Below are 111,867 nucleotides of genomic sequence, written 5' to 3'. Positions count from 1 at the left end.
GAGCGAGAGCCTCGGCGTCGACCTGACCCACTGGCACCAGCGCTCGGCCGAGTTCTACTGCCGGACCCAACTAGACGACGGGAGTTGGCCACACCGCGTCTGGCCCGGCGACGAGACGCTCGCACCGGGGTGGGCCAACGCCCGCATCGAGAGCGGCGCGGACACGGACTATCAGGCCGACCAGAGCGGGAGCGTCGCGGGCTTTCTCGCGACCTTCCTGCGAACCGGCGAGCCAGACGACCCCGAACGTATCGAGGCCGCCATCGAACAGGCCGTCGAGAGCTTAGACGACACGCTGGAAGCCGACGGTCTCCCCATCGCCTGCCAGAACGCCTGGGAGAACATGCAGGGTCGGTTCGTCCACACAGCCGCTACCTTCCTCCACGCCTACGCCGCCGTCGCCCGGGCACCGGTGTCGACCGACCTCCGCGACCACGCGCGGGCACAGGCCGACACCGTCCTCGAGGGCCTCGACCGCCTGTGGACCGGCGAGCACTACGCCCTGCGGGAACACGAGGGCGAACTGGACGAGCGCCTCGACTCCGGGTCGTTGGCGCTGCCCGCCGCGATGCGCGAGTACGCCGAAGTCGCGCCGCTCTCCGACGAGACGGTCGACCGCCTCGTGACCCACGTCGAGGCGACGCTCTCCGGCCTCGAACGCGAAACGGACGCCATCCGTGGTCTCGTCCGGTTCGAGGAAGACGACTGGCGACAGCACGGACAGGGCGCCGAGAAGGTGTGGACCGTCTCGACGGCGTGGGGCGCGAACGCGGCCGCCGAACTCGGCAGCCTCCTCTGCGACCGCGACGACGACCGAGCGGCCGACGCCTTCGACTGGTCGCGTGACTTGCTCGGCGAGATTCTCCCCGGCGGATCGCTCATCCGACAGGGCGGCTACCTCCCCGAGCAACTGTTCGACGACGGGACGCCCGACTCCGCGACGCCGCTGGGGTGGCCCCACGCGCTTCGGCTGGCGACCATCGCCCACCTCGACGAGGCGGACGAACTGCGGGTCGAAACGGCAGAAGTAGCGGAGTGAACGAGGGCCCGAGCGCAAGAGACCTCGGGAGACGAATGACCCGTAGCGCAGGGACGAGGGGTGCGACTGAAAGGCCCGGCCCGCCGTAGCGGCGCGGTGAGTGTAGGAAACCACAGAACAGTAGCACAATTCGCGGAGAAGTACAGCGACCACAGGGTTCGCGGTAGCGACGCACTCGAACGACCGAGCAGGTCGCGTACGGACGGCAGAACCGCGAGTCGTTACTGGGTCGGCGTTACCGGTTCGGCGTCGGCCGCCGTGACGGCCTTGCCCGTCTCGACGTCGAACAGATGGACGGAGTCCTCGTCGAAGGCTATCTGTATCACGTCGCCGACTTCGGGTTCGATGTCGGCCGGAACGCGGGCGATGAAGTCCGGGGCGTCTTCGGTATCGAACGACCGGGACTCCGTGCCGAGGTCGAGATAGAGGTAGTTGTCGCTGCCGATGGGTTCGACGACGTCGACCGTCGACGGGATGGTGTCGGTCCCGGGAGCGTCGCTGACTGCGACGTGTTCGGGGCGGATGCCCAGTACGTACGAACCACCGGCGATGTCGCCGAAGGCGCTGGCCCGACCCGAGGTCAGGTCATAGGAGAAGCTCCCGTCGGCCCCGTTGAGGCGGACGCCGCCGTCGAAGAGGTCGGCCTCGACGTCGACGAAGTTCATCGACGGCGAGCCGACGAACCCGGCGACGAACTGGTTGGTGGGGTTCTGGTACACGTCCGTGGGTTTGCCAGTCTGCTGGAGTTCCCCGTCGTTGAGGATGACGATGCGGTCGCCCATCGTCATCGCTTCCTCCTGATCGTGGGTGACGTACACCGAGGTGATGCCCAGTTCCTCCTGGAGGCGCTGGATCTCGGTGCGCATCGTCGTCCGGAGTTTCGCGTCGAGGTTCGAGAGCGGTTCGTCGAAGAGGAACACGTCGGGTTCGCGGACGATGGCGCGACCCAGCGCGACGCGCTGTTTCTGCCCGCCGGAGAGTTCGCCGGGCGTGTCGTCCAGTAGGTCTTCGATGCCCATCATCTCGGCGGCGTCGTACACCTTCTCCTCGCGCTCTTGGGCGGACATGTCGGTGCTCATCCGGAGGCCGAAGGCCATGTTCTGCTGGATGGTCTTGTGCGGGTACAGCGCGTAGTTCTGGAACACCATCGCCACGTCACGGTGGCGCGCGTGGACGTCGGTGATGTCCGTGCCGCCGACGTGGATGCGACCGCTCGTGGGTCGTTCCAGTCCGGCTATCATCCGCAGCGTCGTCGACTTCCCACACCCGGACGGTCCGACCACCGTCACGAACTCCCCGTCCTCGATTTCGAGGTTCAGGTCGTCGACCGCGACGATAGATCCGCCGTCGAACTCCTTGCGAAGCGATTTCAGTTCGAGACTCGCCATTACTCCCTGTGTATGTGTCCCGCATGATAAATGTTCCCCAAAACTTCGAATTTGTGATGGAAAATTTCGTAGACTTTTTTCAGAGCGGCCGGCGGGAAGCCAGTAGAAGAAGACCGGTAGGCAGTGACCGACACCGAAAACCGAGCAGACGACGGCAGAATCCGCGGTCTCGTTACCCCTCGACCCGCGTCACGACGACGTCGGCCACCCGCAGACCGTCGTCGGTCGTGACGTCCGTCGCCGAGAGCAGGTCGTGGCCCGTCACGTCCGCGTCGAGCGCCACCGTCGCGTCCTCGACGGCGAAGTTCAGCACGACGGCCAGCGTCTCGTCACCGTCCGAGCGGGTGTAGGCGACCACCTTCTCGGCGTCGCCCTCTATGACCGACCATCCGGCCGGGTCGACGCCGGGCGCACGGAGGGCGGCGTGGTCGTCCCGGAGGGCGACGAGGCGGCGGTGAAAGTCGGTCAGGGCGGCGTCGCCGTCGTGCCACCGCATGGTTCCGCGCTGGTCCTCGACGCCGCGTTCCTGCCCGTAGTAGATCATCGGCGCGCCGGGGACGGTAAACGTCGCGCCGACGGCGGCCCGCAGGGGCGTCTCGCCGCACTCGTCTCGGTAGCGGTCCTCGTCGTGGTTCTCGACGTAGCGCATGTGGACCGAGCGGTCGGGGTACCCCCGCCGCGGCGACGCTTCGAGGGCGTCGAACAGCGCCGTCGCCGGTTCTTCCCCCTTGCCGACGTCTCTCAGCGTGAAGTAGAAGTCCGTGTCGTAGTGGACGTCGAACTCGTTCTCGCGGAAACTCGGGTCCCGGGGGACCGTCTCGTCAAGCAGGAGAAAGTCCGAGTTCTCGGCTTTCAACCGTTCGCGAACCTCTTTCCAGAAGCCGTGGGGGACGCCCCACGCCACGTCACAGCGGAAGCCGTCGACCTCGCCGGCCCACTCGTCGACCACGTCGAGCATCCACCGACGGACGTCGAGCGAGTCGTAGTTCACGTTGGGTATCTTCGTCCAGTTGAAGTACAGGCCGGCGGCGTCGTCGCCGGCCCAGTCGACGCCGGTGACGTTCCGGGACTCGGGAATCCGCTCGTAGTGGTCGGCGTACTCGGGGACGCCCGAACGGTGGAACTGGAAGTACGGGTGGTCACGTGAGGTGTGGTTGATGACCAAATCGAAGACGACGCGGATGCCGGCGTCGTGGAGTGCGTCGACCAGCGACGCGAACTCCTCGCGCGTGCCGAGGTCGTTTGCGGTGTCGAACAGGTCCGTGATGTGGTAGCCGTGCCGGGTCGGACTCTGGACGACGGGGGTGAACCACACCACGTCGACGCCGAGCGACTCGATGTAGGGGACCCGGCGCTCTATCTCTTCGAAGGACGTCTCGGCGATGTCGCCGACGAACTCGCGGACGAATATCTCGTAGATCGTAGCGTCGCTCGCCCACTCGGGGGCGTCGGCGGGTCGCTCGAAGGTCACGTCCTCGTCCGCGTGGATGGTCAGCGTATCGGCGATGCTGTGCTGTTCGGCGACGGCGACGGCGTGGATTCGTGAGAGGACGGGGAGCGACTCGACCGGGACGCGCAGTTCGTCGTCAGCGATGGTCACGTCCGCGTCGGCCAGAGCGTCCCGGTCGTCGAGGTGGAACTCCACGTCGGGGTCGCTGCCCTCGGGCGCCGCGCGTGCGTCTGCCGAGACGACGACGGTGTCGCCCTCGCGTCGGCCCTGCAGTTCGACGCGGGGCCGGCCCGCGCCGTCGACGGTCACCTCGTCGTCGGCGAACGGATCGAACTCACCGTCGAACGCGAAGATGACGCTGTGAGTCCCCGGCGGCAGGTCCGTCTCGAAGACCCACTCGCCTTCGCGCTCCTCGGTGGCCCAGTGGGACCCCATCGTGAAGTCGTTGAACTGCCCCATGACGACACACTCCTCGGCGTCCGCGACGTCGTCGGGATCACCCTCCACGACGTCGTCGGCGGTGACGCTGAACCGGACCGTCTCGCGTTCGGAGGCCGGAAACGCCCTGACGGTCTGAGTGTGTGTCCCGTCGGGTGCGACGAGTTCGGCGCGATAGGTTCCGGGCGCGTCGGGTTCGAGGTGGACGACCGGACCATCGCCGAGTGAGACAGAACTGTCGTCGGGCGCGTCCGCGAGTCGCCACGTGAACGTGGCGTCGACGTCTGGTCGTCGTGGTGCCAGTTCGACGGATTCGTCGGCCGTACAGAAGCGTGGTGGACCGGGGTGGTGCATACGCCATCGCTTGCCACCCCGGTATTTCATTGTTACTCTTGATTTCGACGTCTAGTGAAAGAGTTGCGAAAACACCCAACCGACTGCTTATACATTTGGGGAACAATTTCGTAGTATTTTTGTGCATGGAGGATTACGATGGATGTGAGCCGCTGTCACATCGTCGGACGCGGTGACCGACTCCCGTTCTCTCGGTCTCTCACAGAGCCACAGCACCCGGCCAGTATATGATTATCGTTCGTTATCATCCGAATGATTTAAGTTATGAAGGACTATTTCATCCATTATCCATCCATGACAATGGACCGCAGAACTCTCATCAAGCACATCGGTGGCGTCGGTGCCGCGGCGGCACTCGCCGGCTGTAGCGTGCAGGAAGACACTGGTGACGGCAGCGGCTCGTCCGACGGCGAGTCCGGCGGCAGCACCGACAGTCAGGGGCCAGCCGGCACGGCGACGGCCTGGTACTCGCTCAGCGAGAGCGAACTGGCGATCCGCGAAGAGGTCCTTAGCACGTTCAACGAGCAGAGCCACCACACCATCGACGGGGCAGACATCTCAGACCTCAAGAAGAAGACGTCAAGCGCCATCCCGGCCGGGGAGGGACCGCAGATATTCGACTGGGCCCACGACTGGGCCGGCAACTCCTACGAGCAGGGGTTCGTCGTCGACCAGAGCGACGAGGTGTCGGTCAGCCTCGACACGTTCACCGAGACGGCCCAAAGCGCCGTCCAGTACGAGGGCAACCTCGTCGGCCTCCCGTACGGCGCCGAAACCGTGACCCCCGTCGCCAACACGGACATCGTCGACTCGGTCCCCGAGTCCGTCGACGAGATGGTCTCGATGATGGAAGAACACCACGACCCGGACAACGGGCAGTACGGGCTTGCCTACCCCTTCGACCCATACTTCACGAGCGCCTGGCTCCAGGCCTTCGGTGGCTACTACTTCGACCCGAGCGCCGAGGAACCACTCGGCATCAACAACGAGGAGACCGTCCGCGGGCTGCAGTTCGCGCTGGATAACCTTGCGCCGTACATGCCGAACGACCCCAACTACGAACCGCAGGCCGCCGCCTTCGCCGAGGGCAACGCCGCGTTCACCATCAACGGGCCGTGGTCGCTGTCGGGTCTCAACAGCAACGACATCAACTACGAGGTCTTCAGCTTCCCCGAGATGAGCGACGGGACGCCGAGCCCCTACACGGGCATCTCGGTCTGGTACTTCGCCAAGCCGATGGCCGACGGCGGCGCCGCCGCGAAGGCCGGTCGACAGTTCGCCGAGTGGTTCGTCACCAACGAGGACCACCTCCTCAGTCTGGCCAAGGAACAGGGCGCGATTCCGGTGCTCTCCAGCCTCGTCGGCAGCAGCGACCTGCCCGCAGAGGTGCAGGCGTACTCCGAGTCCGCCGGGCAGGGCGTCCCGATGCCCAGCGACCCCCGCATGGGCGACGTCTGGGGTCCGGTCGAGAGCGCACTCGTCTCGGCGTTCAACGGCGACGCCACTGCACAGAAGGCACTCGACAAAGCCGCAGAGCAGATCCGCAGCAACTGGGAGTAAGACCTGACCAACATGAGTACGGCAACACGCGTCGCGAACCGCGTCGAGAAGGTGCCGTTCCTCAGTCGTGGAGACGCATCGCTACTGCTGGTGCTCCCCGGCCTGTTCATCTTCTCGGCGTTCATGCTGTTTCCTGTCGTCTACCTCGTCGGGATATCCTTCACCAACGCCGAACCGGCGAACCTCTTTGCCGGCGAAGGCGTCGTCTCCATCCTGACGTTCGGTGACGCGACGTTCGTCGGCCTCAAGAACTACGCCAACATCCTAACCGACCCGCAGTTCTGGAACTCCTTCGGTATCACGTGGCTGTTCGTGGCGACGAGCGTGGTGCTGAAGATCCTCACCAGCCTCTCCATCGCGCTGGTGGTCACCAGCGACCTCGTCCGTGGGAAGCGGTTCCTGCGCTCGTTCATCATCTTCCCGATGGGGCTGCCCCCCATCTTCACCATCACGGTGTGGCGGGGCATCTTCAGTTCCGCGCAGTTCGGACTGATGAATCAGTTCCTCACCGGGTTCGGCTTCGAACCGGTCGCGTGGCTCTCGGGTCGCTGGACCGCGTTCATGGCGTACAACATCACGGAAGCGTGGCTCGCGTACCCGTTCATGGTCATCATCACCGTGAGCGCACTGCAGGACGTCTCCGAGGAACTCCACGAGGCCGCCGTCGTCGACGGCGCGGGCTTCGTCTCCCGGTTCCTCCACGTCACGCTCCCCTCTATCAAACGACCGGTACTGTTCGCGACAATCCTGACCTCGGCCGCGTCGTTCCAGCAGTTCCTCATCCCCTTCGTCTTCAACGAGGGGGGTCCCGCTCGGGCGAACGAACTGCTGATCGTCTACGGCTACCGGGAAGCGCTCCAGTTCCAAGAGTACGGCCGCGGGGCCGCCATCAGCATCGTCGCGCTGGTCTTCATCGGCGCGTTCATGTGGCTCAACGTCAAGAAAGGGCGGCTGGCTGACGGGGTGAACGACTGATGGGACTCCTCGCCAACATCGGACGAAAGCTCTCGGAGGACGCGAAGAACGTCGCGATGACACCCGTCAACACGCTCCGGAACTGGAAATACACCGTAGAGGCCGTCCAGCGCGGCGAAGTGCCGGCCTCGGAAGTCGTGAAAGTCGCCGTCTCGACGATACTCGCGACGGTGATGGTGCTCGCGCTCCTCTTTCCCATCTACTGGATTCTGATGGCTGCGCTGTCGGGCAGCGGGGCGTCGCTTTACACCTCAGAGAGTTTCAGGCTGGTTCCGGCCAAGCCCACCCTGAAACCGTTCATCTGGGTAATCGGCGACCTCATCGTCCCGGGGTACGCCATCTCTCTCAGCGTCCCGCTGACCGACCTCGCCGTCGTGTTCAACACGCCGGAAATCACGATACTCGACGCCGCGAACTACGGCATCGACCGGCCGTCGAGCTTCAAGACGTTCCTCTGGAACAGCGTCACCGTCGCCATCCCGACGGTGCTCATCGCGATGTCGCTCATCATCCCGGCGGCGTACGCGCTCTCCCGGCAGGAGTTCCTCCTGCGCCGGAAGGTGCTGTTCCTCTACGTGCTGATGACGCAGGTCGGTGGCGGCCTCGGCGTCGCCCTGCTCATCGGGATGTACGCCATCTACGTGCAGTTCGGCATCAACGACAGCAAACTGGCACTGGCGGTGTACTACGCCGCGACGGCCGTGCCGTTCAACACGTGGCTGCTGAAGACCTACATGGACGGCATCCCGGTCTCCTACGAGGAGGCCGCCGTCGTCGACGGCGCGCCGCCGTGGCGCGTGGTCACGGAGGTTATCCTCCCGATGTCCGCCGCCGGACTGGCGACGGTGTTCATCTTCATCTTCCTGACCGGGTGGACCGAGTTCGTCGTCGCCCAGACGCTGCTGGGGACGGAGAACTACACCCTCCCAGTCGGCCTGTACTCGCTGGTCGGCGAGTACTCCATTCCGTGGGCGCGCTTCTCCGCCTTCGCGCTCACCTTCGCGACGCCCATCATGCTCGTGTACCTCTTCGCACAGCGGTACATCGAAGGTGGTCTGTCGTTCAGCGGGATGGAAGGGTAACCCGGCCACACAACCCTCACTCTCCGTTCTCTCGCTCCCCGAGCGACTGCTACGGCAACCGGTCGGTCACTGCCGCGCGGTCCTCGGGGTCGTTGACGTTCCGACACCACCCCTCCAGTTCGACGGTCTCGACGCGGTGACCCGTCCGGACGAGGCGGTCGATGGCGTCGGCCAGTTCGTACTCGCCGCGGGCCGACGGCGCGACCTCGTCGATAGCGGGGCCGATGGCGTCGTCGAAGGCGTAGAACCCCCGCGTGACCAGCGTCGACGGCGGGTCGTCGGGTTTCTCGACGAGGCCGGTGACGCGCCCCTCGGCCTCCGTCTCGACGACGCCGGTCTGCCGGGCCTGCTCTCGCGAGACGGATTCGACCAGCAGCGTCGCGGCCGCGTCGGTCACACTGTGGCGCTGGACCACCGCGTCGAGGTTCGCCCGGCAGACGTTGTCGCCGTTCATCACGACCAGTGGCGGGTCGGCCACCGACAGCGCCTGTTGCAGCGCGTGAGCGGTGCCCAGTCGCTCGTCCTGCCGGACGTACGCGATGGGCGTCCCGCGATAGCTGTCGCCGTAGTGGTCGACCACGTCCGCGCCACGGTAGCCGACGACGACCACCAGCCGGTCCACGCCGACCGACACCAGCGCATCGAAGGCGTACGAGACGAGCGGCTGCCCCGCGACATCGACGAGTCCCTTCGGCCGGTCAGCCGTGAGCGGGCGCATCCGTGTCCCCTCGCCAGCAGCCAGTACGACGCCGTCCATGGCGACTCTCTCAGTCGCGAGGCGGAAAAACGCTTCCGGGCGGGTCGCTTTTCACCGGCGACGGCCTAATCCGATCGATGACCGACGCACGGTTCGACTGCGACACCTGCGGGCGAACGGTCTCCCGCGCCGAGGCCGACGTGTCGGGGACGTTCGGCGACTTGGACGGGTGGCAGACCCTGTGCTGTCCCCACTGCGGGGCGCGTCTGCGGACGGTGTTCGTCGGATCCGAGGAGTGAGCCACCCGACACAAGCGGGTCAGACCTTTGTGCCCCCATCACCGATACCCACCGATGGCTGGGCAACTGCACGTCGGCGTCCACTGGAGCGGGGAGTCGTGGCTGGCCGTCGCGTTCGACGCCGACGGCTACGACCACACCGCAGTGTTCGAGGGCATCGGGGACTGCTGGAGCCGCTACGAGGAGACGGCCAGTCAGATACTGGTCGACGTCCCCGTCGGTCTCGTGGAGTCCGGCGACCCCGTCCGGCGCTGTGACGCCCTCGCGCGGTCGGTACTCGGGCCACGGCGAGCCGCCGTCTTCGACCCGCCGGTGCGAGAGGCGACACGGAAACGGCGGTACTCAACGGCAAACCGCGTCCACGAGCGCAAGAGCGGTGCCCCCCTCTCGGAGGCGGCCTTCGAGGCCAGAGAGGGCATCGCGATGTGTGACGAACTCCTCCGAGAGGTGCCCGAGGCCGCCGCTGTCGTCCGTGAGAGTCATCCCGAGGTCTGTTTCCGCGCGTTCGCCGGCGAGCCACTGGAAGACGACCGGGAGACCGCCGGCGGGTACGCCGAACGGATGCGGACGCTGGCACACTACGACCGCGATGCCCCACCGCTGGTCCAGAAAGCCGCCGAGGCGACCGCTGGCCACGACGTGGCAGTCGCCGACGTCCTCGACGCCGTGGTGCTTGCCTACACCGTCCGGCCGGGTGAGGGAAAGCTTCGGACCCTGCCGGCGGACCCGCCGACGGACACGGCGGGACTGCCGATGGCACTCGTCTATCGGTCGGCAGCGCCGCTCACCGAGTCGTAGCCGGCGACGTTCGACCGCCGGAGCGGCCGCTCACGAACGAGCGTAGTGCTGACTGAAGACAGAACCCGTCTTACAGTCGTTCGAGGTTCGTCGCTCGCGGACCCTTGTCCGCTTGCTCGATGTCGAACTCGACTTCCTGTCCTTCTTCGAGGTCAGGGCCGCCGACGTCTTCCATGTGGAAGAAAACGTCCTCGTCAGCGTCGTCCGTCTCGATGAAACCGTACCCGCCCGTGTCGTTGAAGAAATCGACTTTGCCTTTCGCCATTGTTAGAGCCGTGTAACGTTGGTCGCTCGCGGACCCTTGTCCGCTTGCTCGATGTCGAACTCGACTTCCTGCCCCTCTTCGAGGTCAGGGCCGCCGACGTCTTCCATGTGGAAGAAAACGTCCTCGTCTGCATCGTCCGTCTCGATGAAACCGTACCCGCCCGTGTCGTTGAAGAAATCGACTTTGCCTTTCGCCATTGTTAGAGCCGTGTAACGTTGGTCGCTCGCGGACCCTTGTCTGCTTCTTCGATGTCGAATTCGAGTTCCTGTCCTTCTTCGAGGTCCGGACCGCCAACGTCCTCCATGTGGAAGAAAACGTCCTCGTCCGCGTCCTCAGTTTCGATAAAACCGTAACCGCCAGTGTCGTTGAAGAAATCAACCGTTCCTTTCGCCATTGCACTCGAAGAGTGACCGGGGCCACGGATAACAGTTCCGGTACGGCCACCGACGGCGCTAAACAGCGGGTCTAACCATCGAGGGCGCGGGATATCGACGCCGAGCGGCGCCGATCGTTCACAACAACTATAGGATTCCTGAGGTTACGTCGGGTATGGACCGGAGGGGGGTATACCAGACTGCACCGTGGCTACTCGCTGGTCTGGGCGTCGTGCTGTACGGGGTCGCCGCAGTGTGGCATCTCGGCTTCGAGACGAGTTCCCAGAGCGTGCTGAACGGGCCGGTCGTCTCGTTCGCGCTCGACGGACTCGTTCCGCTGACGCTCGTATACGGCAGTTACCGCCTCGTCCGGGCCGACCTCCCGATGGGGCGAATCTGGACGGTGTTCGTCTGGAGTCTGGCCAGCTGCCTGCTGTTTGCGGTCGTCATCGGCCTGAGTATCTTCATCCGCGAGGCCGAGGGGCGAATCGTCGCCGAACCGGTGTTCATCATGTTGCTGGCCGCCGACACGGGCGCTGTCGCGGGCGCCGTCGCCGGCTACTTCGCGAGTCAGGCACGCCAAGACGCAGACCGCGCGGCCAGAGCGATACACACCCTGACGTTCGTCAACGACCTCCTGCGTCACGACATCACGAACAGTCTGACCGTCATCGACGGCCGCGCGGGGCTGTTGGCGACCGACGCTGACGACGAATCGACGCGGGCGGCCGCACGCGCCATCCGCGAACAGGTCGCGGAGATAGCCCAACTGGTGGACAACGCCGGCGCGGTCGCGGCGACACTCTCGACCGGATCGGCGTTCGAACACATCGACCTCGTCGGCGTCGTTGCGGACGTCGTCGACGGCGCTCGGGCCACCTACGACGCGACGATTACCGTCGACTCGCCGGACAACGCGGTCGTCTACGCGAACGAGGCGGTCCGCCCAGTCGTAAAGAACCTCGTAGAGAACGCCATCGAACACAACGACGACCACCCCACCGTCGAGGTCACCATCGAGCGGAGCGGCGAGACGGTCCGACTCCACGTCGTCGACGACGGACCCGGCATACCGCCGGCCCAGCGCGAGAACGTTTTCTCCCCCTGCGCGGGCGAGACACCTGGTGGGCTCTACCTCGTCGAGACGCTAGTCGAGCGGTTCGACGGCGACATCTGGTTGGCCGACGAGGACGGAGGCGCCCACTTCGTCGTCGAACTCAAGCGGGTCACGTAGGCAGACCGTTCTTGTGGGTCGGCCCCGACCCTCGGATATGCTTCGTCGACTTCGGGAGAACGGGCCGGTGGTGCTGGTGCCGCTGGCGTGGACGTTCGCCACTGCGGCCCATCTGGACCTGTTGACACTCCGGACCGTCCTCATCGCACATCTCGTCATGGACGCGATCATCGCCGCGTTCACCGGCCTCTCGTGGCGCGAAATGACCGACGGCATCCTGCTGGCGTGGCGACGGGTCCTGCTGGTCGGCCTCGTCGTCACGCTCGTCGGGACCGCCGGCCTGCTGGCCGACCCGACGCTCGACCCGCTGTTGACCGCGACCGTCGTCGGGTGGATGCTCGTCCCCGCGGCCGGCCTCGCGTACACGGGTCTGCACATCGACCGGCACCCGCGCATCTACACCGTCGGCGCGGCCCTGAGCGCCGGCGGTGCCGTCGCGTACACCGTCGGCGTCCTCGCGCCGCTCTCGGCGTTCGTCCTCGCCGGACTCGCGCTGACGAACGTCGGACAGACGGCCGGTATCGCCGCCGCAGTCTACGACTACTGACCGGTCTCGCGTTCGGCCACCCGCACGAGTTGCTTCCCGATGTTCTCTCCCTCGAACAGGCCGAGGAAAGCGTCGGGGGCGTTCTCCAGACCCTCGGTAATCGTCTCGCGATAGTCGATGTCGCCGGCCCCGACCCACCGGCCGAGTTGTTTGGCCGCCTGCTCGAATCGCGGCTCGAAGTCGCGCACGAGAAAGCCTTCGACGGTAGCTCGCGTCTGGATGAGTTGCCCGAGTTTCCGCGGTCCGGCGGGCGGTTCCTCGTCGTTGTACATCGAGATCTGTCCGCAGACGGCGACGGACGCGTCGACGTTCAGCCGCGTGAACACGGCGTCGGTTATCTCGCCGCCGACGTTGTCGAAGTAGGCGTCGACGCCGCCCGGCGCGGCCTCGTCCAGCGCCGTCCGGTAGTCCCCGGTCGTCTCGTAGTTGATACCGACGTCGAAGCCCAGTTCGTCCTCGACGAACGCGACCTTCTCGTCGGACCCGGTGAAGCCGACGACGTGGGCGCCCTGCAGTTTGGCGAGTTGGCCGGCGACAGACCCCACCGCACCCGCCGCGCCGGTGACGACGAACGTGTCGCCAGCCGACGGCTGGGCCACCTCGCGCGTGCCGAAGTACGCGGTCAGGCCGGGCATCCCGAGGACACCCAGTCGCGTCGAGAGCGGGGCGACGTCGGGGTCGACCTGCGTCAGTTCCGTCCCCGGCGCGGTGGCGTAGTCTGCCCATTCGAGTTCGCCGGTGACCACGTCGCCGACTTCGAACCCCGCACCGTTGGATTCGACGACTTCGCCGACGACGGCCCCGCGGAGCGCGTCGCCCACGTCCCACGGCTCGGCGTACGACTCGCCTGCGCGCATCCGGTCACGCATATAGGGGTCGACAGAGAGATACAGCGTCCGGACGAGTGCCTCGCCCGGGCCGGGGTCCGGGACGGACTCCTCGGAGCGTTCGAAGGCGTCGTGAGTCGGTGTTCCCTCGGGTCTGTGCGCCAACCGATAGACGCGGTTCGTCGCTGGCATCGCAGGCCATACAGGGGGACACTGGAAGGGGGCTTCGAAGGGAGAAACAACCACCGGTTGAAAGTTTATTCGTCGTCAGGCACAGGACATAACCGGTGTCGGCCCCAGACACGAGACATGGTCGACGACGACCTCGGCACGGCGACGATAGTGTACGAAACGCCCGAGGACGGCACCGTCGAACGGGTCGTCCAGAACGAACACGTCGCGTACTTTCAGGACCACTGGATACTCAAGACCGACGAGGACGCCGACCGTGACGTCGTCCGTCGGATTCCGCGAGAGCGGGTCCACTACGTCGAGCGGTCGGTCGAAGAGTTCGAACAGGAGGTCGGCACCCTCCGGAATCAGGTGGAATCGTTCGCCGACGACGTGCGAAAGAAACTGCTGGGCAGCGACGACCAGTCCGAACGAGAGGCCCACCACATCGACGTCGAGAGCGACGAGGACGCGTCGTAGCCGCTTTTCGTCACGCCGCAGCCACGACCGTCACTCGGTGTGCTGACAGCTGAATCGACGACGCAGTTGCAATGGCAGAGACCGAACGGTCGGGGTGCGTATTACCGACGGCAAGCCCGGGTTGCTATCGCCTATCGGATGGATAAATTCGAGCGTGACGATTAAAACGAAATTAACGGAGGCCACAACACCGCCGGGCCCGGTGCGCGTGGCCCCCTCGTGTGACAGCAGTCAGGCGACGTCGCGTCGCTCGCTGAACGTCGCCGACCCGCCGTCCCAGTGAACGACTGTCTCGATCAGTATCTTGCCGTCGTTCTGCTTTATCTTCCCCCCACCGACGAACCCGACGTCGATGCGCTTGGTTTTGGTCGACGACTCGTCCGGACCGAGCGTCCCCACGGACTCCTCGCCCTCCCAGACCGAACTGTTCCCCGTGTAGATGGTCGTCGTGACCGAGATGTTCTCACGCGGGTTTCCGCCGTTGTTCGTTATCTTGACCGTGACGTCCCGGCACGTATTGCCGCACGTCTCGATGTTCCGAACGTCGATGGTGAACGGTCGGACGTGGTTCTCGCCCGGCGTGGCCTCGTTCGGTGTCGCGGTGGGCTGGGTCTGGGTGTCGTCCCCACCACCGAACGGACCGAAGCCGACGGCGACGATACCACCGGCCGCGAGGAGGAGGGCACCGACGACGAGTCCGACTATGACCACCGTCGCACTAGCCCTACGTGACGTCTCCACTCCCAATTTCGAGTCTGCCATGTCGCCCCTTACTCCGTGGTATGGGTTGCTTATTTGCCGACTAATCGGTACCCGACGCGCGTTGTGACCGTATCGAGAACGTCTTCGTGGGCGTGTCGAGAGTGCAAAAATAACCGACACGGTCGCGAAAACAGTGTGCTCGCTGTTGACGAGAGAATCGCATGGAACCGGTCACGGCGAGCGGCGGGCATCCGACCAGCCGACGCCAGTCGGCGGTTCGCGCCGACCGGGAACACGCCAGTGACCCGTGACCGGGAGGGGACCCGAAACTCCTGTCGCTCGCCGAGACATCATTCACCGACCCCACGCCGACCTCGAGCGGTCGTCGAGCGGCGACGGCTGAGACGACCGGTCGGTCAGGCCCGTCTCGGACGCTCCCCCTCGTACGCATCGAACCACCCGTCTACGGTCTGTTTGAGCGCACCGGTGGTGCTCCCGAGGTTCAGTAGCTGGTAGCCGTCGGCCACCTTCTCGTTGACGTCGTCCATCCCGAAGCCGAGGCCGCCGACCGGGACCCCCGCGTCGATGGCAGCCGCACGGACCCTCTCGACGGCGTCCTGTACGTCCGGGTGGTCGAGTTCGCCGGGGTGCCCAAGTGACACGGAGAGGTCAAGCGGCCCGACGAAGACGAACCCCAGTTCGGGGACATCGAGTATCTCCGAGAGGTCGTCGACGGCGGCCTCGGTCTCGACGGTCGTTCCGACGAGCGTCTCCGCGTCTTCGGTGGCGGCGTAGTCATCGGCCAGCCCCCAGCGACGGGCCCGCGGCGCGCCCAGCCCCCGCTTCCCCGGCCCGCCGTCGTACCGGAACCGTGCCGATTCGACGGCTTCGCGGACCTCCGCAGCCGTCTCGACGCGCGGTAAGAAGACGTTCCTGACGCCGAGGTCCAGCACCTTCCGGACCAGCGTCGGGTCCGTATCGGGCAACCGAACGAGGAGTTCGATACCCGTCCGTTCGGCCGCACGGAGCAGGTCCTCCATCGCGGCCGCGTCCCACGGGTCCGGCCCGCCGTGTTCTAAGTCGAGCCAGACGAAATCGAGCCCGAGGTCGCCGCAGAACTCCACGAGCGTCGAGCTATACGTGTTGTCCAGCAGACCCAGCGCGACGTCACCACTCTCTAGCGTGTCGGCGAGGCCGTTCTGTGGTTGTGACGGAACCATACGCGATAGTGTCAGCCAGCCCCAATAAAGACGGGGTTCGCTGTGACACGCCCGGTGAGAGGCCGAGACTATCCGGACCCACACACCGCACGAACTGCTCTCCGCTCGCGGAAACGGGGGGACAGCCCGGTATTCAGTCGAGTACGGTAGCTTCTCGAATGAGAATCGAAGAAAACGGGTATGCCGCCTCCCGGATTGTGAACCACGCCGAGACAGTCCTGCTCGCTTCGCTGCGCGGGCTGTGACTCGTCTGGTTCAAATCGCGGTCGGGAAGATTGTCACTGCTCACTTCGTTCGCAGGAAAATGCCGCCTCCCGGACCTCAACTGGTGGTTTACATGCCGGTATGACATCCCCCCATGTAGATGACGAGAAACGCAGATCGTCGCATCGAGAATCTGCAGGGCCGCATTGAGCGCGCCGAGGAGATGAGTGGAGACAACCGAGACGTACTGCAGGCCTTCGACAACCGACTGGCCCTGCTCGGGAGTCAGTACGGCAAGGAGCGCCGTGAGAAGCTCCTCAGGCATTGTGTACGCATCGCCGAGGAAGTCGGTGGACTGGCTGACGCCCTCGACGACAAGCGGGCGGCCGAGGACATCGTCCGCTGGATTCACGACACCTACGACAACGAAGAGTCCAACCGGGATTACCGAGTCGCGCTGCGAATGTTCGGGAAGCACGTCAGCGACGGCGACGAGATTCCCGACAGTATCGCGTGGGTCTCCGCGACCACGTCGAAGGACTACAACCCCATGCCGAACCCGGCGAAGATGCTCTGGTGGGACGAACATATCAAGCCCATGCTCGAAGAGTGCCGCCACGCCCGAGACAAGGCGCTCATCGCCGTCGCCTGGGACTCTGGAGCCCGTAGCGGGGAAATCCGGAACCTCTCCGTCGGAGACGTTTCTGACCACAAATACGGCCTGCGTATCTCCGTCGACGGGAAGAAGGGCGAGCGGTCGGTCATCCTCACGACCGCCGTCCCTTTCCTCCAGCAGTGGCTGAGCGTCCATCCGGGCAAGAACCAGCCAGAGGCCCCGCTCTGGTCCAAACTGAGCAAGCCCGAGGACATCAGCTACCAGATGAAGCTCAAGATTCTCAAGAAGCACGCCCGGAAGGCTGGCATCACGCACGCCGACGTGACGTTCACCCGGATGCGGAAGTCGTCGGCGTCCTACCTCGCTTCCGACGGCGTGAATCAGGCCCACATCGAGGACCATCACGGCTGGGACCGCGGCTCGAAGGTCGCCTCTCGCTATGTCGCTGTCTTCGGTGACGCTAACGACCGCGCTATCGCGCAGGCCCACGGCGTCGACGTCGAGGAAGACGAGTCCGACCCAATTGCGCCGGTGACGTGCCCACGATGCCGGAACGAAACCCCTCGTGACGAACCCACCTGTGTCTGGTGTAGTCAGGCGATGGACACCGCAGCGGTCGAAGAGCTGGAAGCGGACCAACGAGAGACCCGTGCCGAGCTGCTCCGAATCGCTCGCGACGATCCCGAGCTTCTCGGCAATCTCGAAAACGTCGAGCGGTTCATCGAACTCGGCGACGAGAACCCCGAACTCCTCCGTGAAGCACGGGAGTTCGCGAGTGCCGGCGGCAACTGAAACAGACACGGCTACACCTCCTCCTTGGCGCGCTCGATCTCCGCTTCAACGTCGTGGAGGAGCGGTTCGTTTCCGTACCGGACCAGCGCACTCAGTGCAAGTGCGCGGACGAACTCGTCGTTTCCGTGCTTGAGGATACGAACGAGCGTCTCCTTGTTCTCCTGAACGAACTGGTCCCCGTCTGCTCTCTTCGCCGTCATTGAATCACCCCCTGCGGTGACAGTCCGAAGTCGTTCGGCGTGTGGCTCTCGACGTGGAAGGAGGCCTTCTTGTCACGTAGGTCGACCCCACAAGCGGGACACTTGACGAGTCGAATCTTGTCGTGGCCGAACCGCTCTATCATCGGCCGGCACCTCGCTCGGTGAGAGTCGTTTCTTCGGGGCGATCCGCTATGATCAGTCCATCGTTTTTGCTTTCCATAGTCCGGTGATGGGCCGGTTAGGCCGGCGAGACCGGAGCCGCCGAAAACAGAACGAACCCGAACTCTCATTAGCAACGATTGCTAATGTGTTAACACGGTCGTCCTGTTGTACGTGCGTATAGGACGGCTCCCATATCGGTTGTTTCAACGACGGGCCACGGTGACGGGTGGTAGGACACCCGAGCGGCCTCCCGTTCTACGGGTGGTGCCTGTCGTTGGACGATTCAGACGCGTTGAGCGATATCTTTAATTCGGAGATCTTAGTGGTTCCTGTGTGTTGCCCTCCTCAAGTAGGCGTTCCAGGGTGTCACTCCAAGATTCTCCGGTGTCCTTGACATCGCTCACTTTGTCTCGAGTACTGGGACGGACGGGGATCGACGTCCATCCTTCATCGGAGTTCACCGACATACACCCCTCAATGAATCCCGGGTAATTAGGCTTTTGTGTACCCATGGTTAGTACATACTGTTAATCATGTGTACCACCGACGAATTAGACGATGACCCCGAGGACGAAAGGGAGAGCTGGCTCAGGCATAACAAAGATCCGCATGATCGACCCCAGGGACTTCTCACCTACGATGACCGAGAATACCTGCTGGGAGAAAAAGACATCAGTGACGCATCGGAGACGCAGCTACGCCAGCGGATGCGTGACCGGATACGGAACGGTCTCGTAGACTTCGAACTGCTCTTCCACTACCTGGATGACCGTGATTTGCAGACTATATTTAGCGACATCACTGAGCCGCCAGAGGGTTCAGAGATCAGTGAGGTGTACGACGGTATTCGGTGGGCTCTCGCATTCAGCTATTATGGCATCACTGAGCACACTCATGTGAACTTCGAACGACTCCTAGAGGAAGCCATCGAGATAGGGAGTAACCGGAGCCGGAAGGCGACGGAAGGAGAGCATCAGAAGGCGGCTATTGCGTCGGTGAACATCGAGGTAGATTGGCGTGTCCGATTCGTCGACCCCGAGCGCGCGATGGAGAAGCTTCGAGACGGTGAGTGGCTCACCGATAAGGAGATTGGTGCTCTGGTAAGGCACGGTGATCTCGATAACGAGGATTTGGAACGTCTGCGAGAAGACGACATATTGGACAGCGACACGGCCACTGACAAAGAATAACCCACCGATCAGAACGCTTCTCACGGGCCGGAATTGATAATTTGGTTCTGTTGCGAGTCTCAAGGCCGGAAATACGGGCATGCAGTCACGGTCACCTTATTCGATCCGGCCACGTGTCCGCTTGCCCGATATGGGCAGGCAATTCGCCGCCCAATTGCCGGCGATAACCCACACTGAGAGAGCGGAGAAGAATAAAAAAAGGACCCAGGCGTGGCGGTAATGGTCGGATCCATCTTGCCCACCTCAACGAGTACCGGAACAGGCGTGCCTCAGAGAGATAGAGCGGGAACCAACGAATCGGGAGCATCCCGCGAGGGACAGGCGAACAATGCCAGCGCCTATCGCTCCCGCCATTATAATGGCGCCCGTCGTGCGAATAGAACGGCCCACTGTGCCTGTCGCCGGTGCGGTCTCAGTGGGCGCCGCCTGCCAGTACATCCACCCCTACAGGCCCGTTTTCACAGACGGCGTCTCACGGGATAGAACGGATATCTCTCGGTTGGATTGGCGAAGCCGTCAACGGTGCTCATAGATATGGAGGACTGCCAGAATCAGTGGTTCGTTCGTGTCTGCGCGCCAGGCCGACCTCGATCTGTGATGGTGGCGATGTAAGAGCAATCTGCCCATTTGTCTCCGTCAACGATGGAGAAGTCGGGGTTTACGCGGACTGGTATCGTGTTCGATGCCAGCTATCCCCAGTTCAGTCGGTGACACTCGCGCTAGTCACACCGGTTCCGGGTCCCAAAGTCGGTTCGGCGCCTTTGGACGACCAGAACCGTGTGTAGACCCGGACAATAGTATCTCGCCCTGTCCGTGATGGCCGATAAATTGGACTGTCCATCGAGGATGAATGGCGTGAGTGGGTAAGGATGATCAGTCGGGCGCAGAATTGTCGGCCAGCAGAGCATGATTGCCGGGAGAATTGGTGGACATCGGGGAGCTAGTCGGTCCACTTCCTGTCTGGTCGGCCTTGTCAACCGGGGTTTGCTCGTGGCCCGGCCTATCCCACCTCTTGCTTTGCCGGGAGTGGACTTTCGGTGTCACTTGAGGCGGCCGAAAACGGTTTTTGCCGGTCAGGAATGGGTCTATCCCGGAAAACCGGCTGCAGCACAGCCAGCTCACAGGTCACGCTTCACCGGCCGAGAGTTGGGCGATATCGGGGAAGATGGTCAAGGAGCCGGGCGAACATCGACTCTGGATCCCATCTGATTCGCCTCAGAGGCCAGCATATTCGCCCTATTCTGTGGATGGGTTGGCCTTTTTGAAGTGGGTCACTCGGAAGGGTGATAGCGGTGCCTGCCGGCCAAGAACGGGTCCACTCCGGAGGGCCAGCTGCAGTGTTAGCCTATAGGCCACGCTCCGGCGGCCCAAATAGGAATTAGGTGTCGGTAAAAATAGGCAAACGGAAGAGAGGGTGTCATACAACGGATCTCACACTCGTTCTTCTCGCCCTCTACTCGTTCAATACAGACGAGTGCTCGAACATGTCACTCGGAGATCTGCCCGAAAGCTGCCACGAGTCGTGTGCTGAATACAGAGGATAGATACGGCGAAATGCCCGTGTGACACTGCGGTTTTTGACTGACATTTCCTAATCCAGCATGGCATACATGTACAAGAAAAATCGGAATTTTCCGTTAGAATAACGCTTGAATGTTATGATCGAGCGTTGTCGGAAAAACAATAAGTGCTGGCTAAGGAACTGATTCCTATGACAGATTGGGGAGAAGCCGTTTGCCGGGAGATAGAACGGTTTCAGCAGTGGTCGTCGCGGGATGAATTCAGTGTTGAGGCATTGTTTACCCAGGCAAAGCCTCGGCTACAGTCGCAATTTCCTACTTCTAGTACACACCGCCAGTCGATGCGGAGGGCCCTTCAGGACCTGACATCCATTGGCGCGATCGAACGCCTTCGCCCAGGTGACTACAGAATCGTTGATCTTGAGACGGATGGCCTGGCACTTCAGTCAGTCTCAAAAGAGGGCGAATCACTGCTTGAGCAGTGGCAGGCAGTAGCTGAAGAACAGCCACAAGGAGAGCATTTCGACTTTGTGGACCCCTATGACTTTGATGGGTTTCAGACTAATGTTGAAGCGTTTATCTCAAGCCCTGATCTGGAGACATTCAAGGCCGTCCGGGATCACCTCAACAGCGGTGTCAGTACGGATTCGGGAAGCAACATCTACGAGAAGTGGACTGAGACAAAGGGGCGAGAACCCGAAGAATTAGCGACCTTGATCGGAGAGATCCAGGATGCGAGCAGTTATGACACTGGATGGGAAGATGAGCTGGATGCGAAGTGGATGGTTCGGGAGCTCTACGGCCGGTTTCACATCGATGAGGCGCCCCCAATAAACAGCCAGACGCTAGCTGGTTTGGAACTGTTTGGTTATCCCTCGACGGATGATTACAACGAGGCTCATGTTCATTACGAGGATTTCAAGCTTGACTATCTGGAGTTCTGTGGTCACGCCACCGAAGAGACTGACCATGAAGTGTCACTGAATATTGAGATCGGCCAGCTACTCCGAGTGATCACCGAAGTTGACAAAGACGGTTTAGAGGAGTTTGAGGGTCCCGCTCAAGTCGAATTACTTCTGGAGTCGATCACGGACCAACGGCGCATGGCCACGCCAGCGATGATCGGCCCCAAGCCCAGGGAGCTTGGGCTCAAATACGTATTAGGAGAAATAGCATCGAGGTATCCTGCGAAAGAGGAGATCTCCGGAAGTGAGGCTGAGCGAAGCGTTTCGAACTATCCCCGCCTGCAGGGCTGGTTAAAAAGTGAAGCGACGGCTGCAATCAAGGAGTTTGTCGCCGAGACAGACCTCGATTACAAAATCCGTGCTGGAATGGGCCAGGGGACAATGGCATATGACCCTTATGTGGCTGTCTTCGATAAAAATCACACTACGAGTACCCAAAACGGAATTTATGTTGTGTTTCTTTTTGACCCGGCTGCAGATAGTGTCTTTTTAACCCTGAATCAAGGCGCCCAAGAAGCAACCAAAGCAAGTCATTGCGCAGAGTCGGGTGCAAATACCTACGACCTGTTAGACCGAGCTGCCGAATCCTACAGAGAGGCGCTTGCAACGGTCCCTGACCGATTCACCGCACAGTCGCCTGAGTTGACTAATGATACTTCAAAGGCCCGAAAGTATGGGCGTGGGGCGATCTGTTATCGTGAATACAGTGAGACTGCATTCAAACAGTCCTCAGAGGATACTACCGGAGAAGATCTACAAAACATTATCAGCACCTATCAACAGTTGTTGAAGACTGTCGGCTCTACACCGACGATGACAATGCCAGCCGGCCAGATGTGGCGTATCGGGCCAGGCTCGGGCGGAGGACTATGGGAGGTATGGTCAGAGTGTGGGATTGCCTCCGTTGGGTTCGGGGGACATGAGCTGGCAGATGTCCAATCTGCCTCGCAGGACGTCCGTGAAAACTGGCAGAAGAATCAGAGCGAACAGCAGCTCTATGATTTCGTCACAAACATCGAGGACGGGGACCTCATCGTAGCAGGCTCACAGAAAGACAACTTGAGCCGTGTATATGGTTTTGGGGTCGTGACGGCTGGTTTTGATTCGACCGATCAAGATGCTGTCCTCGATGAATACAATGGCGACATTGAAATGCCTCATGACCGCTTCATCCAAGTCGATTGGTTCCCGGTCGCAGAGCAAGGACTACCGATCACGATCACCTACAATCAAGAGGTCTTCAATCAGTGGACCTTAGAAACCCTCTCAGAGGAGGCCTACCAGCAGATCGGCGCCGCAACGTGTCGGAAGCGCTCGTTTGTCGACACGGACCGTACGTATCAGGAGATTGCTGATGCTCTCCACACGACTTTGGGGCTAAGCGATGGGGAGACTAAAACGACCGAGAAGAAAACCAAATCTGGCCAACGACGGCTCCCATCGCTACCGGATATCGACAACCCTGCAACCGCCCCCTATTATTGGGTGAACCAGAGTGAGGGAAAAGCACCAGTCGCTGACAAGTACCTGCAGGCGGGTCTTGATGAGCGCTGGTCACACAACCTTGGGAAACTGGAGGTAGGTGACACCGTCTTCAATTATCACGACGGGGAGCTACTCGGCTATTCAGTCGTTGCGTCGGAAGCTTACGTGACAGAGGTCGATGGAGCATACAAACAGCAAATCGATGTCACTTTTACGCAATTTAAAGAGCCGATCGGGTTGACCGATCTCTATCCGATTTTCATCCAAGACAAATATCGCCTGGAGAAGTATAATCCGATGGGGCCCTCGGGCCCAAACCAGGAATACCTCTATTGTGTCTCCGAATCGGCTGGTGAGAAACTCATGCAGTTGGGGACTGCCCAACAGAATATAGATCGACTGGAAGACCGGCTCTCGTTACCACCGGTCGAACCAGACCTCCCGGAAGGACTCTACTATCCGAGTGAGCAGGCCGTTTCGATCCGAAATCAAATCAGAGCAGCGCTGAACGGCGGTAAACACATCGTGTTCACTGGCCCGCCAGGAACCGGAAAATCGAAACTGGCAACAGCAGTCTGTGCCCAGCTGACTGAGGCAGGGGTCATCGACGGCTCAGTGTTCACGACAGCAACAGCCGAGTGGACAGCATACGATACCGTCGGCGGCTACATGCCCAGCCAGAATGAAAAAGATGGGAGCCTAAAGTTCTCACCCGGGCAGTTCCTACGGTGCTTCCGGACAGATGAAGGAGACATCCGGACCAGGTGGCTGGTGATCGACGAACTCAACCGCTCGAATATCGACAAAGCGTTTGGCCAGTTGTTCTCGGTCCTGTCCGGTGACTCCGTCGAGCTCCCCTACGAACGCGATGACACAGTGAAGATTGACTGGGTCGATGACGGGACCCTCCAGGAACAGCGGGAAGCGATCGCAACCAACCCAGATCGCTATCCTGTGACACCGCAATGGCGGCTATTGGGGACTATGAACACGGCAGATAAAGCCTCACTCTATGAAATGTCCTATGCTTTCATGCGGCGCTTCGCGTTCATCCATGTCGGCATCCCCGAGCTGATCGAAGACGGTGACGTTCAGGCCTGGCTGTTGAATCCGGCAGCTGGTAAGGATAACTACGCCACCTCCTGGCTAGCGATCGACCCAACCACCGAGTTGGATATCGAAGAGGATGTAGATGACGACTCAGTCGGACTGGCTAGAACTCTCGACAATATTGGGGATCGAATCGCAGTCCTTTGGGCGAATATCAACGCCGGCCATGAAATCGGTCCCGCCCTTATTGAGGACCTTGTCTCTTACACAGCAGCTTATGATAGCGAGGCGGCAGGAAGTGCACTAACTAGTGCGGTGATATCACTAGTCTACCCTCAACTGGAGGGCTTGCGGCCTGATGAGCAGAAAGATCTGATTAATTCGCTAAACGATAGCACGACCATTCAGTGGGTCCACTCAGATCATGAGCCCGAAGACACGGAGGCTGGTGTCGAGGATGAAGGCCAGGTCGACAATGACCGCGAGGTGACCCCTGGTGTCGATATAGGGGCCCTGAAAGCCACTGCCGAAGATATGTTCGCTATCGACTTCGATGACAAAGACGACGCGTGAAACCCTCACTGAGAGGGTTCAGACAGAGCTCATAGCCTATCTAAAATCGGGGCGGCCGATTGGCCAGGAGCAGTTGGTACATGCTCTCGACAAAACGGGCCTCCAGATTCAGGACCTTGATCGGTTGCTCAGGATCCGGTTTGCCCTCTCGGAGCCAGTTCAGGACTACCTGTCGGAGCTTCACGATCGGCTCCGGCGGGTAAAAACCGACAGCACAGTCGAGAGCGAGGAGACTCGTGGGAAATACGGGGGCGATTGACTGGGCCAGACCATCCGACAACGCTATTCGGAGCACCCAGGTGATACATCCAGGTTCGTGACACGGTCGGCAACAACTGAGTATCAACTACCACAAAACGTCTTGATGAAGGCCTTATTGTCGATTATTGCCGAGACAGCCAGGAGTGAGCTGCTGGAGATTGATTACCAGTGGCGACGCGACCGATGGGACGATGGCAATATCCAGTCCTTCCTGCGCCATTACAACCGAAACGTCCACCTGAACCGGATCAACGCCGATAGCGATACCAGGGTCACGCCAAAGGCTCTAGATCAGGCCCGGCAATCTCGTCAACCGCTCTACTATGAAGCCTACGACCTCTATCGACTGTACGAACGGCTTCTGGCCCGAGACTTCGATGACGATGACGCTGGGCGGGTGCTGTTGGAATCCCTATCTGTCCCCGAAACGGCAACCCTATTTGAACTGGCCGTTATCTTTGAGCTTCTCAACGCTTTCTCGGAGCAGGCGGAGGTAACGTTACGATCGATCGAGCGTGGCAGCGACGCGATTGCAGTCATGGCTGACAGTAACTGGGAGTATCGAATCTATCACGACAACACTGGACGGCTACGCTTTCACGAACCGGTGCCGGAGAACAATTCCGTACAATATATTCGCCAGTCACGGCGGGCACTTGACCGACACCGGGATATCATGGATCACGATACCAGGCGGTCCCTCTATTCAGGCCGGCCCGACATCGTGATAGAGCGCTATCCGATGGACCAAGCAGATGGCCAACCAAATCATGTGATTCTGGGAGAGATCAAACATACCGAAAGTCGGTCCACTCTCTCCGACGGAATCTACGAACTCATGCGGTATTTTGAATTCGCTAAGCCAGACCCGGGGCACGGTGGTTGGGATAGCTCATCGTACCTGTTGGGACGAGACGATATCAGTCTCTCCGGATTCATCGTGTCAGACGGCGTCGCGTTCGAACCTGAAGTCTCTGAGGTCGCACTTCAGCATTTGGTATATTCGTGGCTCGGAGAGCTCTCTATTGACGACCTCTTCGTCTTCAACTGAGCGCCACCGGTGACAATCGTAGATTCGCACGTTCAGCGAGATCTGACGCCCCGACAGAAGAAGCTACTGTTGGTCTGGCCACCCAGTTTTCCATAGAGCATATGAAAGAATGAGACACTCGCTCTTTGACGTCATTAAGGACGTCAGCTTTGTCTAACACTCAGCAAAACCGGTGATGGAGACCGAGCGATAACCGACTCGCGCGCTGTATTCAGCACGATACACTGAACATCACTTAGTTCTGACAGGGGGCCAGCGGTCAGCTCGCATGTAGTTGAGCACACGATTCTCCTCCGATAACATTGAAATTACCCATATTGTGAATTCTTCAATGACACCCTAAAACGGAAGATACAAATTGGCGAGTTCAGAGGATAAGATCCTCGGGATCGACGTCGTTGCTTATGGGCTCTCAGTCTCCTGGAGGTAGCGGTCGCGGCGGTCCATCACGCCCGACATCGTTGAGGGTGCGATGTCCAGCTCTTCTTGGACGTCGCGGTAAGTCGCTCCGTCCTCCACCATGCGGATGGCCTCGACGACGTGCTCAAAACGGCCCTCTCGGTCCGGCACCCACCGTTCGCCAGCGTCATCGAACTGGAAGCCGATAGGCGGGCGGCCGTGGTCGTACCCATTCTCAATGCGCTCCTGGACGGCCTCGCGGGCGCGCTCAATCTCCTTCTTTTTCGCCTCGTGTTCGCTGGCGGCTTGGAGGACTTCGACGGCGGCCTGCACCGGGTCCGACAGGTCCAGTCGTCCCTCCTGGAAGGTGTGCGCCTCAACGTCGTGTTCGCGGAGATCGAGGACGAGGCGCATCGTCTCGTCGAAGTCCCGGGCGAGGCGACGCTTGTCGTTGACGATGACCGCTGCGATCCCTCCAGACTGCACGCGCTCCCGGACGCGCTGGTACTCCTCTCGGCTCTCGTCGAAGCCCGAGGAGTGTTCTCCGTCGTCGTAGATGGCTTCGAGCTTGAGGCCGTTCTCGTCGGCGTACGTGCGGATGTGGTGCTTCTGGCGGTCGATGGACGTGTCCGACTCCTGGGAGATTCGGGTGTAGCCAACGGCGCTACTCATCGACGATGGTCACCTCTAGGGTGCTCCCCGATTTCACCTTCCAGTCGAGGCGCTTCCCGTCCAGTTGCATCGCTTCGGCGACACCCTTCGGCACCGTGACCTTGTACTGCCCGTTCGATCCCTGACTGACGCGTGTCTTCGGCATCTCTGTATAGGCCTTATGTTAGTCCTATACTTAGTCCTAATCTATCTGTTCGTGTAACCCCGGTTTCTCGAACGTAGGGCGTCAAAGAACGGCACCGTGGATTTGTCGCTTGAAAATGAGGGTTAGCTGTCCAAGGACGGCGCATTCAATCAGACGAAAACTGCAGAAGATCGGGCGACGCTCCCTGTTTCATCGGCTCCGGCAACTGTCGTGTTATGTTGAGTTCTGAATCCTCCTGTAGGTAATAGAATGAGACAGGTGGTGAGAAGTCGTCTGTCCGCTGTGCTGGATTAATCGGTTGATCGAACTCGTGGACATGGTCCACTTCGATAGCATGTCCTTCTTCGGTGCCCTCGAAGTAGCTCATGAACCGGCTCCGGTCCGAAATACCGGAGTAATGTCCATACTCACGCCAGAGGTTCGCTGGGCTGTCCGAAATCACTTCATCCATCGTGAACGCACCAACGATACGCTGGACGGGAGAAGAAGCGTAGAGAAATATGGTATCCACCTCTTCCGGGTCACTGAATACAGTTTTTCGAAATTCGTATCTTTTTCCGCCAGACAGTATCTTCTCCGCAAATTCGGGTTTAATCGAGAGTAAAACGTTCATTGATCCCCCCTAGTTCACGGATGTACTTATAATCTCTATCTGATATCTCTGACATCACTTGTAGAGGAGCGGATAAAATCTCATTCTCCTTTAGTTCCTTAAAGCTGATTGGGTTCTCCAAGTCGAAGTGCCACCGGAACAGGAGTACTGTCGTTGGAGACTCGGCCATGTCTTGTAGTTCTTTGTCAGTGAACACAGATCGCTTCCCTACGATCCGTGCGATGCTGTCAGCGTTCGTGAGACCGTAGTGTACCTCCTCTAGTACACCGATAGAAGTGACTTCCATATGGTCACGAGACCGATAGAATAAGAGTAAATCTCCCGGCTCTAGCTTACGGTTCTTGGCATGTGATAGATACGCCTTCTTTATCGCGTTCCCTTCTGACTGGAATTCACCCGAGAATTCCGCCAGTGTCGTATCGCGTCCTGCATAGCCAGGGAACAGTTTGTTGTGGAACTGTGGCTGTACCGGAATCAAGTACTTATTGACCTGTTCGCCATCATAGAAGGACGGATAGAATCTTTTGCTCGTCTCCAGAGGTGTCGGGTCGTCACCTTGCCCAGGAGTGAGCCGCTTCAGGAATATTGACTCTCCGTCGATTTCTTTCGAGACTTCTTCGAAGCCATAAGTCTCTATGAGTTCGACCAACACATCTTCTCCAGATTCGACATAGTGGGTCAGATACATCTCCTCGTGGCTGCCGTTGATTGCTTCCCGAATAGCTAATGAAATCAGTAGCTCTCCAATCTTCGACCCCCACTTTCGCTCGGAGACCTTGAGTGTCGATATCTTCAGCCGACGGTTCCGACCTAATTCAGGGCGTGTGCCGATATTCTCTACCTCGTTCTTCTTCAGAATCAGTACTGCTCCAAGGGTATCATCCTGATTGTAGTTAACCCACGCAGTGCGGTCGGATATTGAGCGAGCCCATTCTATGAAATCGTAGTCACCCTCAAGTGAGTCAAATATCGGATCGTTCAAGTCGAGTTCGCCAACCGTGGTTCGTTTAATGGCCTCCGGCCCACGAATAGAAGGGTCAGTTGGTCTAAAGTAATCCCGGCCCCCCTCGATTGGGAAGACTCTGTCCTCGATGCCTAGGTCCAAGGCCTTGCTGTGAATTCCCTTGTCTTCCGTCATGAGGAAATCCACGTCGTCGACGTAAACTGAATAGAGTACTGCATTGTCCACTTTGTCATTGGTGCTCGTCGCCTCAGGAACTGCAGCGCGAAACTCGGCATCATCGTCGGACGGATAGCTAGGGAAGTCAAGCGTTGGATACGTCTCAATTCGTGATTCGTTCTGAAGCCGTCGCTCTTCGTTGTGGTCGTTCCGTATCTCCCGCTCTGATAGGGGATGAATGAGGATCTGATGACCTTGCTCTTTCAGTGACTTTTCGAGTTCTCGTAGGTCTTCCGGGACTACTTCGTCATTTTCGCGGTGTATGAATATGTTTGTGTCAAATAGAATGTCCATACCTACGAATCACCTTCATATATCAGTATGATATGTTCTTATACACAACAATAAATGGCGGGGTGCAATCACTTAGACAATAGTACGACTATAGCCGAGAGATCACTCTCCGACCGCCTCCTCAACGGTCTCGATTTCCTCGTCGGTCAGCCCGTACAGTTCATAGACAATTTCGTCGATGAGGTCGTCCGTGCGCTCAATTTTTGCCTCCAGTTCCTCGGCCCGCTCCTTCGTCTCGACGTAGCTCGCCAGCCCGTCACGCACGTCGTCGACGGCCGGGAGCGTGAGTTTGCGCAGACGATCGACTAGCGAGTTTGTCTTCGTCGCGGTCTCGCGGAAGCCTGCGAAGCCGCCAGCCTCGTCGACGGCGACGGGCACGAACGCCTCAATGAGGTCGGCCTCAGTCTCAGTGAGGTCCGTGATGCGCAGGGCCGGAAGCGAGTCCGTCTCAGTGTAACCCCATTGGTCCGTCTCGTGGGCATCTTCGTCGTCGGGTTTGTAGCGAGCGGTGAGTCGGATTTCGACAGTCGTCTCGGTCTCACGTACAACTCTGGCCTTTCCGACACGGAGGTTTGGCTTCTGCTCAGTGGTCTCTTGCAGAATGGAGTCTGCAGATTTGTCTGATGGCTGAGTCAACCCAATATTTGCTATCGTCATTCCCTCATCGTACGAGCCAAGATAGTCAGGCAGCCGAAGGTTCAGATCTTCATGGGTACTGTGGAGTTCAGAGTTCATTTCGGCCAGTTCAGAGAGAATATCGTGTACAACCCTCTCACACCATGAATCTACTGCTTCCTCGACTTCTGAAATGACGGATTCGCCAGCGACCGTTCCCTCAATAGCGGCCTTGGCATTGTCACATAATGAATTTACCAACTGCTGATCCGGTTCTGAATCGATATCCTCTATCTTCGCTATCGGGAGCTCGTTGATATGGCCGGGAACAACACTCAATTCATCGGAGAGGTTGATTCCGTAGAACCATTCTAAGAGTGATGAATTGACGATTGCCAGCGCATAGTATATGTCCTCGTAAACTTGGCACTCTGACGTTAAGTCAGGAATCCCAGCCCGATCTACATCGACAATCTTCTGAATATTTACACACGGAATTAGTGTAGAGAAACAGTAGTACTCGTTTTCGTCGGCAACGGCCATCAGACCCTCTCCGCTGATTTTTCGGAAGATGAGCTTCTCGCTCTCGAAGAGTTCCTCGAACATCGGGTTGTATAGGTCGTCTTTTTTGTAAATGATGTATTCAGACGGCTTTCGAAGTCGATATGGCTCGACGATATCCTGCCCGCGAACCATCGGATAAGTATCAGGGCCGTCCCCATCTTCGACAACGTATTTTTCCGTCTTTTCAGCGGTACCAGTCCGGAGTCCCCAGTTCGTATAGAATATGTCATCAAATCGAATGGACTTCTCCCGGACTTTCGAAGTTAGCTGCATATCCTCTACTGTCCGCGAGAGACGGAACGAGTGGTCGTCGTCAGAGACGACTGCATTACGTGGGAGCTCACTGCTGGTAACCGTGTTATTGGGACCCATTGAACGGATCTCAAGCGTCTCCAGCGTCTCGTCAGATTTCTTCAGGACTGGGATAAGGTTCGAAACAGTCGCGTCGGCGAAGACTTGCCTCTCCCTGAGATCAAGTATAGACCGTAGTTTAGTCTGCTCCAATATCTTGTCGCGAAGCGGTTCTCCGTAAGGGGTAGATGTGAACTTATCTGGAATAATATATGAGAAGGTGCCATCAGTCCGCGTGAGGTCTATCCCCAGTTCAGAGAAGACAACGTACAGATCGAATTTCATATGCGCAGTACTGTATGTCTCCCGGAGGTACTCGACGTAGGCATCAGGCAAGGTGTCACCATATATGCGAACATACGGTGGATTCCCGATTACGGCGTCGAACCCGGCCCCATCCAGTTTCTCCCCGTCTTCCCCGAAGAACACCTCAGGGAACTCCAGTTCCCAGTGGAAGAAGTCCTCGTCGTCGGCCATTGCTTGCGCCGTCGCGAACCAATCTTCGTCGCGGATCTCTTCCCAGTCGTCGCCGTTCTCGATAGCGCCGGCCATGTCCTCGTAGACGCCGCTGGGCACGTCCAGACCGAACTCCTCGGCGGTGTGGACGTTCGCAATCTCGAAGAGCCGCTGGTACAGTGGGTCGGCACGGATCTCATCGTACAGCTCCTCCATCGACTTGATGTCTTCGAGTTCTTCGTTGTCGATTGCCAGCAGGTCCTCCATGAGGCCCATGACGTGTTCAAGCGTCTGCTGGCGGGCTCGGGCGAACGCCTGTGTGAGGGTTAACTGGCCGCCGTTCTCCTCGGTGTCGTCGGACAGAACTTCGGTGATATCAGACCCGACAAGCGAGTTCCCGGCCTTGACATGGTGGTCGAGGAACGCCAGCGGCTTGTCGGCCGCCAGTGTCTCCAGCCACATCGAGAGCTTCCCTAGCTCGACAGCCATACCGTTGATGTCGACGCCGTAGATACATTCCTTCGCGATAGTCCGCCGAAGTTCCTGCTCGTCGTAGGATTGAATCTCCTGTTCGCGAACGACTTCCATCACCTGCTCGGTCAGATACCCTGTCGCGTTCGTCAGGAAGTGCGCCGACCCCATCGCAGGGTCGAGTATCTTCAACTCCAGGACCTCTTGCCAGAACCGACGAAAGTACGCGGTATCGCTGGGCTCCAGTCCGTCAGCTTCCAGCTCGGCTTTGATGTCATCCAGTAGCGGGTCGACGGTCTCCTCAACTATGTAGCTCACCACGTAGTCCGGCGTATAGTATGCACCCGTGGCCTTCCGCTCGCCGTCGTCGTTGACGACGTACAACTCGCCTTGCTCAACCGTCTCGACGGCTTCGGTGACACTCACCTCTGTCCCGGGCTTCCAGACCTGCCCACCATCTTCGGAGACCGCGGCGTAGGGCTCCGATGCGATACGGAACTCGTGTTCAAGCAGGCCCTCGTAGATGGTCCCGAGGTGGCGGGTATCTAGGTCGGCGTAGTCGGCCAATACTGGGTTCCCGCCCTCCCCCTCGGTCGTCCCGAGCCGGTGAATCACCTCTGCGAGGTACCGGTCGGCCACTTCGTTCTCCGCTAGAAACTCGTGGCTCTCGTTGTCGAAGAGTCCACCGTTGTAGGGCGGAATTCCCAGTGTCTCTTTCCCTTCGTCAACGAGCCCGAAAAGATCCTGTAGTTGTCCCCAAATCGGAGTGGCGTAGCCGCTGTAATCGTCGTACGAATCGCCCGAAGTGATGTCTTCGTGAATCTCCAGCCGTATCTGGTCTAAGCTAAAGTGCTCGTCAAACTCTGCCTGTGCGCTGGGGTCGTCAGGGTGAATCAGGCCACGCGACTCGGCGTAGAGGACGAACATCAACCGGTAGAGCAACACCAGCGACTGCTCTTTCAGCTCTTCCCGAGCATCTTCGTCGTCAGAGTCGATGTCGAGGTCATTAGTGTGGATAAACCCCTCGCCGAGCACCCGCAACGCTGTGAAGACGTTGTCCTGTAGATCCTCACCGAGTTCTTGGGCTGCCGTCTCCGATTCGTTCCAGACCGTATCAAGGAACGACGTTCCAGCTATCTCACGGAACGCTGCTGGTCGGAAGAACGCGTAGAAGTATTTGAATTGCTCTACGTCCCCGGATTCCAGCAGCTCGGGAAGATCGACTTCGTAGTAGACCTCGGTTGCGTAGTCTTTGGTCCCGTACAGCCGCCACTTCTTGCCGTCTGTGAGAATGCCCCATTTCAGCCGCTCCGGCGTGTGTTCCAGATAGTACTTGATCTGGTGGGAGGCGTCCCGATAAGACCGCTGTTCGTTGAACCGCTTGTTGAAGTCGGCATCCCACTGTTTCGCTTCCAGAACGGCCGATGCGAGACCGTACATCGCTTCGGTCTCGCCGTCACGCTTCCGCTTGGCCGCATCACGACGCTTCTCGTCCGATTCAAAGAGGAGACGGTCGTTGTATCCACCACTGTCGGGCAGCGTCGGCTCCGATAATGTGCCGAATCCAAGGATATCGAGCACATCGTCGATCCACGAATCGAGGAGTTCGTCCTCCTTGTAGGAGCTGACGAGTTCGCCTTCCAGGTCCCACAGGTGCTGAAGTGCCTCAAACGCTTCTTGGGCCTCGTCGTCACACTCCCATTCCTCGAGGTCGTCGATTCGTTCGTCGAGATAGTAGCCAGAAAAGAGGCTTGAATTGCGGTAGGGCGTTGAGCCGAGAGTTGCCTGACTCATTATGAAGTGGTAACTAGACAAATAGAGATGGTAATCAATCTAGGGGAATCTGTTGGTCTCTTCCCCCTCGGTTCAACTCGACCAACGGAGACCACCCTTCAGAAGCATCTTCAACCGTTGCTCGTAATGCTTGATTCACGCTGCTTCAGGACGCTCTATCTCCTGGTCTTGCTGGTCGTCAAGGCCGTGTCCTTGGGAGCAGGGAAATAACCCTTCTCAGCACTACTCGCAAGCGAAGATTTTAGCTGTTTGAGAGCGCTCATGCGCTGCTTCTCGCTGGTCGTAACAGACGAGGATCAAGAGCAGGGGTAAGCGGGATCAAAGCGCCCTTTGAGGGAGGTCTTCCCATGCTCTCCCACACCTACCAGAACGACCACCGCTTGAGGGCCCTCAGCTCCTGCTCGAATCCACGCTTGAGCGCTGCTTGAGGGCGCTCAACCCCTCAGATCCTGCTCGTGGCTGATCGACCATCGACTACCGCCCTCAAAGCGCCCTTTTCGCCTGCTCGTTCTATCGCTTGAACGCCTGCTTGAGGGCGTTCTACCGCTGCTTTTCGCTGGTCAGTATAGACAGGCCAGGAGAGCACCCCCGGAAGCGCCCTTCCATCCCCTGCTCTACCGCCATCTATCGCGGTCGTCACGCCAGCCTCGATTCCTCAAACTCACGGTTCACTACCTCCGCGGTGGGAGCGTTCAGGTAGGGCTCGACGGCGGAGAACGCCGACCAACCACCAACCTCCATCACCACTCTGGGGTTCATCCGTTCACGCACCAGGAGTGTCTGGGCGTAGTACCGTCGAAGGTCGTGACTCGACAGTTTCTGCCAGTCGGCGTCGTCCGTCTCCTCTGCGACTCGCTCGGCGGTCGCCTTGACCCGCCGCTGTACCGACCGCTCGCTCAGGTCGATGATTGGCCCGTCGCGGTCGATGTCTTCGACGTTGGCGTAGCGGAGTAGTTCACTCTCGACTTGCTCGGGAAGGTAAGCATCGCGGGGCTTCCCACCGCCCCCTTCGGTGTCCTTTCCTTGGGGAACGCGAAGCCGGGCGTGACCGTCAACGTGCTTGATGTGCTCAGGATGAATCTGCGGTATCTCGAAGGACCGAAGCCCGACTTCTCCCCCAAGTTGGATGATGAGAGAGTCCCGGTAGCTACCCGCGCTTTGCTTGAGGGTCTTGTACTCGTCCGGCGTTAGCCAGCAGCGATAGGAGTGATGATTCTGGTTTCGCTCGATGCGCATGTACGGTTGTTAATGAAAAGTCCGACATCATAAGCCACAGTTTGGGCCGGACTGGTCACCTATAGCCCGATATCGCAGGTTCCGTGTCGTAGTTCTTAATCAACTACGAAAAGAGAGTGGTCTCTCTTCAGCACGAATCGCATTGTTTAGAGATTTCGACTAAACATCAAACATTATCGGTCGTTCCAAGGTGCCATTCAGCCCAAATACAGAGTTTTTAATCAGATTTGCTCTACAAGTCTATTATTCTGTTGTTGTATTAGTTCAAAACCCGTATTGATCAAACGGGAAGTTTTCGACGATCGTGCTCGGATCTGTATCAGGTTCGCCAAGCAGTTCCAAGATCGTGATTGGGACGGTCGCGACACGAACGTCCTCCTCGATCTCTAACTGGGCCCCCAATTCATCGACCGTGTTGATCACATCACCGAGTTCATTGTTCACCCCCGATAGGAACGAGACATCATATTCCCCTTCAAGAAGTGATTCTCGGTGGTCATGGATCCGACTCTGATCATCGGAGGAGATGATATTATAAGTCCGCATCCGATTGGCCAAGTCGACGATCACTCGCCCGAATGCACTGTATAGGAGCTCGGTATCGGCATAGGATTGATCTCGATCAAATTTTGTTGTCATCGCCTCTCTGGCATTCCGGATCTGCTGGACCCCATGACCAGTGTCGGCGCCGCTTCCACCCTTTGCTTCCACAAGCCAGAATTTGACCGGATCCTCAAGCGAGTCAGGAAGACCAACGAATAGCAAATCGTCACTCAGGGGCCCGGAAACATCCATTTGGAGGACGCCTGGGATCCGCTGCCTGTGTGCCCGGTCATGCTGGACGTGTTCTGCCAGCGGGACAGGCAACCACGCATAATCTCCGAGCTCTCTTCGGAGCATGGTCCTGGCGAGTGCCATACCGCCAACCTCCCCGATTCGTTGCTTGATCGTTTGCGGATTGGCATGTTGAAGTTCCGTGACGGCATCGCCTTGGATGGCCGTCATCACCAACAGCAGCGTTTCCGTGTCGGTTACGTTGTATTGATCGATCCGCTCGGCACCAGTCTGGATCGCCTGTTGGTAGACTGTCCGTCGATTGGTCGTTGTAATGATGTCGTAGCCGGGGCTGTTGGGGTCATGCTCGTCGCTATACTGGATAACAATTGAATCCATCTCGTCAGAGCCGGTGAAGAAGTCAGGTTCGACAATTGGATCCACGTAGACTGCCCAAACGGATTCGCTTGAGAGATGATCCAGGGCAGCCCCACGTGTGGCACTGATCTCTTTGATGAGTTTCTGTGAGGCGCTGTAGTCACCGCTCGTGTATGTGTGGGCCTCTATACGGTTCGCGATTTTGGCCACTTGTTGGACTCGACCCGTGGCGGCCGTACTGACGCCGAATCCCATCTGGTACTCTTGAGACGCGTCTGAAGGTTTCTCAAGAGACTCCACAGGGAGCAAACCATCTTTGAACAGGCCGTTTGGGAGCCGGCCCATCGACACTGGCCGATATGTTTCGGAGAGGACGTTTCTGAAAAAGGAGATATGGGCAGAGTCAGCATTCGCGGGGGGCTCAGACCGGTGGGTGTACGACACTCGTTCCTTGAGCTGCTCCAGAAGAGAGTCCTCAACCGATTGGTCCAAGACTCGTTCCTCCGCGTCAGCGGTCCCTTGGTCACTAAAGAAGGTATCCAAGGCGGTTCCTTGTCTGCCTTCGCCGTAGATTCGCAGCTCAATCGGGGGGATCTCTTCGGTTGGGTCCTCAGAATTGTCGTAAAGCTCCACAAGACCGTTGACAAGTGGCCTGAGATCCCCGAGATTCGCGACGTTAACGGTCAGCTGGCGGTGTGGGTGGAGTTCGAATATTGGTCTGAATGTAAAGAGGAAGTCCTCAACCCGATCGACGAACGCTGACCGGAACCAACTGGGGGTGCGTGTTTCTTCCGTCTGCTCAGATGAGTGAACTGGCGCGTACTGTGCCCACAGCGAGTGACGTTCCAGTGGTTCAGCCCTGAGACATGAGCCTTCTCGGGGGCTCTTGTATGGGAGCAGGCCAGTCGGGTCGAGTTGGGCTGTGAACCGATCGTTTTCGAATCCCCCCGTCTTCCCGTTCGGTGCAAGATCGTCATCCCGCCAATCGGCAATTCGTAACCCGTACGCAAGCATCAGCGGGTGGAACGAGGTCAGCCAAACATACTGGCTATCTCCCTCGGTCTCGACGGTCCCAACACGTTGTAGTGACTGATACGTTTCTTCAGAATAGTCGTCGTGCTCCGGATTGAGATCACTAAACGCTTCGACAACCGCTCTGACCCGATCCTTCGTTTCGCTGTCCCAGGGGTCAACTGACGGGATCGTCCCCCGTGTATCGAAGTGTTCAAACAGCCGATCGTACGCTGCTTGGATGGGGTCCGGAAGCGCCGTCGCAAACTCACCCTTTACACCTGGTTGTAATGAATCGCCGCTTACAATGCGAGGATTAGGGCTGCCTGACTCAGTGATTTCGTGCTCAACCTGAATAACAGCCTGAAGAGCTGATTTTGTTGGCTGGAAGCGGACTCCCCGAGCACTTATGGTACTATCGTCCGGCTGGATCGTGATTTCATCCACAAGTTTGACGCTGTCGTCTTTCCCGACGTCACTGGTCGTGGCGATCGCGTCAAGAAAGAGTGGAAACACGACATCCTTAGAGTCGATGTCTGAGGACTCGTCGTAGAAAATCAGTTTCACGCCAACTGCATCCGACCCATCAGACTCGCCTGCCTCGCCGGCCTCCTCTGTTGCGGGGCTCTGCAAAACACATTCTAATCTCGTCTCGTCGTGCGGAACTTGCGCAAACAGGTCAGTCGGACGTGTTAGAGCCACATGCTGTCCGTCTTCCAAGATCGTCTGTTCTTTTTTGTCTCGGTCGTTGCGAGGTGGTGCCGGAACGAGCGATAGCACATCTGGACCATGGAAGACGAGTCCCTGTTCTTCGAAATCCACATCGAGTGTTACCTCAGCCGTCGCATCGAAACACCAGTCCGGAAGGACTGCGATATCGAAGCGACTTGTGGGATACCCTCTTGCGTCGTCCCGATCAACATAGACCTCAACACTGATGTACTGAGGCCGTTCATCGGGAAGCTCCACAGTCGCAGTCACAGCATCGCCTGAGACCGCATACGAAGGTGTCTCGTCAGAATGCTGGATTCTGACGTTGAATGGTTCTGATAGGTCTTTGTCAAACTCTAATGTTGCTTCGAGGGTTTCTTCCTCCGTTTTACAGAGCCCGCTCCATCGGAAATCGGCATCCGTGAGTGGAGATTCGTGTTGCTCAAAGATCCGAGAGTCCTCAGCAGAGCCGTCAACGCTCACTCCGTTAGGAACGGGATCTGTTACATCATCCGCGTCTTCTGAGTCCTCAGCGTCCGTATCTTCGCTTTCGCTTTCTGCTTCATCATCCTCATCGTCGTCCGATTCATCGGAATCTGCCTCCTCGTCGGAGCTTTGATCGGATTCGGATTGCTCCCGAACCTTCCGCCGGATCCGTTCGTTTTTCTCGATTTCGGCGAGACCAAATCCGCGCCAGTCACCTTCTACGAGGACTTCCTGGACGAAGTCCTCTCGATAATCTTCCCTGAGGTGTTCGAGACTGTTTGTTCCCCCGCGGAACGCGTCCCGAAGCCTGGTAGCGTGGTCGTGGGCATCAACGAATCTCCCGTAGAGCTTTTTAAACTTCCACACCTCCTCAGGTGACGTCTCGGGCTCGAGATCAAACCATGAGTCTGGAAGCGTATCCACATTGACCATCTGTGGGAGTTCGCCGAGGCGCCTTTGGAGGCTAGAGACGTCTTCATCATCCACTGCGGCTCGAATCGCTGCCACATCTGCGAGGAATGCAGAATCACCCGGTGAGCCCAGTTTGTTCTCGATCAGTCGCTCAGTCGCCGCTAGGACCGCTTGTTGTGGAATCGAATGGTCGGAGCGTGGTGTGAGAAGCGAAGCACGAATCGCGGAGAGATCAAGCGGACCACCCGTATCAGTCAGTCTGTTGGTCGGATTGTACGTGTCTAAATCAGATTGCGTATCCAAAATCAATAGAACAGAAATATCTTCGCCATTCTGCTCGCGTGCAACGAGGTTTCGCAGGGTCGTCCCAAAGCCCTGCAACCCGTCGATAGCTTCGTCGTCGTCCGGATATGTCGTGTCGGTATATATCCTCTGAACGTAGATCGTCGTACCGTCCTTCTCTACCGCCGCCACGTCGTTTGTCACGCTATCAATTGTAAGCGATCTGACGGTGCATACATCCTGCTCCCAAATGGCGTCCCGCATGAGCTTGGGATATTCTCCCTGATCGAATCGGGCTGCCAAAATCTGGCCACCTCGAACGCCAGAAGCTTCGAGGTATTCATCGAGTCGCTCCCACAGTACCGATTTAATGTGTCCTGACATTGATTGTGTCTCCGCTGTCGGATTCTTGCCGGATCAGGCCCATTCCTTCCAGCATCTCTCTGGCCGCCGCTTGTGATTCGCCCTTCAGTTTTATCCCTCGCGATGTGAGAAACGACCTGAAGTTCGAATAGCTGTAATCCTGTGCCCCATTGTTTTGCAGCTCGGTAAAGATCCGAGCGAACATGGCCAGAGATCCCTCATTGAGAACGAAAATTAGACCAGCCTTTTGCCGTTCTTCGATGAATGTCCGCTCATCGGATAAGCCTAATTGCCTCACCGCGGCCGGACCGAGACGGATTGCCGCTATTGTTGAGTCTTGAGTGCGGTAGTACTCATCCACGGTATCGAATACCAGCCATGCGGCATCGACTAAGCTCTCTGGCTCATCATCGTAATTTGAATCGGCAATCACTGAGGTTAGGTGTTTGATTGCAGCCTCGATCGGGCTGTCATCCTCACCGGTGTACTCCTCTGCTTGTGCATGGAGTCGTTCCTTGGCCTCGAGCATCGTGAACGGCCGATCATCTGGAGTTATACCCTGCTCATCCAGCGCATCATTGAGTAGACGAGTCACAGTCAACCGCATCCACGACTCATAGAGTTGGTCATACATCGATGGGACAATCGACGAACCTTCCCAGAGGTTCCGGAAGTCACGAGATTCCCCTGCGCGCTCAGTTCTGATACCAAACGGAAGCTCGTGAACGTGCGGACTCCAACCCGAATCACGGGTGTCAACACAGAACTCCTCCCACTCTGACTTGAGGTTTCTCGCAAGCTGCATATAGTACATCATACAGTAAAAACACACCAAGTCACGGAATGTGAGCAGCCACTGTGAACCTGTAACAGTCGGTATCGACGACCAGGCACGGACATCTCGCTGGAATGCGCTTGCTAGCTCTGGGAGATAACATCGACGAGGGGTCAGAGACGACCCCCCGGTCTCTGATTGATCGTCGCCAACCATATCTTCAATCTTATTGATGATAAATTCTTCAAATGTATTTGATGCAGAAACTTCGTCCAGTTTATCAACTAAGACGTTATGACTGTCAGAGTTAATCGTATCTTCTGGCGATTCGGTCACGAACATCTCGTACCATCGCCCCCACGCGCTTGATCCGGGCGGCAAAATATATTGTGCAACGGTCGGATCAAACGGGATAAGCGCTCGAGACGACGCCTTGTGTGTGTCTCTTGGTAGCTTGACATACTTATGATCCAGAACATCAAGGAGTTGTTCTCGATGGCCTTCGTCGGCCGGGCCTGATTCAGTACTCCGGATGTGATCTTCCAGATCTTCGAGTGAGTACGATGGATCCGCCCCAAGCACCTCAGCAATCACATCACTGAAAATGCTCTCTCGGCGACTCGCTCGAGGTGAACTGGGAAATAGTCCGCCTTGAATGACGCGGCTTGGAGTCTCCTCTTCAAAATACTCGTTATCAGACATCGTCATCACCTGCATATTCGACGGTGATTCCGCTCCCGAAATTTCTAGCAGTGATATTGAAAATGCGAGATCCGTTTCCGGCACGAATCTCGATTTCTGCATCCTTTTCAGTGAATCTTGAGATTTGAGATCTGATCAGCCGTACCCCCTCTGATCCCTCTAAATCGAGGGCATTTGGATTATACCCCTCAGACGTTAGCTCCATTAGGTAATAGAGCCGGAAGGTCAGGGGAATCTCGACTCCGTTGTCGAACTTAAACCAAAACGTCCCCGGGCGAGTCTCCTCGGTCGTGAGGATGGCTGATTCGTTCTCATCGGGGCCCGGATCGTCCCATTCTGCAAAAAAGTGGTACTCTGCAGAAGGGAGTCCGTCGTCTAGTTTGAGCCAATCGCTGTCCGTGCCTTGCCCACTCCACGCACGAAGCGCAGCAACGACCTTTTCGAAAGCCTCCTCGGTATATGTGCCGGCCTGGTCGCTTGTCGTTTGTTCGCGTTCATCAAGATATGCGATCGTCCCGACAAAGCGGCGAAATACCGGTTGATCGGACAGAACATCAATATCTTCCGTCCCGCGTAGATATCCCGCCCGGGCCCACGTTCTGGCAGCGTTTAATCGGCTCATCTCGTTCATTCCAGTCAGTGAATCATCTATGTTATCAATTGGTTGACCGCCAGTCAGTTCTAGCACCTTTTCATCGATCTCGTTCGACTGGGCAGCACAGGGATCTAATGTTGCGGCGTGGTTTTCGAGTTGTGCGTTTCCATAGATACCGTTCCAAATCAGCGGCATAGCAGGGTCGATATCATTATCCACGGCATCATGGGGAGTCGCGTCCGGCCCAGTCTCGTTGACTAATTGCTCAAGTGAATCGGGGATCAGCGCCTGCGCAATGTAGGCCAAAATATGACGTGGGTTGAGATACTGCCCATGGGTGAGACTTCTAGCAGCAACGAACGTTGCGAATCGTTTTCGGACCGTTTCGTCGGTGAACGCGGCCAAGTTGTGGATGAAGTATGGTGTGTCCGGTTCCCTGAGTGCTTCTGTCGGTGTGTCCGGCAGATCTTCGATACCCCGGAACGGAGAATCAGTCTCCTCACTGTCGTAATCAAATTGATCGATTATGTTCCGCAATAGCCCAGAGGCGAATTCCTCCGGATCATGACTAGTGGTGAAGATAGGTCGATAAGATAGATTCACGACCGTCACACCGTTTTCACCCGAATAGATCCCGTCAGAGTCCAGATTTCCAGGATCTCTGGCTGCTACAATCGCATCCCAGATTTCATCAAACTTGCCATCAGAATTGTATCCACTCTTTTCAAAGAAGTTAAGAGCAATCCCCAGATTCATCGCCAGACCACGCCGAGGCCCGTCTTCGGCTTCTATATCCTCAATAGCTGCCTCCAGAAATTCATTCAGATCATCAATTTTGCTTTGATTTCGACGCTTCGAAGCTGTTGCGTCCAGGTTGATGTGTTTCTCCTCCAACCACTCGGTGCCATTGTCAACGGCCTCCGTGAAAGCTCGGGCAAAGATCGCGCTTTTCCCATCGCCCGCACTTCCGGTGATTATGAATAACTCGCCATCAGGATTAGAGGTGGTAAAAAACTCTTCAGTAGCATCGTCTATTGTATCAGGAACATATAGCGCATCAGCGAAGTCACTCATCTCAAGGTCCCCGACTACGGTCCCGGTATTCCCAAATCGAAGACGCCGGACGTTTTCGTAGGCCTCGTCGATCGAGCTAAGTACCGTCATCGCAACACAGGGGAGCAATTCATTTTCATTTGGTGTCGAGGGATGACCCCGAGGGTATTAAATCACTGTGGTGACTCTGTCATGCAGATTTACCCGTCCGAAATCGACAATAGTACCGCTGTACTATAGTGATCCAAATTACTCCGAGCAACGTATGAGTAATCGGAAAGGACCTGCCGCGAACATTGAATGCAAACTACCGACTTTGGAGTGTATAAACTATTTTGTATCAATATGATAGGGGAATAGTTCAGGTCCATTGATATGCCCACTGTTAGGTTTGTTCTTAGACGTGTCCCTAAGGGGGACATCATCAAAACACACATAGGGCCCTCACACCCCACCCGGGGGTCTGTTGGTACCTCGCGCGACGAAGAAGGAGTGTATTTTACCGCGAATTAGCGGTGATTGACAGCGTTGCCACTATTCCAGCCATTTCAGTCGAGGAGTCGCCAAGCATCTGCAACGAACGCCTTCGTCTCAGTCGTGTCGATATAGTTGAGACCTGACTCGACTTCCTCCTCATAACGCACGTTTGCCATACGATAGCGTTCTGGCGGCATATCTGCGGAAATCCAGAGGTCGTATCCCTCCCGAAGCTGACGGCGGATATCATCGACGGTGCCGAAGTCCAACCGGAGTGGCCCACCCTCGCGGTCCTGTACGTCGACATCGTGCTTTGCTGCCCACGCGATGAAGGCACTCGTCGTCTTATCGACACCGCGCTCGGCCGCCTCCATTGCTTTCGCACCGGCTTCGGCAGCTCGCTTAGTCGCTTCTTTTGCCTCAGAGACCGCATCATGAACGAGGTCGGCAATATACTTCGAGCGCAGTGAGACACTGCCGTACTCGCGCTCAACCAGTTCAGGTATCTGGTCGAGTGCCCGGCGGACGCTTCCTGGATGACGGTCAGCTTCCTCTGCAATATCCTTCGGACTGACTTCTCCGCCATCAGTTACCAGTACATTGAGCGCGTCCCAAGCGGTCGGCGCAAGACCGTCGGTGATGTGCTTGATCACGACCGACTCCTGACGGTGCTTGATTCGAGTAAAATCTAATTTAATGATTGTCCGGTCGCGGTCGGACTCACTCTTCTCGAAGTAGGCATCCTCGACGTAGTTCGCGGCACCAGGGCGGACGGGCAGCCCGGCTTCCGCGAGGACGCTGAAGAGCGTCTCCTCCAACTCGACGGTCAACTGCTCGATGTCGGCCGCGCTCAGTTGCTCCTTCCAGAACGATTTCTGGTAGGACACCCCGACTTTCGGATGAGCGATGGACCGGTCACTATCGAGTGAAGCGGCTTCCTTCGCATAGTAGTGTTTCACCTCTTTGGGGAGTTGGTGTTCGGGGAACGCTTCTCGGACGCGGCGCGGTCCGAGCGTCGCGGTGTGATAGTACCCTGGCTGTTGTCGGCCGCGCTCGTCGCTGTCGTACTGCACAAGTTTTCGACGACCGACGCGGTCGTGTTCCAGCAGGTGGCCGAGCTGCGTAATGGGGCCGTCACGGGAATGGATCGGCCCGCTGGATTCCTTGTGAACCCGCACGTACCGTTCGGCATCAAGGATCGTCGAGAACTCGTGTAGCTCACGGAAGTATCCACTACTGATTCCGACAGCGCTCATCGCTTTCCGAATCAGTGGTTGGTACTCAGTAAATTCGATATTCGACCCTTGTACGTGGAAATTGACGCCCTCGCCAAGATCTTCGGGTATCGAAATCTCGTTCCCGTTCTTGCTTTGCATCCCCTGCCAGCGCGGGGCGATGTGCGCGTGAAAAGACCGCTCACCAATAGGGTCGTCGGCACTGCTTACGTGCAGGTCGAACTCGCGCATCTCCTCGAGCTGGAATGTAGTTCCGGTCGGTAACTGCGCGCCGGGATGGGCGAGTCCGGAGTCGCGGTAGGAGAGTGACACCAGCCACGTCTCCCCGTCGTACTCGAAAGTAGCCTGTTGGCTCCCGTCGCCATCCTTGATTCGTCGGTTGCACGCAAAGAACGGCGCGAGCCCCGCGCTACCGAAGAGGAAGTGTGCAGCGAACTCGTGGGGCGCGGTCTCGATTAGCTGCACCGCAGACCACTCCCTTGAACGATTGGCGGCTCAGTAGCAGATAGACCCGAAACTAGGGGGGTAGTCGTTTGGGCATCTAAACCGAGAAGGGTATGCCGCCTCCCGGATTTGAACCGGGGACAGCTCGATCTTCAGTCGAGTGCTCTCCCAGTCTGAGCTAAGGCGGCGTGCACTCCATCCGAGGACGAGGGTAGAAAAAAGGATTTCGATACCCCGCCGCCATCCGCCGAATCGAGGGGCGGGTCACCATACCACGCTACGGCAGAAAGAGGTCGGCACTGTCGAACTCTGCGCCACAGTCGTCACAGGTGTACTCCGTCCCGTTTTCCGTCGAGACGTGCCCGCTACACTTCGGACACGTCGAGCCGTCGATCATGGTCTGCGGTACCACAGGTCGTGATAAATGGCTTTCGGCAGGTGTCGATTGGGCGACAGGCGTCGACGCACGGCGCGTCGACGGCCACACACGCGGCGCTCGTCGGTGAGCGCCGCGAGAAGTGCAGTGGGTCCGGGCGGATTCGAACCGGAGAAAGACTCGCGTCGCTCGTCTTTCAGGGTGCGAATCCGCTTTCCCACACAGACGCCGCTGGCTCCTCACTCCGTTCGTCGCAGTCGCCGTCAGAAGTGGGTCCGGGCGGATTCGAACCACGCCGAGACGTGCTCGCTTCGCTGTGCGCGTCTCGTCTACTTCGAATCCACATAGTCCATCCGCTCCTCACCTCCGTTCGTCGCAGGATGGGTCCGGGCGGATTCGAACCACCGGCCTCGGCCTTGTAAAGGCCACGTCATAACCAACTAGACCACGGACCCGTACTCCCAAATTTTCCACCGGCAGGAATAACACTTTCTCTCTCGGTCGGAACCCTTACCCCCGACCTGTCCGTCAGTATTGAACATGCAACGCGGTCCGCTGGCCGTCGTCCTCGGCCTCGTCGGCCTCCTCGTCGTCGGCGTCCTCGTCCTGCAGAGCGGCCTGTGGGTCAGCGTCCTCGGCGTCGGCGAGTACGACGAGGGACGGTGACGGTTCGTGAGGGACGACCGGCACGGCGAACGGGACGACCACCGAGACGGCCACCCGGTCGGAGAACGCCACTACAGTCGCCGTCCGCGACGACACCGAGCGGTTGGCGACCGTCGAAGTTCGCATCGCCGACACCTTCGAACAACGGTACGTCGGTCTGAGCAAGACCGACGCCATGGGGCCGAACGAGGGGATGCTGTTCGTCCACGAAGAGGAAGGCGAGTACGCCTACGTCATGCGGAACATGTCCTTCCCACTGGACATCATCTTCGTCGACGCCAACGGGACCATCACCACCATCCACCACGCACCGCTCCCGCCCGAGGGGACCAGCGAGTCCGAGTTACAGCGCTACGAGGGGCGCGGGAAGTACGTCCTTGAAGTGAACCGCGGGTGGGCCAACCGGACCGGCGTCACCGTCGGCGACCGGGTGGAACTGCCTGCGGGCGTCGCGTAGCCCGACGGCCTTTTGCGCGTCGACCCCGTGAGAACGGACCATGGACATCGACGCGGCGTCCGACGAGGACGCCTTCGAGGACGCCCGCGAGCGCGTCGAGCGCCCGATGTGGCGACTGTTCACCGAGTACGGGCGCGGACAGCGAAGCGCCTTCCTCGTCGGCCTCGTCAGTTCCGTCTTCGCGCGGATGCTGGACCTGCTCCCGCCGCTGTTGCTCGCGCTGGCTATCGACGCCGTCATCGAGGGCGAGTCCGGGTACAGCCTGCTGTTCGTCCCACAGGAGTTGATCCCCGACGGGACGACCGGCCAACTGTGGCTGACGGCGGGCCTCATCGCAGCCTCCTTCGCCGGCGGCGCCATCTTTCACTGGAGTCGAAACTGGGGGTGGAACAAGTTCGCCCAGCACGTCCAGCACGCGGTGCGAACCGACACCTACGGGACGATGCAGCGGCTGAACATGGACTTCTTCGCCGACAAGCAGACCGGCGAGATGATGTCGGTGCTCTCGAACGACGTGAACCGGTTGGAGAAGTTCCTCAACGACGGCCTGAACTCCACCTCGCGGCTGGTCATCATGGTCGTCGGCATCGCCACCTACCTCTTCTACATGAACTGGCAACTGGCGCTGGTCGCCCTGTTGCCCGTCCCGATAATCGCCGTCTTCACCAAGCGGTTCATCGAGACCATCCAACCGAAGTACGCCGACGTGCGCTCCTCGGTCGGGAGACTCAACTCGCGGCTGGAGAACAACCTGAGCGGCATCCAGATAATCAAGACCGCCAACACCGAGACCTACGAGTCCGACCGCGTCGAGGACAGTTCACAGGAGTACCTCGACGCCAACTGGGACGCCATCGAGACGCGCATCACGTTCTTTCCCGGACTGCGACTCGTCTCCGGACTGGGCTTCGTCGTCACCTTCGTCGTCGGCGGCCTGATGGTCATCGGAGAGGCCCCGGCGGCGCTGTCGGTGGCGCTCTCGCCCGGCGAGTTCGTGGCGTTCATCATCTACACCCAGCGGTTCGTCTGGCCGATGGCCCAGTTCGGGCAGATAATCAACATGTACCAGCGGGCCTACGCCTCGGCCGAGCGTATCTTCGGCCTGATGGAGACGCCCGGTCGTCTCGCCGAAGTCGACGACGCACCGCCGCTATCCGTGACCGAGGGCGCGGTCACGTACGACGACGTGACCTTCGGCTACGACGAGGCCCCCGTCGTCTCCGACATCGACTTCGAAGTGGACGGCGGGGATACCGTCGCCCTCGTCGGCCCCACCGGTGCGGGGAAGTCGACGGTGCTGAAACTCCTCCTCCGGATGTACGACGTGGACGAGGGGGCGGTCCGCATCGACGGGCAGGACCTCAGAGACGTGCAGATTCCCTCCATCCGGCAGGCCATCGGCTACGTCAGTCAGGAGACGTTCCTCTTTTATGGCACCGTTCGTGAGAACATCGCCTACGGCACCTTCGACGCCAGCGACGAGGAGATTCGCGCCGCCGCGGAGGCCGCCGAGGCCCACCAGTTCGTCCAGAACCTCCCCGACGGCTACGACACGATGGTCGGTGAACGCGGGGTGAAACTCTCGGGCGGCCAGCGCCAGCGTATCGCTATCGCTCGCGCGATGCTGAAAGACCCCGAGATTCTCGTCTTAGACGAGGCGACCAGCGACGTCGACACGGAGACCGAGATGCTCATCCAGCGCTCGCTAGACGAGTTGACGGCCGACCGGACCACGTTCGCTATCGCCCACCGCCTCTCGACGGTCAAGGACGCCGACACCATCCTCGTCCTCGAAGACGGCCGTATCGTCGAGCGCGGAACGCACGAGGAACTGCTCGCCTCGGAGGGGCTGTACGCCAATCTCTGGGCGGTGCAGGCCGGCGAGATAGACGAACTCCCCGAGGAGTTCGTCCAGCGGGCGATTCAACGTCGGGCCCGAACCGACGCCGACGACTGAGCCGCGGGGGTCGTTGTGCGGGGTCGCCATTAAGCCACTGGAGCGACACCTAGCGGTATGCGCGTCCTCGTCACCGGCGCTACCGGCTTCGTCGGCAGCCACCTCGTGCCCGAACTGTTAGCCCGGGGCCACGACGTGGTTGCACTCACGCGCGACGCCGGCAGCTACGACGCACCGGCAGGCGTCGACGTCGTCGAGGGGGACGTCCTCAACCCGGATCTGACGCTCCCGCCGGTCGACGCCGCCTACTACCTCGTCCACTCGATGCAGGCCGGCGATGACTTCGAGGAACGGGACCGGCGGGCCGCCCGGAACTTCCGCGACGCCGTCGACGCCGCCGGCATCGAGCGAATCGTCTACCTCGGGGGCCTCGGCAACGAGGACGAGGGTCTCTCGGAGCACCTCCGGTCCCGCCGGGAGGTCGAACGTCTCCTCGGGACCGGTGAGGCAGAACTGACGGCGCTCCGGGCGGCCATCGTCATCGGCGAGGGGTCGGCGAGTTTCCAGATTATCCGCCAGCTAGCGGCCCGCCTGCCAGTGATGGTGACACCGTCGTGGGTCCGCACGGAGTGCCAGCCGATATACGTCGACGACATGGTGGCGTACCTCGTCGGGGTACTGGAGAACCCGGAGACGGCCGGCCAGACGTACGAAGTCGGCGGCCCGGACGTGCTCACGTATCAAGAGATACTGACGACGACGGCGCGTCTCATGCTGGGTCGCCAGCCGCTTATCGTCCCCGTACCGGTGCTCTCACCGGGTCTGTCGGCCCGATGGCTCGGCCTCGTGACCGACGTGCCGGTCAGCGTCGCCGTGCCGCTGGTCGACGGGCTGCGCAACCGCGTCGTCGTCAGCGACGACAGCATCACGTCGGTCGTCGACGTGGAACTGACCCCCTTCGAGGAGAGCGTCCGTCGGGCACTGGGCGAAACGGTGACAGTCGAAGAACGACCGGTCGAGGCCTAACCACACAGCAGGTACAGCACGTCGTCGGCCTGTTCGAGCACGTCCGGGTTCGAGGCATCGCCCTCGATGACCGCGCGGCGTAGGCGTCCGTCAGCGTCCCACGCCGGACCGGGTCGCGTTCGACGATGCTGACGTCGTGGCCTCGGTCGTCGGGACTCGAAGCTGTCTGGAAGCCGACGCGTCCGCCGCCGACGGTGTCGAGTGTGCCAGACATCAGTCGTCTCCGCGGGTACTGTAGACTCCTCGACACCGGTGCTCGGTGTCTGTTCTCAACCGGTCGAGTCGGCACAAACAGTTATGGCGGAGTGTCATGTACCGACATACCATGACGACCGCGTTCCTCGCGAGCACGGCGGTCATGGGGCTGTTCGTGGTCGTGGTACTGGGCTGGGTGGCACGGAGTCGCGGTTGGTATCACTACTCGCCGAACGCCGAGCACCTCGCGCTTGCACATACCGGGGACGGAGAGACGCGGCTCGGGGCCATGTCCGACGACCCGCGCGTGCTGGCGGTGGCCTTTACACTGCTCGTCGTCGGGTTCGTCGGGGGCGTCACCCTCTTCGTCTCGGGGCCGGTAGAGATGCAGGCCACGGCCGGATTGGCCGTCGCCGCCGCCGGCGGCCTCGTCCTCGTCGGATATCTCCTGCTCGGCGTCTACCTCTCCGCGACGCGACGGGGGCACCCGCGCTCGCTGGCCGTCGCCGAATCCGCGACGGTGGCCGGCGTCCTCTTTCTGGTCGCCGTGACCGCCCAACTGCTGATGGGATAAGCGCCGGTCGACGGGGCGTCGTCTCTCGGTCCGGCCGAACGTTCAAATACGCGTCCTGTGCATGACTCGTCATGTCGCTACTCGCACTGCCCGAGTGGCTCGTCGCCGTTCTGGAGGAGGTGGCACTCGGTGGCGGCGCCCTACTGCTCGTCTGTGGTGGTCTGATGTGTTACGTCGGCTGGGACCAGCGCCAGACGGCGGCGTTGCTCGCCGACGCCGACCACGTCACCCCGGCCGAGGCGGAACCGGATACGCTCGTCCGACTTCGTGGCACGGTGGCGACGACGGCCGACGGGACGTTCGCCTCGCCAATCGCCGACCGAGAGTGCGTGCTGGCCGGCTACGAGATCGACGAGCAGTACGACACGCCGACCGACAGCACGTGGGAGCAGGCCGCGTGGGGCGTCACGAGCGTCTCGTTCGCCATCGAGGCCGACGGCGACCGCCTGCTGGTCGACGTCGCGGACACCGTGGTCGGCAACGGGACTGACGACGTCTTCACGCCGGAGAGCGTGCTGGTGTCCGACGGCGTCTCCCTGCCGGCGGTCCGCTGTCGGTTCGAGCGGTTCGACACGCACGTCGAGACCGACAGCGGGGAGACGCCGCCCCCACGACTCGCGCAGTTTCTCGATTCGACCGACGGCCTCTCGACGGAGCCTCTGGCGTCGACACCGACCGTCGACGAGAGCAAGCGCCGCTATCGAGAGGGGTGGCTCCGCCCGGGCGACGAGGTGAGCGTCCTCGGGACCGTCTCCCGGCGGGCCGACGCTGGCACCGTCACCGGGCACCCGGACGAACTGGTCCTCACGGACGACGAGGAGACGCCGCTCCGCCTGTCGGCCGACCCGCTGGACGGGGGCGACGGGACTGCCGCCCTGCTGACCGGCCTCGGTATCGGGGCCGTCGGCCTCGTATCGCTGGCGGCTGTCGTCGTCTGGTGATTTCGGGCGGAAGGCGGGTCGGCCGCTCAGACGATGGAGTACGCCGCGGCGGCGGTCAGTGCGAGTGCGGCCACAGTGCCGCCCAGCACGAGGTACGTCACCGCCCGCGGCTCCCAACGCAGGTGCTGGTAGTAGGCGGCGACGCCGACGGCCTTGACGACGGACAGCACCATGATGATGCCGAAGGCCAGCCAGTAGGCGCTGTCGACGATGCCGACGAACTCGACGACGGCCTGTGCGGTCGCGAAGACGAACAACACGACGTATATGACGGTGTATCCTTTCCAGTCCATGAGTTCACCTCAGAGTATGTAGAACAGCGGGAACAGGAACAGCCAGACGATGTCCACGAAGTGCCAGTACAACCCGAAGTACTCGATGGCCCTGTCGTCGCCCTGATAGGCCCCGGTCCACGCCCGGTAGGTCATGTACGCACAGATGAGCAGCCCGATAGTGACGTGGGCGCCGTGGAGTCCGGTCGTGAGGTAAAACGTCGACGAGGCGATGTTCGTCGAGAGGTTCCACCCGTTGGGGAACATCTCCGTGCTGATGTGGAACAAGTGGTTCCACTCGATGCCCTTGTTTATGAGGAATCCGACGCCGAGTGCGAACGTCCCCGCGAGCGCCGCCGTCGTCCCCTTCTTGCTCTCGCGCTCGGCGGCGACCATCGCCAGCACGACGAGGAAACTCGACGTGAGCAGCAGGTAGGTGTTGATGAGACCCGGCATCGTCACGTGTTCGGCCGGGATGAGGTCGTGGTGCCACTCGGACCACCCGTAGGCGACCCGGACGAAGGCGTACGACCCGATGAACGCGCCGAACAGGACGATGTCGCTGGCGAGGAACGTCCACATCCCGAGTTTCATCTTCTCTACGGACGCGAAGGGCCACCGCTCGGCGATAGGCATCTCCGGGGCGTGGAACGGTTCGCGGGTCATCCCGAACAGCGACACGACGGTGACGAGACCACCCACCGCCGCCATCGAGACGTAGACGACGCTCCCCGTTCGCACGCCCGAGAGACCGAGGAAGGCGACGAACCCGCCGAGACTGACGAGGAACGGCCAGAAACTGGCGTGACTCGCGTGTTCCTCTCCGGCCGCCTCGTGGGCGGGCGTCGCCGGCGTCGCGGTGGCCGCCGTCGTCACGGAGGCGGTGCCGCCGTCGGCCGCAGTCCCGCCGTCGGCGGCGGCCACGCCGCTACCGGCCCCGCTCGTCCGGTCGGCCACTTCCTCGTCGTCCATGAACGAGAGCGATCCGTCGGCGTACGTCGGGACGCCGGGGAAGTTCTCCAGCGGCGGCGGCGAGGAGACGGCCCATTCGGCCGTCGTCGCGTAGGCCCACGGGTTGTCGCCGACGTCCTCGCCGCGCCACAGCGAGACGAACAGGTTGTAGAACATGATGAGCATGCTCGCCCCGAGGATGAACCCGCCGACGGTGGCCATCGAGTGCCATATCTGGAGGTCCTGAGAGTACTCGAACACCCGTCGGGGCGTCTCCCACGCGACGAACATCGGGAAGTACAGCAGGTTGAACCCGACGAAGTACGTGGCGAAGTGAATCTTCCCCAGCGTCTCGTCGTACATCTTCCCGGTTATCTTCGGGTACCAGTAGTAGAGGCCGCCGAAGAGCGCCGTCGCCCCGGAGACCATCACGTAGTGAAAGTGCGCGACGACCCAGTAGGTCCCGCGGAACTGGTAGTCGAGCACGATAGCGCCGAGGAAGACGCCGGTGATGCCGCCGACGATGAACAGGATGAGCGCCCCCAGCGAGAAGAGGAACGGCGTCGTGAATCGCACCCGTCCCTTCGCCATCGTGTAGATGAGCGAGAAGACCATCAGGTCGAACGGCAGGGAGATGCCGATGGTCGTCGCCATGAAGACGGTCTTGATGGGGAGGTTGATGCCGGTGAGGAACATGTGGTGCATCCAGACGACGAAACTCTGGATGGCGACCAGCACCATCGAGATGATGAACCACTTGCGGCCGACCAGTCGACGCCCGGTGAACGTCTGGAAGCACTCGGCCATCACGCCCAGCGCCGGGAAGAAGACGATGTACACCTCCGGATGGCCGAAGAACCAGAACAGGTGCGCCCACAGCAGCGAGGCACCGGGGTTGTCGGCGTCGGTGGCCAGCGTCGACCCGTCGTTGGCGAACTGGAAGTACGTCGTCCCGAGGATGTGGTCCGAGGTCAGTATCATCAGCGCGGCAAGCAGCGCCGCGAACGCGAACAGCATCATCCAGACCGTGAGGTTGATAGACAGCGAGAAGACGGGGATGTCCCGCATCCGGAGGCCCTCGGCGCGCATCCGGTACATCGTCGTCAGGAAGTTCACCGACCCCAGCGTGACGGCGGCGGTGAACATGATGAGTGCCAGCACCACCGACGTCGCACCGAGTCCCTCACCGGGGATGTACGCCGGCGTGTTCAGCGGCGCGTACATGGTCCACCCGCCCGCGAACGTCGACCCCTGGAAGAACGAGACGCCCATCAAGACCCCCGAAAAGAGGTACAGCCAGTACGACAGGGCGTTCAGGCGCGGGAACGCGAGGTCGTCGGCCCCGATCTGCAGAGGGACGACGTAGTTGGCGAAGCCGAAGGCAAAGGGCGAGATGAACCAGAACACCATCAACAGGCCGTGCGTCGAGACGGCCTGATTGTACCCGAGCGACCCCAGTAGGTCCGCGCCGGGCGTGATGAGTTCCAGACGGAAGAGGAGTGCCAGCAAGCCACCGAAGACGAGGAAGAACAGCGCCGTGATGAGATAGAGGACACCGATGTCCTTGTGGTTGGTCGTGAGGAACCACCGACTGACCGAGGATTTGGGCGGCAGGCCGTGGTCGTGGGCCTCGCTCATGCCGGGGCACCTCCAACGCTGGCGGGCGCAGTGACCTGCGCCGAGGCGTTCGACGACCCGTTCTGGGTCCCGTTAGTCCCCGCGTACCACGACTGGTACTCGTCCTGTGGCATCACTTCGACGGGGGCGACCATCACGGAGTGACCGCTCCCACAGAGTTCGTAGCATTTGGCCTGATACGTCCCCGTCTCGCTCGCGGTGAACCACGCGTCGGTGGTCTGGCCCGGGATAGCGTCGGCCTTGACCCGCAACTCGGGGATGCCGAAGTTGTGGAACACGTCCCGAGAGGTCACCTCTAACCTGACCACCCTGTTCCGTGGCACCTTGAGCGTCGATGCCTCGTGGCCGTTGGGGTAGATGAACGCCCACCCGAAGCGGAACCCCTCGACCTGAACGGTGATGTCCTCCTCGCCCGCTATCTGTGGGCCGTCCTCGACGTACGCGAGCGAACTGTACGTCCACGCGATGAGCGAGACGACGATGATGGCGCTGATGCCGAAGGAGTAGAACACCTTCCGACCGCCGGACCCCCCGGTGGGCATCTCGCCCATCGACGGCCGTTCGACCTTGTCGGCGTAGGGGTCTTCGCCCGCCGTCTCGCGATACTTGATGGCGTGATACAGCGTGTACGTCACCACGAGGACGCCGACGGCCGTCCCGAGGACGAGAAACACCTCGAAGATACTGTTGAACACGTCCGCCGGTGCCCTGACGTCGCCGCCGTGGAGTGGGACGCCGGCCGCGGAGTGTGGTACCATGTGACCCATCGTTTCCTCATGGTTTTTTGTACCATCTATTAGGCATTGTGGACAGTTGTCTTACATATGCGGTTGCTGACCCGAACGTGTGCGCGAACTTTTTTATTCATTGGTATGGTACAACACCGCATGGTAGATACGTCATCAGGGGTCGAAGACCCGGTGAACGACGAGACAGTCGCGGAGAGCGAGGAGTTCGACAATCTACGCGGCATCCTCGCCGACGGCGTCGTCGGTGCGGCCGGTGGGTTAGTGGGTACGGCGATGATGAGCGTCGTCTTCCTCATCGCACAGTCGCTGGGCGCGTTCAACCTCTCGGATTTCGCCATCCTGACCGAACTCGTGGGGCTGACCGGCTACGTCCCCGAAGTGCTGTTCGGGTACATCATCTTCCTCGGCGGCGGGATGTTCCCGTGGCCGCTGCTGTTCGCCTCGCTGAAGGAGTACCTGCCGGGCAAGTCAGACCCCGTCTCCGGGGCCTTCTTCGGCGCGGCGATGTGGACCGGGTTCGTCCTCGCGTTCTACACCGGCCAGTCGGGCCTGACGCTGGCGCTGTACGCCGTGTTGACGCTAGTGGCCCACGTCGTCTACGGCATCGGTCTGGGCGCCGTCTTCAACTACTTCGCGACGCGACCGGACTCCATCGTCTGAACCGGGCGTCAGGTTCGACACTCAGTACTGGAGCGCGCGACGGTGACCGCCGTCGGGCAGGTAGTGTCGACGGCGTCGACGACCCCCTGAAAAACTCGAAAACGAGGTCTGGACGGGACGAGCGAAGCGCTTCTCGGAACGCACCCGCTGGCGCGGACCACCGCGCGTTCAGGCCTCGGCTTCCTCGGCGTCGGCGTCCGCGTCGGCATCCGCTCCGCCGTCTTCTTCGCTCTCCTCGAACTCCTCGAGGGTACTGCGGAGTTGTGGAATCGTCGCGGTGAGGTCGCCGACCTGTTCGCGGGCGTCCTCGACGTCGCCGATGAGGTCCTCGACGGTCTCGATGTCCTCGGCGAGGTCCTCGGCGTCCTCGAAGGCGTCGGCGCGTTCGCCCATCGTGTACCACTTCTTCGCATCGCGCAGGTGGTCCTCGGCGTCACCGACGTCGAGTGCGGTCTTCAGGGCGTTGAGCACGCCCAGCGTGTTGTCGGCCTCGACGTCCCACACGGCGTCTGCCTCGGGGAGGGCCGTACGGGCCTCGGCGAGTGAGGCCTCGACGTCGCTTCGCATCTCGTTTGCGGCCTCGCCGAACAGTTCGTCGTCGTCCAGACTGGTCTGACTCATGGTTGTCAGTTGACGTGGTGTGGGATTAAAAGCCCGCCTGAAAGTGAAAGTGAAACCGACAGACGTGAGCGGACGGGAGAACCGAAAACCGAAAGCGTTCACTCAGCCTTCGACGTCGGCGCGGACTTCCGGAATCGGGTCCATGTCGGCGTCGATGTCACCGAGCACCAACATCGCGTAGTAGCGCAGGAAAGAGACGAGCGGTACCTTGACCAACATGGCAACGACGAAAAGCGTCAGTACGAACAGGACGACGACGATGCCAGCGAGGATACCGGCGGCGAGTCCCTCGCCGAGCGCGAACCACAGGGCGACGGCGACGAGGCCGAACGGTATCGCCAGCAACCCGCCGCCGATGAGGAGAGCGAACCCGGAGACGAGATTGACGCCGATGCCGAGGACGACCGAGAAAAAGAGGTAGGCGAGGTACTGCTTCGGTTGCTCGCGGAGCGATGAGAAGAGGCGTTGCCACCCGGTGATGATCCCGTGGTCGCCCTGTAGCATCAACGGGACGACGAACACGGTGGTGAAGCCGTTGATAGTCCCGGTGACGAGGGCGAACCCGAGGAACCCGACGATCAAGAGCGTCGACGACGCTGCCAACGCCTGCGGGCCGAGGTCGGCCATCTCGCCACCAGCAACGACGAGGAAGAACAGCAGGAACAGACCGACCGAGACGGCGCCAGCGAGGAGACCGAAGACGAACCGAAACGCGAGCAACTGGACGCCGTTGCCGACGTTGTCGCCGAAGTACCGCCGGACGTGGACCTCCTGTTCGGCGAGCGACTGGACGAAGACGAACTCCATGAAGTTGCTCAGTATGCCGACGACCAGTGCGAAGAGGACGATAGCGACGATAGCGACGATGGCGAGTACGCCGAGGCCAGCCAGTGCCTCGGCACCGCCCGGCGGGAGGCCCGGTCCGGGCGGAGTGACCTGTGAAACCGTCCCACCGACGAGCGACGGGAAGACGTCGAGCGTGCCCGTGAGTGCGAACTCGCTCCCGGTGCCAGTCGGGCCGGTCGGCGACGCTCCCTGGTCGAAGTTGTTGAAACTGTTCATGCTCCGGACCAGATTCAGGGCACCGCCACCGCTGGCGACGAAGAAGGCGACGAACGCGAGTTTGAGCCACGTACGCAGGTCGAACGGGAACAGGAACGCCTGCGTGGCGTCGATAGCGTCGTCGATGTTGTCTATCGCGTGGAGGGACATCACCGGATGTGCACGACCAGCGTGGGTAAAATTTTCGGAGAAAAAGCGTGACGACACCGACCGAACGGCAGCGTCACTCGCTGACCGAATCGACCTGCATCAGCGGGTAGCCGTCCTCCATCGCCATGCTCGTCTCGACGACACAGCCCTCGTAGTCGATGGTCATCGAGACATCGAGGAACCGCCCGGTCAGTTCCGTGTAGTCGGCGCCGGCCGCCGCGATGGCCTCGCGAAGCGGGGCCTCGCGGACCTCGACGGTGACCGACTCGCAGTGTGGTTGGTTCTCGATGGCCTCTTCGATCGCCGCCGCCAGCGAGTCGGCGCTATCGGGGCTCACGGGCGTGCCGGCGAACTGGTGATACAGCGAGCCGAACTTGATGCCGGCCTCGAAACAGGCGACCTGCGGCGTTGTCGGGTCCATACCTATTGGTCGGTCTACCGGCACATAACGGAACCGCAAGCTACCTATTGTGCGCTGTCTATCCCTCGTATACGAATGGACGACCCGGTTCTACTCACAGGCGCGGGCGGCGCGGTCGGGGAGGCCATCCTCGAAGGCATCGGGGACGCCTACGAGTGGAAACTCATGTTCCACAGCCCGCCGGCCGAGGAGCCATCCCACGAGTTCCTCGTCGGCGACGTCGCCGACGACGAGGACGTCGCGGCCGCCGTCGACGGCGTCGGGGCCATCATCCACCTCGCCGGTGACCCCGCCCGAAGCCCCGTGGGATTCTGTCTTAGCGAACAACATCGACGGCACCCAGAAGATGTACGAGGCCGCCGTCGACGAGGGCGTCGAGAAGTTCGTCTACGCCTCCTCGAACCACGCCGTCGGCGCGTTCGAGACCGACCGCCGCACCCCGAGATGTACCGCGAGGAGGCCGACTTCCTGCTCGACGGGACGGAGTTCCCCGCCCGGGCAACCTCTACGGCGTCTCGAAGGCCACCGGCGAGATACTCGGCCGCTACTACCACGACGAATACGGCATCAACGTGTGTAACATCCGCATCGGCAACCTGACCCGAGGCCACCCGCCCATCGACTACGAGCGCGGACAGGCGATGTGGCTCTCCTACCCCGACTGCGCCCACATCCACGAGTGCGCGCTCGAAGCCGACTACGACTTCGAAATCGTCTACGGCATCTCCGACAACGACCGGAAGTACTACTCCCTCGAACGCGCCAAAGAGGCGCTGGGCTACACTCCGCGGGACAACTCCGCTCACTTCGAAGGGGACGAGCGGGTCGTCGAACCGGACGTCTGAGCAGCGTTATTGCTGGTTCTGTGATCGACCGGGTCCAGCCGTGTGGCGACGGCAATCGACCTGCTCACCCCGATCGCTCGTCGAACAGTCCCTGCACGTCGTCGTCTTTCTGCCGTTCGCGTTCGACGTGGTCGCGCAGGCGGTGGTACACCACCGACCGATGCTCGCCCTCTCTGACGAACGAGAACAGGAGGCCGACGAACCGCCCTTCTCCTCTGTCGTCCAGTTCGTCCCGGGCGTAGTCGACGGCGTCGGCGACGACGCCGTCGTCGTACCCCTCGGCCTCGGCCAGCACACCGGCGGCGACGGCCGTCGCCTCGAAGTCCAGCGCCTCGTAGTCCAGCGTCTCGCCGTGGTGGCGAAGCGCCGGCGGGTGGTCCCAGTCGACTGCCTCGGTGTCCTCGGCCGCACGCGCGAGGAACGGCCGCACGTCGTCGAGGTTCACGCCGCGGTAGTCCGCGGGCAGGCCTGCGAGGTACTCGCCGGCGCTCTCCGCGAGGCCCTGTGCGCCCGACCAGTTCTCGGTCCGGCCGTGGTGGACGACAGCGGTGAACTGAATGAGGCCGTGGAGGAACCGCTCGTCGCGCCCCGCGTCCAGTTCGAGCCAGTAGTCCTCCCACGCGTCGTGGGCGGCGTGGAACCGACCGGCGTCGTAGACGGCGATGCCGGCCCGGAGATGAGCGTCCATGCGCGGTGATAGGCGACGGGTCGGGAAAAACGGCGTGACGACACTGTCGCTCGCCGGTCGTGAACGAAGAGAACGTCCGGACGGAGATTTGAACAGGTGACAGACGGTCGCTCGCTCCACTCGCGCTGCGACTGTCGTGTTCAAATCTCCGCAGTCCGCATAACCGCTCACGGGTGCGAGCGACAGGGCCGTCGCTCGCAGAGTTGGTTCGCGGAAATGTAGCGTCCGGACGGAGTTCCACGCGAGCGGAGCGAGCGTGGAGCTCGCCGGTCGTGAACGAAGAGAACGTCCGGACGGAGATTTGAACTCCGGTCCCTGGCTCCGCAAGCCAAGAGGATAGTCCACTACCCTATCCGGACTCATCTTGAAGGAGGGTGGTCGGTATGAAAAGGGTGACGGTTCGACGGCCCCGCGCGACGGGAGAGCACACCACGGTCAAAGCCGGGTTTGAACCACCACAAGGACCTTCCTGTTACCGGGTAGTTGTCCGGGTATGCACCGCAGAGCCCTCCTTCGGCGACTCGGCGCGGCCGGTGCGGTTGCGCTGGCCGGCTGTGCGTCCAGTGGCGACCCCGGAACCGGCGACGGCGGCGGAACAGACAACGGGACCGGAGACGAAGACCCGCACGTGACCGGGACCGAGTTCACCGTCACCCGACGCGAGTCTGGCACGCAGGTAAGCGAGGCCAGCGTCACCTTCGGGACGGACGCGGTGACCGTCGACGGGACCATCTGGGGCGCCAACGGCTGTAAGACCGCCGCGCTGGCGGGGGCAGACTACGACGCCGCGGCCGACGAACTGACCGTCGCCGTCGAGACGGGTGCCCGCGACGACGCCGGCGACGCGTGTACGCAGGCCATCGTCGAAATCGACTACGAAACGATGGTGCAGTTCGAGGGCGGCCTGCCGGGTCGCGTCGTCGTCACCCACGACCACGGCGACGGCCCGACCGAGGTGACGACGGCCGAGCGGTGAGAGAGCCCGTGTCGGGCGGAGGTTTATATCGGGTGCCGAAGCCACTCCGGAATATGCCAGCCACGGCGACGGAATCGACGGACGGCAGCGGCCCGCTCGACCAACGACAACGCTTAAGCGCAGCCCATCCCTGCGTCCCATAGATAGATGGGTGCGATAGAGGACATTTACGCGGACTTAGAGACGGACGTCTCCGAGGAGGAGTTCCGCGAGGCCGTCGAGGAGAAGGTCGAACAGATGGGCGGCCTCGCGGACGAGGAGACGGCCGCGATGTTGCTGGCCCACGAACTCAACGAAGGCGAAGTCGAGACCATCGCGGACGTCGAACCGGGGATGGACGAGGTGAAGTTCCTCGCGAAGGTGATGGCAGTCGGCGACCTGAAGACGTTCGAACGCGACGGCGAGGACGAGGACGGCCGAGTCATCAACGTCGAAGCCGCAGACGAGACGGCCAGTATCCGTCTCGCCTTCTGGGACGGACAGGCCGTCGACATCGACGAGGGCGCACTCGACGTGGGCGACGTTCTCCGGGTCAAAGGTCGCCCCAAAGAGGGGTACAACGGCCTCGAAGTCTCCGTCGACAAGGCCGAACCCGACGAGGACGCCACCATCGACGTCGAACCCGGCGACGGATCCAGCGTCGAGTCGCTGACGATGGGCCAGTCCGACGTGAGCCTGCGTGGCCTCGTGCTGGACACCGACAGCATCCGCACGTTCGACCGCGACGACGGCAGCGAAGGACGCGTCTCGAACCTCACGCTGGGCGACGAGACCGGCCGCGTCCGCGTGACGATGTGGGACGACCGGGCCGACCGCGCCGAGGAACTGGACCCCGGCACTGCCGTCGAAGTCGTCGACGGCTACGTCCGTGAACGTGACGGGGCGCTCGAACTGCACGTCGGCGACGACGGCGCCATCGACGAGATAGACGAGGCGGTCGACTTCGAACCCGACGCCGACCCCATCGAGCGCGTCGAAATCGGCGACACCGTCGACATCGCCGGCGTCGTCCGCTCGACGGACCCGGTCCGCACGTTCGACCGCGACGACGGCAGCGAGGGACAGGTCCGGAACGTCCGGGTTCAGGACGCCACCGGCGACATCCGAGTGGCCCTATGGGGCGATAAGGCCGACAAGGACATCGCGCCGGGCGACGAGATACTGGTCGCCGACGTAGAGATCCAGGACGGCTGGCAGGACGACAAGGAAGCCTCCGCCAACTGGGCCTCGACGGTCGTGGTCTTAGACGACGGGACGAACGTCGAAAGCGCACCCGCCCAGTCCGGGGACGACGAACACGCCGGCCTCGCTTCGTTCACCGGCGACGGCGACAGCGGGGACACGTCGAGTGGGGCCGGCAGCAGTGCCAGCGGTACCGATGACAGCGGGGGGGTACAGGCCGCCGAACAGGTCGAGTTCACCGGCACCGTCGTCCAGACCGGCGACCCGGTCGTCTTAGACGACGGCGAGGAGACGATGAGCGTCGAGACGAACGAACGCGTCCAACTGGGACAGGAGATTACGGTACGCGGTGTCATGGACGACGGTCGTCTCGACGCCGACGACGTGTTCTGAGCGGGGGAGCGCCGCTACGGAAACTCTTAAGGCCGCAACACTCTCGCTTGTGGGTATGAGCGTCGAGCTACCGTTCGCGCCGGTGGACGCCGTCATCCGGCGGAACGCGGACGGGTTGCGGGTCAGTGCCGACGCGGCAGAGGAACTGGCTCGTCGGATTCAGAAACGAGGAGCGTCGCTTGCGGTCGCCGCCGCAGAGGAGGCGACTGCTGACGGCCGGAAGACGCTGATGCCCGCTGACTTCGGGGTGAACCACGTTCCGGACAAGGACAGTCTGGAACTTCCGGTTGCCCCGGTCGACCGCATCGCACGCCTCGATATCGCCGACGACTACCGCGTCGCGATGGACGCACGCGTCGCCCTCGCGAACATCCTCGAAGCGTTCGCCGACGACGTGGCCGCCGCCGCGGCGACGCTGGCCCGTCACGCAGACCGCCGTACAGTCAAGGCGGCAGACATCGAGACCTACTTCGAACTCGGCCAGTACTACTGAATGAACTTCGGCTACCGCGAGGTCTGTCTAGACCACGACACCGGCCCGCGCCATCCCGAGAGTCCCGACCGACTCCGGGCGGTCAGACGCGCACTCAAGGAGCGCCACGGCGTCGAGTACGTCGCCGCCGGCGACGTCGACCTCGAGTTGGTCCACGGCGTCCACGACCCCGACTACATAGCGGAGTTCCGCGAGTTCTGCGACGACGGCGGGGGGAACTGGGACGCCGACACCGTCGCCGTCGAGGCGACGTGGGACGCCGCGGTAGCCTCCGCGGGGCTGGCCGTCTGGGCCGCCGAGACGGCGATGGACGGCGTCTCGGCCCGGGACACCCCCTTCGCGCTCGGCCGGCCGCCGGGCCACCACGCCGTCTACGACGACGCGATGGGCTTTTGTTTCATCAACAACGCCGCCGTCGCCGCACAGGCCGCCCTCGAACGCGACGCCGACCGCGTCGCCATCTTCGATTGGGACGTCCACCACGGCAACGGCACGCAGGACATCTTCTACGACCGTGGCGACGTGTTCTACGCCTCCATCCACGAGGACGGCCTCTACCCCGGGACCGGCGCCATCGACGAGACCGGCGAGGGCGACGGTGCCGATACCAATCTCAACGTCAAGTATCAGCCCGGCGCGGACACCGCCGACTATCTCGCGGCCATCGACGAGGCTATCGCGCCGGCCATCGCCGACTACGACCCGGACCTGCTCGTCGTCTCCGCCGGCTTCGACGCCCACGAGCACGACCCCATCTCACGGATGCGCGTGACGACGGAGGGATACGGCGCTATGACCCAGCGGATGCGAACGCTCGCCGAGGACTGTAACGCCGGCCTGAGCTTCGTCCTCGAAGGCGGCTACGGCCTCGATACGCTCTCCGACTCGGTGACGACTGTCCACGAAGTGTTCGACGGCTACCGGCCGATGGAACCCGACGACGACGTGAGCGAGGACGCCCGCGACGTCCTCGACGAGGTCGCCGCTCAGGGCTTCGGGTCGAAGTAGTCGGCCAGTTCCACGCCGAAAGCGTCGGCTAGTTCGGTAATCTCCTCGCCGACCAGCACGTCGTAGCCCGCGTCGAGCGCCGATTCGACGTGCGGCCCGAGTCGCACGTCCAACAGCGCGTCGCTGTGGAGGAATTCCGCCGCCGTCGTCACCGCCCGCGGCCGCTCTACCACGTAGCGCTCGCCGTCGACGAAGGGGCCGGCCACCTCGGGGTCGTCTTCGTACGCCTCGTAGAACCCCGTCGCGTGCTCGCGGACGTGGACCGGCGGCCCGTCGTGGCGCTCGATAGCCGGGCGTTCGGCGACGGCGAGTTCCGCCAGCAGGACGGCGTCACCGGTCGCGTCCGACGGCGTATCCGCGCTTGCCCCGGCGTCCACACCGTCCGTGGCGAAGGCCGCCGAGCGAAGCACGTCGAACCCCCGCCGGTCGAGTTCGTCCGTGAGGCCGCCGAGTGACTTCCGTAGCTGTGGCCAGAGTTGGTCCTCGACCACGTCGGGCGCGTCGAACCGAAGCGCCACCGGCGTCGTCCCGCGGCGTTCGATGGCTACAGCCACCGCGTCGGCGTCGTACGGGTCGGGCTCGCTGGCCTCGAACAGGCCGATTCGGGGGTTCGCGAGGAGGTCCCGTGCGTAGTGCTGGAACCGCGCCACGTTCGTTGCCGAACAGACCGCGGCGACGTTGCGCTCGGGGTCGGTCGGGTCGACGACGACGAGCGGGTCGTCGAACGAGACGGTGCCGTGGTCCTCCGGGTCGAACGTGACTGGCGGGTGCCAGTCCGCGGCCGCCTCGACGAACTCGCGGAAGCCGCCGTACTCCAGCACCAGCAGTTCGGTCAGATAGCCCGAGAATCCACGGGTACGGAGGTCGCTCCCGTAGACGCCGATGCCCTTCAGGAACTGCTTGGTGACCCGGACGTCCCCGGCGAGGGCGTCGTCCAGTCGCGAGTCGAGGTACCGAGTGTGGAACGGCGTCCGATCGACCGCGGACTGGATGGCCGTGGCGTCCTCGACGGCGTAACACGGGACGAGGTCGACGTCGTAGCCGTCACACTCGCCGACGACGTAGGGGTGTTCGGCGTACTCCTCGCGGCCCTCGGGGAGGACGGCGTGGCCCACTTCCAGCCCGTACTCCTCCAGCGTCTCCCGTGGCAGGTCCGGCGGGAACGCGACGAACACGTCGACGTCGCGGTCCCCGGCGGTCCACGTCCCTCTGGCCGTCGATCCGACCTGTATCACCTCGGCCGAGACGGGGAGGTCGGCGATAGCGTCTCTCGCCCGCTCCATCACCGTCTCGGCGGCCCGCTGTAACCGCTCGCGCTCCTCGGCGCCGGGCGAGACCCGCTCGTGGACCCGCTCGACGACGGCGTCGAACTCGTCGCTCATGCCCACCGATACTCACAGAGTGCGTGAAAGCGTGTCGATGGCGCTCGGAAACGAAAGCCCTATTTAACAACTCCGTCAATCGATGCATGCGAACAAGCCGCCGTAGCTCAGTTGGTAGAGCACCTGGTTGTTACCCAGGTTGTCCCAGGTTCGAGCCCTGGCGGTGGCGTCCCCTTCTTCAGTGTTAACGGGTGAAAAGCGTCGACAAGCCACGCGTGTCGCGCCGACGTCGACGAGCCAAGAACCGACCGACACGGACCCGACAGGCTAAAGACGCGGAACCGAGAAACGGTCCACGAGGGCCCTTAGCTTAGTCTGGTTAAAGCGATCGGCTCATAACCGATTGAGCGCTGGTTCAAATCCGGCAGGGCCCATGCAGCGTTTGGAGGGTTTTGAGCCGACACAGCTTCTACAAGCGAGGCCTGAACGTCATCGGCCGAGTCGATGTGGTGTCGTCGTTATCACGCACTCGTTACGTCACGGCGTCGCGACTGAAATCACCGCTAAGAGAGTCAAGTCGTTCGCGACGGTCGAGGGCGTCGAAGATTCGTGGGGCGTCGTACGACACGCGTATCGCGACCAGGATTCGTTGAGCCGGTTCGTTGGGGGGGAGAACCGACACGACGATTGCAGCGACTATCGAGGGGTATCGGGTGGCAGTCGCCAGCGAGGAGTCGGCAACCGTCGAGCGACGAGAGACGGCAAACTAACCCGGGTACCGCGTTCGACGAGTACGGCACTGCGTCGGTGTGCGAGCGACGAACTGCCTGTGGCCGGTCGGCGTCAGCGACCTACAATCGTCAGGACGGCGGGGCACTGCTGTTCTCGACGTCGAGTCGGTCGTCGTCGGCGGAAATCGAGGGGTTGCAGTTCGATACGGCAGAGTGGGCTACACATATCGTGTTGTGCGGCAACGTTTCTCAATATCGGTAGCTCTAAATACTGATGTGCTATACCATAGCATGTATGGCGACCGCACCGAGTGGAGACGACATGTTCGACGAATTCCTCTCCCAGCGAGGCCACGACGTCGAGGAGACGGGCTGGGAGGAAAACTACAACAAGAAGCAGTGTCCGGACTGTGGCGGCCTTCACGAGTCGGCCGCGAGCGAGTGCTCGGTGTGTGGCTGGACACCAGTAAACTGAGGGCGGTTCCGCGGCGGTTCGTTTTTTCGCGTCCGTGACGACAGAGCGGATGCGCTGTCGGTGCTGAGTCAGGCAGCAAGAGAGCGAGAAATGGCCACCGGCCGACGGGGGTCAGTCGTCGACCGGCGGCGTTCGTCGCCCGAGCGTCGAGGACGGCCGACGGGGGTCAGTCGTCAGCCTCGCCGACGCCAAAGAGGGGTAGACGAGAGCGATTACAGCGCGTCCAGCGACGCGTGCAGGAACATCCCGATGAGGAGATGCCTGTACGCCGCGGTCTCGATTTGCGATTCCGCTGCGGCGGTGTCGGTTATCGAGTACTGCTTGGTCTGTACGAGCTCGTGTACCGTGAGCGTGTCATCGGCTTCGAGGTCGTGCAGACGCGGGTACACGGTGCCCGGACTCAACTGCGCGTCGAACAGACGTGACAGTTCCTCCATGAGACCGGTCCCGTGCGTCTCGTCGTCGGACAACGCTATCAGCGCGAGCAGAATCTCGTCCAGGCTCTGGGTCACCATGCCGTCGTCGACGGCGAGGTCACCAGCAGTAACGTCGTCGATGACCGAAGTCAACAGCGACTCCGGGATGGCGTCACGACTGGCGGTGTCGTTCGCTCGTGGGTCATCCGATCCTCCGAGGGGGGTCAGTCGCTCGTCTGGTCGGTCGCCCATCGTCTTGCCCGTCGCCACGCGACGGAGGTTGTCTCCGGACATCGTTTTACCTGAACGCGATCCGCATCAGGGCGTAGTGCCTCTGTGGCCATATAAACCCATCAGCGTTTTCCGATTCTGAAACAACCCCCCGGTCTCGAAAACGCTTATATGACCGGATGAGAACTCATTCATAGTGGCAGAGGACAAGAGCATCGAGGAGGTTCTGGACACAATCGGTGACCAGCACGCACGACGGGTGTTGGCAGCCATCAGCCGCGAACCGCATTCGGCCAAGGAACTCGCCGAGGAGTGCGACCTCTCGTTGCCGACGGTGTACCGCCGCATCGAACTGTTAGACGAGTACGACCTCGTCACGGACCACACGCTGGTCGCCGAGGACGGGAACCACTACAAGGTGTACGAGTCCAACTTCGAGTCGACGGTCATCTCACTGGAAGACGAAGAGTACAAGGTGCGCATCTACCGCGAGGAGAACCTCCCCGACCGATTCAGCCAGTTGTGGGACGAACTGAACCCCGAGTGACGACATGAACGGACGGAACTGAAACGATGGCCGACGGCGTCGCAATCGCGCGTGGAGCGCTCGTGTTGATGCGGATGGTCGTGTTCGGCCTGACGCTCGGTATCACGCTCATCAGTTTTCAGGCCTACCGGAAGCGACCGTCCGAGCGCCTGCAGTACGCGTTCGTCGGGTTCGCGTTCATCAGCATGGGCGTCGCCATCTCCAGCGTCATCACCCAGTTGAGCGCCGGCGAGGTGGGGGCACTCCTGCGGGTGTTCTTCCAGATGGCCGAGACCATCCCCTTCATCATCGGGTTCGCGATGCTGTACGTCTCGCTGTATCGGTAGTGCTGCGGGTCGACGACCCCCCGTTTCTCTAAAGCACGTCGTTTATTGGTGCGGGGAACTAGTATAGGTGCAATGACCGATTCGACCACCGAGGTTGTCCGCCTGTTCGGTGGGCCCGGTAGCGGGAAGACGACGGCACTGCTGGACCGCGTCGAGGAACTGCTGGAAGACGACGACGTGGACTTTCGTGACGTGCTGGTGGTCTCGTACACCCGGGCCGCGGCCGCGGAGATTCGAGAGCGTCTCGCCGAGCGACTCGACCTGACGCCACGGGCGCTACGCGGGAACGTCTGTACGATGCACGCGAAGGCGTACGAACTGCTGAACCTCTCGCGGGGCGACGTCGTCGGCGAGGACGACAAGGAGGACTTCTGCGAGCAGTTCGGCATCGAGTACGAAGACGAGTACGAGGGGTCGCGGCGGCGCTCGGCCCGGTCGACGACGCTCGGCAACAAGATAATCGCCACGAGTCAGTGGCTCCAGCGGACTCGCCGGGACGTCGCCGACTGGTACGACGTCCCCTTCAAGTGGGACGACGAGGAGGTCCGCCTCCCGCCCGAAATCGACGACAACGCCCAGACCGGGAACAAGTACACGCCGACGTGGCCCACCGACGACGACCGGGTGGACGTCCCCAGCGCCATCCGTGGCTGGCGGACGTTCAAGGGCGACAACGACCTCACCGGCTTCGCCGACATGCTCGAACGGGTCGCCCAGCGCTCCCTGCTCCCGAACGTCGACTACCTCATCATCGACGAGTTCCAGGACATCACGACCCTGCAGTACGACGTCTACGAGGAGTGGAAACCCCACATGAAGCGGGTGCTCATCGCCGGCGACGACGACCAGGTCGTCTACGCGTGGCAGGGCGCGGACCCGGACCTCCTGCTCGAAGAGGACGTCACACAGGACGAGATTCTACCGAACTCCTATCGCCTCCCCTCGCGCATCCTCAACGTCGTCAACCGCGAGGTCCGTCACATCGAGAAGCGCCAGGAGAAGGACCTGAATCCGCGCAAAGAGGGTGGTCGCGTCGAGGCCGTCCAGAACCCATCGATGTACGACCTCGCGCGCAACGTCACCGGTACCGTCGAACAGTCCGACGAGACGGTGATGGTACTCTTTCGGGCGCGCTACCAGATGTTCCAGTTCATCGACGAGTTCATCGGCGACGGCATCCCCTTCTCGTGTCTGACCGACCAGCGGATGTGGACCGACCGCCTCAGCCAGTACGTCAGCGCCGTCGAGGCCGTCGAGAACGAGGAGACGCTCTCGGTGCTTGAGGCCCGTCGATTGGCCGACATGCTCGTCGACTCCGCCTTTGGCACCGGGGAGCGCGATGACTTCTTCGACGCCCTCGAAGACATCGAGGAGGACAGCGACTCCGAGGACATCGCCGAGATCGAAATCGAACACACGGTCGTCACCGACCACGTCCCGTTCGTCCCCGACGCCGCCTCGGCAGGCGACATGCTCCGGAAGGTCACGAACTTCCAGGAGCGTACCGTCAACGCCTACTTCAATGGCGAGTACCGCGGGATGGACCCCGACCGCGTGCGTCTGGGCACCATCCACTCCGCGAAGGGTCGTGAGGCCGACCACGTGTTCGTCGCGACGGACCTGACCGAGAAAGTGGTCGAGCAGATGGCCGCGACAGTCGACCAGAAGGGCATCGAAGTGCCCGTCGTCGAGGAGTTCACCAAGCACACGAGTCCGGTGCCGACGCTGACCGACAACGAACGGCGCGTGTTCTACGTCGGGATGTCTCGGGCCCGCGAACGACTGGTCCTGATGGAGAACCTCGTCGACGGCGCACCGACTCTCCCCATCGACGTCCTTCTGGAGAACGAACCGAGCGAGCGCTCCATCGACGAACTGCTGGACGAGGCCGGCGAGGCCATCGTCGCGGACTGACAGAGACAGGAGATTTCCCACAGTACCGGACGCGCCGGACCGTCGCAGTCGGTCATTTTGGTACGTCCGTCGAACGTGTTCGTCCACCGTACCAGAATCCGTTTCCCGTCACTCTCGGTACCGGACGACTGCATGACGGAACCGATGCCCGACCGACGAACCGTCCTCAGAGCGACTGCCGGTCTCGCCGCTGCGACCGCCGGACTCACAGCGGCGACCGGCGGTGCGCTGGCGCACTTCCCGCGCGAACTCGACGTCGAGGTGAAACCAGACTCCGAGGAGAGTCCGATCAACCCCGAGAGCAACGGAGTCACCTCTGTCGTCGTCTACCAGACCGCGGAGTTCGACCCGACGAGCGAGGACGTTCGCTACCGCTTCGGTGCGCCCGAGGCGGTCGCAGACGGCGACGGTACGACGCCCGTTCGGTCTCACACCGACGACGTGAACGAGGACGGGTCGATGGACCTCGTGTTACAGTTCCGAACGGCCGAGGCTGGGTTCGACGACGATAGCGAGACGGCAGAACTCCGCTGGGACCGCGACGAGGGCCGCGAACACGGACTTTCTGGACGCGACACGATACGGACCGTCGGCGACTACCGGCGGTAGCGCGCCCGAGTCACTCGTCTATCGTCCCGCCCGAGAGGTAGTACGCCGTCTTATCGCGGGTCGACCGCGCGACCTTCGTGAACGTGACCACGCGCTCGCCGTCCTCGGTCCGGTCGCGTTCGATGGCCAGTTCCAGTCCCTTATCGCGAAAGTACGACAGCAGTGCCTCGACTACCTCGGGGTCGGCTCTGACGGTGTGGGTCTCCCCGACCGGGTCGTCGGCGTCGACGGCCCGCACCGTCTCGACGGCCGGTAACAGGATTGCTTCGCCGAGTTTCCGGGCCCGCTCGCGGACTCGGTCCGGCGGGTCATCGAACTCGACGGCCTGAAACGCCTCCCGAATCACGCGGGTGAAGATGAAATCCCGGCCGTAGTCGAACGGGAGCGCGAAGGCGTGTTCGAGGTCGGCGCGGTGGATGGCGCTGGTGGTGTACTTCAGCGCGCGCCGGCCGTCGGTGGACTTGAGGACGACGCCCTCCCGGCCGCGGGCGTCGAGGTCGCGGATGGTTTCTTTCGCCGTCGAGACGGCCGCCGCGGGCGTGAACGTCCCGTAGTGGCGAACCGGGTCGAGGTCGTAGGTGACACAGCACTCGCGCCGGCGGGCGACGGGCATCGGGCCACCCGTCTCCCGGTGGCGAATGCCGAAGACGTAGAAGGCCGCCTCGTCGACTTCCGGGTAGTCGTGTTCGGTGTAGGGGTTCTCCGGGCCGACGAGTTCGCCACACAGCATGTACTCCGGGTAGTCCTCGAAGAAGCCGTCGGCGTCGAGCGTCGTCGCTACTTTGCGGGTCGTGTACGGACAGACGAACCCGCTCCGGGTGAACGCGAGGAGGTCCCCGTCGACGCGGGCGACCCGGACGTTGTAACCGTTGAGTTTCTCTTCGACGGCGACCGGTCCGTCGAACACCTCGTGGACGGCCGGTTCGAGGACGAGCGCTCGCGGCATCGATGGGTACCCCCTGACGACGACGTCGTCGAGGATGGCGGTCCCGCGTTCGACGCCGTGGCGCGCGTCCGAGAGGTATCGGTACTCGTTCCCCTGAAACCACGCCCGGTCGAAGTGCTCCAGCAGGTCTTCGTGGTCGGTGTCGCCGAGGTCGAACACCGACGACCAGTCCCGGACCATGCATGAAAGTTGTTCACACAGCGACTAAACCTATCGGGCGAGGCGACCGTCGACAGCAGACATTAGTGTACAGGCGCCGTAGCGCCGCTATGGCCGACCGTCCGCTCAAGCAGCGGTTCGTACTGGACACCTCGCTGTTTCTCACCACGGAGATACGGGGGCCAGATCAGGACGTCGAGGCGGCGTGTCGGGACCTGCTGGAACTCATCGCGGCGGCGAAACAGATTCACAACATCTCCTGTTACATGCCGCCCTCGATCAAGGCGGAGTTGACGGGGATGCTGGAGAACCGCGACGTCAGCGGCGACGTACTGACGAAACTCGATACGTGGGTCATCACGAAGTCGCCGGCCCACCACGAAGTGATGATTCCGGCAGACCTCGTCTACAAGTTCATCGACGAGATGTCCGACCGGGTCGACCGTGGCCTGCGCGTCTCCGAGAAAGCCGTCCGGAAAGCCGAGGAGTCCCGCGCCGAGACGGTCGAGGAACACGACCACATGACGGAGGTGGACAAGGTCATCTCCGACCTCCGGGACGAGTACCGCGACACGCTCCGGCAGGGGGTGCTCGACTCACGTGAGGACTTCGACCTGTTGATGCTTGCGAAAGAACTGGACGCGGGCGTCGTCACGGAGGACCAGGGCATCATCAACTGGGCGGAGGACTTCGGGTTGCGCTATCTGAAAGGCCGGAGTTTCCCCTCGCTGCTGACCGAATATCTCGCCGCAGACGACCCCGACCGCTGGCGGTCCGGGACCTAGACGTCGTCCTCTGACTCGGGCGGTCCACCTCGCCCGGGCAGCGCGTTTCGCGTCCGGTTCAGTACCGCACCGGGGATATCCGTCGGGGACGGCGCGTACCACTCGATGACGAGCAACGCGGCGGCGAGACCGACGAAGACGACGCCGATACCGGTCTGACCGCGAGCGAAGTTGTCGACGCCCAGCAGCGTGACTCGCGCGGCGAGCACGACAGCGACCATGAACTCGATCGTCCCGAGGAGACCCCGTGCCATCGGTCGTCGTACGCGACAGGACGATAAAAACGTCGCGGGAGAGTCAGAACAGTCCGCGACCGACAGCAGGGGTACGTTCAAGTCACAGCCGACAGAACCCGAGCGATATGCAGGTCGGCATCGTCTCCGATACGCACGACAACACCGGACTGGTCGAGGCGGCCGTCGAGACGTTCACCGAAGCGGGCGTCGAGACGGTGATTCACTGCGGCGACTTCGTCGCGCCGTTCTCGGCGACGCCGTTCGACGGCGATTGGACGTTCTACGCCGTCCGCGGCAACAACGACGGCGAGTGGGCACTCGAATCGACCGTCGACGGCTTCGGCACCTACCTCGGGGAGATGGGCGAACTGACGCTCGACGGCGCGGAGTTCGCGGTGTATCACGGCACCAGCGGTGCCATCGTCGACGCCCTCGTCGAGTGTGGAACCTACGACTACGTCTGTCACGGCCACACGCACGAGGCCGGGTCAGAGGAGTACGAGGAGACAGTGCGAATCAACCCCGGCGGCATCGCTATCCCGCCGGCACCCGACCCGTTCTCCGTCGCGACGCTCGATACGGCGAGTGGCGACCTGACCTTCCACGAAATCGGATAGCCGAACGCTGCGAGCGGTGAAAACGCGGAACGGCCGAGATGGGGACCGCGGTGTCCCCTTACGCCGTCTGGAACGGCGGCGACTCCGACCGGATGACTTCGGAGATGTTGTGCATCTCGTCTTCGAGCAGGATGACCAGGTCGTCGAGCGTGACGATGCCGTAGAGTTCGCCGTCGTCGACGACGGGCACGCGACGGACGCCGTGTTCGGCCATGGCAGCACACAGTTCGAAGATTCCGTCTCCGGCCTGTGCGGTAAACGGCTCCCGGTTCATGATGTCCTCGGCGGTCCACTCGTCGAGCGGTTCACCCGCCCCGAACGCCATCGCGACGTCGCGGTCGGTGACGATTCCCGTGGGTTCGGCGTCGGACTCTATCACGACACACCCGACTTTTCGCTCGTCCATCAGTCGACAGAGTTCGCGTACCGCGGTGTCGGCGCTGGCGGAGACCAGTTCGTCTTTCGGTCGGCAGATGTCCTTGACGGTCATGGTGGTTCCCCTGGCGATGGTCGGCGATGCGTGACGCGTCCACCACCATCGTGGTAATTGTTCACAAGGGGCAAAGAAACTGCCGGTACCGACCGTCGGCGGTCGGCCGAAACCGCTTGGCCGTACTCAGTCGTCGGCGGTGCTTCGGGGGGCGTTCCCCTCGTGTTCGACGAGTCCGCGACCGACCCCGAGGGCGTCGTTGGTCCGGTCGATGCTCTGTCGGGCGCTCGCGGTTCGTTCCGAGAGCGCACGCACCGCGTCGATGTTCTCCGGGACCACGTCGGCCTCCTGGTGGATAGCCTGGAACAGGTAGAGGTCGTTGTCCTCGACGGTGACCGACTCGGCCCAGATGCAGTTCTCCCAGACGTCACCGCGCGGGCGGCCGGCGTCGCGAGTGTACTCTTTGAGTTTGCCGGCGCCGTCGATGCCCAGCGTCTCGGGGATGAGGAACAGGCGTGACTCCCGACCCAGCAGTTCACGGACCGCCTCGGCCGACGGCGTCGACTCCAGCGTGACGTTGACGCTGTGGGTGTGCATCTGCGTCGTCGGCACTTTCATCCCCATCGTGTCGATGTCGAGGTCCGGGAACACCGTCTGGACGTCCGGACCGTGGTGGGAGGGAATCTCGACGGGGTCCGGGAGTGTGTCGTTGATGGGGCCGCGGCTCGTCTGTCCGGGGTCACCACCCCGCCGGACGAGCGTGATTCGTGCCTTCTCGATGCCGTAGGACTCCTCTAGGGGAGCGAAGAGACGTGAGAGTCCCGTGGTGTTACAAGAGACCACGCGGGCGCTGTCGGCGCCGACCGCGTCGTCGTAGTTGGCACGAGCGACGAAACTCACGTCGGCGACGTCGGGGTCCTCACCGCCCTGGAAGATGGCCGGCGTATCGTGTTCCTCGTAGAGACTGGCGTTCGTCGCGCCGACGCCGCCCGGCGTCGTATCGACGACGACGTCGCTGACCTCGACGAGGTCGTGAACCGTGCCGGCGGTGTCGAGACCGGCGGCGTCGAACGGCACCCTGCCGTCGTCACCGGCGGCATAGAGGTCGTATCCGCGGTCGTGTGCGATAGTTGCCTCGAAGTTCGGGGAGCGTTTGGAGACGCCCGCCACCGTCATATCCGGCTGGACACGGACCGCGTCAGCGACCCGTTTGCCGATTGTGCCAAAGCCGTTGATGCCCACGTGGAGCATGGACGACCGTTCACGTGGCGAGAGGATATTCTTTGCGGTTAATGATGATAGAAATTAACTCGGATAGTTGTACTATCGCACCCTGTTACCACCACACATGGAGTCGTTTCGACGTTCGTCCACCCCCGGATTTCCACCAAGAGTTAATCCCGGCCGGGCCGAGGCATCTGTATGGACAACTCCTCCCTTCGCGCCCCGGCGGAGACGGCCGTCAGGCAGTGCATGAACCTCCAGGCCGACGAGTCGTGTGCCGTCGTCACCGACGACGGGTGCAAAGCCATCGGCGAGGCCCTGTATCGGGTCGCCGCCGAGATTACCGACGACACCGTCTTTTTGCGCTACCCACCGGGGAATCAGCACGGCGAGGAACCGCCCGAACCCGTCGCCGGCGCAATGCGGAGTGCCGACGTGGTGTTGGCGCCCACAACCAAGAGCCTGAGCCACACCGAGGCCCGAAGCGAGGCCAACGCCGCCGGCGCCCGCATCGCCACGCTCCCGGGCATCAGCGAGGGCGTGTTCCTGATGGGGTTAGATGCCGACTACGAGGCCATCCGTCGACACTGTGAGGACGTCCTCGCACAGGTCGCCGAGGCCGCAGAGATTCGCGTCACCTCGCCGCAGGGCACGGACATCACCTTCGGCGTCGGCACTCGGGAGTGGAACCTCGACACGGGAATCGTCCACGAACCCGGAGAGATGTCGAACCTGCCCGCGGGCGAGGTGTTCCTCGCCCCGGAGACGGCCGACGGCACCTTCGTCGTCGACGGAACGATGCGCCCCCACGGCAAACTCGACGGGAGAGAACTCCGCTTCGAGGTCGAGGACGGCTACGTCACGGATATCGACGACCCCGACATCCGTGCGGAGGTCGAGACGGCCGCCGAGGAGGTGGGCCGGGACGCCTACAACCTCGCGGAACTGGGCATTGGTACTAACGTGGCAGTCACGGAACTGGTCGGGTCGGTCCTGCTGGACGAGAAAGCGGGCGGGACGGTCCACATCGCCATCGGCGACGACCACGCCATCGGCGGCGACACGCACGCCCCAATCCATCTGGACGGCATCCTGACGGAGCCCACGGTGTTCGCAGACGGGGCGGTCGTAGACCTCCCACAGTCTGAGCGGTGAAAGCGAGGCGGCGAGCGTAGTGAGTCGCCTCGAATGTGAACGGGGAGCGAAGCGACCCGTGAACGGAGTGAGCCGCGAGGACGGCGCGGAAGTGGACCTGCCGCGGGACGAGTGAGCACTCGGGCCGGCGGCCCGTCCGTGCGACGGAGAACCACGACGAGAGCCGTGGCGACGACCATTTAGGCCCGGGCCGTCAAGGCAGGCGTATGACCGAAGCGACACCCGGAGAGCGCGTCGCGCTCCCCTGTCCGGCCTGCTCGCCGGACTTAGAGACCGTCCACGAGGTACTCAAGCCCGGTGGTCACGTCACCGTCCGCTGTACCGACTGCGACCACGTCCACAAGGAACAGTTGCCCGAGGAGACCACGCTCCAGCGAGACGTCGTCGTCTCCCAAGACGGCGAATCGTTCACCGCACAGGTCGACGTCCCCGAGGACGCCGACCTCGCCGTCGGCGAGGAGTTCTTACTGGAGACCGAGGAAGCCGTCCTGACCGTCCGCATCACGAGTCTGGAGACCGACGAGGGTCGCGAAGAGGAAGCCTCGGTCGAGGCCGTCGAGACCATCTGGTCCCGCGCGGTGGGGAACGTCGCGGTCAACGTCACGATGCACCCGAAAGACGGGCGCCACGACGAGACCGAGAGCTTCAAACTGCAGGTGCCCGGCGACTTCGAGTTCGTCGTCGGCGAGACCGAGGAGTTCGGCGACGAGGAGTTCACCGTCGAGGGCATCCACGTCCGCGACGACGCCCACGGCTACGACCACGAGAAGATGGACTTCGACGGCGACAGCGCAGTGGCGAAAGACATCAACCGGTTGTACGTTCGCGACGAGTCCTCGACGGCCTGGTCCGCCTGGTAGGATGCCCGACTGGGAGCGCGCCCGCACCGCGCTGGTCGACCGCCTCCGAGAGGGACGAATCGACGACGAGCGGGTGCTCTCGGCGATGGAAGCGGTCCCGCGACACCGGTTCGTGCCCGAGGAGTACCGGACCGACGCCTACCGCGACCAGCCACTCCCGATAGGCCGAGACCAGACGATTTCTGCGCCCCACATGGTGGCCATCATGGCGGAACTACTCGACCTCCGGCGAGGCGACCGCGTCCTCGAAATCGGGACCGGTTGTGGCTACCACGCCGCCGTCACCGCCGAACTCGTCGGTTCGGCCGACGTCTACACCGTCGAGTACCACGACGAACTGGCCGAGCGAGCGCAGGCGACGCTCGAAGCGACGGGGTACGGCGACGTGTCGGTCCGCGCGGGCGACGGGAAGCGGGGCTGGCCCGACCACGCGCCCTACGACCGCGCGTACCTGACGTGTGCGGCCTCGGAGTTCCCGAGCGCCGTCGTCGAACAGGTCCGCCCCGGTGGGTTGTTGCTCGCACCCATCGGTGGCCGGCGCCGACAGACGCTGGTCCGTGTCCGCCGGCGCCCCGACGGGTCGCTGGCCCGCGAGACACACGGTGCCGTGCGGTTCGTCCGGTTGCAGTAAGCCGACGGTACCGCGACGGACTCGCGGGGCGCGTCATTCATATAGCTCCGGCCGGAATCTCGGATATGGACCCTGCGGTACTGCGCGGCGACATGGTCGACAGCCTGCAACACGACAGCAAGGGTGTCGTCCAGAGCGCGTGGCTGTCGGCAGCGATGCGTGCGGTCCCGCGCGAGGCGTTCGTCGGCGAGCAACAGGCCTACTCCGACCGGCCGTTCGAGCGACTCGGGACCCGCGTGCTCTCGCCGAGTACCGTGGCTCGACTGCTCGAAGCGCTGGCCCCCGAAGAAGACGACGACGTCCTCGTCGTCGGCGCCGGCATCGGCTACACCGCCGCCGTGTTGGCAGAACGGGTCGGCGCCGCCAACGTACAGGCCATCGACATCACTCGCCGACTCGTCGTCGACGCCCGGCAGAACCTCGCGAAGGCGGGCTACGAGGAGGTCCTCGTCGACCGGCGGGACGGTGCCGACGGCCTCCCCGAGTACGCCCCCTACGACCGGATTCTGCTGGAAGCCGCCGCTATCGAACCGCCCCGCGCCCTGCTGGCACAGCTGGCCGACGACGGCCGGATGGTGATGCCACTGGGTGCCAACCAGCAGACGCTGGCCACCGTCGACGCCGACGGCGAGACGCAGCGTCTCGGCAGCGTCGCGTTCCGCCCGATGCTCGTCGAGGGCGAGCAGGCCGACACTGTCGAGCGCAACCGGACCCGCCGTGAGGACCAGGAACACGCCCGACGGAACGCCCAGTCCCGCACCGGATGGGAACAGGACTGGATAGACTGGGACTAACTGCCGACCACGAGCAGGTCCGTGTTCGACCGACTGTCCTGATAGCTGCTGCTCGCGGGCGGTTTCACGTCGAACACCACGGTCCCCTCCTGCTGGTTCGCCCCCAGCGACGGCGACAGGGAGAGGGTGGCGTTGCCCGCCGCCCCCGTCTCGGCCGTCGCCACGCTATCGAGCGTCGCCGTCCCGCTCTTGGCGACGACGGTGGCCCCGGAGACGGGCGCGCCCTCCGGGTCGACGACGGTGACGGTCACCTCGCGCTCTCCGGGCGTCGTCACCTCCGGGTGAGGTTGCACGTCGACTTCCGTGACCTGCAACGTCTCGATGCCCGAGATAGTGCTCATCATCACGCTCAGGCAGTCGACGCCGACGACAAGCGCGATGACCAGTCGAATCGGCAGTCCTTCGATGGCCCGTTCGTCTCGCCACAGAGATTCGCTCATGAGGTGGCGTGGTCCCGGCTCCGCACTTGAACCCTCGGACAGAGGTTCAAGTCAGAGCGGGCGGCCAGCGACGGCATGGTCGTCATCGGACGCGAGCGAGAACAGGGCCCGACGGCGCGTCTCGGACACTACCGGGCGCGGGACGGGAGTCGCGGTGCACCCGTCGACGTGGACCTAGACCGGCCACACGCCGGTCTGGTCGTCGGCAAGCGGGGGTCGGGGAAGACGTACACGCTGGGCGTCTTATTGGAGGAACTGGCCGACACCGACGGCGTCGCGCCCGTCGTCGCGGACCCGATGGGCGCGTTCGCACCGCTCACCGCGGCCGATATCGCTGCGACGGTGGTCGACCCCCGAGTCAGGGCCGCCGCGCTGGACCCGTCGCTATGGTGTGCGCTGCTCGGTCTCGACCCCGAGAGCGGGGCCGGCGCGCTGGTCTGGCAGGCGGCGGCCCGTCGCGACACGTTGACGGAGATGTCGGCGTGGGTCGAAGAGAGCGACGCCGATACGGCCACGCGGCGGGCCGCGAGCAACCACCTCGCGCTCGCCGCCTCGTGGGACGTCTTCGACCCGGCGGGCCTGTCGCCCGAGCGCCTCTGTGGCGGGAGCGTGACCGTACTGAATCTCGCCGGCGTCGACCATGCGCCGGCGAACGCCGTCCTCGCGGCCGTCGCCAGTACGCTGTACGACGCCCGAGTCGCGGGAGAGACGCGGCATCTCCCGTGGCTGCTCGTCGACGAGGCCCACGCCTTCACCGACGGCGTCGCGGGCCGGGCGCTCGAACGCCTGCTGACGCGAGGGCGCCACCCCGGTGTCAGTTGCTGGCTGGCGACACAGCGCCCGAGTGCCCTGCCGCCCGTCGCCGTCTCACAGGCCGACCTCCTGCTGGCGCACCGACTGACGAGCGAGGCCGACGTGGCCGCGCTGACCGACGCGCGACCGACCTACCTCGACGGCGGTATCGAGCGGCGACTCCCGGCGGAGACGGGGGCGGCGCTGGTCGTCGACGACGTGACCGAGTCGGTCCACCACGTGCAGGTGCGCGAACGGCGGACGTCCCACGGCGGCGAGAGCCCGCGTGTCTCCGAGCGGGTGAGAGCGGGCCACGGAACCACCAGTTCACATCACAACTGACGAGTAGGGCCGTCGCGAGGGGCCGGTAATGACCGGACCCCACGCCCTCTCGCGGGCAGAACCGCTCCTGCTGGTCGCGCTGGGGGGGTTCGTCGGGGCGATCATGCGCCACGCTATCTCGGTAGCGGCCCCGGGACTGGGGGCCGTCGACGGCGCCGTCGTCGGCACCCTCCTCGTCAACGTCGTCGGCAGTTTCGCGCTCGGGGTGTTGCTGTACGAGGCCCACCTCGCGGACGCCCTCTCGGCGGAGACGCGTCTGGTCGTCGGCACCGGCTTTCTCTCCTCGTTTACGACCTACAGCACGTTCGCCGTCCAGACGAGCGGACTGCCACCGATGTTGGCCGTCGGGAACGTCGCGGCCAACTACGCACTGGCCTTCCTCGGCGTCGTCCTCGGCCGTCTCGTCGCGAGGTGGGTGTCGTGAACCCACTGTTACTCGTCGGTCTGGGCGGGACGGCCGGTGCGCTGGGCCGGCACCTCGTCGGGACGCGCCTCGAACGGAACCGGGCGGACACGTTGACCGTCAACGTACTGGGGAGCGTCCTGCTGGGTGCCCTCGTGGCCGCCCCGGTCGGGGAGTCGGTCGCACTGGCAGTCGGCACTGGCTTCTGCGGGGCGTTCACGACGTTCTCCTCGTTCGCCTTCGAGACGGTGCGACTGGCCGAACTGGGACACCCACGCGAGGCGGCGCTGTACGCCGGTGGGACGCTGGCGGTGGCGCTCGTCGGCGTCGCGTTGGGTGGGGTCGTCGCGACGGCGCTGTCCTGACGGCCTGTCGAGGAGAGGCAAAGCGAGTCAGTCAGCGGTCGAGTCGGTGTCGTCGGCGGATATTCGGCCGACGTCTGCTGCGGTGGTGTCCCCGAGGCGAGTCCGGAGTTTGCCCGCGAGGACGGTGACGACGTATATCGCGACCGCGACGAGGACGATGACGCCGCCGGCCGTCGCTTCGCCGTAGTAGGCGACGCCGATGCCGAGGACGACGGCGAGTTCGGCGAGGACGACGGACGTGAGCAGCGACGAGCGGAAACTGCGGGAGACCTGTGCCGCGCTTGCGACCGGCACGACGAGCATCGCGGCGACGAGGATGACGCCCATTATCTGCATCGCGCCCACGACGACGAGCGCGGTCAGCATCACCATCAGCCGGTTGTACCACCCGACCGAGAGGCCCGAGACGGCGGCGGCCGTCTCGTCGAAGGTGACGTAGAGCAGTTGGTTGCGCGTGACCGCGATAGTGGCGACGACGATACCGAACAGGACGAGCAGTATAGCGGCGTTCTCGGCGGATACCGTCGAGAGGTTGCCGAACAGATACTGGTTGATGCCGACGGCGAGGCCGCCCGCGTTGAGGCTGATGAGGACCGTCCCGAGCGCGAATCCGGTCGAGAGCACGATAGCCATCGAGACGTCGTTGTACGCGTCGGTCGCTTCGGAGATGAGTTCGATGAGCAACGCCGCCAGCATCGCGACGACGACGGCGGTGAGATACGGCGACACGCCGAGGTCGATGACCGCGTTGAGAAACAGGCCGACGGCGACGCCGGCAAAGGCCGTGTGTGCCAGCGCGTCGCCGATGAGCGCGAGTTGCCGGTGGACGAGGAAGGTCCCGATGAGCGGTGCCATCACCCCGATACAGAGACCGACGAGGACGGCGCGGTGCATGAACTGGTACTGGAACAGTTCGAGGCCGGTCACGCTCCCCAGCCACGACATGAACACCGACCAGAGGCTGAGTAGCCAGTACAGCGGCCAGAGAACGGCGTCGGTCGGAGCCGACTGGAAGAGGACGGCGAGGGCGTCCATCAGGCGTCACCCCCGACCGGCATCGCGGTCCCGAAGGCCCGGGCCAGCGCGTCGCTCTCGACGAACTCGTCGGTCGGGCCGTCGAAGTATATCTCGCGGTTGAGACAGACGACGCGAGCGGCGTGTTCCGTGACGGCCCGGAGGTCGTGTTCGATGAGCAGGACGGTGATACCGTCGGCGTGCAGCGATTCGAGGAGGCCGTAGAAGGCGTCGACCGACTCGGCGTCGACGCCGACGGTCGGTTCGTCCAGCACGAGGAGGTCGGCGTCGCTGGCGAGCGCACGGGCGATGAACGCACGCTGGCGCTGGCCGCCCGACAGTTGCGTGACGCGTCGGTCCGCGAAGTCGTACATGCCGACGGTGTCGAGCGCCTGATCGACGATTCGGTGGTCCGCTGCCGAGAGACGGCCGAACCCGACGTGTGGGTATCGGCCCATCCGCACGACTTCCCGAACAGTAATGGGCATCTCCTTCGAGGCGCTTGCGTGCTGGGCGACGTAACCGATGCGAGCGCCGTCGTCGAACGCGTGGGCCGGTTCACCGAACAGGCGGGCGGTCCCCGAATCTGGGCGCAAGAGACCGAGCATGAGTTGCATGAGCGTCGACTTCCCGGAGCCGTTGGGACCGACGACGGCGACGTACTCGCCGGGGCCGACACGCAGCGAGATGTCCTCGACGACGCGCGCGCTGGTGTAGCCAAATCCCACGTCCGCGAGTTCGACGACGGGGTCGGCGTCGCTCATTCGAAGTTCCTCCACTCGTCGGCCCAACCGTCGTCGCCAGCCTCCGCTGGCGGCGTGTTCCCGAGGACCACCTCGAAGGTCGGCATGTTGATGTTGTACGCTATCTCCTCGTACCCCCAGTCGTTCTCGACCCACGCCTCGCGGACGCCCGCGTACGGCGTCACCGGGAAGTACGCCTCGACCTGCGTCTCGGCGAGCAACTGTTTCGCGGGCTTGCGGGACTCGAAGACGCCGTTGGCGATGTACCTGATGTCGTTGTCGGCGATGACCTGCTTGGCCTCCGTGATGTCGGACGGTTTCACGTCGCCGCTGGCGGCGAGGTTCGTCACGAGCGGGCGCATTCGGACGCCGTAGGCGACGCCGATGTACTGGAAGGCGTTGTGGGCCGCTAGCTGGACGACGTCGCGGTCGGCCGCCTCGAAGATGGCGCGGTAGTCCGCGTCGATGCGCTGGAGGACCTCGGATTTGTACTGCTCGGCGTTGCTCCGCAGCGTCTCGGCGTGGTCGGGAGCCAGTTCGACGAGCCCCGCGGTGATGTTGTCGACCGACTTGGCGGCCCGCTCGGGGTCCAGCCAGAAGTGGGGGTCCTTGCCCCGCTGTGCGCCGACGCCCTCCTCCTCGCGGTCGAGCGTCGCCGCGAGGTCGACCAGTTCGATACCCTCGCGGACGTTGATGAGATGCGTATCGGCGTCGTCGTCTTCGAGCGTCTGGATGGCCCGGTCGGCCCACGGCTGGAAGTCCTCGCCGACGTGGATGAACGCGTCCGCGTCGACGATGTCCTTCGTGACGCTCGCGTTCGGTTCCCAGCCGTGGCCGTGGAGCCCCGTCGGGATGAGGTTCTCGACCGTAATCGGGGTGTCTGTCGCGATCGTCCGTGCGAAGTCGTAGAAACTGAAGAAGGAAGCGACTGCGACGGGTCCGTCCCCCGTGTCGGCCTGTCCCGCGCCGTTCTCGGCACCGCCAGACCGACCCGTGCTGTCGCCGATACAGCCGGCGAGCCCCGTCGCGAGGAGGCTACCGCCGGCCGCGAGGGCTTTCCGTCTGGACACTCGTCGACTATAGCTGCGCTGACCGTCGTGGTTCGACATGAAAGAGGAGAGAGTCGGCAAACTAAATAACAGTTTTGTTCTAATCTAATTTTTAGAGTCGTCTAATACTCCGAGGTGTTCCCGGCACAGCGCTCAAGACGCCGGCGTGCTTCCACCGCGTATGGACCCTGCAGCACTTCGTGCATCGATACCCGCGCTGGACCGGTGTACCTACTTCAACACCGGTGCGAGCGGCCCGAGTCCTCGGACCGTCGTCGGGGCGGCGACGGACTTTCTGGAACGCCACGCCTTCGAGGCGCCCGCCGGCGACGGGCCGTACGCCGTCGCGTGGGACGCCATCGCCGCCGCCCGAGAGGTCGCCGCCGGCCATCTGGGCGCGCGTCCCGCGGACGTGGCGTTCACACGGAGCACCGCCGACGGCGTCAACCTCGTCGCGGGGGCCATCGACTGGCAACCCGGCGACGTGGTGGTCCGCACCGACCTCGAACACCCCGCCGGGACCCTGCCGTGGGACCGACTGGCAGACAGCCACGACGTCGAGGTGCGAGTGCTGGAGACCGAACGGGGACGCCTCGACACGGACGACCTGACGGAGGTCGTGGACGACGCCCGACTCGTCGTACTAAGCTCGCTGACGTGGACTCACGGCACCCGCTTGCCGGTCGGCGAGGTGGTCGACGTCGCTCACGACGCCGGGGCACAGGTGCTCGTCGACGCCGTCCAGTCGGTCGGCCAGCACCCGGTCGACGTGACAGAGTGGGGCGCGGACTTCGTGGTGGCGGCGGGCCACAAGTGGCTGCTGGGAATCTGGGGCGCGGGGATGTTGTACGTCGACCCGGCGGCCCACGACCGACTCCGCCAGACCCGCATCGGCTATCGGAGCGTCGAAGACTCGGCTGCCGAGACGTACACCTACCACGAGGGCGCGCGCCGGTTCGAGGTCGGGACCACCTCGCCGGCCCCCTACGTCGCCCTCGCAGCGGCCATCGAGACGATGGAGTCAGTGGGCATCGATACCGTCCAGCGCCGGGTCGAACGGCTGACCGACCGCCTGAAGGACGGCCTGGGCGACCGACTGCTGAGTCCCGAGGGGTACGAGTCCGGTCTCGTCACGTTCGCCGCCGAGGACCCCGAAGCGACCGCCGAACGACTCGCTCAGGAGGGAATCGTCGTCCGGCACCTCCCCTATCCCGAGGCGGTCCGAGCGTCGGTTCACGCGTTCAACACCGAGGACGACGTGGACGAACTGCTCGACGCGCTGTAGTCGGTCAGCGCCGACCGTGTTCGACGGTCAGTCTGCCGAGGTTGCGGACCCGGACCACCGGCGTCACGGCGGTGCGCAGTTCCGCGGTGCCGGTCTCGACGGCCGGGGGAACGTCCGCGAGGGCCGCCGGGTCGCCCGTGTCGGCTGCGAGTCCCGACGCCCCGTCGGCCTCGCGGACGGTCCGACGCTCGACGGTCGCCGTGCGTTCCGGGCGTTCGAGCGTCAGCGTCTCCCCCGGCGGGACGCGGTAGCGGTCGGACCCCAGCGTGACGCGGGCCGCCTCGCCGATCCGGGCGACTGACGGGACGCGGACGTCGAGCGGCGCGGCCAGTCGGACCGCGTAGGCGGCCCGGTAGTCGGATGCCAATCGCCTCGGGAGTCGCCGAACCGTCTCGTCCCGGGCGGTGAGCGTCGTCGCGAGGCGGTCGCCCGACGCAGCCACGCCGACGGCGTCCCGCACGACGAAGGCCGCGTCGTCGAGCAGCGACCGGTCGGCCGCCGTCAGCGGTCCGTACGGGTCGGAGACGAGCAGTCCGTCGTCGGTCGCGACTCGATAGGGCGGCGCGCCGTCGACGTGCAGTGTTCGGAGACGGACGTCTTCGGGCGCGTCGACGGCGAACTCGGCGGCGACTTCGACCACCCGCGTCGTGGTCCCCGCAGACGCCGTCCCGGCGACGCCGAGGAGCGAACTCCCGCCGAGGACGCCGCCGGTCCGGACGACGTCGCGCCGCGTCACGCTGACCGGGTCGTCGCTCATCCCTCGCCTCCGAAGACGGCCTCGGCCGTGCGTTTGACAGCCATCTTCGTGCAGTCGGTGTAGTTCGGGTTGTACCCGCGGAAGTGCAGGCGGCCGTTTCCACAGGGCCCGTGGGCGGCGTGGCTGTCGTGGTAGGTCACCGCCATCGGCGACACCTCGCCGGAGGGGTAGACCACGCCCGTGTCGTGTTCGTGCATGTGACTGCCGTTCTCGACGAGCACGCTCGTCTCCGCGAGGTGGCGGTAGCTGACGAGCGCATGCCCGAGTTCCTGCTTGGTGAACGCCTCGACGCGGGCGGCGTCCTCGGAGGCCGTCCCCACGACCATCCGGCAGTTCGTACTGAAGGCGAGTTCGTCGAGTTCGTCGGCGCTGAACCCGCCGCCACCGTCGAAGCCACCGGCGACGCCGTAGTGCAGGCCGCGAGCGCCACACAACTCCGGGTGTCGCTCCGTGTACGCCTCGAAGGCGTCGACGAACGCGGCCTTCGTGGCGTCGTCGTACTCGGCCCCGCCGTCGTCGGCGACGAACGGCTTCGATTCCGCCAGCGTGAACGCCGCGTAGCCGCCCAGCGCGCCGTACTCGACGAACTGGTCGAGGCCGTCGACGACCGCCTCGGCCACCGGCCCGTCGTCCACCCACTCGTCGTAGACGGCGTCGTCGGCGGGGTAGAGGAACACGGCGGCGCGGGGGCGGCGACCGAACTCGCCGGCCAGCAGGTCGAAGTTCGGGGTCGTGTCTGCCACGTCGGCACAGACGGACCGCCAAATAATATAGATTAGCCGTCACTTCTGTCGACAGCGAGTCGAAGCCGTCGACCTGTGACGGCCTCCGGTTTGATTGGGACCGGGAGCCAACGGGAACGCATGGACGAACGGGCAGTCGTCACCGCGTTCCTCCGCAACGACGGCGAGGTGTTGCTCCTCCGCCGGAGCGACGCCGTCGGGTCGTATCAGGGTCGCTGGGGCGGCGTCGCCGGACACGTCGCGGACGACGAGCGGGGGCACGAGCGAAGCGAGGGGCCCCGGAACAGCGACCGACGGACGGAAGCGAGCCACGAGCAGCGCGACCCCGAGACGGCCGCGCGGGCCGAGATAGCCGAGGAGACGGGCCTCGCCGACGCCGTGACGCTCGTCACCAGCGGCGACCCCTTTCCGGTCGAGGACGCCGACCGCGACACCCGATGGGTCGTCCACCCGTTCCTCTTCGACTGTGACTCGCGGGCGGTCGAGACGAACGAGGAGACGACCGAGACGGCGTGGGTCCACCCGCCCGAGATACTGCGCCGCGAGACGGTCCCGCGCCTCTGGACCTCTTACGACCGGGTTCGGCCCCGCGTGGCGACGGTTCGGGACGACCGGACCCGCGGGTCGGCGTGGCTCTCGGTGCGCGCCCTCGAAGTCCTGCGGGACGAGGCCGCACTGGCCACAGAGGGCCGAACGGACGAACTCGAATCGGCCGACCGCGACGGGGACGACTGGACGGCACTGGCATCGCTCGCACGAGGACTCCGGGACGCCCGCCCCTCGATGGCCGTCCTCGCGAACCGCGTGAACCGCGTCATGCTGGCCGCGAGCGACGAACGGACGCCCGAGGCCGTCGAGACGGCCACACGCCGGGCGATCGGACAGGCCGTCGACGCCGACCGGGAGGCCGCCGAACTGGCCGCCCGGGCGCTCCCGGACCGGGTGGCGACGCTCTCGCGGTCGGGCACCGTCGAGACGGCGATTCGTATGGCGGAACCCGAGGCCGTACTCGTCGCGGAGTCCCGGCCGGGCGGCGAAGGCGTCGGCGTCGCCGAGTCACTGGCCGATGCGACGGCGGTGACGCTGACGACCGACGCGGCGCTGGCCTTCGAACTCGCCGAGTGGGACGCCGACGCCGTCCTCGTCGGTGCCGACCGAGTACTCCCCGACGGCCGCGTGGTGAACAAGGCCGGGACCCGCGGGGCGGCGCTGGCGGCGACGGAGACGGGAGCGGAGTGTCTGGTCGTCGCGTCGAGCGACAAAGTCGCGGCGACGGCCGACTACGACCTCGAACTCCGCGACGCCGCCGAGGTGTACGACGGCGACGCGGACCTAGCGGTGGTGAACCCGACCTTCGACGTGACGCCGGCGGACGCGGTGACGGCCGTCGTGACCGAACAGGGCCGACTGAACACCGCCGAAGTCGAGGCCGTGGCCGCCGCCCACCGAGAGTGGGCCACGTGGGACGACGCTCAGTCGTAGCGGGCGACCGCTCGGACGGGCGCGCCGTCGCCGCCGGCGAGTCGCAGCGGCATCGCGAGCAGTTCGAACCGGTCGGGGAGGCCGCCGAGGTTCGCGAGGTTCTCCACGACGAGACGGTCGTTCCCCAGCAGTTCGTGGTGGGCCTGAAACCCCTCGGGTTCGTCGGCGGCCGCCGCGTCGGTGGGCGTCGGGTCGACGTTCAGGGCGTCGATTGCCACGTCGTAGCCGTGTTCGACGCAGTGACGAGCGGCGTCGGGGGTGAGGAACGGATGTTCGAAGTACTGGGGGTCACCCCAGTGGGCGTCCCACCCCGTCCGGAGGACCACGGCGTCGGCCTCGACCGCCGGGAGGTCCGCCGGGCGGATTCGGTCACGGGGGTCGCGGTCGCGCAGGTCCACGAGGACGGTGTCCCACGCGAACCGCGAGACGGCGAAGTCGTCGACGGTCCGTCCGTCTGCTTCCGTGTGACTCGGCGCGTCGACGTGCGTGCCGGTGTGACTGCCGCAGTCCACGCTGGCGACGCGGTAGCCGTCGGCCTCGACGGTGGCGTGGGGTGAGACGGACACCGGCGGGTCACCGGGGAACACGGGCATCCCCGAACAAATCGGCTGTGAGAGGTCGGCGTAGGGCATAGCACCGATGCGTGGGCCGGGAAGAAACGTCTGGCGCTGGTTCGGCCGGACCGTTTCGCTTCGAGGTGCTGAGTGAAACGAAGAACCTCGCTACTGTTCGTCTAGGACGACGGGGACGCCGGCCTCGGCCACGTCGGCGGCGAACTCACGAGCGTCGGCTTCGAGGTTCGAGAAGGTGTTGTAGTGGACCGGCATGACGAGACGCGGTTCGATAGTCGCGGCGAGGGCGGCCGCCTCGTGGCGGTCCATCGTCGCTCGCGGACCGATAGGGGGACAGAACAGCGAGGTGTCGAGCGTGCGGTGGCCCGGCAGGACGTCGCTGTCGCCGGGGTAGTAGACACGCGTGCCGTCGACGCTGACCATGAACCCACAGCCGAACCCTTCGGGGTGGTACGGCGACCCGTCGGGGAGGGTGTGCGGGCCGTCGGGTTCGTTGTGGGCCGGCGTCGTCCATATCGGGACGTCGCCGACGGTCACCTGTGCTTTCGCGTCGACCTGCCGGACCTCGTAGGGCAAGTCGACGATGGGTGGCAGGTCCCGTTCGACGTCGCGGCCGTCGATACCTTCGAAGGCGACGATGGTCGTGTCCTCGCCGGCGACGCGCTCGATGCCGTCCGGGTCGTAGTGGTGGACGTGCGTGACACAGACGATGTCGGCGTCCCCGGGGCGGTAGTCGGTGCTCGGTGGGTGACCGACGCCGTCCTCGTACGGCTCCCACTCCCCGGTCAGAACGCCGTAGCGTCCCGGGTCCGTGTAGACGACGGTGTCGTCGCCGGCGATACGGATAGTGGCGTACCCGAGCCAGTCGACGGTCACCCCCTCGTGGTGTACGGTCATCGGGTGATGTACGCACCGCAACGGGGATAAACCGGCGGTTTCGGTCGGCGGACTCACTCCGCCAGTTGCCCTTCGACCGTCGCGTCGCCGACGTGCTCGCCCAGTTCACCGTCGCGGATGGCGGTCCGGAGGGCGAGTTCGGCCACGTTCCCGCCGTGTTCGGCGGTCCGGCCGATGCTGTCGAGGACGTGGGTCAGTCGGTACGCGGCGGCCGTCGACTCGAAGAGGCGACGGTCGAGCGCTTCGACGTCCGACCTGAGGGCGTCACGGGCGTGCAGGGCCTCGCGAGCGGCGTCGACGCCCGCGTCGCCGACGATGGCGTGGACCGCGTCCTCGACGATGTCGCGGGCCGTCGCCGCGAGGTCGGTAATCTCCTCTGCCGTCGCGTCGTCTATGCGGCCGTCCAGTTCCTCGGCCGTCCGTGCGATACGCTCGGCGTGGTCGCCGACCCGTTCGAGTTCCCGGGCGGTGACCCAGCAGACGAACAGTTCAGAGCGGGTCAGGCCGAGCGCGTCCATCTCGTCGAATCGGGCCAGTCCGCGCTCGAAGTAGCGGTCGACCATGGCGTACAGGCGGTCCGCCTGGTCGTCCCTGTCAGCGGGACTGTCCACCGCCGTCGGGCCGGTCAGGGCGGCCGTCGCGTCGCGGTGCATCGACAGCACCACGAACTGGAGTTGGCGGACCGACTGCTTGATGGACACCTCGTCGGCGTCCAGTAGCGTCCGGACCGTCATCGTCGTCGCCGTCGACTCGGTGACGGTGACGCCAGTCAGCGTCCGGGTGACGCGCTCGACGGCGCGCCGTTGCTCGTCGCTGAACCCGTCGGGCGCGTCGAACTCGAGTACTTCGACGCCCGCGGCGTAGGCCGCACGGAGGGCGCGTTCGATACACGTGGAGTCGGCGTGCGGGACCGTCAGGGTGAGGCGGCCCGTCGTCTCCCGGTCGCGTTCCTGTGGCTGGATGACGAGGACCCCGTCGATGTGCGTGTGGAGGTCGACGATAGACCCCGTCTCGATGCCGGCCACCTCGGCCCACTCCTTGGGGAGCGAGACGGTGTAGGTGCCGCCGCCGACCTGCTGTATCTTGCGTGTTTCCATCGGTCGCGTGTGTCGTGAGAGTCACACCCACGCGTCGGGACGACGCCTCGCGTGGGGCACGATACGGTCGTGGTCGGTGCGCCGGACGACGGCGCGCCGGGGTGGTTACCCGAACTTCCCGGTGATGTAGTCCTCGACGCGCTGGCTCTCGGGGTTCTCGAATATCTTGTCCGTGTCGTCGTACTCGACGAGTTCCCCACCGGTGAGGAAGACGGCGGTCTGGTCGGAGATACGGGCCGCCTGCTGCATGTTGTGGGTGACGATGACGACGGTGTACTCCTTCGAGAGTTCCTCGACGAGGTCCTCTATCTTCGAGGTGGCGATTGGGTCCAGCGCCGAGGCCGGTTCGTCCATCAGGATGACCTCGGGGTCGACGGCGAGACAGCGAGCGATGCAGAGTCGCTGTTGCTGGCCGCCCGACAGACCGAGGGCGTTGTCGTCGAGTCGGTCGTTGACCTCGTCCCACAGCGCCGCCTGTTTCAGCGAGCGCTCGACGAGTTCGTCCTCCTCGGCGGTGTCGTCGCGACCGAACAGGCGGGCGAGCAACCCCTTCTCGATGTCGCCGTGCTTGCGCGGGCCGTAGGAGATGTTCTCCCGGATGGATTTGGGGAAGGGGTTGGGAGACTGAAACACCATGCCGATGCGCTTGCGCAGTTCGACGAGGTTGGCGTTCGGGTCGTATATCTCCGTTCCTTCGAGTTCGACCGAGCCGTCGATTCGGGCGGCCTTGATGCGGTCGTTCATCCGATTGAGACACCGCAGGTACGTCGACTTCCCACAGCCAGATGGGCCGATGAGCGCCGTCACGGAGTTCTCCGGGATGGCCATCGAGACGTCCTTCAGTGCGTGGTCGTCGCCGTACCAGACGTTCAGGTCTTCGACCGAGAGCTTCGGGTCGCCCGCGAAGTCGTAGTCGGTCCACGCTTCGCGGACCCGCTCTTCGCTCTCGCCGGCCGTCGTGGTCGACGTCGGCTGTCTGTCTGTACCCTCTGTCGTCTGCTTCGTCTCGCTGTCGTTAAGCGCGTTACTCATGGGTTAGTTTCCTCCGGAAGTAGGTCCGCGCCGTGATACCCACGGCGTAAAAGGTCAGTACGACCAGCAGCAGGACGAACGCCGACGCCCACCCCATCGACGGGGAGCCGCTGACACCGGCGGCGATGACTGCCCACACCTGCGTCGGCAACGAAGCCGACGCCGAGAGGAGCGCGTCGTTGGCGACGAACGGCGGTTGCGCGGTGAAGCGGAAGCCGTCCAGCACCTGTGCCGACTCCGTCGCGTTCAGCGTGGATCCTAACACGAGGATGAGCGGAGCCGTCTCGCCAGCGATGCGGCCGACGCCGAGGATGACGCCGGTGATGACGCCGGGCATCGCGGCCGGCAGGACGACGCTCTTGATCGTCTCCCACTGGGAGACGCCCAGCGCCGCACTCGCGTCCCGATACTCGTCGGGGACCGACTTGACCGCCTCGCGGCTGGTGATGAGCACCAGCGGCAGGAGCATGAACCCGAGGACGAGCATCCCCGCGAGCAGGGACTCGTCGCCGCCCAGTCGGGGGATGAGGAAGGCGGCCCCGAACAGACCGAACACGATGCTCGGGGTCGACCACAAGGCGTTGGTCGCAATCTCGACCAGCGCGGTGAAGCGGCCCTGCTCGGCGTACTCGGTGAGGAAGACGGCCGCGCCGACGCCCAGCGGCACCGCAAAGAGCGTCGCGCCGGTGACCAACCACACCGTGCCGACGACGGCGGGCAGGATACCGCCGGGTTCGGCCCCCAGCGGGACGTACGTCTGCATCGTCATCGGCCACGAGAGCGTCCCGGCGTTCGCGACGGTGACGCCGAAGACGGTGAACGACACCTTCGTCACGGCGACGTGAAGCCCCAGCAGGGTCAGGAAGCCGGCGACTCCGGTCAGGCCGAGGGCTATCTCCTCGCCCAGCAAGCGTCGCTGGAGCGTCTCCCCGGATTGGCGTTTCGCGTACGCGACCAGCGCCGTGGCGGCACTCGCAGCCACGGCGCCGGCCAGCGCGACGCCCGGGACGACGTTGACCGGACCGACGCTGGGCGTGACCGTCGCCGTCGCCTGCAGGAAGAGGGCCGACGTCAGCAGGGCGAGGCTGCCGAACACCCCAAGCGTGAACAGCGTCGCGCTGTCCTGTGCGCGGTCGGCCAGCGCGCCCTCGCCGGTGAGGACGCCGACCAGCGGGAGGGCCGCGAGGACGACGGCGGCGCCGGCGGCCAGAACCACGACGGCGAGGCCAAGCGTCCCACCGAGCGGGAGACCGAGCGGTCGCGGGCCGACGAGGAGGAACAGACCGGTCAGCGCGACCGTTCCCGCGACGGCCAGCGGGAGGGTCTGTCGAATCGTCTCGGCCCACTCGACGCGGCTCCCGACGTTCCGCAGCGAGCCGTACGTCCGGAAGAAGTAGACGGACAGCAACAGCGCCGGGGCGACGAGCAGGAGCGACCCGACCGTCGGTTCCGGCGTCACCGCGATTGCGGTGTCGAGCGACTGTTGGGCCCGGTTGACCTGTACCGAGTAGGTGAACGGGTAGGCCAGTCGGTCGCCGGTGGCGAGCACCGACAGGAGGAGGGCCGTGAACGACCCCACAGCGGCCAGCGGGAGCAGCCGGAACAACTGGCGCGCGCCGGTGTGCCAGTCGTCCGTCCCCGCGGGCGTCCGTGCGTTGTTCACCGCGACGACGAGGGCCGGCGCGAGGAGGACGAGCGCGGACAGCGCACCGATGGTGAACCCGTGGAACGCGTAGCCGGCGCCTTTCACCGTCACGAACACGACGATGGTCGCCATGACGGCGACCATCAGGAACGCGTTCAGGTTGATGACGAGGAAGGCACCGAACTCGCGGCCGCGGGCGCCAAAGCCGGCCCGGCACTTCGCGGCCGACCACGACGAGAGAATCGCCCCGACGAGGACGAAAATCGGGATGACCGCGCCACCGGTGAACCCGCCGGAGAGCGACTGGGGGTTCCACTGCCAGCCGACGCCGACGACGGCCGTCGCGATAGTGAGACCGAGCGTCCCGACGACGAGCGCCGCAGGAATCGTCGACCCGACGTCCTCGCGCGGGAGGACCGTCAGGGCCGAGAGGACCAGTCCGGCACCCAGCGCGACGGCGACCCACGCCGGCGAGTCGAAGCCGACGAGCGAACCGCCGATAGCGGCCCCGAGAGCCAGCCCGAGAGCGCCGAAGACGACGCCAGCGAGCAAGCCGGCGCTCGTGTTCGGGCTGGTGTCGACCGTCTCGACGCGCGAGGCCACGCCAGCGACGGCGACGGCGACGGCCTCGACGACGAGCGTGAGGCCCAGCAGCGTCGCCAGTGTCACCGGGACCGCGTAGGCCAGCACCGTCAGACCGAGCGTGCTGACGACCAGTCCGAGCGCGATGCCGCGGACCCGCTGGGACTCGACCAGCGTGACGTTGGCCCACGAGGAGACACCGACGATGCCGACGCCGCCGACGACGACGGCAAGAATCAGCCCGAGCGACTCGCCCAGCGCCGCGCCGCTGGCGCTCAGCGGGACGGCGTCGACGAGCGTGACCATCCCGAGCGCGAACGTCAGGACGCTGAGGCCGATGGCGGCGTCGAGGCCACGGTCGTAGACGTTCGACTCCGCGTTGACCAGCGTCGTCTCGGTAGCGTATCCCTCGCTCATGCTTCACCTCGGAGTTTCTCGCGCATCTGGCGCTCGATGTACTGGGAGACGACGCTCATGCCCGCGACGATGACGAACAGCATCACGCCCGCGACGAACAGCACGTCGACCGTACTCTCCGAGGCGCTCCCGTAGTTGACCGCGATGAGACTCGTCAGCGTCGCGCTCGCGTCGAAGACGTCGAACAGCGGGTTCGCGAGGCCGACGCCGGCGGCCATGATGGCCGCCACGGCCATCGTCTCGCCGATGGCCCGGCCCAGTCCGAGGATGACCCCGGCAGAGATACCCGAGAACGCGGCCGGGATGGAGATACTCTTCATCGTCTGCCAGCGGGTCGCGCCCATCGCGATGGAGCCGTCACCCATCGCGTCGGGGACGCTGGAGAGGGCGTCCTCGCCGACGGAGACGACCGTCGGGAGCGCCATCACGCCGACGACCACGCCCGCGATGAGGAAGCTCGCGCCGTCGTCGAGGAACGAGGTCTGAATGAATCCGTTCAGCACCTGAAAGCCGATGAAGCCGTAGACGATAGAGGGGATACCGGCCAGCACCTCGACGCCGGGTTTGATTATCTCGCGCAGTCCGTCGCTGGCCACCTCGGCGATGAACAGCGCGCCGAACAGACCCAGCGGTCCGGCGATGGCGCCCGCGATGAGCGTGACCATCACCGTCCCCCAGATGGCGGGAATCAGCGAATAGGCCCCGCCGGCGGGGTTCCAGTAGCTCGTGCTGGTCGGGAGGACGGCGTCGAGCCAGAAGAACCAGCGAACCTCCCCGCCCTGAATCGGGACGAGCAAGAGCCCCAGCCCGTGTTCGACGAACGCCGGGAAGGCGCTGGCAAAGAGGAAGATAGTGATGAAGGTGACAGTCAACACCGTCAGCACGGTGGCGATTAGCGTCAGCAATCGTGCTATCTCGGCTTGGTACGTGACCCACCCCAGCGCGGTCACGAAGATGAACGCGCCGACCATCGGGACGGCGATGGCCGGACGGAACAGGAACACCAGAATCGTCGCCGCGAGCGTCGCCGCCGACGCGCCGACTGCCAGCAGTGACCCCTCTGTCGCGTCCCCGCCGAGGATCGTCTCTCGTGTGTTCGTACGTACGTCGTCTATCATGTCGTTGTATCAAAAATCGGTGCGGTCGGCATCCTGTCTCCCCGGCAGCCGTGTCCGCGCCGTGGCTGCTTACGCCTGGCTGGGGAGCTTGTTCCGCTGTTCCTTCTGGCGACGCTTGCCCAGCGCGAAGTAGTTGTTCGGCGCGACGAACGTGTCCTGCCCGAAGTCCGAGAGGACCATGTTGATCACCGCGGCCTCCTTCTTGGAGGTCCCCTCCCACGTGTAGCAGTGCAGGTCACGGGAGAGCGGGTATTCTTTGGAGTCCAGCCCGTTCTGGTCGTCCTGATAGCTGTAGGTCGTCCCCTCCCACTCGAGGGCGATGGGGGCGAGGCCGTCCGTGTTGATGAACGCCAGCGCGAGGTAGCTGATGGCGTTGTCGGCCTGTGCGATGGCCTGTGCGAGGCGCTGGTTCTGGCCGAAGCGGTTGGCGACCTGCGTGTCCTCTTCGGGGTTGCCGAAGACGTTCGAGACGAAGGAGGTGCGGGTGCCCGAGCCCTTGACGCGGCCCAGTACCTGAATCTCCTTGTCCGGGCCACCGAGTTCGCTCCAGTTCGTGATTTCGCCCTTGTAGAGGCCCTTCAGGTCGTCACCGGTGATCTTCTCGACGCCGGCGTCGGCGATCTCCTGGGAGACGACCAGCGGCTGGCCGTCGACACCGACGACGTGGTCGACGAAGCTGTCGTAGGAGTCACGGTCCGGGAGTTCGTCCTCGACGTTCCCCGAGGAGTTCCCGATGTCGTGCTGGCCGTTCATGACCTTCTCGACGCCGGTCCCGGAGTGAGAGAGGCCGACGGTGAACTGGAACGGCGGGCCGTCTTCGCCACCGGCCTCGAAGCCGTAGAGGCCCGCCCAGTAGTCGGCGAGATTCTTGTCGGTATCGATGTCGTACTCGCCGTGGGGCCAGTACTCGGAGTCACTGGCCGGCCGGTTGGCGTTCCAGTAGGACGCCGCGGTGTTCATGATGGGATACACCGTCGAAGAGCCGCCGGCTTCGAGCGCCGAGACCCCGCCCGACTCGTTCCCACTGTCGGTGTTCTCGGTGCTCTCCATGCCTTCGGAGGACTCCTCGTCGGAACTGCTGTCGTCCCCGCTCGAACAACCGGCAATAGCTGCTGCACCCGTTACCCCTGTGGCCGCGATGAACTTACGCCGCGAAACGCGGTCAGACAGCATCTCTGAGTCCTGCGTCATCACCTGAAACAGGCCGAAGGAGTATTAAACCCGTTTATAATAGGGGTATTTTCGGCTACCATGGATCTAGTCATCTACAAAAGAACAATACCGGTACGGCTAGCTATTGAGCCGAACGTATCACTCATAGCTCGCTCGACATCACCCGCGGACAGATTCCCAGTCAGAATCAGCGCGGACGTCGACGGTAGCGACAGCATGCGGTTTCCTCACTGAGACCCGGTCTACGAATCACGCAGACACGCAGGGAGCCACCGCTCGTTACTCGGTGGCCCCGACGAGCGACAGTTGGCGGGAACGGGCGGACTCGCCGCCGTCGGCGGGCGCGTTCGCCGACCCGCTGGGTGCTCACACGGCGTCCGACGGCTATTCGCGTCGGCCACCGTCGCCCATAACCGTGTCCGTGCTCGACTCGCGGCGACGGCCGCGTCGCCGACTTCGAACCGACCGAGCAGCGTCTGAAGGCGCTCGGCCCGGTCGGTGAGCGACTCGACGTTCGAACCGACCTGCGTCATCGACGACGCCCGTTCCTCGGCCGCCAGTGCGCGGGCGATGAACGCCCGCTGGCGCTGCCCGCCGGAGAGCCGACCGACCCGGCGGTCGGCGAAGGCGACGATATCGACCCGGTCAAGTGCCGCCGTTATCGCGTCGTGGTCTTCGTCACGGAAGGGGCGAACGAGCCGACGTGGAACCGACCTATCCGTCCCGCTTCTTGGGTTTCCACTGCCATCACACCCCGAGTTCCGAGAGTAGATTGAGTCCCGGTCTGTAGCAGGCTCGGTGACTCAGAACCGTACACACGCTGGACGAGTCCTGGTCGACCTGTTCCACCGTTCGATGAACGAGTTTTTCACCGGTGGCGGGCTATCCCCCGATGGTGGCAATGACGAAATGTTACCCCCGCAGAGCCCCTTGTGAAGATAGCTTACCCTGAGCCACCAACTCTCCGAAACGCCGAGAAAATCTATTAATAGATATTGCGTTACCCCCGCAGAGCCCCTTGTGAAGATAGCTTACCCTGAGCCACCAACTCTCCGAGACGCCTGACGAATCTATGAGTAGACTTCTCGCTGAGCCTCTCGTGACGAGGCGTTTCCGACCGAGCCACCGTCTGATACCGTGAGCGGTGTCGCCGGTGGGCGACCCGAGCGTTTATGTCCCGTCCCACTGAGCGCCGACGTAGATGGTGGAACTCTGGCGGCTAACGCGGAACCGCTACGGCCGTGCCGTCTACGACCGATTGGCTGCGGCGGGCGTGACGGCGACGCTGCTGTCGGAGTACGTCGCCGACCCTGCGGCCGTCGACCCGCCCGGAAGCGAGTCAGTGTCCGTCGAGGTGTGTGACCCCGCCCGCGTCTCGGAACTCGGCGCGCCAGTGGACGAACTGGCCGACGGAGAGGTCGTCCTCGGCGCGTTCGAGGGCGGAACGCCGCTCGGATACCTGTTCTGTTCGCTCGATGCGACCCACGACATCGCGCCGCTCGAACGCCGACAGTCGTTCGAGGGGGCCTACCTCCGTCGCGTCTTCGTGGCACCCGACCACAGGCAGCGCGGTGTCGCCTCGGCACTCGTCGTCGGGGCCTGTGACTGGGCACACGGACGCGGGGCGACACGGGCGAGCGCGCTGGTCGCTCGTGACAACGTTCCCTCGCGGGCGTTGTTCGCCGCCCACGGGTTCGACGTGGTCCGAAACCACCGTTACGTCCGGGTCGGCCCGCTCTCGCACTACAGCGTCCGAGCGGCCTGAACCGGAACAGAACGGACCATAGATATATAGATTCCTCCCAAGTAAATAATTCTCGGAGTGGATTTATACGTCGAGCGGGCTGTTTCTCTCACACGCCCATGTCAGGGGAACTGCGTAAAGCGCTCCGAGGAGTCAGAGAGCGGGTCGACGCGGCGGACCGCGTGGTCGGCGAGCGGGGCGACAGAACGGACGTACTGGCACGGCTGACCGGCGCGGACTACATCAGCCTCGGCGCACTGTTCGTCGGCTGGGGAAGCGCGTTGATCTTCCTGCGAAGCGAGCCGAACTGGGCGCTGCTGGCGATGTTCGGGGCGTTCCTGCTCGACAAACTCGACGGCTGGTGGGCGCGGCGGACCGGCGTCTCCTCGCCCTTTGGCCGCCGGGTCGACTCGTTCATCGACATCTTCGCGTACGTCGTGCCGGGAGCGCTGCTGTATCACGTCGCCATCGCGCCCAACGACCTCGCGAGCCTCGTCGTCGGCTTTCTGATACTGGCCTTTGGCGGCCTCAGGCTCATCCGCCACAGCAGTGAGGGCTTCGGGTCGGACGAGGGCGCGAGCTACTATCACGGGACGACGGTGGTCCACACGAACCTCGTGGTCGTCGCGAACTACTTCCTCGCGACGCTCGTGGCCCCGTGGAACGGCTGGCTGGCTGGACTGGTCGTCGCCGCTGTCTGCCCGCTGATGGTCTCGGACTACAAGGCATACAAGACCGACGTGAGCCACGCGCTGGCCGGCCTCGGCGCACTCGCCGCCGCGGGACTCGCGCTGGCGCTGGAGTGGGGCTACCTGTGAACGAGGCCACCGGCCGGACCGTTCGGATCGATACGCACCTCCACACTACGGCCTCCTACGACGGGGAGACACTCCCCGAAGAACTCCTCAGACGGGCCGAGGCCGTCGGCCTCGACGGCGTCGTCGTCACAGACCACGACACGGTCGACGGTGCCCACGCGGTCGCCGACCTCGCCGCCGAGTCGTCGGTGACCGCCATCGTCGGCTGTGAGGTCTCGACGGCCGACGGGCACCTGCTGGCTATCGGGGTCGAGGACGCCCCGCCAGCGGGCGATCCGCTCGCCGAGACGGCCGAACGGGTGCGCAAGGCCGGCGGCGTGGCCGTCGTCCCGCACCCGTTCCAGCGGTCCCGGCACGGCGCCAACGCGACCACCATCGACGACGTCGACGGCGTCGAAGTGTACAACGCCCACACCCTCGTGAACTTCCGCAACGAACAGGCCGAACGCTACGCCCGACGGCACGGGTATCCCGCGTTCGGCGGGAGCGACGCCCACCGGCCCAGTGGTATCGGTCTGGCGGCGACCGAAGTCCAACTCGAGCCCGGAGCCGCCTGCACGCCCGAGGCCGTCGTCGCAGCGATGCGGGCCGGCCGGACCGCCGCCGTGGGCCGCCGCACCTCCGCGTGGCAGTACGTCAGGAAACTCGTGGCGAACGCCCGCTCCAAGACGCCCTCGCTCCGCTGACGATGGTGGACAGTGACGACACTGACGACGGCCGGGTGTTCGCGTCCGCTGTGGCCCGTCGTGACGCCATCGTCCGGACCCTCGTGCTGGTCGGAGCCCTCGTCGCGGTCACCGTCGCGCTCCGTCTCGCCGTCCCCGGCCTGACCGACCCCGAGTGGGTCAGGGCTCGTATCGCCACCTTCGGCGTGCTCGCACCGCTCGTCTTCCTCGCGCTCCAGACCGCACAGGTCGTTCTCGCGCCGGTTCCCGGGCAGGTGCTCGCCAGCGTCGGCGGATACCTCTTTGGAACCCTCCGGGGCACCGGCTACAGCATGACCGGCGTCGTTCTCGGGAGCACGCTCGTGTTCGTCGCGGCTCGCCGCTTTGGTAGACCCTACGTCGAGCGAGTCGTCGACCCTGCCACGCTGGACCGCTGGGACGAGTTCGTCGCTCGGACCGGCGTCCCCGGACTGTTCGTCCTCTTCTTGCTCCCGACGTTCCCCGACGACGTCCTCTGTTTCGTCGCCGGGCTGACCGACATCCGTCTCCGAACCTTCCTCACGCTGGTCGTCGTCGGGCGGACGCCTTCCTTCCTCGCGGTGGCCTACGCCGGCACCCAGTTCGCCGACGGTGCCCTCGGCACCGCTGCACTCGTCCTGACGCTCCTGACCGCGGGGTCGGTCGTCGCCTACGCGGTCCGCCACCGCATCGTCGCTGGCCTCGAACGCGTCACCTGACGTCCGCCCACCTTATGCCAACGGAGCCACATATAGCACTCAATAGGCGTATGATGGCCCTGACCCACGGGGCCGTGAGCGTCGCGCTCGTGGCCCTCGCTACGCCCGCGCTACCCGATACGGTAGCCCTGCCCCTCCTCGTGGTCGCCTTCCTCGGCGGTATCCTGCCCGACCTCGACATCGTCGCCGACCACCGGAAGACCCTCCACTACCCGGTCGGCTACAGCGTACTTGCGTTCCTCCTGACCGTGGGCTACGTCGTTGCACCGTCCGGGACGCTCCTCCTCGCGGCGGTCCTCGTCGGGTCGGCGGCCGTCCACACCTGTTCGGACGTGCTCGCCGGGAGTGTCGAGGCCGAACCGTGGAACCCGACCACCGAACGGGCGGTGTACAACCACGCGCTCGGCGCGTGGCACCGCCCGCGGCGGTACGTGCGCTACTCCGGCGCACCCGAGGACTGGCTCCTCGCACTGGTCGCCGCCGCCGCGGCGATACGCTCGCCAGCGTCCGGGTCGACGGTCGAGGCTGCGCTGTTTTGGCTGGTCGCCGTCGCGGGTGGCTACACGCTCGTTCGCAGGCGGTTCTCGACCCTCTCTGCGCGCTTCCCGGCCCGCCTCGCAGCGGTGCTACCGGCCGTCACCGTCGAGGAGACGGAAAGCGGGGCGACGACGGTGGCGATCCGGTTCCGGTCCTGACCCGCTCGCTTCGGCTGGAAAACGACGGGACGGGAACCCGACACCGACCGGTCACACTCCGGACGAAACCGCCCCCAATAGCCTATGGGACACTCCCGAGAGCTCCGGATGCGTTCCGCCGCGGACTGTTACCGCATCGGGAACCGACTGGAGGTGGGCGTCGCCGAGCGAAAGCGCAACGGCGAGTGGGCCGACGCCCTTCCGGGGAGTATCCCGTTCCAGTCGCTCGCAGACGTTGTTCCTCTGTGTGGGCCTGTCACGAGCGCCGTCTGGACGCCGAGACGGCCCGCCTCAGAACGGGGCGTCCGGGCCTTCGTCGGCCGCCGCTTCGGCCGTCTCCGCCGACGCGGCGTCTTCGAGCGGTCCGTCCCACCCGTCAAGGCCGGGTTCGAAGCTCTCGACCGTCCCGTCGAACCCCTCGTAGGAGGCCAGCAGGCGGGCGGCCTGCACGCTCGATTTCCCGTGGGGGCACACCGTCACGACGCGGTCCGCACCCTCGAACCGTTCGACCTCGTCGACGAGCGACTGGAACGGGACGTTCTCGCTGCCGGGGATGTGGCCTCGCTGGAAGGCCGCCGGCGGGCGGATGTCTACGACGCGGGCGTCCTCGTCGTCGAGTAGCGACCGGAGTTCATCGCTCCCGATTTCGCCGTCCATGTGCGACTGCTAGCGGTCGAAGCCTAAACGTTCACCGGACGCGGGTGGGCGCTCGCACACAGCGGTCTACAGCAAGCCCTCGGCCTGTGCGAGCAGGATACCCTCGATAGTGGCGTCGTTGGCCGGTTCGCGGCGAGCAACGGCCAGAGCGTCCTCGATGGGTACGGTCGTCACCGAGAGGAACTCGTTGTCGTCTAAGTCTCGGTCGACCGGTTTTAGTCCCTCCGCGAAGACGATACCCCGGCGGTGTCGTAACACGCCCGTCGAACACCAGAAGTCCTCCAGCAACGAGACGCCGGACGGCTCGAACCCCGTCTCCTCGCGGAGTTCGCGGGCACCCGCTGTCGTGTAGGACTCGCCGTCCTCGACGATGCCGGCGGGGAGTTCCAGACACTGCTCGCGGATGGTCGGGCGGAACTGATCGACCATGACGAGTTCCTCGCCCGTGCGCGCGACGACGACGACGGCGTCTGGCAGTTCGGCCCAGTAGTAGTCCTTCTCGGAGCCGTCGGGTTGGCGCACGCGGTCGTAGCCGCCGGTGTACCACCCGGTCTCGTACTCGGCTTCCGATTCGACGACGGGCCAGTCGTAGGTCGGCTCTCGGCTCATGGTTGCTGTGTCACCGCGAGGCGGTAAAGCGTACCGTCGTGTCGGACCAGTACCGTCTCGCCGTCGGTGGCCTCGGGCACTCGCTGGCGGAGGGCGTCGAGTTCGTCGAACGGCGAGTGAGTGAACGCGCCTTTCAGTCCGATGGGGCCGCGCCAGTAGGGGTCGGACTGGCCGGTCCCGTCGCTCTCGTTGGCCGTCGCGTCGTCGAGCGCCGCCGTCGTGTAGGGGTAACGCTGGGTCGAGAGATTGCTGGCGTTCACGGCGCTGGCGTTCCCGTCGAGGGCCGTGGCGTTCCCTTCGGCCGGCGTCGCCGTCAGGTAGTACGGGTCGCCGCTCTTGAGGTAACTCGGGAGCGCCCCCAGCGCCAGCAAGAGGACGACGACGACGGCCACGCCCAGAACGAAGTTGCGAGTGACCGTCCGCATCAGACGACCTCGCTGTAGATGCGACCGAAGGCCTGCCGTCGGAGGGTGCCGACGGCGGCCCGGCGCTCGGACTGGAAGGTCGCCGCCACCGCTTCGTCGGCGAACGGCGGCGCGTGCCAGACGACGTTGTCGACGTTCTCGGACCCGACGAGGGTCACGTCGTGGTCGGCGTCGGCCCGCCACGACGCGAACTCCTCGGCGGTGCCGACGGTCACAGCGAGCGACTCGGCGAAGAGGGCGTCACGCGCCGTCTCGACCACCTCGCCCGTGACTCGCTCGCTGTACTCCTCGGCGTCCAGCCCCATCGCCTTCGCGACCTCCTTGACCACGACCTGTGCGGTCGGGCCGAACGCCTCGTAGCGGTCACGCACCTCGGCGACTGTCGTCGGCGAGAACTGCCCCTCTGTCTCCATGGACGGGTGTAGGGGACGGCGGGCTTATTCGGTTTCGTCTTCGGACTGGTCGGCGTCCTCGTCGAGCATCTCCCGCGTGAGGTCGCGGGCCTCGGCGAGAACCGACCGGTCGTCGCCGCTCATGGAGCGGGGGCCCCGCTGACTGTCGGCCCCCGGCGGCAGGTCGCTCGTCGGGGTGTGGCCGTGGTCGTGGTCGTGGCCGCCGTCGACACCGCTCTCCTCGAACACCTGCGGGAACTCCGTCTCCTCGGCGTGGTCGACGACGGCCTCGGCCAGTTCCGATTCCCCCATCTGGCCCCAGTCGTCGACGTGGTCGTCCAACCACGCCTCGTGGTCGTCGCCACCGGTCAGCGCCGTGAAGGCGAGATGGTTCGCGAGGTGGCCGGCGTCGGACTGTGGGTCACCACACACTGGACAGGCGTATCCCATTGTACGTCCACAGAGACATCCCAGCGGTATATGCCGTCGGGTCTCAGCGCAACCGGACCATCACGAGGGCGTTCTCGCCGTTGCTGTAGTAGTTCGGGATGGTCTTGCGGTGCTCGAACCCGAACTGTCGGTAGAGGCGTCGCGCCCCGTGGTTGTCGGTCCGGACCTCCAGTTTGACCGACCCGGCGCCCGCCACGGCGAGGACGCCCAGCGCCCGTTCCAGCAGCGCGCTGGCGACGCCCTGCCGTCGGTACTCCTCGCGCACCGCGATGTCCTTGATGTGGCCCAGTGGCGTCCCGTGATTCGGGACGGTGTCGGCGACGACGTAGCCCGCCACCGACGGAACGTCCTCGGGACCGGCCGTCTCCGCCACCAGAAACCCCTCTTCCCCCAGATAGCTCTCCAGCGCCGAGAACGGCCACGGCTGCGGGAACACCGACTGCTCGATGCGGTGAATCTCCAGCAAGTCGGCCCGCTCTGCCTGCCGGACCGTCGGACTGTCGGCCCCGTCTGGACCGTCCGGTGCGACGGTTGTCACGTCTCTGAGTATGGTGTGAGTACACAAAGGTGTTGTCGCCGACTCGCCGAGTGATCACTGACCCTGACTATCACGATTGAAATGTATTTATATTGTCGTACCACGGGACGGCTTGGCCGGAAGGTTCTTAATTATCACCGTCGAAGCTACGGCTGCACCCACTTTGGGTGCCACCACCCCCCACCCCCACCCCCTCTTTCCGATCGCTTCCGTTCGGAGTGACTACGCGCGTCCGACAGCCGCGTGTCTGGTCGTCACGTCTCTAGACACCGGACCGAAGACCGACGGGTCAGAGCGACCTTCGACGCACCCCTCGCTACTGCTCTACGGCTCTCTCCGGTCGCCGCTCCGCCGAGGGCCGCTCACGCCCCTCGCTACTGCTCTACGGCTCTCTCCGGTCGCCGCTCCGCCGAGGGCCGCTCACGCCCCTCGCTACTGCTCTACGGCACTCTCCGGTCGCCGTTCCGCCGAGGGCCGCTCACTTCGGTCGCGCCCCTCGCTATTCCCACCGGAACTTGCCGTCTTCTTGCACCACGTCGCCGTCGACTTCCAGCCGTGACCCCTCCCCCATCGTCGTGATGAGGTCCTCGTGGACTGCACTGTCGTTGCCAGCGACACCGTCGGGCAAGCACGCGTCGTAGGCCCGGCCGAGCGCCAGATGGACGGTTCCGCCCATCTTCTCGTCGAAGAGGATGTTGTCGGTTACTCGGTCGACGCCGCGATTCATCCCGATACCGAGTTCTCCCAGTCGGCGGGCGCCGTCGTCGGTCTCCAGTACCTCCTCGATGACCGCCTCGCCCTGCTCGGCGGCGAAGTCCACGACGACGCCGTCCTCGAAGGTCAACTCGACGTCCCGCACCCGCCGGCCCTGAATCGTCATCGGTACGTCGAACGTGACGACGCCCTCGGTACCCTCAGGGGCGGTGAACACTTCGCCCGAGGGGAGGTTGTGCGAGTCGTAGGCGACGCTGGCCGCGGAGTTGACCGCGGTGCGGCCCTCGATCGACATCGTCAGGTCGGTGCCGTCGGTGACGATGTGGACGGTGTCGCCGGCGTCCAGAATCGTCTTCAGTTGCGCCTGTTCCTCGGCGAGTGCCTCCCAGTCCCGGAGCGTGGCGTCGTAGACGAAGTCCTCGTAGGCCTCGTAGGCCATGCCCGCCTGCTGGGCCATCGCTCGCGTCGGGTGCTGGGTCGACACCCAGTCGGTGTTAAGACGCGCCTCGCGGATGGCTCGTCGGGCTTTCGAGTGGGCCTGCCGCCGTTCACTGGGCACGTCGGCGGTGCCGGCGGTGTTGGCGGAGCCTTTCAGTATCAACACGCTGTCGGCGCGCTCGTACATCGCGAGTTCGTACTCGGGGTCTGCGTCGAACGAGCCGTCGTGGGCCCGGAGATAGGCGCGCCGCAGTTCGGCGGAACTGTACGTCGAAAGCAGGTTCGCCCCCCGTGTACCGAGGTGCTCTGCGACGGCGACGGCGAGGTCGTGTGCCCCCTCGTCGACCTGTACGACGACGTCGTCACCCGCCTCAATGCGGGCGCTCCAGTCGACCAGCGTCCGTGCGTGCTCGCGTACGCGTTCGTCCATGCGCCGTCGAGGGACGGCGACCGGGAAAACGTACCGCCTCTCCGAGCGAGGTGTCGGGAGTGTCGTCCGACCGACAGCCACGTAACCGCGTCAGGGCGCGTAGCAGACCCGGCCACGCGGCGGTACGGATATCTGTACGACAGGACCCCAGTGCTGGACGAACCCGAAGACTGCCACGAGAACCACGTTCGACTCCCGAACAAGCCGCTATCGGGGTCGCAGCGCAGTCCGCGGACCTCCCGAGGTGTAAGCGGAATGGGGAGCGAGCGGTAGAGCGCCCACCAGCGGTTGACCCGCATGCCGACGACGAACGGCCCCTCGCGTTCGGCGTGGCCCGTCCTCACCGCTCCGTCTCCAGCAATCCCTCGACGCGCGCCTCGAACTCCCGTTCGTCTATCTCGCCGGTAGCGTACCGTTCGCGGAGTGTCGCCAGTGCGTCGTCGCCGGCGTCGTCAGCGAGCGTCTCCGGTTCGCGTCGCCGTTTTGCCAGCCCCAGTGCTAGCGGGAGGACGCCGCCGTATCCCACCGGGAAGGCGACCCACGCCCACGGGACGCCGAGGGCGAGACCGCCGAGACCGACAGCGAGGATGCCGAGTGAGAGGGCGCCTGCGAGCGGTGTCGTATCGTGTGTCGTGTGCATCTGTGCGTGGTAGCTATGAGCCCCGGCGTGATAAATCTGAGTGAGTACTCACTAAACGTCGGAAACCGACGCGCCCACCCCGCCGACGCACTGAATCGGAACCCCTACTTGTGCGCTCGGCGAGTCCCCGCGTATGGAACTAGGCGTCATCGGACTCGGACGCATGGGACGTATCGTCGTCGACCGCGTACTCGACGCCGGTCACGACGTCGTCGTCTTCGACATCGACGAGGACGCGGTGGCCGACGCCGCCGACGCGGGTGCGCGGCCGGCCGACTCGATTCCGTCCCTCGCCGACTCGCTGGGCGAGGCGAAACGCATCTGGCTGATGGTCCCGGCGGGCGACCCGGTCGACGCCGCGCTCGACGAACTCGACGGAATAGTCGACGGCGAGGACGTGGTCGTCGACGGCGGGAACTCCTACTTCGAGGACTCGATTCGCCGCGCGGAGTCGACCGACGCCGCGTACCTCGACTGCGGGACCTCCGGCGGTCCCGCCGGCGCGGAACACGGGTTCTCGCTGATGGTCGGCGGCCCGCAGTGGGCCTACGACGAACTGACGCCGGTGTTCGACGCCGTCGCCACCGGGCCGGCGGGCCACGACCGCATGGGCCCGGCCGGGTCGGGCCACTACGTGAAGATGGTCCACAACGGCGTCGAGTACGCCCTGATGCAGGCCTACGGCGAGGGGTTCGAACTGCTCGCCAACGGCCGCTACGACCTCGACTTAGAGGCCGTCTCGCGAACGTGGAACAACGGCGCGGTCATCCGTTCGTGGCTCTTAGAGCTGTGTGAGGAGGCGTTCCGCGAGGAGGGTAACGACCTCGGCGACGTGGCCGACCGCGTCGAGGGCGGCTCGACGGGAACGTGGACGGTGCAGGAAGCCCTCGAACAGGAGGTGCCGGTCCCGCTCATCTATCAGGCGCTGGCCGAGCGATTCGGGTCGCGCGCCGACGACGGCCGGTTCTCGCGACGCCTCGCGAGTCGCCTCCGCTACGGGTTCGGCCGGCACGACGTGCCCCGCAAGAGCGACTGAGGGACAGCCCTCGCCGGTGCCCGCGTTTCTCCCAGCGGGGACGGCGAAACGGCGGAATCCAAAGCTTAGTTAAACCAGTACTCCATAGCCGCGCACATGGTTGAACTCGCAGGGCTCCTCGGCGGGGCCACGCTGACCCTCATCGTGGTGGCGTTCCACTACGCGAAGGGGACCGGCTGGGAGGCGCCGGAAGACATCTCCCAGGAAGTCCTCGAACAACGCGCCGCGTCGGTCCCGGAGACCGACTTCGCCGAACCGTACAACCGCTCCATCGGCGGTGGCGGTGCGGCCGCCATCCCCGCCGGCGGTGCGGAGGGCGAACTCGCCGAGGGAGAAGAAGCCGAGGAGGAAGACGAAGGCTTCGACCCCGACTCCATCGCCGACGACGAGGTCGAGTACTACGAAATCGAGTTCGCGAAGGAAGGCGAGACCATCGAGGTCGCCAACAACGAGACCATCCTCGACGCCGGCGAAGAGGAGGGCTGGGACCTGCCCTACGCCTGCCGGCAGGGCCAGTGTATCTCCTGTGCCGGCCACATTCAGGACGGCCCGGCCGAAGACTACATCCGACACAGCCAGAACGAGTCGCTGTTCGAGGACGACATGGAGGACGGCTACTGTCTGACCTGTGTCGCCTACCCCGTCGACGACTTCACCATCGAGACGAGCGAATCGCCCTGACTCGCGGGTTCACAACTCTTACAAGCGGTTGCGGAGTATCTCGGTACGTGGGCGGCTAGTTCAGCGGACAGAACGCCTGGTTCCGGACCAGATGGTCGGGGGTTCAAATCCCCCGCCGCCCGTGCAACAGAACGGCCGAGCGGCAGCGAGGCAGTGAGTGAACCGGCAGCGAGAGATTCTGAACGACGGAACGAGGAGCGGCAGCGAGTGAAGTTCAGGTGGTTCAAATCCCTCGCCGCCCGTTTTTCGGCGAACGGACGTGAGCCGTGAAAACGGCCCGAGGATTTGAACCACGCGAGACGAACGAAGTGAGTCTCGCAGTCGGGTTCAAATCCCTCTCCCTGCAAGAACGTGAGTAGTGAGCACGTCTGGCGTCGGTGCAGACCTCTCGCGGACGGGATGGCCACGCCCGCGGCTCACGCGGTGCATACTTTTGCCGCCGCCGTGCGCAGGGTGACGCATGGCGAACGTGAGCGACACGGCCCGTGCTCTCGGTGTCGCGGCCGGATTGCTCGTCGCCGGACTGGCCGTGAGCGTCGTCTTCGGCGTCGTGTTCACCGTGCCGCTCGTGTTGTTCGGGCCGCCCGTCGGTAGTCCGGGCGGGTTCCTCGTCCTCGCCGCGGCCGGCCAGCTCGCCTTCCTCGTCGTGGGCTCGCTCTACGTCCGGCGACACGGGGGCGTGCGGGTTCGCTGGCCGACGTGGCGGGACGTTCGGTACATGGTCGGCGGACTCGTCGTCACCCTCGTCGCTGCGCTCGGTCTCAGCGTGGTGTTCGCGTCGCTGGGGCTGGCCCCCGAAGGGAGCGTGTTCGAGGACCCCATCATGGCCGACCCGCGGGTGGCGCTCGGACTGGCGGCGCTCTCGGTCGTCCTCGTCGCGCCCGCGGAGGAACTGCTCTTTCGCGGCGCGATTCAGGGGCGACTCCGGCAGTCGTTCGGGCCCACCGTCGCAATCGCGCTGTCGAGTCTCGTCTTCGGGAGCATCCACCTGTTGAACTTCACCGGGTCCGTCGTCGGTTCGCTGACCGGTGTCGCCGTCGTCACCGTCGGCGGCCTCGTCTTCGGCACCATCTACGAGCGGACGGGCAATCTGCTGGTTCCCATCGTCGCGCACGGCAGTTACAACGCGCTCCTGTTGGTCGCGGCCTTCCTCACGGTCTGAACGGGGGAGAAATGCGGGCGGTCAGCAGGCAGTGGCACCCGCCGCGACCGACGTCTCGTTGGTCCGGTCGTCGACGGTCTCGACGACGGCCACCTGCAGCGAGAACGCGACGCCGGCGAACAGCAGGACGAACGCGACGGTGAGGACGGCGGTCACCGCGAGAACGACGAGAGTCAGCAGTCCGGTCGCCAGCGCGGGCGTGGGGTGGCGAGCCAACCAGCCGACGCCGTAGCGGAACGCTGCCACCGGGTCGGACCCGCGCGCCAGTTCGACGTACGTGGGAATCAGCGCGAGCGCGACGTACAGCGCGACGTAGGCCGCGACGAGCGCGGCGACTTCGCCGGCCAGCGACCCCTCTCGGAGCGCCGTCACGCCGTAGGTGACGGCGACGGCGCCGAAGGCGACGGGAACGCCGCTGAACAGCGCGCTCGCCACGCCGTTCCGGCGCACGACGGCCCACACGTTGGCTCGGTCGATGCGGTTGTGGTCGCTCCGGAGGCCGCGAACCGCGGCGTACGCCGCCAGCGTGGCCGGGCCGATAGTCACCAACGGCAGCGAGGCGACGACCCACGCGAGGCTGACCAGCGCGAGCCGGAGGCCGTTGTGATAGACGAACCCCGGCACCTCGGCGATAGCGCGTCGAAACGCCGCCTGATCGGTTTCTCCGGTCATGACGTCATCCCGTCCCCGCCTGCATCTGGACGCTGGAGATGAGTTTGTCCTGGAACAGCAGGAAGACGATGAACAGCGGGAGCGACGCCAGCGCGAGCGACGTCATGATGACGTTCGGTGCCAGCGCGTTCACGTCCCGCAGGGTCACCACGCCGACGGGCAGCGTGTACAGCGCGTCGTCGTTCAGGACGATGAGCGGCCAGAGGAACTGGTTCCAGCTCCAGATGAACACGAACAGGCCCAGCGCGGTCAGGATGGGCGTCGACAGCGGCAGGATGATGCGTGCGTAGATGCGCAGCGACGAGAAGCCGTCCAGTCGCGCCGCCTCCTCCAGTTCCTCGGGGATGTCCCGGAAGAACTGGACGAGCAGGAACACGCCCAGCGGGCCGGCCGCGAACGGGAGGATGATGGCCCAGTAGGAGTTCATCAGGCCGAGGTCGTTGATGAGCGTGTACAGCGGGATGATGTTCACGTAGCCCGGAATCATGAAGCTCGCCATGATGATACCCAGAATCAGTCCTCGTCCGGGCCACTCCAGCCGAGTGATCGAGAAGGCGATCATCGAGTCGACGAGCAACACGATAGCGGTCGTGATGCTGGCGATGGTGAGCGTGTTGAACGCCCACTGGTAGATGATTGGCTCTTCGATCAGGTAGCGCTGCCACACCGCGAAGGTAATCTCCGGCGGTATCCAGTTGAACCCGCCCTGCGAGAGGACGGCGATAGGCGTCACCGACAACTGGAACATCCGCCAGTAGGGGACGAAAAACACCACCGCCAGCCCGTACATCACGGCGTACAGGCCGATTCGGTAGAGCGTGTCCCGGTCGGTGAGACGCTCGGTCACCGATTGGGTGGCGTCGGCGTTACTCATCGTTCCCTCCGACGAGGACGTAGTTCAGGACCGACACGCAGACCAGTATCAACAGCAGCGTGTAGCCTACGGCGGCCCCGAACCCGAGTTCGCGCGTCTGGAACCCGAGTTCGTAGAGGTAGTACACGAGCGTCTCCGTGTTGCCGACCGGACCGCCCTTCGTCATCAGGTACGGCTGGCCGAACACCTGAAACTGGAAGATGGTCGAGGCGATGACGACGAACAGGAGCGCGTTCTTCATGTGCGGAAGCGTGATGTCCCGGAACATGCGCCACGGACCGGCTCCGTCGAGGCGGGCGGCTTCGTACAGTCGCTCGGGGACGTTCTGTCGGGCCGCGAGCAGGACGGCGAAGTAGAAGCCGGCCTGCCACCACACCGTCGTCACGACGATGACCGGCATGGCCCAGAACTTCGAGTTCAGCGGCGATCCGCTGAACAGCCACCCGAAGTACTGCGTGCCGACGCCGCCCTGTGCGAACATCTGTGCCCAGACGATACCGACGACAGAGACGGTCAGCACGTACGGGCTGAAGTAGACGAACTGCAGGAGGCGACTGCCTTTCAGTTCCTTGTTCAACCCGAGTGCGAGGACGAGACTGACACCGACGATGAGCGGGACAGTCATGCCCACGAACTCGAGCGTGTTCCACAGCGCGTTCCAGAACGCGGGGTCTTCCAGCAGTCTGGCGTAGTTCTCCAAGCCGACGTACGTCGACTTCGACGGTTCGAGGAAGTTCCACTCGTGGAGGCTCATGTACAGCCCCTTCAGCAGGGGGTACAGCAGGAACACCGAGAACAACACGAGGTACGGGGCCGCGAACAGCAACCCCACGAGCAACTCCCGGGTGGACCGGTCGAACAGCTGTTCCCAGCGGCTCGTGGTCCGGTTGTCTGTGGTCGCTTCGACGTTACTCATGGTTGTATCCTATTGGTCTAGGGCCTGCTGAAGTTCGTTAGCGCTGGTGGTCACGCCGGACTGCACGTCGGTGTTCTGGAGGTATATATCCCTGAACGGCCCCCAGAACCGATCGCTGTTGATGTTGACCGACGTCTTCGGCTGGTAGCGTACCTGCCCGTTGGTGACCATGTCGTACATCGTCGAGATGGTGCCGTAATCCTGCCAGAGCGCGGTGTTCTTGACCTCGCTGGAGGTGGCGACAGATTTGGCCGCGGGCAGGTGGCCGCCGGCCGACGCCCACAGCGTGTTGTTCTGCGTGACGTACTCGGCGAACTCGACGGCAGCCTGCTTCTCGGCGTCGGTGTGGTTCGAGTTCTTCGGGAAGTACAGCGAGTTGGACTCACACCACGCCACCTCGTCGCCGTCGCCCGGGAACATGAACGGCTTCTGGAAGCTAAAGGAGAGGTCCTCCGGAATGTTGCCGCTCTCGTTCTCGAAGTTGTTGACCGACCACGTGCCTGCGATGAACATCCCGAGGTTGCCGCTGACGAAGTCCTGAACCCGCGCGGAGTCGCTCTGGAACTGCGGGGTGTCCCAGCCGAACTCGCCCGTGACCTTGCTCATCAGTTCGGCCGTCTGCATCCCGACGTCGTCGTCGTAGGCCACCTCGTAGCTCCCCGGGTCGCCGGTGACGATGTCGCCGCCAGCCTGCGTGAGTGCGATGATGTACGCGCGGAACGCGGCCTGCCCGATGTTCCAGTTGAGGAACGAGAAGGCCCGCGAGTCGGTGTCGCTGACGATGGTGTCACAGGCGTCGGAGAACGCCTGCCAGTCGGTGAAGTCCGGGTCGACGCCGGCCGACTCCAGCACGCTGTCGTTCGTGTACAGCGCCTTCCCGTGGATGTCGATGGGGAGCGCGTAGGTGGACCCGTCGACCTGCAGGTTCTCCCACGCGATGTCGAAGTACTCGTTCTTCGCGCCGTCCGAGAGGTAGTCGTCGATGGAGTGCGTGATGGGCTTCAGGTGCCGGCCGAACGACCCGTAGTAACTCGCGACGTGGGGCGCGTTGCCGGAGTTGACGGCGGTGAACAGTTTGTTGAGGAACGCCCCGAACGGCACGCTCTGTTTGTTGACGTGGATACCGTTGTCCTTCGAGTTGAACTCGTCTACGAGGGTCGTCATCTCCTCGTTCTCCTGTGCGCCGAAGTACATCCAGTAGTTGATTTCCACGTCGCCGCTGGAGCCGCCGTCGCCGCTCCCGTCGCTGCTACTACTGCCACCGCTACCGCCACCGCCGGTCAGGCCGGCACACCCGGCGATGCCGGTGGCGAGCGCGGCGCCCCCGGCGCTCAGTGCGCGGCGGCGAGTGAGTTTCGTGCTGTTCGGTTCGTCGGATTCGGTGATGTTTCGTGACATGAGTTTTCGTATTATTTACTATCGTTGTTAATTTCTATCGCGCTATGCGGTGACCGAGGACCCGTCGACGTCGGCCGTCACGCCCTCGTCGACGACGAGGTTCTCGCCCGTCTCGGCGTCGAA

109 protein-coding genes, 6 tRNA genes and 2 pseudogenes (2 of these 117 only partly in view) are annotated in these 111,867 nt (G+C 63.5%); 52 read left to right on the top strand and 65 right to left on the bottom strand.

Features of this window, described 5'->3' with window-relative positions:
- Positions 1 to 1,039 carry the 3' portion of a glycoside hydrolase family 15 protein gene (locus G9465_RS05095; RefSeq protein ID WP_166968136.1) on the top strand. 971 nt of this gene lie to the left of the window's left edge, so 1,039 of the gene's 2,010 nt are visible here — the last part of the coding sequence; the start codon falls outside the window, past its left edge; it ends in the stop codon at positions 1,037 to 1,039.
- A gap of 221 nt (positions 1,040 to 1,260) precedes the next feature.
- On the opposite strand, the gene G9465_RS05090 is transcribed toward G9465_RS05095, so the two are convergent.
- Positions 1,261 to 2,427, bottom strand: a complete 1,167-nt coding sequence (locus G9465_RS05090) for an ABC transporter ATP-binding protein (RefSeq protein ID WP_166968135.1) — start codon at positions 2,425 to 2,427, stop codon at positions 1,261 to 1,263.
- 172 nt (positions 2,428 to 2,599) lie between these two features.
- Positions 2,600 to 4,669: an alpha-amylase family glycosyl hydrolase gene (locus G9465_RS05085; protein WP_166968134.1), complete on the bottom strand. Its 2,070-nt coding sequence runs from the start codon at positions 4,667 to 4,669 to the stop codon at positions 2,600 to 2,602.
- A gap of 294 nt (positions 4,670 to 4,963) precedes the next feature.
- Here G9465_RS05085 and G9465_RS05080 point away from each other — a divergent pair, with 294 nt between their 5' ends.
- The 3 genes from G9465_RS05080 to G9465_RS05070 are packed head-to-tail and all read left to right on the top strand — an operon-like array spanning position 4,964 to position 8,286.
- Positions 4,964 to 6,229, top strand: coding sequence for an extracellular solute-binding protein (locus G9465_RS05080; RefSeq protein ID WP_193571734.1), 1,266 nt, complete (start codon positions 4,964 to 4,966; stop codon positions 6,227 to 6,229).
- A 12-nt stretch (positions 6,230 to 6,241) separates the two neighbouring features.
- Positions 6,242 to 7,204: a carbohydrate ABC transporter permease gene (locus G9465_RS05075; protein WP_166968132.1), complete on the top strand. Its 963-nt coding sequence runs from the start codon at positions 6,242 to 6,244 to the stop codon at positions 7,202 to 7,204.
- Positions 7,204 to 8,286 (top strand): sugar ABC transporter permease, encoded by a 1,083-nt coding sequence (locus G9465_RS05070; protein WP_166968131.1) that lies wholly within the window; start codon positions 7,204 to 7,206, stop codon positions 8,284 to 8,286. The genes G9465_RS05075 and G9465_RS05070 overlap by 1 nt, the downstream gene beginning before the upstream one ends.
- 49 nt (positions 8,287 to 8,335) lie before the next feature.
- Here G9465_RS05070 and G9465_RS05065 read toward each other — a convergent pair whose 3' ends face one another.
- Positions 8,336 to 9,043, bottom strand: a complete 708-nt coding sequence (locus G9465_RS05065; protein WP_166968130.1) for a sugar phosphate nucleotidyltransferase — start codon at positions 9,041 to 9,043, stop codon at positions 8,336 to 8,338.
- Positions 9,044 to 9,120: 77 nt separating this feature from the next.
- Here G9465_RS05065 and G9465_RS05060 point away from each other — a divergent pair, with 77 nt between their 5' ends.
- Both G9465_RS05060 and G9465_RS05055 read left to right on the top strand, forming a co-directional pair.
- Positions 9,121 to 9,282 carry a hypothetical protein gene (locus G9465_RS05060; RefSeq protein ID WP_166968129.1) on the top strand — a complete coding sequence of 54 codons (162 nt, stop codon included), beginning with the start codon at positions 9,121 to 9,123 and terminating at the stop codon, positions 9,280 to 9,282.
- 54 nt (positions 9,283 to 9,336) lie between these two features.
- Complete coding sequence (locus G9465_RS05055; RefSeq protein WP_166968128.1) at positions 9,337 to 10,080, top strand: DUF429 domain-containing protein; 744 nt, start codon at positions 9,337 to 9,339, stop codon at positions 10,078 to 10,080.
- 70 nt (positions 10,081 to 10,150) lie between these two features.
- On the opposite strand, the gene G9465_RS05050 is transcribed toward G9465_RS05055, so the two are convergent.
- From G9465_RS05050 to G9465_RS05040, 3 genes are read right to left on the bottom strand one after another with little or no spacing between them, the layout of a single operon-like run.
- On the bottom strand, positions 10,151 to 10,345 hold the full coding sequence (locus G9465_RS05050; protein WP_166968126.1) for a cold-shock protein: 195 nt from the start codon (positions 10,343 to 10,345) through the stop codon (positions 10,151 to 10,153).
- 2 nt (positions 10,346 to 10,347) lie between these two features.
- Entirely contained in the window at positions 10,348 to 10,542 is a 195-nt protein-coding gene (locus G9465_RS05045; protein ID WP_166968124.1) for a cold-shock protein, read from the bottom strand.
- Between the two features lie 2 nt (positions 10,543 to 10,544).
- The gene (locus G9465_RS05040) at positions 10,545 to 10,739 is read right to left on the bottom strand and encodes a cold-shock protein (protein ID WP_166968122.1); all 195 of its coding nucleotides are present in this window, start codon (positions 10,737 to 10,739) and stop codon (positions 10,545 to 10,547) included.
- 155 nt (positions 10,740 to 10,894) lie between these two features.
- Here G9465_RS05040 and G9465_RS05035 point away from each other — a divergent pair, with 155 nt between their 5' ends.
- Together G9465_RS05035 and G9465_RS05030 are read left to right on the top strand one after the other, a co-directional pair.
- Positions 10,895 to 11,953, top strand: a complete 1,059-nt coding sequence (locus G9465_RS05035) for an ATP-binding protein (RefSeq protein WP_166968120.1) — start codon at positions 10,895 to 10,897, stop codon at positions 11,951 to 11,953.
- 37 nt (positions 11,954 to 11,990) lie between these two features.
- The gene (locus G9465_RS05030) at positions 11,991 to 12,500 is read left to right on the top strand and encodes a hypothetical protein (RefSeq protein ID WP_166968118.1); all 510 of its coding nucleotides are present in this window, start codon (positions 11,991 to 11,993) and stop codon (positions 12,498 to 12,500) included.
- Here G9465_RS05030 and G9465_RS05025 read toward each other — a convergent pair.
- Complete coding sequence (locus tag G9465_RS05025; RefSeq protein ID WP_166968116.1) at positions 12,494 to 13,519, bottom strand: NADP-dependent oxidoreductase; 1,026 nt, start codon at positions 13,517 to 13,519, stop codon at positions 12,494 to 12,496. The genes G9465_RS05030 and G9465_RS05025 overlap by 7 nt on opposite strands.
- 117 nt (positions 13,520 to 13,636) lie before the next feature.
- Here G9465_RS05025 and G9465_RS05020 point away from each other — a divergent pair, with 117 nt between their 5' ends.
- Complete coding sequence (locus G9465_RS05020; RefSeq protein WP_166968114.1) at positions 13,637 to 13,978, top strand: hypothetical protein; 342 nt, start codon at positions 13,637 to 13,639, stop codon at positions 13,976 to 13,978.
- 231 nt (positions 13,979 to 14,209) lie between these two features.
- On the opposite strand, the gene G9465_RS05015 is transcribed toward G9465_RS05020, so the two are convergent.
- Together G9465_RS05015 and G9465_RS05010 are read right to left on the bottom strand one after the other, a co-directional pair.
- Complete coding sequence (locus tag G9465_RS05015) at positions 14,210 to 14,689, bottom strand: hypothetical protein (protein ID WP_166968112.1); 480 nt, start codon at positions 14,687 to 14,689, stop codon at positions 14,210 to 14,212.
- Between the two features lie 407 nt (positions 14,690 to 15,096).
- Complete coding sequence (locus tag G9465_RS05010; RefSeq protein ID WP_166968109.1) at positions 15,097 to 15,900, bottom strand: HpcH/HpaI aldolase/citrate lyase family protein; 804 nt, start codon at positions 15,898 to 15,900, stop codon at positions 15,097 to 15,099.
- A gap of 364 nt (positions 15,901 to 16,264) precedes the next feature.
- Here G9465_RS05010 and G9465_RS05005 point away from each other — a divergent pair, with 364 nt between their 5' ends.
- Complete coding sequence (locus tag G9465_RS05005) at positions 16,265 to 17,512, top strand: site-specific integrase (protein WP_166968107.1); 1,248 nt, start codon at positions 16,265 to 16,267, stop codon at positions 17,510 to 17,512.
- 11 nt (positions 17,513 to 17,523) lie between these two features.
- On the opposite strand, the gene G9465_RS05000 is transcribed toward G9465_RS05005, so the two are convergent.
- Both G9465_RS05000 and G9465_RS04995 read right to left on the bottom strand, forming a co-directional pair.
- A complete protein-coding gene (locus G9465_RS05000; RefSeq protein ID WP_166968105.1) occupies positions 17,524 to 17,712 on the bottom strand; it encodes a hypothetical protein in 189 nt (62 codons plus the stop codon).
- Positions 17,709 to 17,855, bottom strand: a complete 147-nt coding sequence (locus G9465_RS04995) for a hypothetical protein (RefSeq protein WP_166968103.1) — start codon at positions 17,853 to 17,855, stop codon at positions 17,709 to 17,711. Before G9465_RS04995 ends, G9465_RS05000 begins: the two co-directional genes overlap by 4 nt.
- 552 nt (positions 17,856 to 18,407) lie before the next feature.
- Here G9465_RS04995 and G9465_RS04990 point away from each other — a divergent pair.
- The 4 genes from G9465_RS04990 to G9465_RS04975 all read left to right on the top strand — a co-directional run bounded on the left by G9465_RS04990 (position 18,408) and on the right by G9465_RS04975 (position 25,969).
- Positions 18,408 to 19,064 carry a hypothetical protein gene (locus tag G9465_RS04990; RefSeq protein WP_166968101.1) on the top strand — a complete coding sequence of 219 codons (657 nt, stop codon included), beginning with the start codon at positions 18,408 to 18,410 and terminating at the stop codon, positions 19,062 to 19,064.
- Positions 19,065 to 20,775: 1,711 nt separating this feature from the next.
- A complete protein-coding gene (locus G9465_RS04985) occupies positions 20,776 to 24,657 on the top strand; it encodes an MrcB family domain-containing protein (RefSeq protein ID WP_166968099.1) in 3,882 nt (1,293 codons plus the stop codon).
- Complete coding sequence (locus G9465_RS04980) at positions 24,638 to 24,916, top strand: hypothetical protein (protein WP_166968097.1); 279 nt, start codon at positions 24,638 to 24,640, stop codon at positions 24,914 to 24,916. The genes G9465_RS04985 and G9465_RS04980 overlap by 20 nt, the downstream gene beginning before the upstream one ends.
- A gap of 105 nt (positions 24,917 to 25,021) precedes the next feature.
- On the top strand, positions 25,022 to 25,969 hold the full coding sequence (locus tag G9465_RS04975; RefSeq protein ID WP_166968095.1) for a hypothetical protein: 948 nt from the start codon (positions 25,022 to 25,024) through the stop codon (positions 25,967 to 25,969).
- A 402-nt stretch (positions 25,970 to 26,371) separates the two neighbouring features.
- Here the strand turns inward: G9465_RS04975 and G9465_RS04970 are convergent, their stop codons facing one another.
- From G9465_RS04970 to G9465_RS26385, 13 genes are all read right to left on the bottom strand, one after another.
- A complete protein-coding gene (locus G9465_RS04970; RefSeq protein WP_166968093.1) occupies positions 26,372 to 27,040 on the bottom strand; it encodes a recombinase family protein in 669 nt (222 codons plus the stop codon).
- On the bottom strand, positions 27,033 to 27,185 hold the full coding sequence (locus tag G9465_RS04965; protein ID WP_166968091.1) for a hypothetical protein: 153 nt from the start codon (positions 27,183 to 27,185) through the stop codon (positions 27,033 to 27,035). Before G9465_RS04965 ends, G9465_RS04970 begins: the two co-directional genes overlap by 8 nt.
- Before the next feature lie 145 nt (positions 27,186 to 27,330).
- Positions 27,331 to 27,798, bottom strand: a complete 468-nt coding sequence (locus G9465_RS04960) for a hypothetical protein (RefSeq protein WP_166968089.1) — start codon at positions 27,796 to 27,798, stop codon at positions 27,331 to 27,333.
- Positions 27,776 to 29,272, bottom strand: a complete 1,497-nt coding sequence (locus G9465_RS04955; protein WP_166968087.1) for a hypothetical protein — start codon at positions 29,270 to 29,272, stop codon at positions 27,776 to 27,778. The genes G9465_RS04960 and G9465_RS04955 overlap by 23 nt, the downstream gene beginning before the upstream one ends.
- 102 nt (positions 29,273 to 29,374) lie before the next feature.
- Positions 29,375 to 33,523: an Eco57I restriction-modification methylase domain-containing protein gene (locus G9465_RS04950; RefSeq protein ID WP_166968085.1), complete on the bottom strand. Its 4,149-nt coding sequence runs from the start codon at positions 33,521 to 33,523 to the stop codon at positions 29,375 to 29,377.
- A gap of 636 nt (positions 33,524 to 34,159) precedes the next feature.
- Positions 34,160 to 34,759, bottom strand: a complete 600-nt coding sequence (locus G9465_RS04945; RefSeq protein WP_166968082.1) for a site-specific integrase — start codon at positions 34,757 to 34,759, stop codon at positions 34,160 to 34,162.
- Positions 34,760 to 35,023: 264 nt separating this feature from the next.
- Positions 35,024 to 39,196 (bottom strand): hypothetical protein, encoded by a 4,173-nt coding sequence (locus G9465_RS04940; RefSeq protein WP_166968080.1) that lies wholly within the window; start codon positions 39,194 to 39,196, stop codon positions 35,024 to 35,026.
- On the bottom strand, positions 39,180 to 40,652 hold the full coding sequence (gene dptG, locus G9465_RS04935; RefSeq protein WP_166968078.1) for a DNA phosphorothioation-dependent restriction protein DptG: 1,473 nt from the start codon (positions 40,650 to 40,652) through the stop codon (positions 39,180 to 39,182). The genes G9465_RS04940 and dptG overlap by 17 nt, the downstream gene beginning before the upstream one ends.
- Positions 40,645 to 42,411 carry a hypothetical protein gene (locus G9465_RS04930; protein ID WP_166968076.1) on the bottom strand — a complete coding sequence of 589 codons (1,767 nt, stop codon included), beginning with the start codon at positions 42,409 to 42,411 and terminating at the stop codon, positions 40,645 to 40,647. The genes dptG and G9465_RS04930 overlap by 8 nt, the downstream gene beginning before the upstream one ends.
- A gap of 437 nt (positions 42,412 to 42,848) precedes the next feature.
- Positions 42,849 to 44,477 (bottom strand): MarR family transcriptional regulator, encoded by a 1,629-nt coding sequence (locus G9465_RS04925; protein ID WP_227015721.1) that lies wholly within the window; start codon positions 44,475 to 44,477, stop codon positions 42,849 to 42,851.
- Between the two features lie 93 nt (positions 44,478 to 44,570).
- A tRNA-Phe gene (locus G9465_RS04920) sits at positions 44,571 to 44,644 on the bottom strand.
- 569 nt (positions 44,645 to 45,213) lie between these two features.
- Positions 45,214 to 45,287: transfer RNA gene (locus G9465_RS04915), tRNA-Val, on the bottom strand.
- Positions 45,288 to 45,360: 73 nt separating this feature from the next.
- Positions 45,361 to 45,570, bottom strand: coding sequence for a hypothetical protein (locus G9465_RS26385; protein WP_166968074.1), 210 nt, complete (start codon positions 45,568 to 45,570; stop codon positions 45,361 to 45,363).
- 10 nt (positions 45,571 to 45,580) lie between these two features.
- On the opposite strand from G9465_RS26385, the pseudogene G9465_RS26380 reads away from it, so the two are divergent.
- From G9465_RS26380 to G9465_RS04885, 5 genes and pseudogenes are all read left to right on the top strand, one after another.
- Positions 45,581 to 45,955 (top strand): annotated as a pseudogene (locus tag G9465_RS26380) (DUF192 domain-containing protein); the annotation flags it as partial.
- 40 nt (positions 45,956 to 45,995) lie between these two features.
- Positions 45,996 to 47,912, top strand: coding sequence for an ABC transporter ATP-binding protein (locus G9465_RS04900; RefSeq protein WP_166968070.1), 1,917 nt, complete (start codon positions 45,996 to 45,998; stop codon positions 47,910 to 47,912).
- A gap of 57 nt (positions 47,913 to 47,969) precedes the next feature.
- Entirely contained in the window at positions 47,970 to 48,878 is a 909-nt protein-coding gene (locus G9465_RS04895; protein ID WP_166968067.1) for an NAD(P)H-binding protein, read from the top strand.
- 325 nt (positions 48,879 to 49,203) lie between these two features.
- Positions 49,204 to 49,647: a hypothetical protein gene (locus G9465_RS04890; protein ID WP_166968065.1), complete on the top strand. Its 444-nt coding sequence runs from the start codon at positions 49,204 to 49,206 to the stop codon at positions 49,645 to 49,647.
- Between the two features lie 71 nt (positions 49,648 to 49,718).
- Positions 49,719 to 50,588: a hypothetical protein gene (locus tag G9465_RS04885; RefSeq protein WP_166968063.1), complete on the top strand. Its 870-nt coding sequence runs from the start codon at positions 49,719 to 49,721 to the stop codon at positions 50,586 to 50,588.
- A gap of 26 nt (positions 50,589 to 50,614) precedes the next feature.
- Here the strand turns inward: G9465_RS04885 and G9465_RS04880 are convergent, their stop codons facing one another.
- The 3 genes from G9465_RS04880 to coxB are packed head-to-tail and all read right to left on the bottom strand — an operon-like array spanning position 50,615 to position 54,207.
- Complete coding sequence (locus G9465_RS04880; protein ID WP_166968061.1) at positions 50,615 to 50,881, bottom strand: cytochrome C oxidase subunit IV family protein; 267 nt, start codon at positions 50,879 to 50,881, stop codon at positions 50,615 to 50,617.
- Positions 50,882 to 50,890: 9 nt separating this feature from the next.
- Entirely contained in the window at positions 50,891 to 53,449 is a 2,559-nt protein-coding gene (locus tag G9465_RS04875; RefSeq protein WP_166968059.1) for a cbb3-type cytochrome c oxidase subunit I, read from the bottom strand.
- A complete protein-coding gene (gene coxB / locus G9465_RS04870; protein WP_166968057.1) occupies positions 53,446 to 54,207 on the bottom strand; it encodes a cytochrome c oxidase subunit II in 762 nt (253 codons plus the stop codon). The genes G9465_RS04875 and coxB overlap by 4 nt, the downstream gene beginning before the upstream one ends.
- Positions 54,208 to 54,336: 129 nt before the next feature.
- Between coxB and G9465_RS04865 the strand changes: the two genes are divergently transcribed.
- Positions 54,337 to 54,858 carry a DUF6789 family protein gene (locus G9465_RS04865; protein WP_166968055.1) on the top strand — a complete coding sequence of 174 codons (522 nt, stop codon included), beginning with the start codon at positions 54,337 to 54,339 and terminating at the stop codon, positions 54,856 to 54,858.
- A 168-nt stretch (positions 54,859 to 55,026) separates the two neighbouring features.
- On the opposite strand, the gene G9465_RS04860 is transcribed toward G9465_RS04865, so the two are convergent.
- The 3 genes from G9465_RS04860 to G9465_RS04850 form a co-directional block, all read right to left on the bottom strand.
- Positions 55,027 to 55,479 (bottom strand): DUF5790 family protein, encoded by a 453-nt coding sequence (locus G9465_RS04860; RefSeq protein WP_166968053.1) that lies wholly within the window; start codon positions 55,477 to 55,479, stop codon positions 55,027 to 55,029.
- Between the two features lie 102 nt (positions 55,480 to 55,581).
- Entirely contained in the window at positions 55,582 to 56,691 is a 1,110-nt protein-coding gene (locus tag G9465_RS04855) for a hypothetical protein (protein WP_166968051.1), read from the bottom strand.
- 73 nt (positions 56,692 to 56,764) lie between these two features.
- On the bottom strand, positions 56,765 to 57,112 hold the full coding sequence (locus G9465_RS04850; protein WP_166968049.1) for a dihydroneopterin aldolase family protein: 348 nt from the start codon (positions 57,110 to 57,112) through the stop codon (positions 56,765 to 56,767).
- A 75-nt stretch (positions 57,113 to 57,187) separates the two neighbouring features.
- Here G9465_RS04850 and azf point away from each other — a divergent pair.
- Positions 57,188 to 57,957 (top strand): annotated as a pseudogene (gene azf / locus G9465_RS04845) (NAD-dependent glucose-6-phosphate dehydrogenase Azf).
- A gap of 64 nt (positions 57,958 to 58,021) precedes the next feature.
- On the opposite strand, the gene G9465_RS04840 reads toward azf, so the two are convergent.
- Positions 58,022 to 58,645, bottom strand: coding sequence for a DUF309 domain-containing protein (locus G9465_RS04840; protein WP_166968046.1), 624 nt, complete (start codon positions 58,643 to 58,645; stop codon positions 58,022 to 58,024).
- 286 nt (positions 58,646 to 58,931) lie between these two features.
- Positions 58,932 to 59,004: transfer RNA gene (locus tag G9465_RS04835), tRNA-Arg, on the bottom strand.
- A 134-nt stretch (positions 59,005 to 59,138) separates the two neighbouring features.
- Between G9465_RS04835 and G9465_RS04830 the strand changes: the two genes are divergently transcribed.
- The 4 genes from G9465_RS04830 to G9465_RS04815 all read left to right on the top strand — a co-directional run bounded on the left by G9465_RS04830 (position 59,139) and on the right by G9465_RS04815 (position 62,697).
- Entirely contained in the window at positions 59,139 to 59,621 is a 483-nt protein-coding gene (locus G9465_RS04830; protein WP_193571733.1) for a hypothetical protein, read from the top strand.
- A 147-nt stretch (positions 59,622 to 59,768) separates the two neighbouring features.
- Positions 59,769 to 61,196 carry a single-stranded DNA binding protein gene (locus tag G9465_RS04825; protein WP_166968044.1) on the top strand — a complete coding sequence of 476 codons (1,428 nt, stop codon included), beginning with the start codon at positions 59,769 to 59,771 and terminating at the stop codon, positions 61,194 to 61,196.
- A gap of 55 nt (positions 61,197 to 61,251) precedes the next feature.
- Entirely contained in the window at positions 61,252 to 61,689 is a 438-nt protein-coding gene (locus G9465_RS26235; RefSeq protein ID WP_166968042.1) for a histone family protein, read from the top strand.
- Positions 61,690 to 62,697 carry a histone deacetylase gene (locus G9465_RS04815; protein WP_166968040.1) on the top strand — a complete coding sequence of 336 codons (1,008 nt, stop codon included), beginning with the start codon at positions 61,690 to 61,692 and terminating at the stop codon, positions 62,695 to 62,697.
- Here the strand turns inward: G9465_RS04815 and cca are convergent.
- Positions 62,676 to 64,079: a CCA tRNA nucleotidyltransferase gene (gene cca, locus G9465_RS04810; protein ID WP_166968038.1), complete on the bottom strand. Its 1,404-nt coding sequence runs from the start codon at positions 64,077 to 64,079 to the stop codon at positions 62,676 to 62,678. The two genes, G9465_RS04815 and cca, sit on opposite strands and share 22 nt — an antisense overlap.
- Before the next feature lie 96 nt (positions 64,080 to 64,175).
- Between cca and G9465_RS04805 the strand changes: the two genes are divergently transcribed.
- From G9465_RS04805 to G9465_RS04795, 3 genes are all read left to right on the top strand, one after another.
- Positions 64,176 to 64,248 (top strand) — tRNA-Asn (locus G9465_RS04805).
- A 130-nt stretch (positions 64,249 to 64,378) separates the two neighbouring features.
- Positions 64,379 to 64,453: transfer RNA gene (locus tag G9465_RS04800), tRNA-Ile, on the top strand.
- A gap of 592 nt (positions 64,454 to 65,045) precedes the next feature.
- A complete protein-coding gene (locus tag G9465_RS04795) occupies positions 65,046 to 65,225 on the top strand; it encodes an HVO_0416 family zinc finger protein (RefSeq protein WP_166968036.1) in 180 nt (59 codons plus the stop codon).
- A gap of 212 nt (positions 65,226 to 65,437) precedes the next feature.
- On the opposite strand, the gene G9465_RS04790 is transcribed toward G9465_RS04795, so the two are convergent.
- On the bottom strand, positions 65,438 to 65,935 hold the full coding sequence (locus G9465_RS04790) for a PadR family transcriptional regulator (RefSeq protein ID WP_166968034.1): 498 nt from the start codon (positions 65,933 to 65,935) through the stop codon (positions 65,438 to 65,440).
- 133 nt (positions 65,936 to 66,068) lie between these two features.
- On the opposite strand from G9465_RS04790, the gene G9465_RS04785 reads away from it, so the two are divergent.
- The 4 genes from G9465_RS04785 (at position 66,069) to G9465_RS04770 (ending at position 69,268) form a co-directional block, all read left to right on the top strand.
- Positions 66,069 to 66,419 carry a helix-turn-helix domain-containing protein gene (locus tag G9465_RS04785; protein WP_166968032.1) on the top strand — a complete coding sequence of 117 codons (351 nt, stop codon included), beginning with the start codon at positions 66,069 to 66,071 and terminating at the stop codon, positions 66,417 to 66,419.
- 26 nt (positions 66,420 to 66,445) lie between these two features.
- Complete coding sequence (locus G9465_RS04780; RefSeq protein WP_166968030.1) at positions 66,446 to 66,745, top strand: hypothetical protein; 300 nt, start codon at positions 66,446 to 66,448, stop codon at positions 66,743 to 66,745.
- A 72-nt stretch (positions 66,746 to 66,817) separates the two neighbouring features.
- On the top strand, positions 66,818 to 68,659 hold the full coding sequence (locus G9465_RS04775) for a UvrD-helicase domain-containing protein (RefSeq protein ID WP_166968028.1): 1,842 nt from the start codon (positions 66,818 to 66,820) through the stop codon (positions 68,657 to 68,659).
- 132 nt (positions 68,660 to 68,791) lie between these two features.
- Positions 68,792 to 69,268 (top strand): hypothetical protein, encoded by a 477-nt coding sequence (locus G9465_RS04770; RefSeq protein WP_227015716.1) that lies wholly within the window; start codon positions 68,792 to 68,794, stop codon positions 69,266 to 69,268.
- A 10-nt stretch (positions 69,269 to 69,278) separates the two neighbouring features.
- Here G9465_RS04770 and G9465_RS04765 read toward each other — a convergent pair whose 3' ends face one another.
- A complete protein-coding gene (locus G9465_RS04765) occupies positions 69,279 to 70,394 on the bottom strand; it encodes an RNA ligase (protein WP_166968026.1) in 1,116 nt (371 codons plus the stop codon).
- Positions 70,395 to 70,483: 89 nt separating this feature from the next.
- On the opposite strand from G9465_RS04765, the gene G9465_RS04760 reads away from it, so the two are divergent.
- Positions 70,484 to 71,158, top strand: a complete 675-nt coding sequence (locus G9465_RS04760) for an RNA ligase partner protein (protein WP_166968023.1) — start codon at positions 70,484 to 70,486, stop codon at positions 71,156 to 71,158.
- On the opposite strand, the gene G9465_RS04755 is transcribed toward G9465_RS04760, so the two are convergent.
- Entirely contained in the window at positions 71,155 to 71,412 is a 258-nt protein-coding gene (locus G9465_RS04755) for a hypothetical protein (protein WP_166968020.1), read from the bottom strand. The two genes, G9465_RS04760 and G9465_RS04755, sit on opposite strands and share 4 nt — an antisense overlap.
- Positions 71,413 to 71,519: 107 nt before the next feature.
- Here G9465_RS04755 and G9465_RS04750 point away from each other — a divergent pair, with 107 nt between their 5' ends.
- Complete coding sequence (locus G9465_RS04750) at positions 71,520 to 72,011, top strand: metallophosphoesterase (protein WP_166968018.1); 492 nt, start codon at positions 71,520 to 71,522, stop codon at positions 72,009 to 72,011.
- A gap of 58 nt (positions 72,012 to 72,069) precedes the next feature.
- On the opposite strand, the gene G9465_RS04745 is transcribed toward G9465_RS04750, so the two are convergent.
- Complete coding sequence (locus G9465_RS04745; RefSeq protein WP_166968016.1) at positions 72,070 to 72,501, bottom strand: CBS domain-containing protein; 432 nt, start codon at positions 72,499 to 72,501, stop codon at positions 72,070 to 72,072.
- A gap of 126 nt (positions 72,502 to 72,627) precedes the next feature.
- Positions 72,628 to 73,692, bottom strand: coding sequence for a type II glyceraldehyde-3-phosphate dehydrogenase (locus tag G9465_RS04740; RefSeq protein WP_166968014.1), 1,065 nt, complete (start codon positions 73,690 to 73,692; stop codon positions 72,628 to 72,630).
- A gap of 171 nt (positions 73,693 to 73,863) precedes the next feature.
- Between G9465_RS04740 and G9465_RS04735 the strand changes: the two genes are divergently transcribed.
- The 4 genes from G9465_RS04735 to G9465_RS04720 all read left to right on the top strand — a co-directional run bounded on the left by G9465_RS04735 (position 73,864) and on the right by G9465_RS04720 (position 77,105).
- Positions 73,864 to 74,820 carry an aminopeptidase gene (locus G9465_RS04735; RefSeq protein WP_166968012.1) on the top strand — a complete coding sequence of 319 codons (957 nt, stop codon included), beginning with the start codon at positions 73,864 to 73,866 and terminating at the stop codon, positions 74,818 to 74,820.
- A 206-nt stretch (positions 74,821 to 75,026) separates the two neighbouring features.
- On the top strand, positions 75,027 to 75,680 hold the full coding sequence (locus G9465_RS04730) for an HVO_0476 family zinc finger protein (RefSeq protein ID WP_166968010.1): 654 nt from the start codon (positions 75,027 to 75,029) through the stop codon (positions 75,678 to 75,680).
- A 1-nt stretch (position 75,681) separates the two neighbouring features.
- Entirely contained in the window at positions 75,682 to 76,311 is a 630-nt protein-coding gene (locus tag G9465_RS04725) for a protein-L-isoaspartate(D-aspartate) O-methyltransferase (RefSeq protein WP_166968008.1), read from the top strand.
- 65 nt (positions 76,312 to 76,376) lie between these two features.
- Complete coding sequence (locus tag G9465_RS04720; protein WP_166968006.1) at positions 76,377 to 77,105, top strand: protein-L-isoaspartate O-methyltransferase; 729 nt, start codon at positions 76,377 to 76,379, stop codon at positions 77,103 to 77,105.
- Here the strand turns inward: G9465_RS04720 and G9465_RS04715 are convergent.
- Positions 77,102 to 77,545: a carboxypeptidase-like regulatory domain-containing protein gene (locus G9465_RS04715; RefSeq protein WP_166968004.1), complete on the bottom strand. Its 444-nt coding sequence runs from the start codon at positions 77,543 to 77,545 to the stop codon at positions 77,102 to 77,104. The genes G9465_RS04720 and G9465_RS04715 overlap by 4 nt on opposite strands.
- Positions 77,546 to 77,620: 75 nt before the next feature.
- On the opposite strand from G9465_RS04715, the gene G9465_RS04710 reads away from it, so the two are divergent.
- The 3 genes from G9465_RS04710 to G9465_RS04700 are packed head-to-tail and all read left to right on the top strand — an operon-like array spanning position 77,621 to position 79,447.
- Positions 77,621 to 78,679 carry an ATP-binding protein gene (locus G9465_RS04710; RefSeq protein ID WP_166968002.1) on the top strand — a complete coding sequence of 353 codons (1,059 nt, stop codon included), beginning with the start codon at positions 77,621 to 77,623 and terminating at the stop codon, positions 78,677 to 78,679.
- A 28-nt stretch (positions 78,680 to 78,707) separates the two neighbouring features.
- Positions 78,708 to 79,103, top strand: coding sequence for a CrcB family protein (locus tag G9465_RS04705; RefSeq protein WP_166967999.1), 396 nt, complete (start codon positions 78,708 to 78,710; stop codon positions 79,101 to 79,103).
- A complete protein-coding gene (locus G9465_RS04700) occupies positions 79,100 to 79,447 on the top strand; it encodes a CrcB family protein (RefSeq protein ID WP_166967997.1) in 348 nt (115 codons plus the stop codon). The genes G9465_RS04705 and G9465_RS04700 overlap by 4 nt, the downstream gene beginning before the upstream one ends.
- 27 nt (positions 79,448 to 79,474) lie before the next feature.
- Here the strand turns inward: G9465_RS04700 and G9465_RS04695 are convergent, their stop codons facing one another.
- From G9465_RS04695 to G9465_RS04685, 3 genes are read right to left on the bottom strand one after another with little or no spacing between them, the layout of a single operon-like run.
- Positions 79,475 to 80,482 (bottom strand): metal ABC transporter permease, encoded by a 1,008-nt coding sequence (locus G9465_RS04695; protein WP_166967995.1) that lies wholly within the window; start codon positions 80,480 to 80,482, stop codon positions 79,475 to 79,477.
- Positions 80,482 to 81,225 carry a metal ABC transporter ATP-binding protein gene (locus G9465_RS04690; protein ID WP_166967993.1) on the bottom strand — a complete coding sequence of 248 codons (744 nt, stop codon included), beginning with the start codon at positions 81,223 to 81,225 and terminating at the stop codon, positions 80,482 to 80,484. The genes G9465_RS04695 and G9465_RS04690 overlap by 1 nt, the downstream gene beginning before the upstream one ends.
- Positions 81,222 to 82,313, bottom strand: a complete 1,092-nt coding sequence (locus G9465_RS04685) for a metal ABC transporter substrate-binding protein (protein WP_166967991.1) — start codon at positions 82,311 to 82,313, stop codon at positions 81,222 to 81,224. The genes G9465_RS04690 and G9465_RS04685 overlap by 4 nt, the downstream gene beginning before the upstream one ends.
- Before the next feature lie 121 nt (positions 82,314 to 82,434).
- On the opposite strand from G9465_RS04685, the gene G9465_RS04680 reads away from it, so the two are divergent.
- Positions 82,435 to 83,538, top strand: coding sequence for an aminotransferase class V-fold PLP-dependent enzyme (locus G9465_RS04680; protein WP_166967989.1), 1,104 nt, complete (start codon positions 82,435 to 82,437; stop codon positions 83,536 to 83,538).
- A gap of 4 nt (positions 83,539 to 83,542) precedes the next feature.
- Here the strand turns inward: G9465_RS04680 and G9465_RS04675 are convergent, their stop codons facing one another.
- Complete coding sequence (locus G9465_RS04675; RefSeq protein ID WP_166967987.1) at positions 83,543 to 84,295, bottom strand: hypothetical protein; 753 nt, start codon at positions 84,293 to 84,295, stop codon at positions 83,543 to 83,545.
- Positions 84,292 to 85,038 (bottom strand): hypothetical protein, encoded by a 747-nt coding sequence (locus tag G9465_RS04670; protein WP_166967985.1) that lies wholly within the window; start codon positions 85,036 to 85,038, stop codon positions 84,292 to 84,294. Before G9465_RS04670 ends, G9465_RS04675 begins: the two co-directional genes overlap by 4 nt.
- A 120-nt stretch (positions 85,039 to 85,158) precedes the next feature.
- Between G9465_RS04670 and G9465_RS04665 the strand changes: the two genes are divergently transcribed.
- Complete coding sequence (locus G9465_RS04665) at positions 85,159 to 86,520, top strand: NUDIX domain-containing protein (protein WP_166967983.1); 1,362 nt, start codon at positions 85,159 to 85,161, stop codon at positions 86,518 to 86,520.
- Here G9465_RS04665 and G9465_RS04660 read toward each other — a convergent pair.
- From G9465_RS04660 to G9465_RS25530, 8 genes are all read right to left on the bottom strand, one after another.
- Complete coding sequence (locus tag G9465_RS04660; protein ID WP_166967981.1) at positions 86,511 to 87,152, bottom strand: cyclase family protein; 642 nt, start codon at positions 87,150 to 87,152, stop codon at positions 86,511 to 86,513. The genes G9465_RS04665 and G9465_RS04660 overlap by 10 nt on opposite strands.
- A 90-nt stretch (positions 87,153 to 87,242) precedes the next feature.
- A complete protein-coding gene (locus tag G9465_RS04655) occupies positions 87,243 to 87,989 on the bottom strand; it encodes an MBL fold metallo-hydrolase (protein WP_166967979.1) in 747 nt (248 codons plus the stop codon).
- 53 nt (positions 87,990 to 88,042) lie between these two features.
- On the bottom strand, positions 88,043 to 89,086 hold the full coding sequence (locus G9465_RS04650; RefSeq protein ID WP_166967977.1) for a phosphate uptake regulator PhoU: 1,044 nt from the start codon (positions 89,084 to 89,086) through the stop codon (positions 88,043 to 88,045).
- Between the two features lie 105 nt (positions 89,087 to 89,191).
- On the bottom strand, positions 89,192 to 90,118 hold the full coding sequence (gene pstB, locus G9465_RS04645) for a phosphate ABC transporter ATP-binding protein PstB (RefSeq protein WP_166967975.1): 927 nt from the start codon (positions 90,116 to 90,118) through the stop codon (positions 89,192 to 89,194).
- A complete protein-coding gene (gene pstA, locus G9465_RS04640) occupies positions 90,111 to 92,762 on the bottom strand; it encodes a phosphate ABC transporter permease PstA (protein WP_166967973.1) in 2,652 nt (883 codons plus the stop codon). The genes pstB and pstA overlap by 8 nt, the downstream gene beginning before the upstream one ends.
- A complete protein-coding gene (pstC, locus tag G9465_RS04635; RefSeq protein WP_166967971.1) occupies positions 92,759 to 93,880 on the bottom strand; it encodes a phosphate ABC transporter permease subunit PstC in 1,122 nt (373 codons plus the stop codon). The genes pstA and pstC overlap by 4 nt, the downstream gene beginning before the upstream one ends.
- 69 nt (positions 93,881 to 93,949) lie before the next feature.
- Positions 93,950 to 95,071 carry a PstS family phosphate ABC transporter substrate-binding protein gene (locus G9465_RS04630; RefSeq protein ID WP_166967969.1) on the bottom strand — a complete coding sequence of 374 codons (1,122 nt, stop codon included), beginning with the start codon at positions 95,069 to 95,071 and terminating at the stop codon, positions 93,950 to 93,952.
- 224 nt (positions 95,072 to 95,295) lie between these two features.
- Complete coding sequence (locus tag G9465_RS25530) at positions 95,296 to 95,586, bottom strand: hypothetical protein (RefSeq protein WP_227015714.1); 291 nt, start codon at positions 95,584 to 95,586, stop codon at positions 95,296 to 95,298.
- A gap of 668 nt (positions 95,587 to 96,254) precedes the next feature.
- Here G9465_RS25530 and G9465_RS04620 point away from each other — a divergent pair.
- The 5 genes from G9465_RS04620 (at position 96,255) to G9465_RS04600 (ending at position 99,712) form a co-directional block, all read left to right on the top strand.
- Complete coding sequence (locus G9465_RS04620; RefSeq protein WP_166967967.1) at positions 96,255 to 96,818, top strand: GNAT family N-acetyltransferase; 564 nt, start codon at positions 96,255 to 96,257, stop codon at positions 96,816 to 96,818.
- Between the two features lie 98 nt (positions 96,819 to 96,916).
- Positions 96,917 to 97,615, top strand: a complete 699-nt coding sequence (locus tag G9465_RS04615; protein ID WP_166967965.1) for a phosphatidylcholine/phosphatidylserine synthase — start codon at positions 96,917 to 96,919, stop codon at positions 97,613 to 97,615.
- Positions 97,612 to 98,301 (top strand): CehA/McbA family metallohydrolase, encoded by a 690-nt coding sequence (locus G9465_RS04610; RefSeq protein ID WP_227015712.1) that lies wholly within the window; start codon positions 97,612 to 97,614, stop codon positions 98,299 to 98,301. The genes G9465_RS04615 and G9465_RS04610 overlap by 4 nt, the downstream gene beginning before the upstream one ends.
- A gap of 2 nt (positions 98,302 to 98,303) precedes the next feature.
- On the top strand, positions 98,304 to 99,017 hold the full coding sequence (locus G9465_RS04605; RefSeq protein WP_166967961.1) for a TVP38/TMEM64 family protein: 714 nt from the start codon (positions 98,304 to 98,306) through the stop codon (positions 99,015 to 99,017).
- Positions 99,018 to 99,067: 50 nt separating this feature from the next.
- A complete protein-coding gene (locus tag G9465_RS04600; protein ID WP_166967959.1) occupies positions 99,068 to 99,712 on the top strand; it encodes a metal-dependent hydrolase in 645 nt (214 codons plus the stop codon).
- A gap of 291 nt (positions 99,713 to 100,003) precedes the next feature.
- On the opposite strand, the gene G9465_RS04595 is transcribed toward G9465_RS04600, so the two are convergent.
- The 8 genes from G9465_RS04595 to G9465_RS04560 all read right to left on the bottom strand — a co-directional run bounded on the left by G9465_RS04595 (position 100,004) and on the right by G9465_RS04560 (position 105,005).
- Positions 100,004 to 100,369 (bottom strand): rhodanese-like domain-containing protein, encoded by a 366-nt coding sequence (locus tag G9465_RS04595; protein ID WP_166967957.1) that lies wholly within the window; start codon positions 100,367 to 100,369, stop codon positions 100,004 to 100,006.
- Positions 100,370 to 100,435: 66 nt separating this feature from the next.
- A complete protein-coding gene (locus G9465_RS04590) occupies positions 100,436 to 100,978 on the bottom strand; it encodes an NUDIX hydrolase (RefSeq protein ID WP_166967955.1) in 543 nt (180 codons plus the stop codon).
- Positions 100,975 to 101,403, bottom strand: a complete 429-nt coding sequence (locus G9465_RS04585; RefSeq protein ID WP_166967953.1) for a hypothetical protein — start codon at positions 101,401 to 101,403, stop codon at positions 100,975 to 100,977. Before G9465_RS04585 ends, G9465_RS04590 begins: the two co-directional genes overlap by 4 nt.
- Positions 101,403 to 101,816, bottom strand: a complete 414-nt coding sequence (locus G9465_RS04580; protein ID WP_166967951.1) for a DUF5809 family protein — start codon at positions 101,814 to 101,816, stop codon at positions 101,403 to 101,405. Before G9465_RS04580 ends, G9465_RS04585 begins: the two co-directional genes overlap by 1 nt.
- A 24-nt stretch (positions 101,817 to 101,840) precedes the next feature.
- Positions 101,841 to 102,245 carry a DUF5810 domain-containing protein gene (locus tag G9465_RS04575; RefSeq protein WP_166967949.1) on the bottom strand — a complete coding sequence of 135 codons (405 nt, stop codon included), beginning with the start codon at positions 102,243 to 102,245 and terminating at the stop codon, positions 101,841 to 101,843.
- 43 nt (positions 102,246 to 102,288) lie between these two features.
- Entirely contained in the window at positions 102,289 to 102,783 is a 495-nt protein-coding gene (gene rimI / locus G9465_RS04570; protein WP_166967947.1) for a ribosomal protein S18-alanine N-acetyltransferase, read from the bottom strand.
- 499 nt (positions 102,784 to 103,282) lie between these two features.
- Entirely contained in the window at positions 103,283 to 104,365 is a 1,083-nt protein-coding gene (locus tag G9465_RS04565) for an aminopeptidase (protein WP_166967944.1), read from the bottom strand.
- Between the two features lie 340 nt (positions 104,366 to 104,705).
- Entirely contained in the window at positions 104,706 to 105,005 is a 300-nt protein-coding gene (locus G9465_RS04560) for an SHOCT domain-containing protein (protein ID WP_166967942.1), read from the bottom strand.
- A gap of 133 nt (positions 105,006 to 105,138) precedes the next feature.
- Between G9465_RS04560 and gnd the strand changes: the two genes are divergently transcribed.
- From gnd to G9465_RS04540, 4 genes are all read left to right on the top strand, one after another.
- Entirely contained in the window at positions 105,139 to 106,041 is a 903-nt protein-coding gene (gene gnd / locus G9465_RS04555) for a phosphogluconate dehydrogenase (NAD(+)-dependent, decarboxylating) (RefSeq protein ID WP_166967940.1), read from the top strand.
- 96 nt (positions 106,042 to 106,137) lie between these two features.
- Positions 106,138 to 106,722: a 2Fe-2S iron-sulfur cluster-binding protein gene (locus tag G9465_RS26225; RefSeq protein ID WP_166967938.1), complete on the top strand. Its 585-nt coding sequence runs from the start codon at positions 106,138 to 106,140 to the stop codon at positions 106,720 to 106,722.
- A 49-nt stretch (positions 106,723 to 106,771) separates the two neighbouring features.
- Positions 106,772 to 106,844: transfer RNA gene (locus G9465_RS04545), tRNA-Arg, on the top strand.
- A 338-nt stretch (positions 106,845 to 107,182) separates the two neighbouring features.
- Positions 107,183 to 107,884: a CPBP family intramembrane glutamic endopeptidase gene (locus G9465_RS04540; RefSeq protein ID WP_166967936.1), complete on the top strand. Its 702-nt coding sequence runs from the start codon at positions 107,183 to 107,185 to the stop codon at positions 107,882 to 107,884.
- 21 nt (positions 107,885 to 107,905) lie between these two features.
- Here the strand turns inward: G9465_RS04540 and G9465_RS04535 are convergent, their stop codons facing one another.
- The 5 genes in view from G9465_RS04535 to G9465_RS04515 are tightly spaced (at most 42 nt apart) and all read right to left on the bottom strand, a layout consistent with a single transcriptional unit that may run on beyond the window.
- Positions 107,906 to 108,556 (bottom strand): DUF624 domain-containing protein, encoded by a 651-nt coding sequence (locus tag G9465_RS04535; protein WP_166967934.1) that lies wholly within the window; start codon positions 108,554 to 108,556, stop codon positions 107,906 to 107,908.
- 4 nt (positions 108,557 to 108,560) lie between these two features.
- On the bottom strand, positions 108,561 to 109,430 hold the full coding sequence (locus G9465_RS04530; protein WP_166967932.1) for a carbohydrate ABC transporter permease: 870 nt from the start codon (positions 109,428 to 109,430) through the stop codon (positions 108,561 to 108,563).
- On the bottom strand, positions 109,423 to 110,346 hold the full coding sequence (locus G9465_RS04525) for a carbohydrate ABC transporter permease (protein WP_166967929.1): 924 nt from the start codon (positions 110,344 to 110,346) through the stop codon (positions 109,423 to 109,425). Before G9465_RS04525 ends, G9465_RS04530 begins: the two co-directional genes overlap by 8 nt.
- A gap of 9 nt (positions 110,347 to 110,355) precedes the next feature.
- Entirely contained in the window at positions 110,356 to 111,744 is a 1,389-nt protein-coding gene (locus G9465_RS04520; protein ID WP_166967927.1) for an extracellular solute-binding protein, read from the bottom strand.
- Positions 111,745 to 111,786: 42 nt separating this feature from the next.
- Positions 111,787 to 111,867: the 3' portion of an ABC transporter ATP-binding protein gene (locus G9465_RS04515; protein WP_166967925.1), read on the bottom strand. 1,059 nt of this gene lie beyond the right edge of the window; only the last 81 of its 1,140 coding nucleotides appear in the window; the start codon falls outside the window, past its right edge; the stop codon is at positions 111,787 to 111,789.

It is taken from the genome of Haloarcula sp. JP-L23, from assembly GCF_011602445.1.
In the GTDB taxonomy this organism is placed as follows: domain Archaea; phylum Halobacteriota; class Halobacteria; order Halobacteriales; family Haloarculaceae; genus Haloarcula; species Haloarcula pellucida.
Note: the sequence above shows the minus strand (reverse complement) of the source record. Positions and strands in the feature narration are given on the sequence as shown.

Excerpts from the sequence above, each read along its gene's own strand:
- G9465_RS05090 (WP_166968135.1), bottom strand. The coding sequence starts at position 2,427 with ATGGCGAGTCTCGAACTGAAATCGCTTCGCAAGGAGTTCGACGGCGGA.
- G9465_RS05085 (WP_166968134.1), bottom strand. The coding sequence starts at position 4,669 with ATGCACCACCCCGGTCCACCACGCTTCTGTACGGCCGACGAATCCGTC.
- G9465_RS05080 (WP_193571734.1), top strand. The coding sequence starts at position 4,964 with ATGACAATGGACCGCAGAACTCTCATCAAGCACATCGGTGGCGTCGGT.
- G9465_RS05075 (WP_166968132.1), top strand. The coding sequence starts at position 6,242 with ATGAGTACGGCAACACGCGTCGCGAACCGCGTCGAGAAGGTGCCGTTC.
- G9465_RS05070 (WP_166968131.1), top strand. The coding sequence starts at position 7,204 with ATGGGACTCCTCGCCAACATCGGACGAAAGCTCTCGGAGGACGCGAAG.
- G9465_RS05065 (WP_166968130.1), bottom strand. The coding sequence starts at position 9,043 with ATGGACGGCGTCGTACTGGCTGCTGGCGAGGGGACACGGATGCGCCCG.
- G9465_RS05060 (WP_166968129.1), top strand. The coding sequence starts at position 9,121 with ATGACCGACGCACGGTTCGACTGCGACACCTGCGGGCGAACGGTCTCC.
- G9465_RS05055 (WP_166968128.1), top strand. The coding sequence starts at position 9,337 with ATGGCTGGGCAACTGCACGTCGGCGTCCACTGGAGCGGGGAGTCGTGG.
- G9465_RS05050 (WP_166968126.1), bottom strand. The coding sequence starts at position 10,345 with ATGGCGAAAGGCAAAGTCGATTTCTTCAACGACACGGGCGGGTACGGT.
- G9465_RS05045 (WP_166968124.1), bottom strand. The coding sequence starts at position 10,542 with ATGGCGAAAGGCAAAGTCGATTTCTTCAACGACACGGGCGGGTACGGT.
- G9465_RS05040 (WP_166968122.1), bottom strand. The coding sequence starts at position 10,739 with ATGGCGAAAGGAACGGTTGATTTCTTCAACGACACTGGCGGTTACGGT.
- G9465_RS05035 (WP_166968120.1), top strand. The coding sequence starts at position 10,895 with ATGGACCGGAGGGGGGTATACCAGACTGCACCGTGGCTACTCGCTGGT.
- G9465_RS05030 (WP_166968118.1), top strand. The coding sequence starts at position 11,991 with ATGCTTCGTCGACTTCGGGAGAACGGGCCGGTGGTGCTGGTGCCGCTG.
- G9465_RS05025 (WP_166968116.1), bottom strand. The coding sequence starts at position 13,519 with ATGCCAGCGACGAACCGCGTCTATCGGTTGGCGCACAGACCCGAGGGA.
- G9465_RS05020 (WP_166968114.1), top strand. The coding sequence starts at position 13,637 with ATGGTCGACGACGACCTCGGCACGGCGACGATAGTGTACGAAACGCCC.
- G9465_RS05010 (WP_166968109.1), bottom strand. The coding sequence starts at position 15,900 with ATGGTTCCGTCACAACCACAGAACGGCCTCGCCGACACGCTAGAGAGT.
- G9465_RS05005 (WP_166968107.1), top strand. The coding sequence starts at position 16,265 with ATGACGAGAAACGCAGATCGTCGCATCGAGAATCTGCAGGGCCGCATT.
- G9465_RS05000 (WP_166968105.1), bottom strand. The coding sequence starts at position 17,712 with ATGACGGCGAAGAGAGCAGACGGGGACCAGTTCGTTCAGGAGAACAAG.
- G9465_RS04995 (WP_166968103.1), bottom strand. The coding sequence starts at position 17,855 with ATGATAGAGCGGTTCGGCCACGACAAGATTCGACTCGTCAAGTGTCCC.
- G9465_RS04990 (WP_166968101.1), top strand. The coding sequence starts at position 18,408 with ATGTGTACCACCGACGAATTAGACGATGACCCCGAGGACGAAAGGGAG.
- G9465_RS04985 (WP_166968099.1), top strand. The coding sequence starts at position 20,776 with ATGACAGATTGGGGAGAAGCCGTTTGCCGGGAGATAGAACGGTTTCAG.
- G9465_RS04980 (WP_166968097.1), top strand. The coding sequence starts at position 24,638 with ATGACAAAGACGACGCGTGAAACCCTCACTGAGAGGGTTCAGACAGAG.
- G9465_RS04975 (WP_166968095.1), top strand. The coding sequence starts at position 25,022 with ATGAAGGCCTTATTGTCGATTATTGCCGAGACAGCCAGGAGTGAGCTG.
- G9465_RS04970 (WP_166968093.1), bottom strand. The coding sequence starts at position 27,040 with ATGAGTAGCGCCGTTGGCTACACCCGAATCTCCCAGGAGTCGGACACG.
- G9465_RS04965 (WP_166968091.1), bottom strand. The coding sequence starts at position 27,185 with ATGCCGAAGACACGCGTCAGTCAGGGATCGAACGGGCAGTACAAGGTC.
- G9465_RS04960 (WP_166968089.1), bottom strand. The coding sequence starts at position 27,798 with ATGAACGTTTTACTCTCGATTAAACCCGAATTTGCGGAGAAGATACTG.
- G9465_RS04955 (WP_166968087.1), bottom strand. The coding sequence starts at position 29,272 with ATGGACATTCTATTTGACACAAACATATTCATACACCGCGAAAATGAC.
- G9465_RS04950 (WP_166968085.1), bottom strand. The coding sequence starts at position 33,523 with ATGAGTCAGGCAACTCTCGGCTCAACGCCCTACCGCAATTCAAGCCTC.
- G9465_RS04945 (WP_166968082.1), bottom strand. The coding sequence starts at position 34,759 with ATGCGCATCGAGCGAAACCAGAATCATCACTCCTATCGCTGCTGGCTA.
- G9465_RS04940 (WP_166968080.1), bottom strand. The coding sequence starts at position 39,196 with ATGTCAGGACACATTAAATCGGTACTGTGGGAGCGACTCGATGAATAC.
- dptG (WP_166968078.1), bottom strand. The coding sequence starts at position 40,652 with ATGTCTGATAACGAGTATTTTGAAGAGGAGACTCCAAGCCGCGTCATT.
- G9465_RS04930 (WP_166968076.1), bottom strand. The coding sequence starts at position 42,411 with ATGACGGTACTTAGCTCGATCGACGAGGCCTACGAAAACGTCCGGCGT.
- G9465_RS04900 (WP_166968070.1), top strand. The coding sequence starts at position 45,996 with ATGGACATCGACGCGGCGTCCGACGAGGACGCCTTCGAGGACGCCCGC.
- G9465_RS04895 (WP_166968067.1), top strand. The coding sequence starts at position 47,970 with ATGCGCGTCCTCGTCACCGGCGCTACCGGCTTCGTCGGCAGCCACCTC.
- G9465_RS04890 (WP_166968065.1), top strand. The coding sequence starts at position 49,204 with ATGACGACCGCGTTCCTCGCGAGCACGGCGGTCATGGGGCTGTTCGTG.
- G9465_RS04885 (WP_166968063.1), top strand. The coding sequence starts at position 49,719 with ATGTCGCTACTCGCACTGCCCGAGTGGCTCGTCGCCGTTCTGGAGGAG.
- G9465_RS04880 (WP_166968061.1), bottom strand. The coding sequence starts at position 50,881 with ATGGACTGGAAAGGATACACCGTCATATACGTCGTGTTGTTCGTCTTC.
- G9465_RS04875 (WP_166968059.1), bottom strand. The coding sequence starts at position 53,449 with ATGAGCGAGGCCCACGACCACGGCCTGCCGCCCAAATCCTCGGTCAGT.
- coxB (WP_166968057.1), bottom strand. The coding sequence starts at position 54,207 with ATGGTACCACACTCCGCGGCCGGCGTCCCACTCCACGGCGGCGACGTC.
- G9465_RS04865 (WP_166968055.1), top strand. The coding sequence starts at position 54,337 with ATGGTAGATACGTCATCAGGGGTCGAAGACCCGGTGAACGACGAGACA.
- G9465_RS04860 (WP_166968053.1), bottom strand. The coding sequence starts at position 55,479 with ATGAGTCAGACCAGTCTGGACGACGACGAACTGTTCGGCGAGGCCGCA.
- G9465_RS04855 (WP_166968051.1), bottom strand. The coding sequence starts at position 56,691 with ATGTCCCTCCACGCGATAGACAACATCGACGACGCTATCGACGCCACG.
- G9465_RS04850 (WP_166968049.1), bottom strand. The coding sequence starts at position 57,112 with ATGGACCCGACAACGCCGCAGGTCGCCTGTTTCGAGGCCGGCATCAAG.
- G9465_RS04840 (WP_166968046.1), bottom strand. The coding sequence starts at position 58,645 with ATGGACGCTCATCTCCGGGCCGGCATCGCCGTCTACGACGCCGGTCGG.
- G9465_RS04830 (WP_193571733.1), top strand. The coding sequence starts at position 59,139 with ATGCACCGCAGAGCCCTCCTTCGGCGACTCGGCGCGGCCGGTGCGGTT.
- G9465_RS04825 (WP_166968044.1), top strand. The coding sequence starts at position 59,769 with ATGGGTGCGATAGAGGACATTTACGCGGACTTAGAGACGGACGTCTCC.
- G9465_RS26235 (WP_166968042.1), top strand. The coding sequence starts at position 61,252 with ATGAGCGTCGAGCTACCGTTCGCGCCGGTGGACGCCGTCATCCGGCGG.
- G9465_RS04815 (WP_166968040.1), top strand. The coding sequence starts at position 61,690 with ATGAACTTCGGCTACCGCGAGGTCTGTCTAGACCACGACACCGGCCCG.
- cca (WP_166968038.1), bottom strand. The coding sequence starts at position 64,079 with ATGAGCGACGAGTTCGACGCCGTCGTCGAGCGGGTCCACGAGCGGGTC.
- G9465_RS04795 (WP_166968036.1), top strand. The coding sequence starts at position 65,046 with ATGGCGACCGCACCGAGTGGAGACGACATGTTCGACGAATTCCTCTCC.
- G9465_RS04790 (WP_166968034.1), bottom strand. The coding sequence starts at position 65,935 with ATGTCCGGAGACAACCTCCGTCGCGTGGCGACGGGCAAGACGATGGGC.
- G9465_RS04780 (WP_166968030.1), top strand. The coding sequence starts at position 66,446 with ATGGCCGACGGCGTCGCAATCGCGCGTGGAGCGCTCGTGTTGATGCGG.
- G9465_RS04775 (WP_166968028.1), top strand. The coding sequence starts at position 66,818 with ATGACCGATTCGACCACCGAGGTTGTCCGCCTGTTCGGTGGGCCCGGT.
- G9465_RS04770 (WP_227015716.1), top strand. The coding sequence starts at position 68,792 with ATGACGGAACCGATGCCCGACCGACGAACCGTCCTCAGAGCGACTGCC.
- G9465_RS04765 (WP_166968026.1), bottom strand. The coding sequence starts at position 70,394 with ATGGTCCGGGACTGGTCGTCGGTGTTCGACCTCGGCGACACCGACCAC.
- G9465_RS04760 (WP_166968023.1), top strand. The coding sequence starts at position 70,484 with ATGGCCGACCGTCCGCTCAAGCAGCGGTTCGTACTGGACACCTCGCTG.
- G9465_RS04755 (WP_166968020.1), bottom strand. The coding sequence starts at position 71,412 with ATGGCACGGGGTCTCCTCGGGACGATCGAGTTCATGGTCGCTGTCGTG.
- G9465_RS04750 (WP_166968018.1), top strand. The coding sequence starts at position 71,520 with ATGCAGGTCGGCATCGTCTCCGATACGCACGACAACACCGGACTGGTC.
- G9465_RS04745 (WP_166968016.1), bottom strand. The coding sequence starts at position 72,501 with ATGACCGTCAAGGACATCTGCCGACCGAAAGACGAACTGGTCTCCGCC.
- G9465_RS04740 (WP_166968014.1), bottom strand. The coding sequence starts at position 73,692 with ATGCTCCACGTGGGCATCAACGGCTTTGGCACAATCGGCAAACGGGTC.
- G9465_RS04735 (WP_166968012.1), top strand. The coding sequence starts at position 73,864 with ATGGACAACTCCTCCCTTCGCGCCCCGGCGGAGACGGCCGTCAGGCAG.
- G9465_RS04730 (WP_166968010.1), top strand. The coding sequence starts at position 75,027 with ATGACCGAAGCGACACCCGGAGAGCGCGTCGCGCTCCCCTGTCCGGCC.
- G9465_RS04725 (WP_166968008.1), top strand. The coding sequence starts at position 75,682 with ATGCCCGACTGGGAGCGCGCCCGCACCGCGCTGGTCGACCGCCTCCGA.
- G9465_RS04720 (WP_166968006.1), top strand. The coding sequence starts at position 76,377 with ATGGACCCTGCGGTACTGCGCGGCGACATGGTCGACAGCCTGCAACAC.
- G9465_RS04715 (WP_166968004.1), bottom strand. The coding sequence starts at position 77,545 with ATGAGCGAATCTCTGTGGCGAGACGAACGGGCCATCGAAGGACTGCCG.
- G9465_RS04710 (WP_166968002.1), top strand. The coding sequence starts at position 77,621 with ATGGTCGTCATCGGACGCGAGCGAGAACAGGGCCCGACGGCGCGTCTC.
- G9465_RS04705 (WP_166967999.1), top strand. The coding sequence starts at position 78,708 with ATGACCGGACCCCACGCCCTCTCGCGGGCAGAACCGCTCCTGCTGGTC.
- G9465_RS04695 (WP_166967995.1), bottom strand. The coding sequence starts at position 80,482 with ATGGACGCCCTCGCCGTCCTCTTCCAGTCGGCTCCGACCGACGCCGTT.
- G9465_RS04690 (WP_166967993.1), bottom strand. The coding sequence starts at position 81,225 with ATGAGCGACGCCGACCCCGTCGTCGAACTCGCGGACGTGGGATTTGGC.
- G9465_RS04685 (WP_166967991.1), bottom strand. The coding sequence starts at position 82,313 with ATGTCGAACCACGACGGTCAGCGCAGCTATAGTCGACGAGTGTCCAGA.
- G9465_RS04680 (WP_166967989.1), top strand. The coding sequence starts at position 82,435 with ATGGACCCTGCAGCACTTCGTGCATCGATACCCGCGCTGGACCGGTGT.
- G9465_RS04675 (WP_166967987.1), bottom strand. The coding sequence starts at position 84,295 with ATGAGCGACGACCCGGTCAGCGTGACGCGGCGCGACGTCGTCCGGACC.
- G9465_RS04665 (WP_166967983.1), top strand. The coding sequence starts at position 85,159 with ATGGACGAACGGGCAGTCGTCACCGCGTTCCTCCGCAACGACGGCGAG.
- G9465_RS04660 (WP_166967981.1), bottom strand. The coding sequence starts at position 87,152 with ATGCCCTACGCCGACCTCTCACAGCCGATTTGTTCGGGGATGCCCGTG.
- G9465_RS04655 (WP_166967979.1), bottom strand. The coding sequence starts at position 87,989 with ATGACCGTACACCACGAGGGGGTGACCGTCGACTGGCTCGGGTACGCC.
- G9465_RS04650 (WP_166967977.1), bottom strand. The coding sequence starts at position 89,086 with ATGGAAACACGCAAGATACAGCAGGTCGGCGGCGGCACCTACACCGTC.
- pstB (WP_166967975.1), bottom strand. The coding sequence starts at position 90,118 with ATGAGTAACGCGCTTAACGACAGCGAGACGAAGCAGACGACAGAGGGT.
- pstA (WP_166967973.1), bottom strand. The coding sequence starts at position 92,762 with ATGAGCGAGGGATACGCTACCGAGACGACGCTGGTCAACGCGGAGTCG.
- pstC (WP_166967971.1), bottom strand. The coding sequence starts at position 93,880 with ATGATAGACGACGTACGTACGAACACACGAGAGACGATCCTCGGCGGG.
- G9465_RS04630 (WP_166967969.1), bottom strand. The coding sequence starts at position 95,071 with ATGACGCAGGACTCAGAGATGCTGTCTGACCGCGTTTCGCGGCGTAAG.
- G9465_RS25530 (WP_227015714.1), bottom strand. The coding sequence starts at position 95,586 with ATGACGCAGGTCGGTTCGAACGTCGAGTCGCTCACCGACCGGGCCGAG.
- G9465_RS04620 (WP_166967967.1), top strand. The coding sequence starts at position 96,255 with ATGGTGGAACTCTGGCGGCTAACGCGGAACCGCTACGGCCGTGCCGTC.
- G9465_RS04615 (WP_166967965.1), top strand. The coding sequence starts at position 96,917 with ATGTCAGGGGAACTGCGTAAAGCGCTCCGAGGAGTCAGAGAGCGGGTC.
- G9465_RS04605 (WP_166967961.1), top strand. The coding sequence starts at position 98,304 with ATGGTGGACAGTGACGACACTGACGACGGCCGGGTGTTCGCGTCCGCT.
- G9465_RS04600 (WP_166967959.1), top strand. The coding sequence starts at position 99,068 with ATGATGGCCCTGACCCACGGGGCCGTGAGCGTCGCGCTCGTGGCCCTC.
- G9465_RS04595 (WP_166967957.1), bottom strand. The coding sequence starts at position 100,369 with ATGGACGGCGAAATCGGGAGCGATGAACTCCGGTCGCTACTCGACGAC.
- G9465_RS04590 (WP_166967955.1), bottom strand. The coding sequence starts at position 100,978 with ATGAGCCGAGAGCCGACCTACGACTGGCCCGTCGTCGAATCGGAAGCC.
- G9465_RS04585 (WP_166967953.1), bottom strand. The coding sequence starts at position 101,403 with ATGCGGACGGTCACTCGCAACTTCGTTCTGGGCGTGGCCGTCGTCGTC.
- G9465_RS04580 (WP_166967951.1), bottom strand. The coding sequence starts at position 101,816 with ATGGAGACAGAGGGGCAGTTCTCGCCGACGACAGTCGCCGAGGTGCGT.
- G9465_RS04575 (WP_166967949.1), bottom strand. The coding sequence starts at position 102,245 with ATGGGATACGCCTGTCCAGTGTGTGGTGACCCACAGTCCGACGCCGGC.
- G9465_RS04565 (WP_166967944.1), bottom strand. The coding sequence starts at position 104,365 with ATGGACGAACGCGTACGCGAGCACGCACGGACGCTGGTCGACTGGAGC.
- G9465_RS04560 (WP_166967942.1), bottom strand. The coding sequence starts at position 105,005 with ATGCACACGACACACGATACGACACCGCTCGCAGGCGCCCTCTCACTC.
- gnd (WP_166967940.1), top strand. The coding sequence starts at position 105,139 with ATGGAACTAGGCGTCATCGGACTCGGACGCATGGGACGTATCGTCGTC.
- G9465_RS26225 (WP_166967938.1), top strand. The coding sequence starts at position 106,138 with ATGGTTGAACTCGCAGGGCTCCTCGGCGGGGCCACGCTGACCCTCATC.
- G9465_RS04540 (WP_166967936.1), top strand. The coding sequence starts at position 107,183 with ATGGCGAACGTGAGCGACACGGCCCGTGCTCTCGGTGTCGCGGCCGGA.
- G9465_RS04535 (WP_166967934.1), bottom strand. The coding sequence starts at position 108,556 with ATGACCGGAGAAACCGATCAGGCGGCGTTTCGACGCGCTATCGCCGAG.
- G9465_RS04530 (WP_166967932.1), bottom strand. The coding sequence starts at position 109,430 with ATGAGTAACGCCGACGCCACCCAATCGGTGACCGAGCGTCTCACCGAC.
- G9465_RS04525 (WP_166967929.1), bottom strand. The coding sequence starts at position 110,346 with ATGAGTAACGTCGAAGCGACCACAGACAACCGGACCACGAGCCGCTGG.
- G9465_RS04520 (WP_166967927.1), bottom strand. The coding sequence starts at position 111,744 with ATGTCACGAAACATCACCGAATCCGACGAACCGAACAGCACGAAACTC.